This is a genomic window from Micromonospora sp. NPDC005298, from assembly GCF_040607375.1.
Lineage (GTDB): Bacteria > Actinomycetota > Actinomycetes > Mycobacteriales > Micromonosporaceae > Micromonospora.
The window spans coordinates 56571-170329 of sequence record NZ_JBEXGP010000007.1; the positions used below are offsets into that span (position 1 = coordinate 56571).

The following is a 113759-nucleotide window of genomic DNA, read 5'->3' on the forward strand; positions in this document are numbered from 1 at the left end:
AGATCAGACTTTCCCGCAGCGAGGTAGACACCCTCGTCCGGATGCGCCCCGACCTGTCCCCCGCCGGCATCGTCGCGCTGCTGGTCGATGACGTGCTATCCGGACGGCACGTCCCGCAGTGGGCAGCGCCGTCAAGTGACGGCAGCGACTCCGAGTAGTTCCAAGATCGCCGGCACCGGCACGACGTAGTTACGTCCGACGCGGAGCACCCGCACGGGAAATTTCCCGCGCTTGGCGAGCGCGTACGCCTTGCTGCGTCCGATACCGAGGATCGCTCCGGCGGTCTCCACGTCTGTCGTCAATCCGAGTGCACGAACGGCTTCGATGGTCCAAAGGTGGTCATTGGTGCTCATCGTGTGTCTCCTGAAGGGTGTCGACGCTCATTTGGGCGTCGTTGTGGATGGCATCGCGGGCGGCTTGGAGGTCATCGGCGATGGCGTCGGCGAACATTGCCTGGCCGGCGAGACAGGAGCACCGAGATGGTGAACGTGTCGCGGATGGGCCGGCCCACGGTGATGGCCGGTGACATCAGGCGAGAACCTGCGAGTGCCAGCTCTTCAAGCGGTCGGGAATCCGACAATCGACAAACTGCGGTCGCATGGCTGCTTCTCATGCACGGCAATTTGCTGTATCCATGCTGGATGGATGTCGATGTTGCAGAGACCGCCGCTTCCGCGATGCCTTACGTGACCGCTGCCGTAGCAGCTTATGGCATCAGCACTTTAGACAAGGTACGCAACGCTGTGATCGACGGGGCTTCGGACGTTACAGTTAGCATCGGCCACCAAGTGCTAAACCGACTCCTACGCAGAGAGCAGTCCCGACAGGTAATCGAGGGGGCTGTGACCGACATTGCAGCAGGAGAAGAGGGAAGCGCAGTCGCCCTGCAATTGCAGATTCGTAAAGCGATGACGGCTGATCCTGGCCTTACCCACGAAATTGCAAGAATGCTGCCACAGCGCAACTCTCAACGGTACGTTATCCAGAGACAAAGCAATTCGGGTTCGGGTAACATTATCAATGGAAACAACTATGGGAGCATCAGTCCCGCCTCCGGCACGGTGCTCTGATGGTCGCTTCCAACCAGGAGTGGGAGACGCCGTCGAGCCAGACTGTGTCCGGTTCGGGCTCCATCGTCAATGGCCACAATTATGGCCGTATCGAGATGGTGGACAGCAAGACAAAAGCCGTGTTGGACAAGATTTCGCACGACGCGCCCAAACTCGGCGTGCTGCTAACGCGGGCGCTGCGAGACGGCGTGATATCGCCTGACACAGCCATGGCACTGAGTGCGGCGGCGCATAACATCAATGCTGACGTTGCGGAGGCCCTTTGGGCAGCCAGCCGTAGCATCAACTTCGACGTAGCCGATATGCTCATGGCCTCATCGCGGAACATAAATATGGAAGTTGCCTCAACCGTCTCTGGAGCTGCCGCAGATCTCGAAAATCTCCCGCATAAGCTCCAGGAGATTGCCAGTGAGATGCGCGGGATCACTGCCGAGATGCGTACCGCCGCCCAAGAGATTACTGCGTTGTCTGGCGTCGTGCTCGAATACGGGAACTTTGACGGCAGCATTTCGAACATTCTTGGCGCATCCGAAAATCTCGCTATGGCAGCTAGTCGCGTCGCCCCCCAGCCCAAGCGAGGCCGCTTTTTGTTGGGCGTCTTGGTAGGTGTGCTATTGGTTGTCGTGGCCCTTGGCTTTCAAGCCCAAGGACGGTAACGGCGCTTAGTGCGCAACCCGCTGACCCGATGTTTCAGACCGCGCCCCGGCCGCACAGCAAAGCCAACATACGGCCACCAGGCAGCGTTGTACGCACGAGAATGTTTCATTGCCCCTCACGCTCACCCCCCGAGCCCCCATCGCGTCCCGCTTCTCGGGCGGTCCGGAGGTCGTCGGCGATGGCGTCGGCGAACATAGCTTGGCCGGCGGTGTGGCCGTTGCCGGTGTAGGTCCATTGCTTGTCGGTGATGGCGTCCGGGTCGTCGGGTACTAGCTCGTCGGCTTGGTCGCGGCGGTGTTCTTCCCGGGCGGCGCGGAGTGCGGTGTAGGTGGTGGAGTAGGCGCGGCTTTTGCTGGCGATGTGGCCTCGGTAGCCGAGTTGGTGTGCCCAGCGCCGCAGGTTCAGTGCCTTGTTTTCTGGTCGACCGCCGAGGGTCCAACAGGTGCGGATGAGGGCGCGGGCGTGGTCGGTCACGGGCAGGACTGCGATGGTGATGGCGTCGCGGATGGGCCGGTCCACGGTGATGCCGGCGACATCAGGCTTGGTGACGTACTTGGCGATGTAGGAGGCCACGGCGCGTTCGTTGAGATCGCCGTCGCTGCCGTTGCCGGGAAGGATGGGCCGGATGTCGAGCTGCGTGCCGAAGCGCAGGATGGTGTCCAGGTCGGGCACTGCCAGATGGACGCGGCGGGTTGCGGTTCGGATGGTTTGGACCAGCAGTGCCAGGGTTGCCCAGGCCGGGGGTGGGGTGTCGATGGTGGGGCCGTCGAAGCGCATGACGGCGTGGAAGTGGACGGAGCCCCGCCGTTGGTACTCGGCGACTTTGGCGTAGCCGACGCGGACGGTGTTGCGGGCGGCGGTGCGGGAGATCCCGCGTGTGGTGGCGAGGGCTTCGTAGAGGTTGCGGTGCAGGCGTTGCCACAGGTCGCGGGTGTGGGCGTTCCACAGCACGGCGGCCGGGTAGTCGTAGCAGTCGCCGCAGATCGGTGACCCGGTGAGCGGGTCGTCCGATGGGTGCCGGTCGAGGCACCACAGGGGCCGACCGTGGGTACAGACGAGGCCACGACGGCGGCGGGGCGGTCGGCAAGGGCCGTCGGCCTTGTGACGGTGGACGGGGCCGAAGCTGGGCGCGGTGAACGTGACGAACACACGCGGGTGACTCCGTACGGTGTCGGGGACGCCCTTGCCGCCAGCGAGCCCCGAGACGACGAGTTGATAGGTGTCGCCCTGGTGCAGCCGGGCGCAGGGTTCGCAGCGGGATTGGCGACGGTTCCCGCAGGCGATGGTGAGCCGTCCGTGAGGCTGCTCCGCCGAGGTGAAGACACGCACGAGACGGCCGGTGCTGGTGTCCACGGTCAGGGTGTGGCCGACGAGATGCACCGGGTGTTGACAACCGCCGATGTGGCGGATGCGCGCCAACCAGGCTCGAAAGTCGGGATGCGTAGCGGTGGTCAGGATTTCGCGGTCGGTGAACGACAGGCCAGCATCAGGCCCGCCGAGGGCGGGAGTGGGCATGGTGGTCCTCTGCTCCTTGGGTCGAGGTGGCCGACGCTGGTTGGCCGGTCGCTCAGTGGGCCGCCGTCACCGGGTGGTGGCACGGCGGGGCAGGCTGGTCGTGGTTGCATGGCTGCTCCCTTCGGATTGGCCGGTGATTCACTCCGGTGGAGTGAGGCCGGGCAGGACCGGCGCCAGGTGTGCCGTGCCGGCGATCACGGCGGCCAGGTGTTCCGGTGGCAGGTGCACCGACCGGGCGCGTATCCACCCGGAGTGCTCGGCGGTGGTGACCGCAACGCCCTTGACCGCCGGGTCGATCTGTTGGGCCGCCTCGACCGCATCGGGGTAGAGGTCGCCTAGCGTCATGTCGGCGGTTTCCGGGTCGTTGACCTGAAGGCAGATCCGCCCGGCGAGCTGGGCGCGTAGCGCGGTCACGCCGGGGCCGAGGTCGGAGCCGACCCGTTGCCCGGCCACGATCACGTGCACGCCCAACGCCGCGCCGAGCTGCGCCAGGCGGAGAAGGTGCGTCGTCGCCCGAAGCGCTTCGTCCTTGTCCGCCCGTGAGGCGACTAGGTACAGCTCGGCCAATTCGTCGACGACCACGATCACCGGCACCGGCCGCACAGGTTCGGGCAGTTGCCAGATGTTGCGTGTCCCGTGCCGGCGGCACAGCCGCATCCGCCGTTGCGTCTCCGCGACGAGTTCGGCCAGGATGTCCGCCGCCTCCGCCCGGTCAGTAGCTAGGGCCGAGAGCCGGGGCGCGTGTGGGGCCAACTCCATGCCGCCTTTGCAGTCGATGCCGACCAGCGCGACTGGACGCGACGCCCACCGGGCTACCGCAGCGTTGATAAGCGTCGACTTACCTGACTGTGTGGCCCCGGTTATGAGCCAGTGCGGGAACGTGGCAAGGTCGATCACCCACCGCTGTCCGTCTTCCCGGTGGCCCACCTCGGCCGCCAGGTCCGCAGGCACCGCCACCGCCGCAGTAACCGGTTTGGTGATCGCGTCCCAGGGGTGGGAGGTCACCGCGGCCGGCTTCGGTGGCGGCTCGATCGTCCAGGCCGCCTCCGTTTTGTGTGTGGTGAGGGGGTCGGCGGTAAGGATGGTCAGTCGGACTCGGCCGCGTAGCCTCGCGTCGACCCGCACCGCGTGGACCTGCCAGGCGTGCGCCATTGCCTCAGCGGCGTTGACGAACGGCTCCGGGACCTGCCCAGGGTGCAGCAGGATCACCGCCGTAGCCCCGAACGAGCGAGGACGGATACGGGTCAGCAGCGGCAGCACCGGCATGATCGGCCTGCCCTTCACCAACAGCGGCCCGAGCTGCCCGGTGGTCGGCCGGTCGGTGCCGGTCAAGTCCGCGTTGAGACACAGATGCCGCCACGAGTGGCGCATCCGCAGCCGCAGCAGCGGGAACCCGAGCAGATACCAATGCGTCCGGGGTGCAACCCGGCGCAGCAGCCGCGAGGCCACGACCAGCACGACGACGACGGCCACCAGGACCACGGCAACGGTGATGATCGTCGGTAGCCACGCCTGGAGCCGTTCCATCGTGAGCCCGGGGATCCTCGGCGCGAAGTCGGGAATCCACGGGGTCATCGACGGAGACGGCGCAGGCGTCGGCGGTGGTGCCGATGCCTGCGGCATCAGTCGGCCCCCCTTCGAATCATCGGATGCTCGGTCGCGTAGTCGGACTCGTCGGCGTACGTGCCGGCCAAGTCCAGGCCGTGCGCCAGGACGGACGCCAACCACCGGCAGCGCGCCGCCGTCTCACCGAGGTAGCCGGCCAACTCCGCGACGAGGCGGGGCCGCTCGGCCGGAGGCGCGGACTCGATCGCGTCGGCCAGATCAGCGACGCCGGAGGCCATGAGCCGGATTACGTCCAGCTCGCTCGCGCCGGGCCGGTCGTCGCCGCATCCGTGAATCAGGTCGGCGGCGCTCATGAGGAAGCCGCCTTACCGCCACGCTCACGCTGAGGCGCAGTCGGCACCGGAGCCGGACCGGCACCACCCTCAGTGCGAGGACGAACCGGGTAGACGGACGCGGCCTTGTAGGACAGGCCGTGCCGGCCCTCGATCTCCCACAGCGACACGTCCAGCTCGGTCAAGCCGACCGGGCTGCCCTCCGTCACGCCTTCCGGCTCGGCGGACGTCTGAACGTCGATCACCGACGCCTTACGGGTACCGGCCCGGCGCACCGCAACCCCCGTTACCCATAGGGCATTACCGTCACGATCCTTACGGGTCACGCCATCGAAGTCAGTTTTGTGTTCCGGCGCAGCCACGCACAGCAGGCCGGACAAACGGGAAAGATCAACAGGAATGCTGTTCACAACAAGCTCCAAAGACAGAAAGGTTGGCTAGGTCGTGCAGGTCATGTGGTAGTCGGGACAGGGGCAGCGAAGCCAGGCCAACCGGGGCGGGCCGCGACTCCGCACGGCCGGCAGCACGAGGCACAGCCGGATCGACGCGACGAGAGAGCCACAGGCGCACTGCGACATGACAAACCTCCATTTAGGACAGACGAAGCCGAGACGCCTCCGCAGGCATGGACGACGCGTTGAGACAGGCGCAAGCCGACTGGAGCGACCACACCCGGTAGCCCGGTGCGGGCGACCCCTAGCCCGACGCGACCAGACGAGCGGAAGCCAGACAGCTCGCCGCCAGCGGGCCACGAGCGGACGGGCAAGCGGGGACCGGCGCAGACGCCCGCGTACCGAGGCCCCAGGCGGTCAGGGCCAGGACGACCAGGACGCAAGGCGAGCAAGGTCAACACCCCGGAGAGTCGAGGTGCGTACGAGTTTCCCTACTTGGTCAAGAAGCGGGATCGGCAAAGCCGGTCCCGCGAGAGAGGGAAGAGGAGAGGGGCGGGCGGGGTCGGGGGCTGCGGCCTTCGGCCGGTCCCCCGCCCCGCCCCAGAGGAAACAGAGCACACGGAACACCGGAGACGAAGCAGCGCAGCGACCAGGCGTCAGGACCCGAATCGGTGAGCCCAGCCCACGGAAACACGCCACCCCGAAGCCATTCCTGCGGAAGACGGCACGAGCCGAGACGCGCTGCGTCGGCGAGCTGGGCGCGGATCGCAACGACCACCGCCACCAGGACGCCACCGACACGCCCGAACCACCGCCGAAGCGCGCGACATGGCCAACGCTAGCCATAGACCCGCAGGCCGTGACACACCAGCGCCGCCGAACCTGCCGCTTACACCACCGGTCCGGCTTTGAGGTGCTGCCGCGCCGGCAAGCCGGCTTGCCCCCGAATAACGAGGCTGAGCACCGCGAACACCCCGCCAGCACACCACGTCACATTCGCCGCCGGCGCATGTCCGAAGTCCATAGTCATCCCCCTTCCCGAGCGCCCCGTCAGATATGCGCGGGAGCCCTCACCCACTGAAGGGGACCGTTCAGGCGCTGAATATTCCAAGATCACGACGGAGCATCAAAGCATTTTGAAGATTCTTCTTCGCCCGCGCGTACGCTCAAGAGATCAAGGTCAGGCCGGCAAGGGGAGTCGGCCCGGCTGTCGGTTGTGGAGCCGAGCGACAACGAGCGCTCGCAGCGGGGGGCCGCACGTCACCACGCACACCCGCGCGATCTCTCGCACGCGTGCGACTCCCGGCGGTCCCCGCAGCGCACCGGGGCCGCCCAGGGAGTCAACGTCGCACACTGCCCCACCGCCAACAGGCGGCCCGGCGTGTCCCGCCCGAGAGCGACGTTGGGAGGACGCGAACACGTGGCCGAACACCGAGTGCGAAAGAGGCACCCCCAGGGCTACCCGGTATTCGGCGGCCTCCCGTACCGCACGCCACCCGCCGTCGACACCGACGAGAAGCCCGATCCGGTAGCCGCGCTCGCCAACCTGAAGACTGAGCCCGTGGGCCGGGTCCTGGCCGCAGCAATCTCGATCTGCCGTGTCGGCGTGCCTAGAAACTTGATCACCGACACCGACGACACCCGCCCTACCCGCGCGGACAAATTGCTCCGTTATCTAGTGGCCTCCAAGGACACCCCCGACACGGCCGACCGGATCTGGCGCCACATCATCACCCAGGTCCGCGAGGATCCCGACAACCGCGAGGACTGGAACCTCTACGCACTCGGCGTTGGCGCTCCCGGACTTCTCGCGCGCGCCGCCCGACTCAGGGTGCCCGATGACGGAGACGGCCCGGCCGACCGCAAAGTCAGAGCCCAGTACGCCCTGATCTACGCCTTCCTTGATCGGATGCATGACACCGTGACCACCGCGGCCGGCGACACCCGGTGGCGGCTGGACATTAACCAGCCCAACGTCTTCTTCCGGCTCATCGGCGGCGCGTACGACCACGCCAGCGGACGCACCGAGCATCGTCGGAAGCAGCGGAACCGCCGCCACAATGAGACCGCAGCCGAGCACCAAGCCCGTATCGCCCGCATCGACGAGGAAGAACCCCGAGAGATTGCCGTGGGCGGTGACGACGAAATCAGCGCCCACCACGTTAAGCACGGAGCCGGCACCGACCCCCGAGGCGTTGACGCCGTCGTTGCCCGCCTACAAGAGTTCGTTGCCCAGTCGGCGCAGATGTCGGCCGAGTACCGCATCGATCCCACCAGCGCCGAACTCGTACGACGTACCTACGTCGATGGCGAACCCCTCGGCCAGGTCGCCGCAGAGCTGAACCTGTCCCCAAGCAACGCATCCAAGCGCCGCGCGACCGCCGTCCAGCGACTCCGACGAGTCATCGCCGTCAGCGACCGCATGCCGCGCCAACGACCGTCCCGGTAGCTCACCTCGGCGGGCACTCATCATGACGGCCACGCCTGAACTATTCGGCCACACCTACTACCGGTGCTATTATGCGACGCATGACACCTTCCGACGAGGCTGCGGGTTCGGAGGCCGATCGCCAAACTCAGCTGCTGCGTGGCGCCCTCGACATGTGCATGCTCGCGTTGCTGGCGAAGGAGCCGGCACATGGCTACGAGTTGGTGCGCAGACTCAACGCCGCTGGACTGGGAACGGTCGGGTACGGCACGGTCTACCCCCTGCTCACCCGCATGCGTCGGCTCGGATTCGTCGTCGACGAGGTCGAGGACAGTCCCACCGGTCCACCCCGAAAGGTGTACGTAGTCACCCCAGAGGGCCAAGGCAAGCTGACCGCTTGGACGCAGCAGTGGACAAAGTTCACCGGAACCATCAACGCCACGATTGCCGACGTGGAGGGCTCCGCGTCAATCGCCAGGAGGTAGACATGCAGAACTTGAACGACGTCATTGCCATCGCAGAACACGAGTGGCGATCCACCGGCATCGCGGAGCGGGATCGGATGGCTCTGGCGAACGACCTACGAGCGGAACTAGAAGCAGCAGCTGCCGAAGGAGTCACACCTACCCAGTTACTCGGAGACTCCGACATCCGAGCATTCGCCCGCAACGTCGCCACCGAGGCCGGTACGAGGCGGCTACCGTACGACATCAAGCGGCTCCTACTCACCTCATTGGCCGGAGCGACACCGGGCTTGGCTTTCGGGTGGGCGTACCTGTGGTGGCTGCCGAACGCGCCATACATCGGCGCGGTAATCGCTTTCGTCGGCGCACTCCTCACCGTAAAGATCCGAATGAGTGACGTCGCGGCGATCGGCCGGACCGTGTGGGCCATGACCCTGCTACTGCCCGTCGCTGGGATTCTGGTCACGCCAGTGACGATGAGCTTCGCCTGGGCAACCGGTTACAGCACGGCGTTGCCCATCGTGTTCCTCGAAGTTGCGATTGTTGCTGGCGCGTTGAGTGCGGCCACGATACTGGCACGCCGCTGGGCGCTCGCGCCGGCACTCGGGTCCCATCGGCTTGTCGCTTCGAAAGGACACTAGATCCGACGCATCTCCCTACCAGGCTTATCAGCAGGCATTGAGCGCGCCAGCACACCGTCGAGCCCTGCTGGCGAGGGGACTTGCCCTCTCTACTCCTAGGGGAAGCGCCCGGCTCGAACTTCTACACACGCTCTAGACACGACGGTCGCCCTCCCGCGAGCGCTCGCCACACCCGCGGAAGGCCGGACGACCCTCAGGCAACCGGCGCAACCGGCGCGGTGTACCTGTCCCCACCCCAGCCGTAGCGGGCCGCCTCCGTCACCACCCGCGTCACCGCATCTTCAATCAGTTCCCACGACTCCGCGTCGTCCTCAACCCGCCACCCGTAGCCGGGCACTCCGTCCAGGAAGATCACGATCGCGTCGACTACCGGACTGACCCGGACCACCAGCGACCACGACGGGCCGTGCACCCGCAGCACCACCCCGCCCGCACCGGAGCCGACCCGCAGCACACCAGGTCCGCCCTGCTCGACCACCTCGGCAGCATCCAACAGCGGTTGCTGCATCGCCGGATCGTCATCCACTCGCGCTGGCAACACGCGTAGCCCGATCACGTCCGCCTCACCGTGCCACATCTCACGCGGCAGCGGATTCTCCAACGCGGCACACACCTGCTCCGCCAACGCCCACCGACGCCGCCCAGCCTCCGACAACCCCACAGGCTCCGAGGCCAGCTCAGCAAACGGCATTGCCGGATCGCCCACCGGCAGCACCATCATCGACGTGCCGTCGCCGGCCGCCTGAGCACGCCACACCTGATCATGGGCCGCCTGCGCCCTCACGTTGTAAAGATCGTCGGCCCACGTCGCCCAGACCGCCCGCGTACGAGGTTTCGGCAGCGACCACTGATCAGATCGCACGCGCCGATGCGCCGCCAGCCGGGCCCGCACGCTCCGGCGAGGGACACGCGAATTGCGGTACATAAATTACAGCTTGGCATATTGCCAGTAGCGCTAGCGACAGTTGGCCTGTTGCCAATTGGCATGTTGCCAGTAGCTGTCGGTTGGTAGACCACTACGATCCGGCGTCATCCATCGGTGGCCAGCCCGGCCTCGCTTGGCTGCAAGGAGGCGATCGGCTTCCTTGAGTTCGGGGCTCTCGGCTACGCAGCCCAGATGGGCGACCTACCGCACGCTGCCGACATGCAGCAACACCGACCAATGGATCGGGCGCGGCATCAGCTCGACACGGTAGGTTCATGCCGTGCTCCCGATGACCCTCGAAGAGATCACAGCCGCGATCGGCGGAGCAGTCCACGACGCCCCCGACGCGGTGATCGTCACGGCCCCAGTGGCGTTCGACAGCCGGCGCGTGGAGCCCGGCGGGATGTTTGTAGCGCTGCCGGGTGAGCGCGTCGACGGGCACGACTACGCCGCCCAGGCGATCGAGGCCGGCGCGGTGGCAGTGCTGGCGTCACGACCGGTTGGGGTGCCGGCGGTGGTCGTCGAGGACGTGCCCACCGCCTATGGACGCCTTGCCCGCGCGATGGTCAACCGGCTGGCGCAAACGACGGTTATCGGTGTGACCGGCTCGGTAGGCAAGACATCGACCAAAGACATCCTGGCCCAGGTGCTCCCCGCGTGGGGCGAGACGGTGGCTAACCGGGGGTCGAACAACAACGAGCTTGGGTTGCCGTACACGGTCACCCGCGCCATCACCAGCACCCGCTATCTCGTGTTGGAGATGGGCGCACGCGGCATCGGGCATGTGGCGTACCTGACTCACATCGCCCCGCCCACCGTCAGTGTCGTTACCCGGGTCGGGCACGCGCACCTTGGCGAGTTCGGTTCGGTGGAGAACATCGCACAGGCCAAGGGCGAGATCGTGGAAGCACTGCCCAGCGCGCACGACGGCGGCCTAGCGGTGCTCAACGCCGACGATGAGTTGGTGGCCGCCATGGCGAGCCGCACCCGCGCCCGAGTGCTGACCTACGGCATCGAGAGCCCGGCAGACGTACGGGCCGAGAACGTGACATTGGACGAGCTGGGCCGCGCCGGCTTCCGGCTCATGTACGACGGCCAGACCGCCGAAGTGCGGTTGCGCCTGTACGGCTTGCATCAGGCGTCCAACGCGCTCGCCGCCGCGACCGTTGCCCTCGGGCTGGGCCACCCGATCGAGGCCGTGGCCGAGGCGGTGTCGCAAGCCGAAGCGGTGTCACCGGGCCGGATGCAGGTCACTACCCGCGCGGACGGCGTGACGATCATCAACGACGCCTACAACGCCGCGCCCGACGCCATGCGCGCCGCACTACGCGCCTTGCACGCGATGACCGGGGACGACCAACGGGCAGTCGCGGTATTGGGCGAGATGAATGAGTTGGGCGAGCACGCCACAGAGGTGCACCGCGAGATCGGACAGCAGGTAGCCGAGATCGGGGCCGAGTGGCTGGTGGCGATCGGCGGGACGAACGCCGACCAGTACGCGGCCGGAGCCGCCAGAAGCGGCACGGTAGTTAATCGGGCGGCGGACGTAGCGCAGGCGTGGGACATGCTCCGCGACGGCCTGCGGCCGGGCGATGTCGTGTTGGTGAAGGCATCGAACAGCGCCGGGCTCCTCGCGCTCGCGGACAAGCTGATCGAGGAACCCGGCGCTGTCACCGCCCAGGCGTAGGGGTCACGCGGACAACGCGACCTCGGAGCGCTGGCTCAGGGCGTCCAGGATCGCCGCACCGTAGTCGGTCACGTCGCCGGTGCCCATCGTCAGGACCACGTCACCGCGACCGGCCATCCGCCCGACGATCCGGGCCACGTGATCCGGGCCGAGCGGCAGGCAGTATTTGCCGTCGCGCAAGTGAGTCACGATCACTGTGGCGTCGGCTGCCGGCCGTCCCTGGGGCACGGTGCCGTGTACGTCGAGCAGCAGGACGTAATCGGCCTTGTCTGCCAGGAGCTGGCCGATTCGCCGACCGAAGGCCAGCACCCGGGCATGCCCGGACGGCTGGAACACCACGAGGACCCGACCGCGAGCCAGAGTGCGCGCGGCTTCCAGGTCGGCGGCAATCTCCTTCGGGTGGTCGGCGTAGGAGTCGATCACCGTCACCCCGGCCCGAGTGTCGATGTGCTCGAAGCGACGGCGTACCCCCGTGAAGGTGCATGCCGCGCCCGCTACGTCGGCGGGATCCAGGCCCAGGGCCACCGCGCACGCCACGGCCGCGACCGCGTTCTCCAGGTGGTGCGCGGCCGGGGTCGGCAGAGTCAGCCGCACCGTCGTCCCGTTCGGCATCCGAACCGTCGCCGAAACGCTCCACCCCTCCGCGTGCACATCGAGCAGGCAGATATCGGCCGTACGGCTCCGGCCGTAGCGCAGCACCGTCAGGTCAGGTCGTTCGTCAGCGATGACCTCGGCGGCCACGTTCGCACCCACGCAGTCGGCGTTCGCGACCAGGAACCCGCGCGGTGCGATCCGGGAGCCGAACTCGACGTAGGCGCGCATCACCGCGGCATGGTTGACGAAATTCTCCGGGTGGTCGTCCGTGACGTTGGTGATGATCGCGATCGACGGGGTGAGGAAGTGAAACGACCGGTCCGACTCGTCCGCCTCAGCGACCAGCAACCCGGACCCGCCGAGACGGGCGCCAGAGCCCGGCCCGGTCAGGTCAGCCCCGATCAGGTAGGTCGGGTCCTCCCCAAGGGTGCGCAGGATGTGGGCCAGGATGCCGGTCGTGGTGGACTTGCCGTGCGAGCCGGACACCGCGACGAACCGCCGGTTAGCGCTGAGCGCGTCGAGGACCTGCGCCCGGTGAACCACCGGGATACCGGCGACGCGGGCCGCCCCGATCTCCGGCGCGTCTTGGGCAACAGTGGTGTAGACGACGCAGCTCGCGCCCTGCACGTGGGAGGCGTCGTGCCCCACGTGCACTCGCACGCCCGCAACGGCCAGGGCTGCGAGTGTGGTTGAGTCGTTCAGGTCGCTGCCGCTGACCTGGTGGCCCAGTTCGGCCAGCAGCCGGGCCAGGCCAGACATCGCCGACCCACCGACGCCCACGAAGTGCGGACGGGACAGGTCAATCGGGCCGGTGTAAGCCTCGGTCGTCGGGTTACCAGTGATCGTGTCGGTCATGGTGCCGTGTCTCCTTCGATGTAAGGGCTGACGGGTTCCGTGCCGTGAGCTGACGTGCGAGGGGGTCCGCTCCTTCCGACGGGTGCGATTCCTTGCGCGCGGCCGAGGTGGCCTCGGATCACCGCCTCGGCCGCGCGAGTCCAATCGATATCTGTCGGCCTGTAGGGCGAGGCCGGAGACGATGGCAGGCCACCGCTGGAAAACGGGCGATAGCCAGTAGCCGGCGGCGCAGCACCGAGCGCCTGTTGCTTCCGCTCTCGCTTGCGCGCCGCGCGGCACGAGGGACACGCACACGGGCGGCCACCAGGGAAGCGGCGTGACCGGTGCGGGCGATGCCTTGGTCGGATCAGATCCGCATCGTCGTCATCCATGAGCGCCGTCACTGCTTCCGCAGGGTGGGGTGTTCACGACGGCACGAGACGATGGTCCGAAGAAGCAGTGCCGCCGATCCGACGCGCGTTGATCAGCTCAGGGCGGGTCGCCCCCGGGTTCGGCCTGGGTAGACGCAGTGAGCGGCGGAATACTCGAACGGCATCTTCGCGTTGCGGGCTTGACCCCGACTTTCCACAGCCGGCGCAACAACCATTGGCGCTCAAAACCGTGTGCCGATCCAAAACCAGTTGTGCCCTGTCGATCTGCCCGCCGCCGGAGTAAGTAGTCACGCGATTTCACCTCCCGAGGGGGCAGGGCACGCTGCATGAGTAACAACCTCTCGTCCACGCGGCGCACCCTGCCCGTCACCCACCACTACGGCGCACACCGCTCGTAGCAATGGGGATTCCGTCCAGATTTCAGCCACACAAGACCGACGCGACGCAGGGCTAATCAATTTGCCGATTCGTCGTCGTCTTGCGTACCTACAGCGAAACGCAAACCACCGCCGTTAGGTACTCTGTGACGCACGTCGAAGCGGTGAACGTGGTGAAAGATCGACTTCTATGCGGGGGTACACAGTGCCGCAAGCGGGACCCGGCAACACCAAGCTCGCAGCCGTGATCGCGGAAGCTGGGATGTCCCACGCCGAGGTGGCACGAGCACTGGTCCGCGTCGCTCAAGAGAGCAACGCGGACGAGTTGACCGGGGTCGGCCGCTCCCACGTCTCGCACTGGATCGCCGGCTCGAAGCCCTCCGGACGAGCACCCGTGCTGCTCTGCGAAGCGTTGTCACGCAAGCTCGGACGCGCGCTGACCTTGGAGGACATCGGTCTACCGACTCCACTGCTGTCCTCAGCGGACATGCTTGGGTGGCGAGTCGATACGCTGGCTGCGCTGACCGAACTCGGGAGAGTCGACGTGGACGCTGAGCGCAGGCGTGTTCTGGGCACTGCCGCCTACTCGCTCGCTGCGCTTGCCCTGCCAGGCGATCCCTGGTGGACGCGCATGGCCGAGCTAGGCCAAGCGCGGGGCACGCCCGCCGGCAGGACAGTAGGCAGAGGCGATGTTGACGCGGTACACGACATGGTGTCGCTGTTCTCGCGCGTCGACCAGCGCCGAGGCGGCGGGCACGCCCGGTCAGCAGTGGTCCAATATCTCAGCTCCGACGTGGCGGGTTACCTACGCGGACGCTACGCCGACGAAACGCTGAGACGTGACATGTTCACCGCCGCCAGCGAGCTTTCTTACCTTGCGGGATGGATGGCGTTTGACAATGGCGAACACAACGTCGCGCAGCACTATTTCAACATCGCAGTAAAGTTAGCTGCCGAAGCTGACAACCCAGCAATGGCGGGACACGTCCTACGCGCAATGGCACACCAGGCGATCGACCTTGGGCACCATAACCACGCTCTCGATCTCGCCAATGCCTCGGTACACGGCGACCGCTACGAGACGGCAGCTCCACGGGAACGCGCGCTCATCGGGGTGGTCCATGCTCGCGCTCTAGCGGTGAATGGCGAGACCCGAAGTTCGGCCCGCGCACTGATACGAGCAGAGGACGACCTTGCCGCCGCCACCCACGGGGACGATGAGCCCGGACGAGTCTTCTTCTTCGCTGAGGCCAGCCTCGCGCACGAGACGGCATGCGCGTTGCGTGACACCGGCGACCTGGCGGGTGCGACAAGTCATTTCCGCCGCAGTGTCAGGACACGCAAAGCGGCAGCCTTCACCCGAACGCACGCCGTCACGCTTGGTTACCTCGGGGCGGTGCAGGCCCGACAGGGCGAGATTGAGGAAGCCTGCGCAACGTGGTCCCGCGCCCTCGACGCGATGGACGGCGTTCGCTCGGGCCGTACACGTCAGGTAGCCGCCGAGATGCGCGCCATCCTCTCCCCCTATCAAAACCGCAGGATCCGAGGGGTCCAGGAGATCGATGCACGTGCCAAAAGCTACCTCTCTACTTCTGCCTAGAAGAAGTCACCTACAGACCGGGAGGCCCGAATGGCAGCCGAAGAATTCACCGTGGAGTCCATTGCTCGCGTCGTAGGGGGAAGAACCGAGCCAACAGACGACTACTGGGGCGGAACCAGAGCTGTCATTCGAGTCGATGAAAAACGCTTCACACCAGAAGCCACCAAAGGACTTGAGGAGTTCTCTCATCTTGAGGTCGTGTTTCGCTTCCATCTCACCGATCCCACTGACCTGAACCTCGGTGCACGTCGCCCCAGGGACAACCCGGAGTGGCCGGAAGTCGGCATCTTTGGCCATCGCAACATGCGTCGGATCAACTGGCTGGGTGTAAGTCGGTGCCGCCTGGTCAAAGTTGACGGGCTTGATCTTCACGTCGAGGACCTGGACGCGGTGGACGGCACTCCAGTCCTAGACATCAAGCCGTGGTTCTCAGAGTTCGGGCCACGGGGCTCGGTGCAGCAGGCTAGCTGGACCTCCGAAATGCTGCAAAGCTATTTCACCTCACCCGGCGATCAATAAGCCTGACGCCCAGCAGACTTGCGGACGTCATCGAGCGCGTGACATCCGCCGCCTTCAGACAACCTCTGTGACCTGACTATCATGCACAATGGAGGCATGAGTTCCGATCGCGTCTGGGCATACCTGCGGATGACCCGAGCCGAACCGCCAGGAGGTATCAGGGGCGCACGACGCAAGACCTACGTTGCCGCGTTAGAGCAGGCTCAGCAGATGTTTGCTGCTGCTGCAACGGTGGGTGTAGCGACGCGCCCTCTGCTGCTGTTTTACGGACTTTCCCAGGGAGGACGGGCGGTCGCCGCCGCAGCGAAAAGCGTGTCTAACAACGACTACGCCCTGCGGGGGCACGGTATAAAGGCAAACCCTGCAACCTTTAATGGCCCTCTCACCAAAGTCGAGGTTCACACAGAAGGACGGGATGACGCCAGCTTCAAGAGGCTGTCGGGCATCCTCGCGTCACCGACATGGGATGCACACACACCGCTGACGCTCGGAGAGCTGTGGAACTCCCTCCCTGAGGGTCAGGACATGTCTCTCGATCCTACTATCGGCGCTTCCCCTTTGCCAGCATCCGTCCACTCTTCGGTTGAAGATCCATCTGAGCTGCTGCTGGTCGTCAGTGCTATTCCCGCCGAAGTAATGCCCTCAGTTCACGACAATGATTTTGGGCCGGCTCTCAACCAATTCCTCGGTCGATATCCAACGCTCAGCGGCAGCGTGAAGCGACTTTCTAGGGGCGTGGGACCCTTCGGTGGAGGTGGATCGGTTCAGTTCGCATATCCCGCCAGCGCAAACTCCAACTATCAGCAGCGCGAAGCCATCGCAGAATCACATTCCACTCGGTACCGGTTACACGACCGATTCGTCTTCCCAGCGCTCGGGGCCAACTCCGCCCCGCTGCACCCACTCTTGGCGTGGTGGGCACTCCTCTTCGCCCTGTCTATGCTCGCCCGGTATCACCCCGAGTCGTGGGCCGACCACATCGCAGTGGACACTAGCAGTATAGCTGTCGCCATCGAGACGCTATTGTCAGATGCATTAACGGTAGTGCCTCAGATACTCCTCCGCACCATCCTTGATGTCGCTCAATGATCACTAAAGCCAACCAGGTCTCGCCCACGGAATCCACCGGAGGGAAAGGGCAGCAATATGATCAGCATTCGCCACAGTACGGGCGCCAGGGCAGCTTGAGGCGGCGGGCACAGATTGCAGCGTTAACCCGGTTCGCCGAAAGGGCACCGTTGCTTCCCTGCGAACCCAGCGGCGTAGACCATCCAGTGTAGGTCCGACGTCAGTGTGGCCACCGCGTACCGTGCCGTCTCGCTCCTGCACGACTGGGATCTTGTCGTGGGGCAGCCGGGGCGCGGGGTCCATGTCGCAGGGGAGAAGTAGGCTCGCGTCCATGCGCCCTGCTGTCGCCATCGAGGAACTGACGAAGCTCAAGGCCGAGGCCGAAGCTGCTGATCTCTTCCGTCAGCGCGAGGGCTTGGAGTCGTGGAAGCATCGGGTGCGCATGATCTTTGTCCGCACACTGGGCACTGACAACCATATTGTGGAGAGCTTCGACAAGGTTAGGTATTCGCCGACCGCGATATCCGGTGGTATGCCCCGGTCTGCCTACGAGGAACGTCGGCGTAGCGGAGTCCTGAGTGTCATGGGGCTGACAGACGCGGCCATCTATGAACTCCAGTTCAGTGGCGGCGGCGAGCCAGTGGACGAGTACGCGTACGACCCTGATCTTTGGTCGCACGTCAAGGGACTGGTAGATGACGAGGAGTGGGGGAAGGTCGCCAGTCAGACAGCGATCTTTGTTGAGAACCACGTCCGAACGTGGGCGGGGAACCCGCAGGATCGGAACGACAACAACCTGGTCGGCAAGGCTCTCTACCTGAAGGTATTCGACGATGCCAGCGACTACCGGCTCGGCCGGCAAGCCAGCGAGCGCGAGGGCTGGCGGTACCTCGGGATGGGCTTCGCCCAAGCGCTCAGCAACGTGGACCGGCACCGCATCCAGACCCGGGACGACGCCAAGCGGTACGCCCTCGGCGTGCTCGGCCTCGGGAGCCTGCTGCTGACGCAACTCCGGTACGAGCACAGCGACATCCTCAAGACCGAGTAGCTCGGCGCAGCGCTCAGGCCGCCCGCCACCAGGCAGACGACCCCGATACCTCCGGTTCGCGGTCGGTCAGTGTGCACACGACTGCTGTCGGGTTTTAGCCTCGACTTTTCGGTGGGTAGATCTACATGCAACGGAGCGTCACAATGATCGCTCCGGACTGTAGGGGGAACCATGTCTGTCGCTGTCGATGACCCAACTCCACTGCGTGGGGACCTGGATCAGAAGCAGTGCATGGAGACCCTTCAGGAGGCATACCTACACGCCGTGGCTGCGGCGGCCCGCTGCTCCCTCTCGAAACCCAATAGGGATCGAGGGATTGACTGGAAGATCAGCCATCAATCGACTGAGCATCTTCACGACTTCGAGGTAGATCTCCGAGTCCAACTGAAGAGCACATATCAGGTCGCGCCGGCAAGCGGTCTGGATTCGATTCCGATCTCGTTGCCGAACAGTCAGCTAAACCGCCTAGCGCACTCGCCCGTCATCACTTCAACGATCTTGGTCGCCATGCTGGTGCCTCGCGATATTGGGCAGTGGATCGAGGTAGGTTCCAACCACATGATGCTCCGCCATTGTTGCTATTGGCGGAACCTCGAAGGACACCCGATTACCGGCAGGGACGAGACGGTCGTTAGGGTTCCCACGTCTCAGGTCTTTGACGAGTTCGCTCTCTGCGACATCATGCGACGCATCGGGGCCGGCGGTCGAGCATGACCATCCCGATGGACGCCGTGGCGCTGGACGGCTCGTGGATCAGCCCGAGTCAGACTGTGGCATATCTACAGCGCCAGGGTTGGACGATCCGCGGCGGGCGCGAAGGGTTGTACCTGCGACTAGCTCCACCGACCGTCGGTCAGAGTGTTGTGGTTCCGATGGACGTGGGGCATGCCGACTTTCGGAATCTGCTGACCGACGCAGTCGCGGCCGTCGGGGACATCTCCGGTATAAATTATGAGCGGATGCTCACCAGACTTGATGTTGGCATTGGCGATTTGGTCCGATTCCGCAAGGAGATGCCTACGCCACACGGAACGATTCCTTGGACGTCCGGTCAATCACTGATCGCCGCGTCTACTCGGCTGCTTGAAGCGGCTGCGAAGGCCCAGCGGGAGAAGACCAAGTATTTCGGAAACAAACATTGGACCTCTGCCAAGGCGTACATGAACAGTGTCCGCATGGGGCAGACGGAGATAGGCAGCTATGTCGTCACGGCGCTAACTCCCGTGGGCGACATTGCCGGGGTAGACGTACCCTTGCCAGGCTTCGGCGAGGCCCTGACAGGCCGTGAGGTTACGCGCACATTGGTATCGAGTCTGGAAGCCACCCGGGAAGCAACAGATCAGTTCAACCGAACATCATCCACTGCCGCCTTTGACGAAGCAGTCCAGTACGGAGTCTCATATGAGCTGACGCAAGCCCTAGCCCGGCTCGTCGCCAACTCGGACGGAGCCGAGGTCGGCGTGGAGTGGCGGGACTGGCGGGAAGATGCACCCGGTCCGACGTACGTACAGTTCGAGCCATCGGACGTCACTGCTCTTGAAAGCGCCAGTACCCGGTTCGCCCGGACCGAGCCTTCAGTCGGCGTCACAGCACTCGGGACGGTAACCCTGCTCGACCGGCCCAGGCCGGGCACTGCGGGCGTGATCCGTTTGAACGTCATCGAGGGCTCGCAAGCCAAGAAGCTCCGCGTTCGGCTGCCTGAGGAGCTGTACGACCAGGCAATCCAGGCTTTCCGAGAAGGGCTTGCGATGCGACTGTCTGGCCGGCAGGAGAAGGAGGGACGGCTGTACTGGCTGTACGACCCGCAAGGGATCGACCTCGTTGAGGTCCCCTCGGCGGTGGAGCCTGGCCCTGCCGAGCAGGACAGCGATGACGACCTCGATCAGCCCCTGTTTTAGGCAGACGCTAGCGGTTCAGAATCGAACCCCTCCGCCAGCGGCCATCAGCCACCAGTCGACCCGTAAACCGGCGGTTCGGGTTCACGGATCGCCCTTGCGACTTCGCGTTCGGCCCCTGGCCTACCGTTCGTAGGGCGTGGGGCGGCAGAGATCGTGCTCGCTGCCGAAAAGCGGGTCACCTCGCGCGGCGGGTGCCGCCGACTGCCGATCACGCTGCGGCCCGGTCAGCGCCTCGTACCGTTCGGGTAGCGGGTCCTGATGGCTTCCAGTTCGGCGGGTGATATGCCGGGGTCACCCAACGAACTTGCTGACCCGTCGTGCCCCGCGGCATGTTTGCCGGCTTACGGGTCGAGTGTCAAACATCAGGTGGGACTCAACATGCCTGGGCCTCACATGCCAAATGGCCAGAGAGGCTGATCGTTTGGAGGGTGAGCCCGCAGTGAGCCCGGACGCCTCCGGATCTGGCGTCACGATCCGACATGGATCGACATGGCTAGGGGTGTCTACCTGGACAGATAGACACCCCTAGCAACTCACGATCACGGGCTAACCCGTATTCGATTCAACTTCTAATCCCAAGGTCGTAGGTTCGAACCCTACCGGGCGCACAGGTACTTCTTAATCTGAGCGGTTCGCGTGGGGCTGTTCGTGGTGCAGGTGGACGAGCGGCGCAACCCGCGCACCGCGCGACGCTCGACCATGGCGGTCGTCCGCGCCTTCCTGCCTTCGCTAAAGAACGCGACGGACGCCAACAGCGTCAGTGTCGGATGGCGTGCCGCTGCCATGTTCGATCATGTGTTGGACAAGCGTGGGAGCGAAGTCCGGCTGGCAGTAGGACGTGGTGTCAAGGCCGTTGGGACCGACGAATCGGAAGTCCACCTGGTGCTCTGTCGACCGGACCGTTTCCTGCCACCAAGCCGCCAGTGGCGCGGCGAGTTCGCTGAGGGTTGACCGCTGCGGCGCGATGAACCACAGCACGTTGCCCGCCCGGTGCACCTCGATGTTGCGGCTCTGCGCCAACGGGGCCACGGCAATCAGGAGTTGGGCGGGGTCGAGCGCGTCCCCCTCCGCGAAGAGACTCACACCAAATCCGACCGGCATGCCGCGCAGCCTAACCGCCGGCCACGTCGACGTGTTGTACAGCTGAGGCCACCTGATGACGCCGACGCCATCCGACAAGGACGGACGGGCTGACCAGGTTACGCAACCACCGACCGGCCTCCCGCGATCGTGGTGCGGGCGCCCGGCGGGACCAACCCCGCTGGACGCCCGCCGCAGCTCTTCAGATTCCCTGACCGTCGAGCCGGCGTGGTGGTGTCAGCCGAAGAGGGCGCCGGGGATGTCGGCGTAGAAGAGGGCGGGGTCGCCGGAGAGCGAGGCCTTGACCTTGGCGGTGGGGCTGTCGGCGATCACTTCGAGCTTGCCCGCTTCCAGGCCGTCCAACGCGATGGCGACCACCTCGTGGGGTGGGAGCTTGGGGATGTCGACGGCGGCCATCATGTCGGTGTCGGCGATGGCCAGCGCCAGTGCGGTGACCTGGGTTCCCTGGCCGGCCAGCTCGAGTCGAACGCCGTTCGTGAGAGACCATTCCGCGGCCTTGGAGGCGGCGTAGCCGTTGCTGGCGGGGGCGAAGGTGTACCAGCTCAGCGCTGAGATGACGTTGAGGATGGCGCCACCGGCGAGGGTGGGGGCGAAGGTGCGGATGACGTTGAGGGTGCCCCAGAAGTTGGTGTCGAACTCGCGGCGGATGTTCTCCGTGGAGGGCCCGAGCAGGGGCGCGTTCGTGGAGATGCCGGCGTTGTTGATGAGGATGTCGAGGTCGCCCACCTCGGCTGCCGCCGCGTCGATGGACGCCGGGTCGGTGATGTCCAGCTGGAGCGGGACGACGCCGGGGATGTCGATGTTCTCGGGGCGGCGGGCCGTGGCGTAGACGGTGGTGGCACCGCGGGCGACGAGAGCCTCGGCGAAGGCCTTGCCGAGGCCACGGTTGGTGCCCGTTACGAGGGCTTTCGTGCCGTTGATCTGCATGGAGCTAGGCTAGAACCTCACGTTGACGTCAGAGGCAAGTATTGCGAGGTGGGTCACTGTGCGGATCGGGGACCTGGCGACCCGTACGCGGGTCAGTGTCCGCGCGCTGCGGTACTACGAGGAGCAGGGCCTGCTGGCCTCGACACGGTCTGACAGCGGGCAGCGGCTCTACGGGAACGCGGCGGTCGACCGGGTGCGGCTGATCCAGCAGTTGTACGGCGCGGGACTGTCCAGCAAGACGATCGCGGAGCTCCTGCCGTGCGTGGACGCCCAGGTCAGTACGCCCGAGTCACGCCAACGGCTGGCGGCGGAGCGGGACCGGATCACCGCGCAGATCGCCGAGCTGACCATCACCCGGGACAGGCTCGACGACATCATCGCCGTGACGTCGGGGCCGAACCCCCAGTGCGACTACGTCTGAGCCTGGCGAGATTCGTCCGGCCCGGACAAGCGCGGATCGGCGTGGCGGAGCTGCGCTGATAGCGTCGCCGCGTGTCGATGTTCCGGGCTCCTCAGGTCATCCTCTTCAGCGAGGACGTTGCCCGCGCCGCCAACTTCTACGCCGGCCTCGGCTTCACCGAGACGTTCCGGGTGCCGACCGAGGGCGAGCCGATCCACATCGATCTCGTGCTCGACGGCTACAAGATCGGTATCGCCTCGGTGGCCTCCACGCGCGACGACCACGGACTCGACCCCGTGCCGCAGGGTCAACGGGCCGCGGTGATCCTCTGGACCGACGACACGGCGGGCGCGTACGCCGAACTGACGGCGAACGGCGCCCCCGCCCTGGCCGCACCGCACCGGTGGCTCGACCGCCTGCTGATCGCCTGGACGGCCGACCCGGACGGCAACCCGATCCAGATCGTCCAGCAGCTCTGACGACTCCGGAGGTCGCGTCGACCTCCGGTTTTGTCCCCCATCGAGTGACATCGTTGACTTGGGTGGGTAATTCATCTTTGATGGTCGATGTCAATTGTTCGACATGGTCGGGCGCTGGGTCGCCTGGGGCGGCCGGTCGACGATCCTGGAGGACGGATGCGATTCTTCGCGCGCACCAAACCGCTTCTGCCCCGCCGGCGGCTGCTGCCGGCGGCGGTGGCGGCGACACTGCTGACGGTTGCGGTCGGCGTGCCGGCCGCGGCGGCAGCTCCCTCGACCGTGGTCGGTGTGGGCAGTGGCCGCTGCCTGGACGTGATCGGCAACGTCCGGACGGCCGGCACGGGCATCAACATCTACGACTGCAACGGGCAGGCCAACCAGGCGTGGACCTTCACCTCGGCCGGTGAGCTGCGGGTGTACGACGGGACCATGTGCCTGGACGTGGTCGGGCAGGACACCACCGCGCCGGCCGCGCTCCAGATCAACGGTTGCACCGGCGGCGCCAACCAGCGCTGGCGGATCAACACCAACGGGACGATCGTCGGCGTCCAGTCCGGTCTGTGTCTGGACGTGACCGGCGCGAGCACCGCCAACAGCACCACCGTCGGTCTCTGGACCTGCAACGGACAGACCAACCAGCGGTGGACGACGGCCCTGGGCAGCGCCGACACTCAGCCGCCAACCGCACCGGGCAGCCCGCGGGTGAGCGGCCTGACCTGCAACTCGGTGACCTTCGCGTGGAACGCCTCGACGGACAACGTGACGGTCGCCTTCTACGACGTCTACCACGACGGTCAGCTCATGAAGTCGGTGAGCGGCACGACGCTGTCCACGAGCCTCACCGTGGTCGCCGGCGCGACCTGGGGGCTGTACGTCAACGCCCGCGACGCCGCCGGCAACGTGTCGCAGGCCAGCGCCACCGTGTCGATCACGCCGCCGGCGTGTCAGGCCGACACCCAGGCGCCGACCGCTCCGCAGCAGCTCACCGGCACCGCCTCGGGCACGACCGTGACGCTGCGGTGGACCGCGTCGACGGACAACATCGGGGTACGGGCGTACGACGTCTTCCGCAACGGCGTGAAGGTCGGCACGGTCACCGGCGCGCCGCCGGCCACCACGTTCACCGACAGTGGCCTGGCGGCGAACACCTCCTACCAGTACCAGGTGGTGGCCCGGGACGCGCAGGACAACGCGTCGCCGCGCAGCGGCACCGCGACGGTGACAACCGGCGCCGCGTGCGGCAACCCGGTGTGCGGGGTACGGCAGGTCACCACCGACACCGACATCCCGTGGGGGCTGGTGACGTTGCCGGACGGCAGCGTCCTCTACAACCGCCGCGACGCGCACGACATCATCCAGCTCAACCCCACCACCGGGGCGAAGACCAACCTGGGCACGGTGCCGAACGTGCAGAGCACCGACGGCGAGGGCGGCCTGTTGGGCCTGGCCATCTCACCCGGCTTCACCAGCGACCGGTGGTTGTACATCATGCACACCTCCCCCACCGACAACCGGGTCGTGCGGATCAGGCTGGAGAACGGCCAACTCAACACCGCCAGCGAGCAGGTGCTGCTCAGCGGCATCCGGCGCAACAAGTACCACGACGGCGGTCGCCTGCGGTTCGGCCCGGACGGCAAGGTGTACGCCAGCACCGGCGACGCGCAGAACGGCAACTACGCGCAGGACCGCTCGAGCCTGGAGGGCAAGATCCTGCGGCTCAACCCGGACGGCACCGTCCCGTCGGACAACCCGTTCGGCAACTACGTGTGGAGTTACGGCCACCGCAATCCGCAGGGGTTGGCGTTCGACTCGCAGGGCCGACTGTGGGAGCAGGAATTCGGCAACTCGATCATGGACGAGACCAACCTGATCACCAAGGGCGGCAACTACGGCTGGCCCGCGTGCGAGGGCACCAGCGGCACCTGCGGCACGGCCGGGTTCATCGCGCCGGCACGCACCTACCCGACCGCGGAAGGGTCCTGCTCCGGCATCACGATCGTGCGGGACGCCCTCTACGTGGCCTGCGCGCGGGGCGCCCGCATGTATCGCGCGGTGATCAGCGGCACCAGCCTGACGAACGTGCAGACCTACTTCAGTGGCACGTACGGCAGGTTGCGGACGGTGGAGCCCGCCCCCGACGGAGGGCTCTGGCTGACCACCACCAACCAGGGTGACAAGGACAGCACTCCGAACAACAGCAACGAACGCATCCTGCACGTCACCCTCGGCAACTGACCGGCGGGCCACCTCCGGCGCGGGCGACCAGGTTGCGCCCGCGTCGGAGGATGTGCCCTGTGACGAGACGACGGCGCAACTTCCCGGCACCGACCCCTGCTGGCATGCGCCCACGAATGCGGATCCTGCTGACCGCGTTGGCCATGCTGCTGCCGGGGCTGGGCCTGGCCGGTGGCACGCTGGCGTACCGGTGGCACGTGTCGTCGGAGGCGGACCGGTTGCGGGCCGACGGTGTGTTGGTCACGGCCCAGGTGTCCGATCGGGCGGGTGGCGGCGGTCGGGGCAGCGGCGTCGACCGGATCGAGGTCTCCTACCTGTACGGGTCGAGGCAGTACAGCACCTGGATCCCCTGCGCCGGCGGGACCGGCTGCCGCCGGACGCCCGGGCCAACGATGGCCGTGTGGGTGGACCCGGCGGCACCGGAGAGGTTCGTGGCGGCGAACGGGCACACCAACGGCTCATTGTCGTTCCTCATGTCCTGGACGGCGATCCCGGCCGGGCTGGTCTTCGCCGTCCTCGGCGGCGCCGGAGTGGTGCTTGTCGTCCGCACCAGGGACGACCAGTGGGCACAGCGGTGACCGACTCGATCGGTGGCCGTCAGGCCGCGGTCGCCGCGACGCAGAACTCGTTGCCCTCCGGGTCGGCCATCACCACGTGGTGCCGGTCGACTTCCTCCAGGACGCGCCCGCCCGCCTCGACCAGGCGCTGGACCTCCGCCACGATCCGTGCCCACCGCTCGTCGGGGTCGCCGCTGCCCGGCACCCGGATGTCGATGTGCAGGCGGTTCTTGGCCGTCTTGGGCTCGGGGACGTCGAGAATGGAGAGGCCCGGACCGACCCCGTCGGGATCGCACAGCCACGCCCCGCCCGCCGGGTCGTCCTCCGGAATGTCGAACTGGGCGAGCCACTCGGCCCGCGTCGCGAAGGGCGGGGGCGGCGGTTCGTCGATGTAGCCCAGGGCCGTCTTCCAGAAGGCGGCGAGCACCTGCGCGTTCGTGGAGTCGAGGGTGAGGTCGATTCTGGCTGCCATGGTCGGACCGTACGGCACCCCTGCGACGTTCCGGGCCCACGATCGCCGTTGCCACCACGTCACCGCGGTGCCATATGCTGCGCCCGTCGGCACGGGGGGCACGGGGAGATGCACATGCGACGCCAGGTCATGGCAGCGGTTGCGGCTGCGTTCAGCGCGGTGATGGTGGCGGGTTGCGGCACGCCGGCCGGGACGGACGGTGACCTGTCCGACGACTGGCGGCCGATGGCGCGGGCACAGCAGTTCGTCCCGAAGGCCGGTGAGTGTCACACAACCGCCGACCCGACGGCGTACCTCACCAGTTACGCCCCCGTGGACTGCGCGGCAACCCACCTCGTGGAGACCTTCCACCTGGGCACGTTCACCGGGGCGTTGGCCGCGCGGACGGTTCCGCCGGTGGTGGAGTCGGCGCCGATGCGCCCGATATTCGCTGACTGCGACGAGCGGGCCAAGCAGTTCGTGGGCGGTGAATGGCGCAATGCCCGCCTGTCGGTGCGGGTGACGCCGGCGTCGTTGGCCGGCTGGTCGGGTGGGGCCCGCTGGTACCGGTGCGACATCGTCGAGCTGGACGAGGTCAACGGCCCGAACGGCGAGTCCGACGCGGCGATCCAGCGGGTCGGTTCGCTCCGCGGCGCCCTGGCCACACGGTCGCCGCTGATGCTCGGCTGCATGAACGAGGACAAGTGGGGCATGCTGCGGGCGGTCGCCTGCACCAGTGGGCACCAGTTCGAGTACGCCGGCATCTGGACCGCCCCGGACCGCTCCTGGAAGGACGCCACGAGTGACGAGGGGGCCATCCACACCGCCTGCCGCACCGTCATCGCGCGCTTCGCGAAGGTGCCGGTGGACGCGAAGTTGCCCTACCGCACCGGCACCGCGTACCGCTTCCCGACGCGGCTGCTGTGGGAACGCGGCGACCGGGGTGTGCGCTGCTACTACTGGTCCAGCGGCACCACGGTCAAGCGGTCGATCGCCGGTGGCGGTACGGCGGCGCTGCCGCTTCGCTGAGCCGACTCAGAGGGGACCGAGCAGGCCGGCGAGCGCGGTGTCGCCCTGGCCGAGCAGCGCCCCGCCGGTCGGTGGTACGACGAGGAAGCGCCGGCAGCCGTCGAGTTCCACGTACCGCTCCGTCCCCGCGCCGCCGTCCAGTGGCCGCAGCAACGCGAAGCGGGACGCCGGGGTGGCGCAGTCGACCACCGCCCGCCGGTTGCCCAGTGCCCGCAGCACGCCCGCCTGGCGTTCGCGCGGCAGCGGCCCGCCGTACACGAAGTCGCCCACCGGTTTCCCGCCACCCTGCTCGGACGCGGGCACCTGGTAGACGCAGAGGCGCAGCGGCCCACCGCCACTGTCGACGGGCGGCGCGGGCGGCCCCGTGCGGCCGTTGGTCGTCTCCACCCAGACCATGTCCGACCACCGTTGGGCGCAGCCGGCCGTTGCGGCCTCCGGCGATTCGACCTGCCCGACGGTACGGCTGTCCACCTCGGTCAGCCGCAGCTCGTCCAGCGCGGCGCGCACCTCGGCGCGCGGCTTGCCGCAGGCGTCGGTCGGCAGGTACGGCCCCCGCAGCCGCTCAGGGTCACCCCGAGCAGCGCCACCACCAGGATGTTGCGACCCTTCGGCATGACTGTGGGACGGCCGGGGACGGGGTCTGGTTCCCCGGCGGCGTGACGCCTCCGACCATTGCTGACGCCGCCGGCCGGACGCGGAGCGGCCCTGGGCATGATGACCCGATGGCGCATCTGGGACTTGTCGCGTTGCTGGTCGAGGATTACGCCGCGGCGATCGACTTCTACGTCGGGGGCCTCGGCTTCGAGCTGGTGGAGGACACTCCCCGGCCGGACGGCTCGCGCTGGGTGGTGGTGCGCCCACCGGGTGCCCGGGAGACGGCGCTGCTGCTGGCCCGCCCGAGTGGGCCGGAGCAGCGGGCGCGGGTCGGTGACCAGACGGGTGGCCGGGTCGGCCTGTTCCTGTACACCGAGGACTTCGCCCGTGACCACGCGCGGATGGTGGCGGCCGGGGTGCGGTTCCTGGAGGAGCCGCGGCACGAGTCGTACGGCTCGGTCGCGGTCTTCGCCGACCTGTACGGCAATCGGTGGGACCTGCTCCAGCCCCGCAGCACAGAGTGACGCATTAGCGACAGTCCGCACACAACGGGGGGTCGCCGGCGGCTGGCCGTGCTATTCTCCGACGTCGATCTCTGCCGCGCGGGCCCGGACCGGGTCGTTGTCGGAAGGACACTTCCCGATGCCGGCCGTTGCCGCCCCGACCGTGCCACCGCCCGCCCTGGACAATCCGGCCGGCGGTGCGCTCGGCCTCATCTTCACCACGATCCCCGCGTTGCTGCGGCTGACCTGCGGGCTGGTCGGTGCGGCGGTGGCGCTGTCGGTGCGTACCACCCCTGTCGAGACGGCCCTGCTGCTGCCGGTCGTGGCCGCGCTCACCGGCTGGTCGGTGTGGTACGCGATGCGCGCGCTGCGCCACGGGTTCACCCCGCCCCTGGTGGTCGGTGACGTCGCGATCACCGCGGCGGCCTGCCTGCTCATTCCCGTGCTGGTGGCACCCGGGGTGCTGCCCGGCGAGGGGAGCTGGATCGCGGTGCTCGCCAGCACCACGGTGATCAACGCGCAGGCCACCGGCACGGCGCGCTGGTCGGTTCCGGCGGGGCTGCTGGTCACCGCCGCGTACGCGGTGGGCACGTCAGCCGCCGGCAACCCCACCGAGGCGCGCGCGCACGCGGCCACGCTGCTGGTGCAGACCGGCTGCACCGCGATGATGACGGCGGTGATGCGCCGGCGGATCGGACGCGCGGACCGGGCGTTCGCCGAGCATCAGCGACTGACCGGGGAGGCGCTCGTCGCCCGCGCCGCCCGGGAGGCCGAACGCCAGCAGAACCGCGACCTGCACGACACCGTGCTCGGCACGCTGACCATGGTGGGTCTCGGCGCGGTGGCCGGCCAGTCCGCCGCGTTCCGCGCACGGTGTGCGTCCGACCTGCGTACCCTCGTCGCGGTTGCCGACGCCGACCCGGTGCCCGGCGACGGTCCGGTGCCCCTGGACGGGCGGCTGCGCACGGTGCCCGACCGGCTGCCCGGCCTACGGGTGGACGTGGAACTGGCACCCTGCGCGGTGCCCGCCAGCGTGGCCGACGCGATCACCGAGAGCACCTACGCGGCGCTGTCGAACGTGGTCAGACACGCGCCGGGGGCGCGGACCATGCTGCGACTCACCCGCGACGCGATCGCCGTCGTGGTCGAGGTCGCCGACGACGGCCCCGGCTTCGACCCGGCCACCGTTCCGGCGCACCGGTACGGGCTGCGCGAGTCGATCCGCGGCCGGATGGCGACCGTCGGCGGGCGGGCCGAGGTGCACTCCGCACCCGGCCTGGGCACCCGGATTCGACTGGAGTGGCCCGGTGTCGGCTGACCTCGACGCCACGGCGGCGGCGCCGGTCCCCGTCCAGCTCGGTGTGCCGGCGCCCCGCGACTCGGCCTCCACGGCGGCTCTCGCCGCGCCGGCCGCCGTGGCGCACGCGTCCGACCGGGGTGCCCGGATCGTCGCCGTCGCCATCGCGTTGGCCTGGCACGTCGCCATCGGGTTGCCGGCGGTGCTCGCCGCCCGCACGGAGTTCGCCGCGCCGGGCGTGGTGGTCGGCGGCTGGGTGCTGGTCCTCGCGGCCGGCGCGGCGGCGGGGACGCTTCTGCTGCGTGGCACGCCGCTGCCACCGTGGCCGCTGGCCGGGCTGCTGCTCGTCGTCGACGCGGCGGTCTTCGCCGCCGCCGGCGAGGGGCAGCTGTTCACCGCCGGCAACTGGGTGTGGGGCACGCTCGGGTGGTTCTTCGTGCTGGCGATGTGGGGGCAACGGGTCGTCGGGCTGGTGGCGCTGCTGACCACGCACGCGTCGATCGCGCTGGTCGCCGTGCTCGGGCACGGCATCGACGCGGCCGACCTGGCCCGCTACGTGATGTACGTGTACGGCACGTTCACGCTCCCCGTGGCGGTCTTCGTGGGCAGCACCGTGATCGTCGGGCTGGGCCGGGACCGGGCCGCCGCCGCGGCCGCCATGCACACGATGGCGGCGGAACGGGACGCCGCCGAGCGGGGCCTGCGGGAACGCCGCGACCGGCTCGCGCTGGTCGGGGCGACGGCCGGGCGGGTGCTCGGTGAGTTGGCCGCCGGGCAGGCCGACCCGGACGACCCGGACGTGCAACGGCGGTGCGTGCTCGCCGCCGCCCGGCTGCGCCGCCTCATCGCCGAGTCCGACGACGTGCCCGACCCCCTGCTGCACGAGCTGCGGGCGGCCGCCGACCTGGCCGAACGCAACGGGCTGCCGATCGACCTGGTGACCATCGGCAGTCCCCCGCCGCTGCCGGTGGAGATCCGCCGCCAGTTGGCCGACCCGCTGACCGCCCTCCTCGCGGGCGCCCGGGAATGGGCCCGGCTGACCGTGGTGTCCGGTCCGGACGAGGTGGTGGTCAGCCTCGTCACGCCGGACCGGCCGACACCTGGCGTGAACGATCCACCGCCGCCTGGGGAGTACGACGACGGGCCGGTGCAGCACCTCTACGAACGGGACGGGGACATCAGATGGGCGCAGACCCGGTGGCGGGGATGACCGGTGGCCGACCGGTCGGTGTGGCGATCGTCGACGACCACCCGGTGGTCGTCGACGGTGTCCGCGCGTGGCTCGCCACCGAGGCGCGACTGGTCGTGCTGGCCACCGGGGACGACCCGGACGCGGTGCTACGAGCCGCCCCGCACGCCGACGTGGTCCTGCTCGACCTGCGGCTGCACGGCAGGATGGTGCTCGACAAGCTGGCCGAGCTGAGCGCCGCCGGGCGGCGGGTGGTGGTCTACTCGGAACACACCGACCCGGACACGATGCTCGCGGCGTTGGACGCGGGGGCGGTGGCGTTCCTGGCCAAGCACGAGGGTCGGGAACACTGCGTGGCGACCGTGCTGGCCGCAGCGAGCGACCGCCCGTACGTGCCGCCGGCGCTTGCCGGCGCGATGGTCGGCGACCCTCGGCCGGACCGGCCGATGCTGTCCGACAAGGAACGTGAGGCGCTGCTGCTCTGGTTCCAGTCGATGTCCAAGGCGTCGGTGGCCCGGCGGATGCGGATCAGCGAGCACACGGTCAAGCAGTACGTGGACCGTGCGCGGATCAAGTACACCCGGGCGGGGCGTCCGGCTGCCACAAAGGCGGCGTTGCTCGCCCGGGCGATCGAGGACGGCCTCGTCCGCCCGGAGGAGATCGGCATCTACCGGTCACAGGCGACGCACGACCGGCCGACCCCCTAACGGGCGTCATGACAGCGACCTCCGGATCCGCGAGGCTTTGAGCACAGCCCAGCTGACCGGAAGGTCGTGACGATGCACTGCGACGCGTCTCCCTTCTTCATCGGACCGCACCGGTTCGACGCACCGGACGACGACGTGGGGCCGGTCCTGGACCGCCGGTACAACCTGCGTCCCCTGCCCGGCGAGCGGGTGCTCGGCCGGTACGAGATGCTGGTCGCCGGCTACCTGCTCGGGCCGACGGAGGCGCGGCGGGGCTGGGGGTTGCCCGGGCCGGTCTCGGTGACCGTCACCGACCAGCGGGTCTGCTGGGTGGGCACCGGTTCGCAACTGTCCCTGGTCGCCGACGACACGCCCCGCGCCCGGCTCGCCGGTCGGCTGCCGGGTTTGATGAGCGGGCAGATCCGCTGGCAGTGGCCGTCCCGCCTGGAGCTGCCGCCGGCCGCCGGGGACACCCGGGCGCACCTGCTGATCGTCTGCGACGCGCTGCGCACCATCCAGCAGCCGGCGTTGGCTCTCGGCGGGCCGGTCGGCGAGGTGGGCGCACTGGCCCAGCAGGTCCGCCGCGCGGTGGCGATGTTCCGGCTCACCCGCCCGCAACTGGTCGACCTGTCGGCGCAGGAACGCGACGTGCTGCTGCTGCGGGCCGGCCCCGGCCTGCTCGCCGGGGACACCCGGGTCACGCTGCCCGGCTCACTGCCTGTGGAGTTCCGTTCCCGCGACGACTACTACCGGTCGGGGCCGGAGCCGACCTCGTGGACCGGGCTCGCAGGCGGCGCAGCATCCGGGCATCGGTGAAGCCGACGGCCCGGGCGGCGGCCTCCACTGTCGTGCCGTGCCCGATCAGGTGCTCGGCACGTTCGACCCGCAGCGACTGCTGGTAGCCGAGCGGGGTGAGCCCGGTGGCGGCACGGAACAGCCGGGTCAGCGTCCGTCCGGCCACACCACCGGCGGCGGCCAGCTCGGCCAGCGGCAGCGGCTCGGCGTACCGGTCGTCGATCAGGTCCTGCACGCGGTGTACCGCCTCGGACAGGTGCGACCGGTGCCGCATCATCGCGCTGGCCTGGGGCTCGTGTCCGTTGCGCCGGGCGTAGACGACGAGCGTGCGGGCGATCCGCGCGGCGGTCGACGGGCCGTGCCGGGTGGCCACCAGGTGCAGCGCCACGTCGATGCCGCTGGCGATGCCGGCGGAGGTGACCACCCGGTCGTCGACGACGTACAGCACGTCGCGGGTCACCCGCGTCGCCGGGTGACGGCGCGCCAGGTCGTCCTGCACCTCGTGGTGGGTGGTGCAGCGCCGGCCGTCGAGCAGGCCGGCCCGGCCGAGCGCGTACGCGCCGGCGCAGACGCTGGCCACCGTACCGCCGGCGGCGTGGTGCTCGGCGAGCCTGCGCAGGTCGGTCGGCGAGACCGGCCCCTGCGGGCCGTGCGCCGACGGCCGCCAACCCGGCACCAGCACCAGGTCGTCGGGGGTCAGCTCGGGCCACCGGGTGTCGGCGACCAGGGGTACGCCCTGCACGGTCGGCACCTGCTCGCGCTCGGCGACGTAGTGCAGCCGGTAGTCGTGGCCGAGGTCGGCGGCGCTGGAGAAGACCTGGGCCGGCCCGGCGAGGTCCAGCAGGTGCACCTGCGGGACCAGCAGGAAGACGACCCGGGTCATCGGCTCAGCCCCGGGTGCCGGCGAGGGTCGCGCCGGTCACCTCGTCCACCGTGCGGATGGTCGCGAACCGGCCGGCGAGCGCGTACTCGGTGCGGGTCACGATCTCCTCGTTGGTCAGGGTGCGCGGGTCGGCCAGGATCTCCGCGACCGAGGCGGTCTTCGGCAGGTCCCGGTGCGGGATGGGGAAGGTCAGCGTGGCGTCGCTGACGAAGGTCATCCGGTAGCCGAGGTCCGCGCCGACCCGGGCGGTGGTCTCCACGCACTGCTCGGTGCGGATGCCGCAGACGGTGACGTCCGCGATGCCGGCAAGCGTGAGCACCTGCTGAAGGTTCGTGGTGGTGAACGCGTTGTGCGCGGTCTTCACCAGGGTCGGCTCGCCCTCGCCCGGGGCCAGCCCGTCGATGAGGCGCACGAACCCCCGGGCCGGATCGAACACGCCGCCGGTGCCGGGCTCGGAGTGCAGGACCCACACCACCAGGTCGCCGCGCTCGCGGGCGGCGGAGACCAGCCGTTCCACCTGCCGGACGAGATCCGGGTTGGAGCCGTACGCCCAGATCGGGCGCTGCCGGAACGATTCCTGGACGTCGATCACGATGAGTGCCGCTCTGCTCATGACGTCGATCCTGGCCGGCGCGGGGCCGTGACGGCAGGCACCATCACGACCCGTTGCGGAACGATCCGGTCACCGGACGGGCCGCTCAGGCGCTCGGGGTGCGCTGCTCTCCGGCGGAGTCCATGGCGGCGGCCTCCTCGGGCGTCGGCGCGGTCCCGCCCAGGTGCGCCGGCAACCACCAGGTGTCGTCCGGGCCGGACGGCGCGTCCGGGTACTCCCGCTGGGCCCGGTCGACGAGCGCCGTGAGCCGCGTCGTCAGCTCGGCGGCCAGCACGTTCGGGTCGGGGAAGTCCGCGGGCTGGATCGGCTCGCCCACCAGGATCGTGATGGGCGTGTGCCGGCGGGTGAGCGTACGCGGGCGGCCCTTCGTCCAGAGCCGCTGCGTACCCCACACCGCCACCGGCAGCACCGGCACCTTCGCCGAGCGGGCCATCCGGACGGTGCCGCTCTTGAGCTCCTTCACGGTGAACGACCGGCTGATCGTCCCCTCCGGGAAGACACCGACCACCTCGCCGTTCTTGAGCGCCGCCACCGCCGCGCGGAACGACGCCGCGCCCGCATCGCGGTCCACCGGGATGTGCTTCATCCCCCGCATCAACGGCCCGCCGATCCGGTCCGCGAAGACCGACTGCTTGGCCATGAACCGGACGAGCCGACCGGAGGGGTTCGCGCCGAGGCCGGCGAAGATGAAGTCGAGGTAGCTCACATGGTTGCTGGCCAGCACGGCCCCGCCGGTGCGGGGTACGTGGTGGGCGCCCTCAATGTTGATCTTCAGGTCGAGGACCCGGAACATCGTCTTGGCGGCGGCGATAACGGGCGGGTACACGAGCTCCGGCATTGGCAGAATCTACCCTGCCCCGCTGGGGATCGCCTGGGTGCCGACCGGCGGCGACGCGCGGTTCACGTCGCCGCCACGATCCGCCGGCTTGTGCGGTCAGTCGGCCAGGTTGTTCAGGTCCAGCCGGCCCCGGGCGAACGCGTCCACCCGACCCCAGCGGCCCGGGATGTCCAGCACCTCGATCCGGCCCATCCCCACCGGCAGCCGCGGCTCGACCGCCAGGTGCCCCTCGTGTGGCTCCAGGCCCAGCATGGTGCGCAGCAGCAGCAGCGGCGTACCCGTCGACCAGGCCTGCGGGCTGCACGCCGTCGGGTACTCCACCGGGAACTTGGTCAACTCCCGGGGATAACCACCGAACGCCTCGGGCAGCCGCCCGTCGAAGTAGGTGGCCGCGTCCAGGATGCCGTTGGCGATGCAGGCGGCCTCCTCGGCGAAGCCGTACCGGCGCAGCCCCCAGGCGATGAAGGAGTTGTCGAACGGCCAGACCGTGCCGTTGTGGTAGCCGATCGGGTTGTACCGCGCCTCACCCTCGGCGAGGGTGCGCACCCCCCACCCGCTGAAGAGCCGCGGCCCCACCAGGTGCGCCGCGATCTTCTCCGCCCGCTCCGGCTCGGCGATCCCGCTCCACAGCAGGTGACCGATGTTGGAGCTGAGGATGTCGCACTGGCGGCCGTCCGGGTCCAGGGCCAGGGCGTAGAACTCGCCGTCGGCCACCCACCAGTCCCGGTTGAACCGCTCCTTCAGCTCCGCCGCCTCCCGCTCCAACTGGTCGGCGAACTGCGGGTCGTCCCAGAACTCACGGGCCATTCGGGCGGCGCGGACCTTCGCGTCGTACGCGTACCCCTGCACCTCGCAGGTGGCCCGCGGGAACGGCGGCAGCGTGCCGTCGGCGTACGAGATCGAGTCCCAGGAGTCCTTCCAGCACTGGTTCTCCAGGCCGGTCTCGGTGTTGCGCCGCTCGTACCAGATGTAGCCGTTGCCGACCAGGTCGGCGTAGTTGTCGATCCACCTCAGCGCGGCCCGGCACTCCTGCTCCAACTCCTTGACCAGCGCGACGTCCCCGGACCACCGCTCGTACTCGTCGAGCAGCACGACGAACAGCGGGGTCGCGTCCACCGAGCCGTAGTACGGCGAGTGCGGCTGCTCCTCGAACGCGGCGGTCTCGCCGTACCGCATCTCGTGCAGGATCCGACCGGGGTCCTCGTCCCGGAAGTCGTCGAACCGGCTGCCCTGCAACGACGCCAGGATGCGCAGCGTGGTCTTCGACAGCTGCGGGGTGAACGGCAGTGTCTGCAGGCAGGTGAGGATGCTGTCCCGCCCGAACATGGTCATGAACCAGGGCAGGCCGGCGGCGGGCAGCGTGGCGCCACCGAGCGACAGCGGCGAGAAACGCAGCGCCGCCAGGTCGATGAGGCTGCGCCGGTACGTGCTGGCCACCCGACCGTGCTCACTGTTGACCTTCGGGGCGTCCGCGATCCACTGCTCCAGGTCGTGCTGGAGGGCGAGTCGTTCGGTCCCGTGCACCCGCACACCCATCCGCAGATCCCGGCCTCCGGGCCCGAGCGCGTGGGTCTGCACGTCGATCGCCGTGTCCCACTGCTCGTTGGGTTCGAGGTGCACGGTGTACGCGAAGCCCTTGCTGTCGTACCGCGCGTCCGTCGACGACGAGATGACCGTTTCCCGCCGGAAGTTGCCCCGGCGGTACCCCAGCCGCAGCCGGTCCGACTCGACCTCGGCGTAGTTCTCGCCCTTCTTGTTGAGGATCTCGTCCTTGACCTGGAACAGGTCGGCGAAGTCCGACGCCGCCTCCATCCGGATCTCCAGGTCGACCGGCTTCTCGTCGTGGTTGAGGATGGTGAGCTGCTCCCGGAAGCTGCCGCCCACCGCCCGCTCCCGAATGATCGACAGCTTGGCGTCCACGTAGTGCGTCGCCATGCCCGGCACCAGGAAGAACCGGGACTCGAAGTACTGGAGGTCGTCGAAGGAGAGCGAGTTCAGCCGCTCGCCGTTCACGGTGAGCACCCAGGTGGACAGGAAGCGGGTGTCCAGCGAGAACAGCCCGGTCGGCTCGCTCGGAGTGGCCTCGATGTCGCCGGTGTCCTCGCAGACGACGAACGTGCTGCCGTCGAGGATCCGGACCGTGTTGCTCTGCCCCATCAGTGCACCTCCTGGCTGAAGCGCCGACGCGGCCCACGGGCGTCCGGCGAACCCGGGAAGATCCGCTCCACCTGCACCACGAGCCGGGCGTCACCGGCAACCGTCATGTCCCCCCGCAGCAGGGCGGCCAGGCCGTGTTCGCGGCCGCTGGCGATGGCCTCGAAGAGGGCCGGGCTGGCCCCGACGACCGTGTCGGCCTCCCGGTCCTCCTGACTCACGTCCAGCCGGCCGTGGTCGATCGCCAGCAGCCAGTGCCGGGTCTGCGCGCCCTCGTGCAGGTCGATGCGCAGCGTCCCGGAGGCCTTCGCCAGCAGGGGTTCGTACCCCCGCCGGTCCAGGTCCTCGAAGAACCTCGTGGTCGCGTCCACCATCGGGTCCACTCCTCCCAGTTCGCCGGGGCCCCACCCGGCGCGCTCGCGTCGCGCGCACGGCCTGGCACGTCCCCGCACGGGTCCCCGCCGCTCGGTCGGTCAACCTCGCCCGGATCGGGTGAGCCCGCGCGGGACCCCGAACGCGCGACGCCGGCCCTCCCGAAGGGGAGGACCGGCGCGCGTCCGCGGCGGACGATCAGTTGTTCGGGTCGTCGGCGCTGATGTCGGCCAGAACCGACTGCGGTTCGCGCTCGACCGCGAGGTCACCCATCGAGACCAGACCCACCAGGCGACCGTCGTCGATCACCGGCAGCCGGCGTACGGCGTAGGTGCGCATCAGGTCCGCGGCGGACACCGCGTCGTCGTACTGGCTCACCGTGATCACGTCGCGGGTGGTGATCTGGTTCAGCCGGGTCGAGCCCGGGTCCATGTTCTCCGCGACACCCCGGACGGTGATGTCCCGGTCCGTGACGATCCCGACCACGTTGTCGCCGTCGGTCACCACCACGTCACCAATCGCGCTGTCGCGCATCTCCTGCGCGGCCGCGATGAGCGTGTCGTCGCCGTCCATCGTCACCAACCGGGTCGTCATGAACTCTCCGACCGTTGTCATGGTGCTCCCCTCTCGGTGTCGGCACGGCCCGTCTACCCGCCGCTCGGCAGGGGGTAACGCCGGCCCGGCGGCTACCGGGCCCGATTGCCGCACCCGGTGGGCGGTCCCCAGCAGATCGGGATGACGGGCCAGAGGGTGGTACAGACGCCGCCGCGCGTGACACTCCCCCGTCCCAGGGGCGGCGCGCCCCGGTTCCGCCGCCTACGGTGGGCCGGTGGCGCACGAGCGGGAACTACGGGAACTGGTCGCCGGCAACCGGTGGTTGACCCGGGCGCTGACCGTGGTGCGCGACTCGGGTCTGCCGGACGCGTGGATCGGCGCGGGCGCCCTGCGCGACCTGGTCTGGGGCGAGCGGTACGGCGACGGGTTCGACCCGGCGGCGGTCCGGGACGTGGACGTGGTCTTCTTCGACCCGACCCGGCTGACCCGCGAGGACGACGACCTGGCCACCGCCCGGCTCACGGCGGCGTGGCCGCAGCCGCCGTGGGAGGCGCGCAACCAGGCGGCGGTGCACACCTGGTACGCGGCGAAGTTCGGCGGCGACCCGATCGCGCCGTACCGGAGCGTGGCCGAGGCGGTCGCCACCTGGCCGGAGTACGCGACGGCGGTGGCCGTCCGCCTGGACGCGGCCGGCCGGTTGGAGATCTGCGCGCCGTACGGTCTGGCGGATCTGCTGGGCGGGGTGTGGCGGCACAACCCGGCCCGGGTGGACGTGGCCCTGTCTCGGCGGCGGCTGGCCCGGCACCGCCCGGCGCAGCGCTGGCCCGGCGTCACCGTGATCGAGCCGGGGTGAGCGGTCGGGCTCAGCCCCGGGGCGGCATCCCGTAGACGCGCTCCACGTGCAGACGCAGCACCAGCCGCCTGTCGTCGACCATGGCCCGGCGGTATTCGTCCCAGTCCGGGTGCTCGCCGCTCAACGTCCGGTAGAGGGCCACCAGTTCCTCGACAGTCGCGTCGCCGGGCTCGGCGGCGGTCGGGGTCAGCTCGGCGTGGCCCTCGACCACCGCGTACGCCCAGCCGTCCTCGCTGCTGACGTGGAAGCTGGCCCGCGGGTCCCGACGCAGGTTGGCGGTCTTGGCCCGCCCCTCGGTGACGGACACCCGGATCAGCCCGGCGTCGGGGTCGAACGAGTAGACCACTGTGGACAGCTGCGGCCGCCCGTCCCGTTTGATCGTCGCCAGCACGCCCATCGAGCGGCCGGCGACCAGGTCGCGCAACGCCTGCTGGGTGCGGTCGTCCGGCATGGCTCCTCCAGGGGGACGTCGGCTCCGTCCATCCAAGCACGCCCGGCCGGCCGTCGCCCGGAACGCGACCGAGCCCCCGCCGGTGACCGGCGAGGGCTCGGGGTGACGCGACAGGTCAGCGGGGCTCGGCGGCGACCAGCTCGGCGAGCTGCACCGCGTTGAGCGCGGCGCCCTTGCGCAGGTTGTCGTTGGAGCAGAACAGGGCCAGCCCGTACTCGACTGTCTCGTCGGCGCGGATCCGGCCCACGTACGTCGGGTCCTGGCCGGCGGCCCGCAGCGGCGTCGGCACCGCGGTCACCGCGACGCCGGGTGCGTCGGCGAGCAGCTCGTGGGCCCGCTGCGGGGTGATCGGCCGGGCGAAGCGGGCGTTGATCTGGAGCGAGTGACCGGTGAAGACAGGCACCCGGACGCAGGTGCCGGACACCTTGAGGTCGGGGATCTCCAGGATCTTGCGGCTCTCGTTGCGGAGCTTCTGCTCCTCGTCGGTCTCGAACGAGCCGTCGTCGACGATCGAGCCGGCCAGCGGGAGCACGTTGAAGGCGATCGGCTCGGCGAACGACCGCGGCGCGGGGAACTCCACGGCCGAACCGTCGAAGGCGAGCCCCGAGGCGTGCTCGGCGACCTTGCGGACCTGCTCGTCCAGCTCGGCGACGCCGGCCAGCCCGGCGCCGGAGACCGCCTGGTAGGTCGAGACGACCAGGCCGACCAGGCCGGCTTCGGCGTGCAGCGGGCGCAGCACCGGCATCGCGGCCATCGTGGTGCAGTTGGGGTTGGCGATGATGCCCTTCGGGCGGTCGGCGGCGGCGTGCGGGTTGACCTCGGCGACCACGAGCGGCACCTGCGGGTCCATCCGGAACGCCGACGAGTTGTCGATCACCACGGCGCCGGCCTCGGCGACCCGGGGGGCCAGCTCCCGGGCCGTGCCCTTACCTGCGGAGAAGAGCACGATGTCCAGGTCGGAGTAGTCGGCGCTCGCCGCGTCCTCGACGATCACCTCGCCGTCGCGCCACGGCAGGGCGCGCCCGGCGGACCGCGCCGAGGCGAACAACCGCACCTGCTCCGCCGGGAACTCCCGCTCCGCCAGCACCTGCCGCATAACGCCACCGACCTGGCCGGTGGCCCCCACAATGCCGATCCTCATGCCCGCGAGGCTACCGACCCCACCCCCCGGACCGGGAGCCCTTTCCCACCAGTCCCACATCACACCCACCGGCACCGGCCCCACCCTGGTGATCAAGAGGTTCGCGTCGTGCGGAGCGCGGTTTCCGACGCGAACCTCTTGATCACCGGGTAGCTAGTCGAGCAGGGTGCCCAGGTTCGCGGCCCGCAGGTCGTCCCGGATCACCGCCGCGTCGCCCTCGATCACCAGGGTCAGGGCGTCGGGGTGCAGGTGGGTTGCCGCTGCCGCGGAGACCTCGTCCACGTCGGCGGACAGCAGGGCCTCCCGCAACTGCGCGTGGTAGTCGTCCGGCAGGTCGTGCACCACGAGCGTGGTCAACGCCGACGCGATCGCCCGAGGGCTCTGCAACTCGACCGAGAGCTGCCCGGCCCGCCAGGAACGGGCCACCGCCAGCTCGTCCTCGGTCACGCCGCCGGCCTGCGTACGGGTGATCTCACCGACCGCCTCGACCAGGGCCGGCGTGGTGACCGCCGTCTGCACGCCGGAGCTGACCGCGAACCGGCCGAGCCGCCGGGACGACGCGAACTCGCCCCGGATCCCGTACGTGTAGCCGCGTACCTCGCGGATCAGGTGGTTGAGCCGGGAGGTGAAGGCCCCGCCGAGCACGGTGCCGGCGAGCGTCATCGGCACGTGGTCGGGGTGGGCGCGGTGCGGCGACGGGTGGCCCAGCCGCAGCGTGGACTGCACCGAGCCGGGCCGGTCCACCAGGATGACCCGCCGCTCGGTGTGCAGCGGCACCTCGATCGGGCCACCCCGGTCGGCGGGCCCACCGCCGGTGCCGGCGAACGCCGCGGCGGCGAGCGCGTCCAGGTCGATCCGGTCCAGGTCACCGGCGACGACCAGGGTGCCGGGGCGCAGGAACCACTCGGAGTGGAAGACCGTCACGTCCTCCACGTCCAACCCGGCGACCGACTCCGGGTCGCCGTACATCGGGCGCCCCCAGCGGTTCCGCGCCCCGAACAGGTCGGCGCGCAGCGCGGCGTCGGCACGGGGGCCGGGATTGGCCCAGTCCATCCGCAGCGCGGTCGCCTCGTCGTCGCGGACCCGCCGCACGTCGGCCGGGTCGAGCCGGGGCGTACGGACCGCCTCGGCGAGCAGTTGCACGGCGGCGGTCAACCGGTCCACCGGCACCTGGACGCTGACCTGGAACGAGTCCCAGTCCAGGCCGGTCACCAGCTCGGTGCCGAGAGCCTCGATGGCCAGCGCGTACGCGGTGGCGTCCCGCTGCGCGGTGCCCTCCTCCAACGCCTTGGCCAGCACCCCGCCCAGCCCCTCCTTGCCGTCGGGCTCGCGCCCGGCGCCGGCGTCGAGCAGCAGCAGGGCGACGGCGAGGGTCTGCCCGGGCAGGTGCGCGGCGACGACCTGACCACCGGCCACGGCGCGGCGGACCACCGGCGGGAACCGGTACGGGCGGGCAGCGCCCGGGCCGGGACGGTCGGCGATCAGCGTCATGCGGTCTCCTCGGGCAGGTAGGTCAGGGTCACCCGATCGGCGGCGCCGAGCACCTCGGCGGCGGTCTCGGCGATCTGCTCGGCGGTCACGGCGAGCCAGGCGGGGAGCCGGTCGGCGGCACGGGCCGGGTCACCGAACTGGGTGGCGTACCGGCCGAGGGTGTCGGCGCGGCCGTCCACCGTCGACATCTGCCGCCACCACGCGGTGCTCAGCAGCGCCTTGGCGCGGTCCAGTTCGGCGGCGGTCACCGGCACGGTGGCCAGCTCGTCGACGACCTCGGCCAGCCCTTCGGCGAGCCGTTCGGCGCTCACCCCGGGGCGGGCGGTGGCGGTGGCGATCAGCGGCGCGGGGGCGTGCGCGAGGTCCACCCCGTACGCGCCGACCAGGTCCGGCTGGGCGATCCGCTCGCCGTCGGCGAGCCGCTGGTAGAGCCGGCTGCCCCGGCCGCTGCCGAGCACGGTGGCCAGGACGGTGAGCACGTCGTACCCGGGGCTACCGAAGGGGTGACCGCGGTGCGCGACGTACACGCGGGGGGCCGGCACGTCGGCGGTGACCGTCTCGGTGGCGGGCTGCCCGGTCGCCGGGACGGTCCGACCGTCCGGGGCGGGCGGGATGTCGTCGCGGGCGGGCAGCGCGCCGAAGTACTTGTCGGCGAGCGCGAACACCTCGGCGGCCCGGGCATCGCCGACGACGGTGAGCACCGCGTTGTTCGGCGCGTAGTACATCTCGTGGAACGCCTGGAAGGTGGCGAGGTCGGCGGCGTTCAGGTCGGCCATCGAGCCGATCGTCGAGTGGTGGTACGGGTGCCCCGGCGGGTAGAGCAGCGGCAGCAGCCGAAGCCAGGCGTCACCGTACGGGACGTTCTCGTAGCGCTGGCGCCGCTCGTTCTTGACCACCTCGCGCTGGTTGTCGAGCGTCTCCTGGGTGAGCGCGGGAACCAGACCGCCCATCCGGTCGGCCTCCAGCCACAGCGCCAACTCCAGGTGCTCGGCCGGGACCGTCTCGAAGTAGTTGGTCCGGTCGGGGTTCGTGGTGGCGTTCAGCGAGCCGCCGGAGCCCTGGATCAGCTTCATGTGCTCGGTCTTCGCCACGTTCACCGAGCCCTCGAACATCAGGTGCTCGAAGAGGTGGGCGAAGCCGGTCTGCCCGGCCGGCTCGTGCCGGGAGCCGACGTCGTACCAGAGATTGACGGCCACGGCGGGCGCGGTGCGATCCTCGCTCACCACCACGCGCAGGCCGTTGTCCAGTCGGGACGTCTCGATGGGCCAGGGGTAACCGCTGTCGGGCATGGCACGACGCTATCTGATCTCGCGGGCGGAAAGGTGACGTGCGGTCGGTCGGCGAGCCGACCCGGCGGCATCGAGGGCGCCCGTCGGGGGTACGGGGAGGGAATGACCGCGTCCCGGGCCGCCACCGCCGTCGAACGTGCCGCCGCCGCGCTCGGCAGACTGCGCCGCGGCCGGTTGCTGCATCCCGCCGGTCGCTCGTTCGCCGGCGAGGTGCTGATCTGGGGTACGCCCGGACCACCCACCGGGGTCGCTCTGCTGGACGACCCCGGCCGGTACCGGGCCACCGTCCGGCTGTCCAAGGGGACGCCCACGCCGGGCAGCTGGCCGGACGTGCTGGGCCTGGCGTTGCGTCTGCGCCCCGACACCGGCGGCCCGTTCGACCTGTTGGTCAGCTCCAGTGGCGCGGCCCCGCTGGTGCGGAACCTGCCGCTGCCGCGCCGCGCGTTCAGCGGGACGTACAGCACGATCACGTGTTACCGGGTGGGCAGGCGTCGCCTCTGGTTGGCCGCGCTGGCCGACCCCGAGTCGGTCGACCTCGGCCGCAGCCTGAGCGCGGTGGCCGCCGCGACCCGGGTGGACGCGCCGCGCCTGGTGCTCGCGGTGGCGTCCGCCGTGGGGCCGTGGCGGCCGGTCGGGCAGGTCAGCGTCGGCGCCGAGCTCAGCGCCCGGGAGGACGCGGCGCTCGCGTTCGACCCGGTGCGGAACCTGCCGCCCGAGCTGCGGGCGGCGGGTCCGCTGGCCTGGTTGCGGGACCAGACCTACCGGGGGTCACGCCGGGCGCGCGGGGTGGATGGTCAGTCCGGGGGTTCGACGGCGACGACCGTCTGATCGGAGGTGCGGCGCTCCAGCACCGTGTCCGGTGCCGCGTTCTGGTCGGCCTCACGGATGTCCGACTCGGCGAGGATGGCCTCCGCCTGCGCCTGCGGGTCGTCACTGCCCACCGCCGCCTCCTCGGGGAGGAGGTGCGCGCGGGATTCCACGCGGTCCTGGTCGCTCTGCTCGTCAGTCATGGCACCCCTGTTACCCCGAGCCCGGCTCCGGCACGCGATGTTCACTCCGCATCTTGGGACGATGCACCGGTCCTCGCCGCCGGGTCGGGTAGGCTGGCCCCCGTGACGCGTTCGTATCGATGGTTTAGGCAGCCGGCTGGCACGCCGGTGACTTCACCATGATCTGACGTCACCACGGACCAGGCCGGCCGGGCAGGAGCTCTCGTTCCTGCCCTTTTGCGTACGAGCAGCCGGCTCGTCCCGGGCACCGGCCCCGGGCACGGTCGGCGGAAGGATGCCCACCGTGACCACCCCGGAGACCGATCGGGTCAGCGACCAACGGATCGACCGTGTCGTGCCGCTGACCACGCCCGCCCTGCTGCACCACGAGCTGCCCCTGGACGCCGCACTGGCCTCGGCCGTGCTGACCGGCCGACGCGCGGTTTCCCGTGTGCTGGACCGCGAGGACGACCGCCTGCTGGTGGTGGTCGGCCCCTGCTCGGTGCACGATCCGGCCGCCGCCCTCGAGTACGCCGAGCGCCTGCGCGTCGCCGCCGACCGGCTCGCCGACGACCTGCTGATCGTCATGCGGGTCTACTTCGAGAAGCCGCGTTCCACCGTCGGCTGGAAGGGCCTGATCAACGACCCGGGGCTGGACGGCAGCGGCGACGTCAACACCGGCCTGCGGCTGGCGCGTGCGCTGCTGCTCGACGTGCTGCGCCTCGGCCTGCCGGTGGGGTGCGAGTTCCTCGACCCGATCACGCCGCAGTACATCGCGGACACGGTGGGCTGGGGCGCGATCGGCGCCCGCACCGTGGAGAGCCAGGTGCACCGGCAGCTCGCCTCCGGCCTGTCCATGCCGATCGGGATGAAGAACCGCCCCGACGGAAGCATCAGCACCGCCGTGGACGCGATCCGCGCCGCCGGTGTGCCGCACGTCTTCCCCGGCATCGACTTCTCCGGCACCCCGGCGATCATGCACACCCGCGGCAACCTGGACGGGCACGTGGTGCTGCGCGGCGGTGGCGGTCGACCGAACTACGACGCGGCGTCCGTGGCCGGTGCGCTCGACCTGCTGCGCGCGGCCGGGCTGCCGGAGCGGCTGGTGATCGACGCCAGTCACGCCAACAGTGGCAAGGACCACCGTAACCAGCCGCTGGTGGCGGCGGACGTGGCCGCCCAGCTCGCCGACGGCCAGCGCGGGATCACCGGCGTGATGCTGGAGTCGTTCCTGTTGCCGGGCCGGCAGGACCTCGACCCGACCCGGGAGCTGGTGTACGGCCGTTCGGTCACCGACGCCTGCCTCGGCTGGGACGAGACGGCCGACGTGCTCGACCACCTGGCCACCGCCGTGCGGGCCCGCCGCGCCACCCTGCCGGCCCCCGCCCGGGGCGTGTGACGGCCGGCACGGCGGTGCGCGGAACACGGGCCGGCGTCACCTGGTTAACTGAGGTGTCGGTGTGTCATGTGTCCCCGGGCCTCACCTAAATTGCCCTCGCGGAATACCGTTCGGCTGGAGCCGCGTCGTGCCACTCGCCGAGAGGCGACCTGCACACCGACACCAGCGCCGCCCCCGGCCCACAAGGTCGGGGGCGGCGCTGTCGGCGGGGGGCGTGACGTTTGACCGATTCCGGCCCGGGTAGCTGATCGACGTGACCGACGACGCATCCGTGGCCGACGAGCCGGACACCCGGGCCCTCGACGACCTGCTCGACGACATCTACCGGGCTCAGGAGCGGGTCACCCAGGCGGAGATCTACCGCCGGGCGGTGGCCGCCGAGCTTCCGCCGGACCTGCTCGCCCGGATCGACGCGCTCCCCGAGGGCGAGTACGCGGTGGACGAGGCGAGCGACCTGCTGGGCGGCTCCGTCGCCTGAGAGACCGCAGAAGGGACACCGTCATGACGCACCACGAGGACCACGAGGAGAAGGTCCCGGCTTTGGGGCAGCCGCCCAAGGGCATGGACACCACCCCCGAGCCGGACTTCGCGAACGAGCACGACCGCACGGCGGTGGACCGGGACATCATCACCGGCGCCGACGAGGACGAACGGGAACCGGAGTCGCCGCACGGCTGGTCCGGCATGCAACGGTGACGCGTACGAGAAAGGGGGCCGGCGGACGCCGGCCCCCTTTCTCGTGTCTTTGATCAGTCCTCGTCGTGCCCGCCCTCGGCGGCCTGCTGCGCGGCGGCGTACGCCATCTGGAGGAAGTCGGACGCGGCCACCGCGGTCAGTGCCGTGGCGACCAGCCGGGTCAGCCGGGGTGCGAGCACCAGGCCGCCGGTCAGCCCGGTGGCCACCCAGACCGCCAGACAGAACGGGCAGCTGAGCAGCTCGCCGATGGCGTGCCGGGTGGGGCTGCCCGAGTCGCGGACCTGCTCCATCACCTCGCCGCTGCCGATCGGCCGGTCGTACCTGGTGAACGGGGCCCGCAACGGGCTGGTCACGGCGTCCTTGGACAGCAGGCGGCTGAGCTTGTGCGTGGCGATGGAGAGCAGCACCACGTCGGCCGGGGCGGGGCGTTCGGGCACCGGCCGTCCGGTCGCCTTGACGAGGCCGGCGAGCACCCCGGTCACCCCGGCGTAGGTGCCCATCGCGGCCAGGTAGCCGCCGAGTGGTCGGTGCTCGTGTGGCGCGTACGCCCGGCGTAGCCGCGCAGCCTTCTGTCGCAGGCCGGTGTCGGTCACCCGGTCTCCTCCCAGGTCGTGGTGTTTCCGTAGGTGGGGTGCGGACGGCGGTTTGGTGTCAGCCGGCCTGGAGGTTGTCCGCGACCTCGCGGACCAGGTTGGCGAGCGCCTCGTCGGCGAGCTGGTCGGGGTCCGGCTCGCCGGACCCCTCGGCCAGGTCCAGCTGGATCCGGGCGCCGCCGGAGTCCGCCGGATCCACCCGGATCTCGGCGGACCAGTCCGCGTCGCCACTCCAGCGGGCCCGCAGCTCCTCGCCGTTGATCTCGGTCGGAGGGCTGCCGTCGGCGCGAAGTGCCTCCGGCAGCCAGGCCGAGGCGCGGGCGGGGTCGGTGGCCGTGTTGAACACCACCTCGGGCGGCGCGGACATGCCGCGCACCGCGCGCGCCGGCATCAGGCGTCCCGCAGGCGGCTGGGGTCGACCTCCCGGCCCGGGTGCCGGGCCAGGTATTCGGTCTCCAGTTCGGCGGTACGCCGCAGGTGGTTGGCGAGCGCCGAGTCGGCGGCGTGGCGCAGGGTGTCCAGCCTGGTGCGGTGCAGGCTGTGCATCTCGCGGATCAGATCCTCGTCGGTCAGCTCCGTCGGGTCGACGCCGAGCGTGTCGCCGTCGAGGTCGGCGCCGGCCGGGTCGGCGAGGTGGTCGCCGCCCCACTCGGGCACCCGCTGTTCCGGGCTCATGTCGGTGCTGCCGGTCATCATCGCCCCCCTGGTCTCGTTTGGGCTGGCGTCTAGACGGATGCCCACACCGGGTGACGCCAAACCCTCCCCACCGCGCGGCAACTACGACACCGTGTCGGAGAGCGGCGCCGACCCCGGTACCCTCGACACCATGAGGTGGCTCTGGACCCCGGCGTGGATCGCACGCCACGTGGCCATGGTCGTGTTGGTCGTGGGCTTCCTCGGGCTGGGCTGGTGGCAGATCAGCCGGGCCACCGCCGGCAACAGCCTGAGCTGGGGGTACGCGGTCGAATGGCCGGTCTTCGCCGGCTTCGTGGTCTACGTGTGGTGGCGCGAGGTGAAGTTGGCCCGGCGCCGCGCGGACGGGGACGCCGCGCCGGCGGCCGACCCCGCCGAGGTTGCGGCGGGCGAGCCGGCGCCGGGTGACGCCGCGGGGTCCCGACCGGCGGTACGCCGACCGGTGCGGGTGGCCCGGGTGCCGGCCTCCGCCGGCGCTGCCGAGGACGCCGACCTGGCCGCCTACAACCACTACCTGTCATGGTTGAACGCCAATCCGGGCGCCCGGCCCGGTGACTATCCCGGCTGAGCCGGGCTTCGGAAGGACGGACGAAGGTGGGCGCTGCCCTTACCCGGTACCGCGTGATCGCCTGGATCGTGGGCGTGGCGCTGATCCTGCTGGTCGTGATCGGCATGCCGATGAAGTACGCGTTCGACAACCCGGTCGTGGTGGAGACGGTGGGGCAGGCGCACGGCTTCCTCTACATGGTCTACCTGGCGGCCGCGTTCGACCTGAGCCGCCGGGCCGACTGGCCGCTGAAGCGGATGATCCTGGTGATGCTGGCCGGTACCGTGCCGTTCGTCTCGTTCTACGCCGAGCGCCGGGTCAGCGCCTGGGCGGCCGCCCCGCGCGAGGAGCGGACCCCGGAGCCGGTCGCCGGCTGAGTCGCCGTCCGGCGATGGTCATCGGCTGGGCCGCCACGGGTCGGCCTCGGCGAGCGGGTCGACCCAGCCGCCGTACCGGTTGACCTCGCGGGCGCGCAGCAGCGCCCGGGTGACCTGGCCGAACTGCCGCTCGTCGTCGGCACTGAACAGCAGCACCTCGACGCCCCGGTGCCACCCCCACAACTCGTACGGCGGTGGCCGCCACCGGTCGCCGACCAGGGCGAGGGCCGCCGGCAGCAGGAACACCGCCCCGAGGATGAGGTACGCCCCGGCGGTCAGCCGTTGCAGGCCGCCGGTGAAGCCGAGCAGCAGTCCCACGCCGCCGAGCATGGTGGCGGTGACGACGACGGCGCGGACGGCGATCCGGTCGTGCGGGCCTCGGGTGGTGCGCAGGTGGGTCAGGTCGGCGATCCGGTAGCTGGTCCGGCCGACGGTGAACCGGTCGACGGTGACGATGATGCCGGGTCGGGCGTACAGCAGGGTCGACCGGGCACCGGGCACCGTTCGCGGGGGTCGCGTCTTTGCGCCTTCACGATTCACGGTTCCTCCCGTGGGGCGGTTCGTCGGTCGCCCGTCGGTCACGGCATCGCCGGGTGTCGACGGGAATCCCGACTCCGGCTCCCATTGTGTTGTGGCAGTGCCACCTCACCAGGGCATTTGCCGGCTCCCGACAGGCCACCCGTCCGCACGACATCGCCCGGAAACCGCATCCATTTCAGCTTTTATCGGTTATGCAGCCCAGTTATCCGGCGGCATATGCCGGGAACGACGAACGTCGTATATCCGTCAGTCGACGCGAAGAGGCCGGAATCCCCCCGCGCGCGGAGGCGCCAAGAACAACAATCGGGCCACCGGACACACCCGCCCGACAGGTCACTCCGCCAACATTGACCCCTGCTTCAACTGCGCGTGACAGCCGTCCCGGGTTAGGTTGGGCGAGCCGGCCCGGCCCAGCGCCGTCCACCCGGATGGCCCCGGCCGGTGCCGCCGAGGGCGTCAGCAGCCCGACGGCGGCCGAGGGAGAGGGGCTTTCCGCTCTTGTCATCCCTGAGAAACCTGCTGCGCGTCGTCGCGTTGGCCGGGATGTCGGCCGCGCTCGTCGCCCCACCGGTGGTGGCCCACGCCGAGCCGTCCCCCGCCGACCTGACCCGCAAGATCGAGGCGTCCTCGGGCGAACTCGAGCGGGTCGTCGAGGCGTACAACAAGCTCCGCGAGGACATCAAGGCCAACGAGGCCTCGGTGGCCCGATTACAGGCCCGCATCGGCCCACTGGAACAGCAGGCCGAGCAGAGCCGGGCCGACGTCGCCGAGTTGGCGACCACCGCGTACAAGAGTGGCGGCCTGCGGACCGCGGACGCGCTGCTGCGTCCCGGCGGGTCGGCCGCGCTGCTGGACCGTCTCGGCGCCCTCGACCAGCTGACGCGTCAGCGCCAGGAGCGCATCTCCGGCTTCACCGCCAACCAGCGACGGCTGCTCGACGAGAAGGCCCGCCTCGACGCCACGCTGACCCGGCAGGCCGCACAGGCCCGCCAGCTCGCGGCCGGCAAGAAGCGCATCGAGGAGGACCTGGCGAAGCTGTACGAGCTGCGCCGTCAGGCGTACGGCGCCGCCACCGAGCGACCCGAACCCAGGGCCGCGGCGGCGGAGGCCGGGAACGTGCCGTCGGTCGCCGGTAGCGCCGGCGTCGCGGTGCGCTACGCCTTCGGCGCGTTGGGCAAGCCGTACGTCTGGGCGGCCGACGGACCGAACGGCTACGACTGTTCCGGGCTGACCTCGGCAGCCTGGCGGGCGGCCGGGAAGTCACTGCCGCACAACACCCGGATGCAGTGGAGCGCGGTCGCCCACATCGGCCGGGGTGACCTGCGCCCGGGCGACCTGATCTTCTACAACGGGCTCGGTCACGTCGCCCTCTACGTGGGCGACGGCCAGGTGATCGACGCGCCGAGCGCGGGTCGCAACGTACTCAAGCGCGGCATGAACATGATGCCGATCCAGGGCTACGGGCGGGTCCGCTAGCGAAGACGGCGAACGGCCGGCGTCCCCCTATCGGACGCCGGCCGTTCGCCGTCATTACTACCAGGTCAGGCGGCCTGCAAGCCCTCTGCCCGGGCCAGCTCGCGGAGCCGGCCGAGGGCCTGGATCTCCAACTGCCGGATCCGCTCGCGGGACAGCGAGAACCGGGACGCGACCTCGGTCAACGAGTGCTCGCGACCGTCCTCCAGCCCGTAGCGGGCGCGCATGATGCCGGCCGACCTGTCGTCGAGGTGGTTGAGCAGCCCTTCGATGCGCTGCCGCTCCAGACCGCTGAGGACGATGTCCTCCGGCGACGGTGCGTCGCTGTCGGCGACCAGGTCGCCGAGGTTGGTGTCGCCGTCGTCGCCGACCGGGGTGTCCAGCGAGACGGTGTCCTGCGACCAGCGGCGCAGCTCGTTGACCCGCTCGACGGTGACGCCGAGCGACGCGGCGATCTGCTCCGGCTCCGGGTCGCTGCCCAGCTCACGGGTGAGCTGCCGGGTCACATTGCGCATCCGGTTGACGTCCTCCACCAGGTGCACCGGCAGACGGACGGTGCGCTCCTGCTGGGCGATGGCCCGGCTGATGGCCTGGCGGATCCACCAGGTGGCGTAGGTGGAGAACTTGTAGCCACGCTCGTAGTCGAACTTCTCGACCGCCCGGACGAGGCCGGTGTTGCCCTCCTGGATCAGATCCAGCATGGGCATGCCCGAGCGCACGTAACGGCGGGCGATCGACACGACAAGTCGCAGGTTGGCGCGGATGAAGAGGTCCTTCGCCCGCTCGCCCTCGACGACCAGTCGATCCAGGTCGTCCCGGTCGACACCGGCGGGAACGGCGTCCTCACCGAGCAGGTGCTCGGCGTAGAGGCCGGCCTCGATCGCCTTGGAGAGATCGACCTCCTTGGCGGCGTCCAGCAGTGGCGTCCGGGAGATCTCGTGCAGGTAGACGCCGACCAGGTCGCGCTCCTCGGCAACCTCGTCGGTTCGCATGCCGATGTTCTTGTCCACGTTGCCCACGGTCCCCTCGCTCGCGCCGGTTGCCCGGTTCCTTGCCATTCCCCACGTCCGTCAGCCCCTGGTAACTTCCGTTGTGCCCATCGGTGCTGACACCTACACAACAGATGAGACGTGTCGGGGATTCCATGTGGTGAGTCGAAAGTGTCACGAATGCCTGAGTAGTAGCTGAGAGCGCGGTCCATGTTTGCTGTCAGCACCCCGGCTGGTGGCTCGCCGCCGCGCACACCACGTACGGGTCACGACCATGGCAACACCGCCCGCCACGGGGACACAGCGACCCGGGTCACCAGCGTGGTGCGATCCTGGTCACTGCGAAATACGCACCGGTGGACCGGTCGGTTCATCCACGGGGGTGTTATTACCCCCCGCCCCGATGAACAATCCGGGGGCCCGTTCGCTTCCCGCCGCGCGGGGAGCTAGGAGGAGAGCAGGGCGAGGGCGCCGCGCACCTGGTCGGCGGAGCGGGCCAGCGCGGCCCGGGCGGCGCCGACCTCGGCACCGGAGACCAGCGAGACGAGCGCCGTCTTCAGGTCGCCGTCGGCCTCCGCGAGGGCCCGCCGGGAAACCTCCTCGGAGCAGCCGGTCGCCTCCATCAGGATCGAGATCATTCGACCGCGGAGCTTCGCGTTGGTCGCCACCATATCGATCATGAGGTTCGAGTAGACCCGACCCAGGCGCACCATGACGGCTGTCGAGAACGTGTTGAGCACCAACTTCTGCGCGGTGCCCGCCTTCATCCGGGTCGACCCGGTGACCACCTCGGGTCCGGTGTCCACCCCGATGAACACGTCGACCGACCGGGCCGCCTCCGCTTCCGGATTCGCGCAGAGGAGCACCGTCGAGGCGCCCTTGGCCTGGGACGTGGCGAGCGCCCCGAGGACGTACGGGGTGCGTCCGCTGGCGGCCAGACCGACCACCAGGTCGCCGGCGCGTACACAACTGGCCGCCTCGACCGCGCCGCCCCGGTCGTCGTCCTCGGCGTCCTCCACGGCCCGCCACATGGCGTCCGGGCCACCGGCGAGGTGGGAGCAGAACCAGTGCCGGGGCGAGTTGAAGGTGGGGGCCAGCTCGGCGGCGTCGAGGACGCCCAGCCGCCCGGACGTGCCGGCGCCGAAGTAGTGCACCCGGTGGCCGCCGCGCAGCGCGTCGACGGCCAGGTCGACCGTGGCGGCGATCTCGTCGAGCACCGCCGCGACGGCCGCGGGCACCCGCCGGTCGGCGTCGTTGATCACGGTGAGGACGTCCCGGGTCGACATCAGGTCGAGGTCGGCGCTGAGCGGGTTACGCCGTTCGGTGGGGGCTCCGACCCGGACCGTGGGGCGGGCGGGCGGTGCGGGCAGGTCCTCGTCCGGCTCGATCGCACCGGCCGTCATGCCCGCCTCCGGTTGGCGCCCACCCGGTGCGACTGGACCGCCTCGGCGGTCGCCTCGAGGGCCTTGCGGGCCCGCGACCGGTTGCGGGCGGCCACGCCGACGAAGAGGCAGTCGACCACGGTGAGCTGGGCCAACCGGCTGGCGGTCGCGCCGGAGCGGTAGGTCGTCTCCCGTGCCGCGGTGGTCAGCACGAAGTCGGCCACCTCGGTGATCGGCGAGCGGGGGAAGTTGGTCAGCGCCACGGTGGCCGCGCCCCGCGTCCGGGCCTGCTCCAGCACCTCGATCACGTCCGAGGTGGTGCCGGTGTGTGAGATGCCGACCGCGACGTCGCCCCGGCCGAGCAGCGCTGCGGACGTCAGCGCGGTGTGCACGTCCGGGAAGTAGAAGGCGATCCGGCCGATGCGGTGCAGCTTCTGCTGGAAGTCGGAGGCGACGAAGCCGCTGGCGCCGGCGCCGTAGATGTCGATCCGGCCGGCGCCGCTGATCGCCTCGACGACCTGCTCGCAGACGGCGGGGTCGAGCTGTTCGGCGGTCTCCTCGACGGCGCGGGCGTCGTTGAAGGCGATGGTGGCGATGATCTGGGCGAGGTCGGCGCCGGGCGGGATGTCGCCGCCGACCACCCGGGCGTCCGGTGGTTCGATGCGGCGGGCGGCCTCGGCGGCGAGGCGGATGCGCAGTTGCGGATAGCCGTCCATGCCCACCGACCGGCAGAACCGGATGACGGTAGCCTCCGACGTCTCCGCCGCGGTGGCGAGGTCGGTGATGGTCCGCCGGGCGGCGGCGGCCGGGTCGGACACGACCAGCCGGGCGACGCGCTGCTCGGCGGGCGACAGCGACGGCAACAGCCCGCTGATGTGGACGATCAGCCCACCGGGCTCGTGACTCGCAGAAATCTTCGGACTCTTCGCCACGGATGAAACTTACTTTCACCAAGCGTAAGCGTCAACTATGACTGTCAGGGATGGGAAAAGAGTCGTCGACGGGGATCACCTGTCCCGTACAGCCTGCCACTCCCGCAGGACCACCGCCTCATCCACCGGGTCGAGTCCACCCTGCCGTACGTCGCCCGGCTGCGCTGTCATCCAGGTCGCGGTCGCCCGAACGGTGTCGGACAGCGGACGGACCGTCAGCCCGGCGTCCAGAGCCGGCCGCGCGTCCCGGTCCATCAGGCCAGCCCACTCCGGCAGTCGCACCCAGAGCGGCAGTGCCCGCTCCCCCGACCACTCGCGGACGTCGTGGGCCAGCAGGAAATCCTCATCGACCCAGGTGAGGTGCGGATCGGCGACACCCAGACCGGACGCCACGCCGGTCAGCAGCTCCGCACGGGACATCGCCGGACCGACGCCGTCGTAGGTGCCGACGAGGCGGGTGCCGGCGGCGTGCAGCAGCCAGCCGGCCAGGTCGTCGACGTCCACGTACTGCACCCGGTCGGTCGGCCGTCCCGGCGCGAGAACCTCCCCACCGCGCGCCAGCCGCCGCACCCAGTACGGGAAGCGGTCGCTCGGATCCTCCGCACCCACGATCAGCCCAGCCCGGCAGATGAACGACCGGTCCTCGCCCATCCGTTCCCGGACCAGCCCCTCGATGCTGACCTTGCACTCGCCGTACCAGCGGTGGTCCGGGTCGACGGGGGCGTCCACGTCGGGCGGGGCGGGCGGCAGCACCGGCGCGTCCGACGCGCGCTGGCCCGGGGTGGAGTTGTCCGCGTACACCGAGACTGTCGACACGAACGACCAGTGACCCACGTGGTCGGCGAGCGCGGCGAGCGCGTGCCGGGCATGGCTGACCTGGCGGGTCACGTCCACCACCGCGTCGAAGCCGTGGCCGGCGAGCGATGCCGGAGCCGCCGGGTCGTCGCGGTCGATCGGCACGAACCGCGCCCCGGCCGGCGCGACGCCGGCCACGCCCCGGGCGGCGCAGGTGACATCGTGCCCCTGCGCGACGGCGAGTCGGGCCACCGCCCGGCCGAGGAACCGCGTGCCACCGAGAATGAGGATCCGCATCCGCCGATCCTGCGCCGCCGCCGGCCGATCGCGCCAACAACTCTGCTCCTGGCAGAGCACGGGTCGGCCGACGGGCCACCGGAGTGGACGCTAGCGTGTGGCGCATGGCGGAGCGCAGCGTGTTGGTGACCGGAGGTTCCGGCGGGCTCGGCGGAGCGGTCGTCGCCTCGTTCGTCGACGCGGGCTGGCGGGTGGTCGTACCCCAGAGGGGTGCCGCGCCCGGGTCGGAGCCGGCGGTGGACGCGCTGGTCCGGGTCGCCGCGGACCTGACCGACCCGGCCGGCGCGGCACGGGCCGTCGAGGTCGCCGCCGGCGAGCCGGGGGCGCCGCTGCGGGCGGTGGTCAACCTGGTCGGCGGGTACGCCAGCGGCGGTCTGGTCCACGAGACCCCGGTCGAGGAGTTCGAGCGGATGCTCACCGTCAACCTGCGGCCCACCTACCTGGCCACCCAGGCCGCGCTGCCGCACCTGGTGGCCGGCGGTGGTGGCGCGGTGGTCTGCGTCTCGGCCCGGGCCGCGGTCGCCCCGTTCCCCGGCGCGGCCGGTTACGTCACGGCCAAGGCGGCGGTGCTGGCCTTCGCCAACGCCGTCGCGGTCGAGTACCGGTCCCGCAACGTGCGCTGCAACACCGTGCTGCCCAGCGTCATCGACACACCGGCCAACCGGGCCGCGCAGCCCACCGCCGACCACGCGCGCTGGGTCACTCCGGCCGAGATCGCGCCGGTGATCCGCTTTCTCGCGTCCGCGGACTCCGCTCCGACCAGCGGCGCCACCGTCCCGGTCTACGGGCGGGCCTGAGCCACCAACGGGCCGGGGCCACCCCGCGTCGACAGGGTGGACGACGGCGGCGGTTCGGACGACGTCGGCACCGACGGGGGCACGTCGGACGGCGACCGGGCGGCGTCGGGTCGGGCATCCGACGGCAGCCAGGTCGCCAGGTGGGCCTGGATCTGCTCGGTCACCTCCTCCGCCGGCCGTCCCGCGTCCACCACCACGAAGCTCGGGTACTCGGGCAGGGTCCGGTAGGCGGTGTCCGCGGCGGTCAGCCAGCTGATCGTCTCGTGGTCGGTGCCACGCTCCTCGATGCGCCGGTACGCCTCGGCCGGGTCGACGGTCAGCAGGAAGGTCACCTGCGGCGTCGGGAAGAGCCGGTAGCCGGCCCGGGCCAGCCGCTCCCACCGGTGCCCGCCGTGCGCGCGGATGCTGGCGTACTGGCAGGCCGAGTAGCGGTCCATCACCGCCGTCCGGCCGGTGAGCAGGCAGCTGATCAGGGCGATGGCGATGGCGAGCCAGCGCAGCACGGACTCCACCGCCAGCATGCCGTCCCGTCCGACGAGCCGCTGGGCGTCCGGGCGGCCGAGTCGGTTGGCGATCCGGCCGAGCCAGCGACGCCCGCTGGCGTTGCGGCGGTACGTGGCGGGACGGCCGGCGGCGGTCAGCGCGTCGGCCAGCCGGTGGGCCTGGGTGGTCTTGCCCGATCCGTCGATGCCGATCAGGGCGACGGTGCGCAACCGGGTCTTGCCACGTCGCATCCCCGATGATCTGGCCACCCTCGACAGGTTATCCGACCCGCGCACGCACTCTGTCTGGTTCATGATGGTCTGGCCCTGTTGGCACCCGACCGCGACGCGAGCAGGTGTGGCCGACCGGAATGCCGGGTACGGGAGTTCGAAATCCAACCGCCTGTCCACCACAACGACCGACGGGAGAACCAGATGGCCGAGCGCGGGGACGAGAGTCTGGTGTACACCCTCAAGAAGGTCGCCGCCGTGCTCAAGCAGTCCGAGATCCCGTTCGCCCTGGGCGGCAGCTTCGCCGTGTACGCCCACGGCGGCCACTCCAGCGAGCACGACGTCGACTTCCTGATCCGGGAGGCCGACGTGGAGCGGTCCCTCGAGGCCCTGGTGGCCGCCGGCTTCGTGGCCGAGCGTCCACCGGAGGACTGGCTGGTGAAGGTCTTCGACGACGGGCGGATGGTGGACCTGATCCACCGGCCGATCGAGACGCCGGTGACCGAGGAGACGTTCGCCGACACGGTCATCCGGCCGGTGGACGCCATCCAGATGCCGGTCCTGTCCGCCACCCAGCTGATGGTGCACAAGCTGCTCAGCTTCTCCCAGCACTACTGCGACTTCGCCCGCGGCCTGCCGCTGGCCCGCTCGCTGCGGGAGCAGATCGACTGGGAACGGGTACGCAAGGAGACGCAGCACTCGCCGTACGCCGAGGCGTTCCTCGTGCTGCTGGACCGGCTGGAGGTGGTGCCGGTCGCCGGCACCCAGCCAGGAGAGGGGACATCGTGACCCACCAACGCGACAGCGGCGCCGGGCCACCGGACGAGTACGTCGAAGCGGAGATCCAGCGGCTGCTCGCCGAGGACCCCTCCGTCGCCGAGCAGGGGATCACCGTCGTCCGGCGGGAACGCGCCCTCGTGCTCCACGGCGAGGTGGAGAGCCCGCACCGGCGCGAAGAGATCCTGCGCCGCGTGTCCGAGCGCTTCCCGGACGTGCCGATCACCAGCGACATCGGGGTGATCCGCGCCCAGGCGCCCACGGAGATCGAGCAACTGCCCTGAGGGAGGTTCCATGGTGATCCGGATCGCCGCCGTGGGCGACGTACATCTGGACGAGGACGTGGTCGGCCGGTTCCGCCCCGCGCTGGAGGAACTGCCGGACTGCGCGGACGTGCTGCTGCTGGCCGGGGACCTGACCCGGCACGGCACCGAGGCCGAGGCGCGCTGCGTGGCGCAGGAGTTCGGCGGGTTGGCCGTGCCGGTGGTGACCGTGCTGGGCAACCACGACCACCAGTGCGACCAGGTGCCACAGGTGGTCAAGGTGCTCGAGGACGCGGGCATCACGGTGCTGGAGGGCAACGGCGTCGTGCTGGACTGCGCGGGCGGCCGGCTGGGCATCGCCGGCGTCAAGGGCTTCGGCGGCGGGTTCGCCGGACGCTGCGCGAGCGACTTCGGTGAGCCGGAGATGAAGGCCTTCGTCCGGACCACCACCGACAGCGCCGACCGCCTCGGCGCGGCGCTGCGCTCGCTGGACTGCGACATGCTCGTCGCGCTCACCCACTACGCACCGGTGCCGGACACCCTGGCCGGTGAGCCCTTGGAGATCTATCCGTTCCTCGGGTCGTACCAGCTCGGGCAGGCGATCGACTCGGCGCCCACGGCGCTGGCCCTGCACGGGCACGCGCACGCCGGTACCGAGCGCGGCACCACGCCCGGTGGGGTCCGGGTGCGCAACGTCGCGCACCCCGTGATCAAGCAGGCGTACAGCGTCTTCCACGTCGGCGATCAACTCGACACGGACCAGGTTTCCCCGATCGGCCAGTCGGGTAGTCAGAGGTCATGGAGCTGATTCTCTGGATTCTCGCAGTCGTACTCGTGGTCGCCGGCATCCTCGCGCTGTTCCGCCGGCAGATCCTGTGGGGCATCGTCCTCATCGTTGTCGGGCTGTTGGTCGGCCCGGGTGGTGTCAGCATCTTCAATTGACGTCCGCACGGCATAACAAAACCGGGACCCGTCGGGGTCGCCGCGACCGGAGCTTCGTCCTCCCGACAGAAGCACCGGCCGCAGCGGCCCCGGCGCTTTTTCGTGTACGGGTTTGACCTGACCCGCGGCGGAAACATCTCGACCATGGAGACATCTCAGGACGCTCCCGTCGCCACCGGCCGACGCTCGTGGTGGGCCCTCGCCGGCTTCGCGGCGGCCGTCTTCGTGGCGGCCGCGATCGGCGGGCTGGGGGTGCAGGGCACCACCGACGAGTACGCGAACCTGCGCCAGCCCGGCTGGGCGCCGCCCTCGTGGCTCTTCGGCCCGGTCTGGACGCTGCTCTACGCGCTGATCGCGCTGGCCGGCTGGCTGGTCTGGCGCCGAGTCGGCTTCTCCCCCGCCCTCTGGGCCTGGACGGCCCAGCTGGTGCTCAACGCGATCTGGACACCGCTGTTCTTCGGCGCGGGGCGGTACGGGCTGGCGTTCGCCGAGATCGTGGTGATGTGGCTGGCGATCGGCCTGACCGTGGCGCTGTTCGCCCGGGTGTCCCGGGTGGCGACGGCGCTGATGCTGCCGTACTGGGCGTGGGTCACCTTCGCGGCCGCGTTGAACTTCTCGATCTGGCGGCTGAACGCCTGACCGCGCTGGTCCCCGGCGGGCGGCACCCGCCGGGGACGCTGTCGTTCGCCGGTCAGCAGCGAGGCACGCCGGGGATGTAGCCGTCGTACCCGGTGTAGACGTACGCGTCGGCGATGAAGCGGCCGGCGCCGATGCGGTCCCAGATCTTGCTGGTGCCGTAGGTGCCGGTGACACTGGTGCCGCTGGTCTGGCACGCGATGGTCACCCGGGTGCCGTCGGCGACGGTGCCCACCGAGGCGTACCCGGTGCCGGGGCCGGAGCGGACGGTCAACGGGGTGCCGCTGGTGTCGACAGTGGCGTTGCCGGTGCCCGAGGAGCAGCCGTTGTTGCTCGTGTAGCTCTTGGTGCCCCAGTACAGCGCGAGGTTGCCGTTGAACCTGACCTGGATGTCGCTGCCGTTCAGGCGCTGCTCGTAGTGCAGGTGCGGGCCGGTTGACCCGCCGGTGCTGCCCACCCAGCCGAGCACCTTGCCGTAGCCCACCGTCTGCCCGACGGAGACGTTGAAGCCGTTGAGGTGCGCGTAGTAGGTGCTGTAACCACCGCCGTGGTTGATCCGGACGTACTTGCCGTAGCTCGTGTTGCCGAGGTCGGTCACCCGGTCGACCGTGCCGGGGGCGCTGGCGACCACCGGGTCGCCGACGTCGTCGGTGCGGTTGAAGTCGACGGCGTACGCCGGGCTGTGGTCCGACCGGGTCTGCCCGGACCACGACTGACCGCACGGGAACGGCACCTTGAAGGTCGGCGCGGCCAGCGCCGGGCTCGCCGGTGTGAGCACTCCTCCGACGAGCAGACCGGTCACCAGCAGGCTGATCCACCGCTTGCGCATACAGCTCCTCCTATGTCGAAAACCTTCGATGAGGTGGCATCAGCCTGACAGATATCGTCAATCTTCGGAAGAGTCGAAGATCTGGCCCGGGAGCGCGCCCACCGGGCGGCCCCGAGGTTTCCGGATTGTTACTCGCTCGTGTCTGACAGGGGGTGGACCGGACCCGATGCAAGCGCTTACATGTGTGCACGCCCAATCGGACCGGCGACTGGTCATCGAGCACGACCGCGCCGGCTAGGAAGGAGGACGGCATGGCGGTCTTTACCAGACCACGCCAGGCCTTCGTGATCGCCGGTGTACTCGGGCTGGCGCTCAGCGCCACCGCTTGCGGGACCGGCGACGACAAGAAGAGCGACAAGGCGGGCTCCGCGGAGTGCGCCCCATACGAGAAGTACCAGGGCAACGACGGCAAGAAGGTCTCCATCTACGCGTCCATCCGTGACGCCGAGGCCGACCTGCTCGAGCGCTCCTGGTCGCAGTTCACCGACTGCACCGGCATCGAGATCGCCTACGAGGGCAGCGGTGAGTTCGAGGCGCAGCTGCCCGTACGGGTCGACGGCGGCAACGCCCCCGACATCGCCTTCGTGCCCCAGCCGGGCCTCGTGAAGCGCTTCGCGGACGCCGGCAAGCTCAAGTCCCTCAGCGCCGACACCAAGGCCCTGGCCGAGCAGAACATGCCGGCCGACTGGCTGAAGTACGGCACCGTCAACGGGACGCTCTACGGCGTGCCGCTCGGCGCCAACGTGAAGTCCTTCGTCTGGTACTCGCCGAAGACGTTCAAGGAGAAGGGCTGGGAGGTTCCGACCAGCTGGGACCAGCTCATCGCCCTGAGCGACAAGATCGCCGCCAGCGGCATGAAGCCGTGGTGCGTCGGCGTCGAGTCCGGTGACGCGACCGGCTGGCCGGCGACCGACTGGATCGAGGACGTGATCCTGCGTACGCAGGGCCCCGAGGTCTACGACCAGTGGACCACCCACGCCATCCCGTTCAACGACCCGAAGATCGTCGACGCGGTCGACCGCGCCGGCAGCATCCTCAAGAACGAGAAGTACGTCAACGGCGGCTTCGGCGGCGTCAAGAGCATCACCACCACCGCCTTCCAGGAGGCCGGTCTGCCGGTGACCACCGGCAAGTGCGCGATGCACCGGCAGGCGTCGTTCTACGCCAACCAGTTCCCCGAGGGCACCAAGGTGGCCGAGGACGGCGACGCGTTCGCCTTCTACTTCCCGGCCATCGACGCCGCCAAGGGCAAGCCGGTGCTGGGCGCCGGCGAGTTCGTGGTCGCCTACGCCGACCGTCCCGAGGTGCAGGCGGTGCAGACCTACCTCGCCTCCGCCGAGTACGTGAACAGCCGCGCGAAGCTCGGTAACTGGGTCACGGCGAACAACAAGCTGGACATCGCCAACGTGGCCAGCCCGATCGACAAGCTGTCCGTCCAGATCCTCCAGGACAAGACGGGCACCTTCCGCTTCGACGGATCCGACCTGATGCCGGCAGCCGTCGGCGCGGGAACGTTCTGGAAGGGCATGGTCGACTGGCTGAACGGCAAGCAGACCGCCCCGGTGCTCCAGGGCATCGAGAGCAGCTGGCCGAAGTGATCCCGGCGGTGGCCCGGTCCGCGTTCGCGGGCCGGGCCACCGGCCGATCCGGACCCGAAAGGGAGGGTTGATGGAGTTCGACTTCGCCGATGAGCAGCCGAAGCTCCTCATGCTGATGTACGGGCTGCTCGCCTTCGTGCTGGTGGTGGGCGGTCTACTCCTGCTGCTCGACGTCGTGCCGGCCTGGTTCGCCCGGCGGCGGGAGGCCCAGCTCGTCGCCGCCTCCGTGGGCGGCGCCCCGCTGCCCCGCCGGACCAAACAGCGGGAAGGGCTCTTCGCGCTCTTCTTCCTGCTGCCGACGCTGCTGCTGCTCACCATCGGTCTGGTCGTGCCCGCGATCCGCACCATGGTGCTCTCCCTGATGAACGGGAGCAGCACCGACTGGGTGGGTCTGCGCAACTACGGCTGGATGTTCTCCGACAACTCGATGGTCCGGGTCCTGATCAACACCCTGGTCTGGGTGCTCCTGGTCCCGCTGGTGGCGACCGGATTCGGTCTCCTCTACGCCGTCCTGGTGGACAAGGCCCGCTTCGAGGCGGTGGCCAAGTCCCTGATCTTCCTGCCGATGGCCATCTCCTTCGTCGGCGCCAGCATCATCTGGAAGTTCGTCTACGCCTACCGCGGCGAAGGCGACCAGATCGGTCTGCTCAACCAGATCGTCGTCAGCCTCGGTGGCGAGCCGAAACAGTGGCTTCTGGAATCACCCCTGAACACGCTGCTGCTGATCGTCATCATGGTCTGGATCCAGGCCGGTTTCGCCATGGTGGTGCTCTCCGCCGCGATCAAGGCGATCCCCGGCGACATCGTCGAAGCCGCCCGGCTCGACGGTGTCAGCCCGTGGCAGATGTTCTGGCAGATCACCATGCCGAGCATCCGGCCGGCGCTGATCGTCGTGGTGGTGACGCTCACGATCGCCACGCTCAAGGTCTTCGACATCGTCCGGACCTCGACGAACGGCAACTACGACACGAGCGTGATCGCCAGCGAGATGTACAACCAGGCCTTCCGGTACGGCCAGAACGGGCAGGGCTCCGCGCTCGCGGTCTTCCTCTTCATCCTGGTCATTCCGGTCGTGATCTACCAGATCCGCAACCTCCGTCAACAGCGGGAGGGCTGAGATGACGACCGCAACGCCGACCGTCGCCGCCGGCGCCCAGAAGACCGACGGCACCCCGTCCACCACCGCCGGCCGGGTCCGCAGGCGGCTGAACAGCCGTACCGCGACGCTCGTGTCGATCGTCATCGCGGTGGTCTGGACCATCCCGACCTTCGGTCTGTTCATCTCCTCCCTGCGACCCGAGGACGAGATCAAGACGACCGGTTGGTGGACCGCGTTCACCAACCCGCAGTTCACCCTGGAGAACTACGAGCAGGTCCTCTTCGGACGATCAGCCTCCTCCGGACAGCTCGCCAGCTACTTCATCAACTCGCTGGCGATCACCATCCCGTCGGTGCTCTTCCCGCTCGCCTTCGCGGCCCTCGCCGCGTACGCGCTGGCGTGGATCAACTTCCGGGGCCGGGACTGGCTCTACATCGCGATCTTCGCGTTGCAGATCGTGCCGTTGCAGATGGCCCTGGTGCCGCTGCTGAAGTTCTTCTCCACCGGCGTCACCCTCGGCGGCGTCACCCTGATGCCCGCCTGGGACCTGGTCGACGAGCAGAAGTTCGCGCAGGTGTGGTTCGCGCACACCTGCTTCGCGCTCCCGTTCGCCGTGTTCCTGCTGCACAACTTCATCTCGCAGCTCCCGGGCGACCTGATGGAGGCGGCCCGGGTCGACGGGGCCACCCACCCGAAGATCTTCCGTAGCATCGTGCTGCCGCTGATCACCCCGGCGTTGGCCGCGTTCGGCATCTTCCAGTTCCTCTGGGTGTGGAACGACCTGCTGGTGGCGCTGATCTTCGCTGGAGGCGGCAACGAGACCGCCCCGCTGACCGTCCGGTTGGCGGAGATGGCCGGCACCCGGGGCAACGAGTGGCAGCGGCTGACGGCCGGAGCGTTCGTCTCCATCGTCGTACCCCTCGTCGTGTTCCTGTCCCTGCAGCGCTTCTTCGTGCGAGGTCTGCTCGCCGGCAGCGTCAAGGGCTGACCGCCCGCCCGCCGCCGTCCGGCCCCTTGGACGGCGGCGGGCGTCGGGCACCGAGCGGGGGAAACGTGACGAGGATTGATGATGTGGCCCGGCTCGCCGGGGTGTCCACGGCCACCGTCTCGCGGGCACTGCGCGGACTGCCGACGGTCTCGGCCGCCACCCGGCGCAGGGTGCTCGCCGCCGCCGAACAACTCGACTACGAGGTGTCGCCGAGCGCCTCCCGGCTGGCCGGTGGCCGCACCGGCACGGTGGCGGTGGTGGTCCCCCGGATCACCCGCTGGTTCTTCAGCACCGTCGTCGAGGCCGTCGAGGAGTACCTCCACGAGTCGGGCTACGACCTGCTGCTCTACAACCTGGGCGGCCGGGAGCAGGTACGCCAGCGGGTGCTGCGGACGGCCAACCTGCACAAGCGGGTGGACGCCATGATGCTGGTCGCCACCCCCCTGCGGCCGGCGGACCTGACCGCGCTGGCCAGCCTGGACCTGCCCGGCGTGACCATCAGCTCGGGCAGCCGGGTACCCCGGTGGCCCTGCGTGCGGATCGACGACGTGGCCGCCGCGCGTACCGCCACCCGCCACCTGCTCGACCTCGGCCACCAGCGGATCGCGCACATCTCCGGCGACCCCGACGACGAGTTGGCCTTCACCACCCACCTGGACCGGCGCCGGGGCTATCAGGCGGAACTACGGGCGGCCGGCCTGCGTCCGGACCCGAGCCTGGACGTCGAGTCGACGTTCACCATCGACGGCGGCAACCGGGCCACCGCCGAACTGCTGGCGCGCGGTGGCACACCGCCCACCGCGATCGTCGCGGCCTGCGACGAGATGGCCATGGGCGCGTTGACCGCGCTGCGCGACGCCGGTTTGCGGGTGCCGCAGGACGTCAGCGTGATCGGCATCGACGACCACGACCTGGCGGGTGTGCTGGGGCTCAGCACCGTCGCCCAGCCCGCCGCCGAGCAGGGCCGGCTAGCGGCGCGGATCCTGCTCGACCCGCTCGGTGCCCGCACCCTCGGCCCGATCGTCGGCCAGCGCGGCGCCGACGGCGACACACCGGTGATCCTGCCCACTCGGCTGGTCGTCCGGGACTCCACCGCACCGCCGCGGGCACACTGACACTCCAATCACAGCGCGACACGGGAGACGACCCTGAACATCGATCCGACGCAGCAGCCCTCCTCCGGTCACCCGGTCACCGGCTGGTGGACCGAGGCCGCCATCTACCAGATCTACCCCCGCTCGTTCGCCGACTCCGACGGCGACGGGATCGGTGACCTGCCGGGCATCACCGACCGCCTCGACCACCTGGTCGAGCTGGGCGTGGACGCGGTGTGGCTCTCCCCCTTCTACCCGTCGCCCCAGGCCGACGCCGGCTACGACGTGGCCGACTACCGGGACGTCGACCCGCTGTTCGGCACCCTCGCCGACGCGGACAAGCTGATCGCCGAGGCGCGCTCGCGTGGCCTGCGCGTGATCGTCGACCTCGTGCCGAACCACACGTCGTCGGCGCACCGCTGGTTCCAGGCGGCGCTGCCGGCCGCCCCGGGCAGCCCGGAGCGGTCCCGCTACATCTTCCGGGACGGCCGTGGCCCGGACGGTGACCAGCCGCCGAACGACTGGCAGAGTGTCTTCGGCGGTCCGGCCTGGACACGCACCGTCGACGCGGACGGCCGCCCCGGCCAGTGGTACCTGCACCTGTTCGACACCGGTCAGCCGGACCTCAACTGGGACAACCCGGAGGTGCACGCGGAGTTCCTCGACGTGCTGCGGTTCTGGCTGGACCGCGGGGTCGACGGCTTCCGGGTCGACGTGGCGCACGGCCTCGTCAAGCAGGCCGACCTGGCCGACTGGCAGGAGCCGCAGGAGATCCTCTCCGGCAACGAGATCAACAAGCCGCGCCCGCCGATGTGGGACCAGGACGGCGTGCACGAGATCTACCGGCAGTGGCGGCAGCTCCTGGACAGCTACCCCGGTGAGCGGGTCCTCGTCGCCGAGGCGTGGGTGGAGCCCGCCGAGCGGCTGGCCCGCTACGTCCGCCCGGACGAGATGCACCAGGCGTTCAACTTCGAGTACCTGCTGGCCGCCTGGACCGCACCGGCCCAGTACGCCGTGATCACCCGCTCGTTGGAGGCGACCGACTCGGTCGGCGCGCCGACCACCTGGGTGCTGTCCAACCACGACGTGGTGCGGCACGCCTCCCGCCTCGGCCTGCCTGTCGTCTTCGTCGGTGGCCGACCCAACGGCATCGGCATCGGCGACCCGCAGCCGGACGCCGCGCTCGGCCTGCGCCGCGCCCGCGCGGCCACCCTGCTGATGCTCGCCCTGCCCGGCTCCGCGTACCTGTTCCAGGGCGAGGAACTGGGACTGCCCGAGCACACCACGATGCCCGACGAGGCCCGGCAGGACCCGACCTGGGTACGCAGCGGGCACACCCAGCGTGGCCGGGACGGCTGCCGGGTGCCGATCCCGTGGGAGGCCGACGCCCCGTCGTACGGCTTCGGGCCGACCGACGCGAGCTGGCTGCCGCAACCCGCCTCCTGGGCGGAGTACGCCCTGGACCGGCAGCGCGACGTGCCCGGCTCGACGTACGAGCTGTACCGCACGGCGCTGCGGCTGCGCCGCGACCACGGGCTCGGCCGGGGCACGCTGGAATGGCTGTCCTCCGGCGACGAGGTGCTCACCTTCCGCAACGGCGAGCTGACCGTGCTGACCAACTTCGGCGACGCCCCGGTGCCGATCCCGGCCGGCGCCGAGGTGCTGGCCGCCAGCGCACCGCTTGACGACGACCGCGCGGTCCCGACCGACGTGACCGTCTGGCTACGCGGCTGACCTGACGCCGATCGGGCTGGCCCCGCTCGGTCCGGCCCGGCCGGATCGGCGGGGCGGTCCCGGCCCGACCGGCCCACCCGGCGCGGTGGCAGTCGCGGGCGGGCCGCACGGCGGCAGGATCGGGGCCGTACGGTCGGGGTGGCCTCAGAGGCGGTCGGCGCGGGTGTGCAGCAGGTCGTGCACGCTGTCGATGTCCGCCGGTGAGGTGCGCGAGGCGAGCCAGTACATGACGCCTGTGGGTATGAAGAAGAGTTGGAACGCGGCCAGCCCGACGGCGAAGTTCAACGGCGGCGGGAACGCCGCGCGCAGACCCTGGAAGGCGACTCCGACCAGCCCGTTGCCGGCCGCCCGTCCCACCCCGTTGACCAGGTTGCCCAGGCTGTAGACGGTCCCCCGGTGCTCCGGCGGGTTGACGTCGGCGATCAACGCGAACCAGTTCGGGGAGTTCGCTGACGTCAACGCGAGCGCCACCACGGCGGTGAGCAGGCTCAGCCCCACCGACGGTTCGGTGACCACGCTGCCCAGCACCGCACCGACCACCGCGCCGTTGCTGGCGCCGTCCGGCACGTCGATGGTCACCGGGACGAAGAACAACACCAGGTAGAACGGCAGCGCGGCGAGGATGCCGACCGCTGCGACCAACGCCCGGCCCCGGGGTGTACGCCGCTGCATCGCGTCGCCGACCAGTCCACCCACGATGGACAGCACTCCGCCGAGCTGGAACAGGGTGGCGAAGACGCTGCCCACCACGATCGCCGTGGACTCCGAGTAGCCCTGCGCCTCGGCCCGCTCGGCGAAGAGCCTGGGCAGCCAGACCAGCGAGCCGAAGGCGGCCTGCGCGGTCAGGCCCTGGAGGATCAGCCAGCGGTTGGTCCGTCGGGCCAGGATGCGCGGCAGGTCGGCGCGGCTGATCCGGTAGTCGTACTCGGCGCCGGCGTCCAGCGCGCCGGCCAGTTCCGGTTCGCTCTGGCCCCGCCTGATGTCGTAGGTGAACAGGTACGCCAGGGTGGCGGCCAGGCCGACCCCGGTGAGCAGCAGGAACGGCCGCCGCCAGTCGGCCGCGCCCAGCAGACCGCCGACAAGCGTGCCGGCCAACGTCCCGACGCCCTGGGAGAGCCCCCAGAAGCTCATCACCAGCCCCCGCCGGGTCGGTGAGATCAGGTCGGTGACCACCGAGAAGCCCACCGAGCCGACCGCCCCGAGACCGACCGCGGCGACCAGTTGGGCGGTGAGGAACGTCAGGTAGCCGCCGGCCAGGGCGCTGCCGCCGGTGCCGGCCGCCCACAGCAGTGTGCCCACCATGAGCAGCGGTTTGCGGTTGGTCCGGTCACCGACGTACGCCCAGCCGACCGCGGCCAGGGCGCTGACCAGGAAGCTGACCGCGGTGACCAGACCCAGCAGCCCGGTCGACACGTCGAACTCGTCGGCGATCGGCCCGTACAGCGGCGGGACCAGCCCGATCGCCACGTTGTCGAGCGAGGCGAGCAGCACGAACACCACGACGCTGTAGAGCCGGTGCGTCCGGCCACCGCCGCCGCCGTGCGGGCGTCGGCCGGGCTGCGTCCCGCCACTGCTCACGGTCATGACGGGCAGCCAACCAGACTCCGGTACGAAGATCGTCACGCGGGTGGGTGCCGGCCGGCTCCCACCCGCGTCGACTCCGACCGGTCAGCGGCGGTCGAGGACCAACCCGCTCGCGGCGGCGTACCGCTCGCGCACTGCGGGGACGGGCTCTGCCGCGTACTCCTCGGTGCCCTTGAGCTCCCACACCGGCGGTGTCGGGCCACCCAGGGCGAGCCACGCGGCCTGCCGGGCGGCGCCGTCGGCGACGTACTCCCCGGGCGGTGGGACGACCACCGGGCAGCCGAAGACCTGCGGTGCGATCCGGCGGACCGCGGCGGACCGGGCCCCGCCTCCGACCAGGATGACCCGGCGGACGGTGGCGCCCTGCGCGGTCAGTGCGTCCAGGCCGTCGGCGAGGGCGCAGAGCATGCCCTCCACGGCGGCCCGCGCGAGGTGCGCGGGGGTGGACGTGCGCAGGGTCAGGCCGTGCACCGCGCCGGTGGCGAGTGGACGGTTCGGCGTCCGTTCCCCCTCCAGGTACGGCACCATGACCAGCCCGTCGGCACCCGCCGGCGCGGAGAGCGCCAGGTCGGCCAGCTCGTCCAGGCTGACGCCGAGCAGCGCGGCGGCGGCGTCCAGCACCCGGGCGGCGTTGAGCGTGGCGACCAGCGGCAGGAAGCGACCGGACGCGTCGGCGAAACCCGCCACCGCGCCGCTCTCGTCGGCGGCCGGTACGTCGGCGACGCTGAACACGGTGCCGGAGGTGCCGATGGAGACGATCACGTCACCGGGCCCGGCGCCGACGCCGAGCGCGGCGGCGGCGTTGTCCCCGGTGCCCGCGCCGAGCAGCGCGCCGCCCGACCCACCCAGCTCGTCGGCGAGTCTGCCCGCCGACTCCGCCGGACCGAGCACCTGGGGCACCACCAACCGCCGGCCGAAGCCCCGCTCCAGTAGGTCGAACCGGTAGTCGCCGGTGGCCGGCGACCAGTAGCTGGTGCCGCTGGCGTCGCCCCGGTCGGTACGCAGCGCGTCCAACCCCGCCGCGCCGGCCAGCCGCCAGGTCAGCCAGTCGTGCGGCAGGCACACCGCCGCCACCCGGGCGGCCAGCTCCGGCTCATGGGTGGCCAGCCACCGCAGCTTGGTGAGGGTGAAGCTGGCCACCGGCACACTTCCGGTGGCGTCCGCCCAGAACCGACGCCCGGCCGCACCGCCGCCGGCCTCCTCGATGAGGTCGGCGGCGGCGCCGGCGGATCGGGTGTCGTTCCACAGCAGTGCCGGGCGGACCACCCGGCCGTCCTCGTCGAGGCAGACCATGCCGTGCTGCTGGCCGGCGACCGAGACCGCCGCCACGTCGGCCAACCCGCCCGCCTGGTCGGCGGCGCTGCGCAGCGCCTGCCACCAGGCTTCCGGGTCGACCTCGGTGCCGTCCGGGTGCGGTGCCCGGCCCTGCCGGAGCAGGGCGCCGGTCTCCGCGTCCCGGATGACCACCTTGCAGGACTGTGTGGACGAGTCGACGCCCGCGACCAGCGGCATGGCGGGCCTCAGCGGGCGCCGAGCAGGTGCTCGACGGCGAGCTGGTTGAGCCGGACGAAGGCGTAGCCCCGCGCGGCCACCGCGTCGACGTCGACGTCCTCGAACGCTGAGCGGTCGGCGAGGAGGTCGTCGTAACTCTCACCGGAGCCGAGCGTCGGGGTGCTCAGCTCGCCGACCTTGCTCGCGGCCAGCGCCTCGACGACCTCGGGGTCGGCGCGGAACGCCGCCGCCCGCTCCTTGAGCAGCAGGTACGTGCTCATGTTCGCGGCCGCCGACGCCCACACGCCGTCCATGTCCTCGGTGCGGGACGGCTTGTAGTCGAAGTGCCGGGGACCGTCGTAGGTCGGGCCGCCGTTGGGGCCGCCGTTCTCCAGGAGGTCCACCAGGGCGAACGCGTTCATCAGGTCACCGTGACCGAAGACCAGGTCCTGGTCGTACTTGATGCCGCGCTGGCCGTTGAGGTCGAGGTGGAACAGCTTGCCCTGCCAGAGCGCCTGCGCGATGCCGTGGGCGTAGTTGAGCCCGGCCATCTGCTCGTGCCCGACCTCGGGGTTGAGACCGACCATGTCCGGGTGCGCCAGCTGGGAGATGAAGGCCAGCGCGTGCCCGACGGTGGGCAGCAGGATGTCGCCGCGCGGCTCGTTGGGCTTGGGCTCCAGCGCGAAGCGCAGGTTGTAGCCCTTGTCGACGACGTACTGGGTGAGCAGGTCGACCGCCTCGCGGTAGCGGTCCAGCGCGGCGCGGACGTCCTTGGCGACGTCGTACTCCGAGCCCTCGCGGCCACCCCACATGACGAAGGTGCTGGCGCCCAGCTCGGCGGCCAGGTCGACGTTGCGCAGCACCTTGCGCAGCGCGTACCGGCGCACGTCGCGGTCGTTGCTGGTGAAGCCGCCGTCCTTGAAGATCGGGTGGGTGAAGAGGTTCGTGGTGACCATCGGCACCACCAGGCCGGTCTCGTCCAGCGCCTTGCGGAACCGGGCGATGTGCTGGTCGCGGGTGGCGGCGTCGGACCCGAACGGGATCAGGTCGTCGTCGTGGAAGGTGATGCCGTACGCGCCCAGCTCGGCCAGCCGGTGCACCGCCTCGACGGCGTCGAGCTCGGGCCGGGTGGCGTCACCGAACGGGTCGCGGGCCTGCCAGCCCACGGTCCAGAGCCCGAAGGAGAACTTGTCGGCGGGGGTGGGACGGGGTGCCATGAGCAACCTCCGGGTGGTGGTGTCCGCTATTTGTTCAACGATTGAATTATTTGCCCGCCCTGTGGCACTGTCAAGGGGTGAGCCCCACCCACGCCCCGGCCGGCGCAGTCCGTCAGGGCAGCCTGCGCGAACTCAACCTCGCCCTCGTACTCGGCCGGATCGCCGCCGCCGACCGCCCCCCGTCCCGGGCCGACCTGGCCACCGCGACCGGCCTCACCCGGGCCACCGTCTCCGCGGTGGTCGAGGACCTGCTCGCCGGCCGGCTCGTCGACGAGGCCGAGCCCGCCCCCCGGGCCGGCGCCGGTCGACCGGCCCGAGGTCTGGTGCTCGCCGACCAGGGTCCCGCCGGGCTGGGCCTGGAGGTCAACGTCGACTACCTGACGGTCTGTGTGGTGGACCTCGCCGGGCAGGTCCGACACCGCACCGTGCACCGGGCCGACCTGCGCCCCGTCGCGCCCGCCGACGCTCTCGCCCGGCTCGTCGAGCTGGCCGGGCGGGCCCGTGCCGACGCCGCCAGCCAGGGCCTCACCCTGGCCGGGGCGGCGCTCGCGGTGCCCGGCCTGGTGGACGACGCCGGGCTGGTCCGGCTCGCGCCGAACCTCGGCTGGCGCGACGTCGCGGTACCCGCGCTCCTCGCCGAGCACCCGGCGCTGACCGACCAGGTGCCCGGCGTACCGGCGCTGGTGGTGGACAACGAGGCCAACCTCGCCGCCCTCGGCGAGCTGCACTCCCGGCCGCCCGGCCCGGCCAGCTTCCTGCACATCTCCGGTGAGGTCGGCATCGGCGCCGGGATCGTGCTGGACGGCGCGCTGTTCCGGGGCGTCCGGGGCTGGAGCGGGGAGATCGGGCACCTGCCGGTCGACCCGCAGGGCCGCCCGTGCCGCTGCGGCGGCCGGGGCTGCCTGGAGCAGTACGCCGGCCAGGAGGCCATCGTGGCCGCCGCGGGGCTGGCCCGGTCGGAACTGCCGGCGGACACCGCCACGGTCCGGCTGGCCGAACTGGCCGACGCCGGCGACCCGGGAGCGCTGCGGGCGCTGCGTGACGCCGGGACGGCGCTCGGTGTCGCGGTGGCGAGCGTGGTCAACCTGCTGGACCTGGACACCGTGGTGCTCGGCGGCGGGTACGCCCCGCTGGCGCCCTGGCTGTGCCCGCCGGTGCTCGCCGAGATCGCCAGCCGGGTCCTCACCGCCGCCTGGTCACCGGTCACGGTCCGCCCCTCGACGCTCGGCCCGGAGGCCGCCGCCGTGGGGGCCGCCGGTTCGGTGGTCCGCCACATCGTCGCCCGACCCGCCGGCTGGCTGGGCCGCTCCAGCTGACCCGGCCCCGGACGCCGCGCCTGCGTCACAGCACCTCGGTACGCTTGTCGCCAGGCAACGATCCGCAGGCGAAGAGTCCAGGAGAAGCATGCGCACAGGTCGTCAGACGCGGGCCGGCATCGGGCGGTGACCACCACCCGACACGACGGCATCGCCGGTCCGGTCAGCGGCGGTGGGAGTGTGCCCCGCCGGCCGGCCGACCAGCCGCTGCCGACCGACTCCCGACTGGCCCGCGAACTGCTCGACGGGCTCGCCGAGGCCGTGCTGACGACCGACGGGACGGGCCGGGTCACCCTCGTGAACGCGATGGCGGCGGAGCTGTTCCCGGAGATCACGGCGGGCACCGAGCTGGGCCGGTGCCCGGTGCCGGCGCTGGCCCGGGCGGTCCGGGAGGACGCCGACCGCTTCGACGACGTGCATCACGGCCGCCGGCTGCGCGGCGCCCGGCGGCAGCTCGCCGGCCACCGGTACGCCTGGTACGTGCGGGACGTCACCGAGGACCAGACCCGCACCGACGCCCTGCTGGCCGAGCGCTCCCGCACCGCGTTCCTCGCCCAGGCCGGCAGCCGGCTCGGGTCGTCCCTGCACCGCGACCAGACGCTACGGGCGACCACGACCCTCGCCGTCCCCTACCTGGCCGACGCCGCGGTGGCCCTGCACCGGCCGTCCACGCCTACCGACCCGCACCTGCGCTGGGTCCGGTACGCCGACGGCGAGCCCTCCCCGAGCGCCGGGCTCGCCGGGCCGGAGCTGACCGGCACCGTCCCGGGGCTGAGCGAGGCGCTGGCCGGCAACCTCACCGAGCCGAGCCCCTGGCTGGACGCCGACCTCGCCGACCTGGCCTCCGTGCTGCCGCCCGGGTTCGGCCGGCCGGGCACCGTGCTGGTGAGCCCGATGCGCGCCGCCGGCGGCCCGGCGGGCGCTCTGCTGCTGATCCGTCAGGCCGGGCGGGCCGGCTTCGACAGGCGCGACATCGACCTGGCCCGGGAGTTCGCCGCCCGGGCCGGCGCCGCCCTGGCCACCGCCGAGCTGTACGGCGAACAGGCCCACCTGGCCCGGGTGTTGCAGACGAGCCTGCTTCCACCGGAGCTGCCCACGGTGCCCGGACTGCGCCTGGCCGGCGGTTACCGGGCCGCCGGCGACACCCTGCGCATCGGCGGCGACTTCTACGAGGTCTTCCCGCACCGCGACGGCGCCCTGTTCGCGCTCGGCGACGTGTGCGGCAAGGGCGTCGGCGCGGCCGTGCTGACCGGGCGGGTCCGCCAGTCCCTGCAGACCCTGCGGCTGGTCGAACAGCGTCCGCTGGAGCTGATCCACCTGCTCAACCGGGCGCTGTTCGACGCACCCGACGCGGCCCGACGCAGCCAGTTCACCACCCTGCTGCTCGGCTCGCTGGAGCGGGGGCCGGCCGGCGTGGACGTCCGGATCGCCGGTGGGGGTCACCCGGCTCCGCTGCTGGTCACACCCGCCGGCACGGTCACCCCCGTCCCGGTCGGCGGGATGCCGGTCGGTGCGCTGCCCGCGCCCCGGTTCGCCGAGGCCAGGGTGCACCTCGACCCGGGCGATCTGCTGCTCGCGTACACCGACGGGGTGACCGAGGCTCGCGGCGGCCGACGCGACGTGGAGATGTTCGGTGCGGACCGGCTGCGTGCCGCGCTCGCCTCGGCGGCCGGGCTACCCCCGGCGGCGCTCGTCGAGCGGCTGCTCCAGCTGGTGGACGAGTGGTCGGAGGGGCAGGCCCACGACGACATCGCCATGCTGGCCGTGTGCGCGTCGTGACCGGGGGCGCCCTGGACCGGGGCGGCCCGACCGTCCGGCTCAGGCGGTGCGCGCCACCGGCGGCTCGCCGGTGGGCCAGTCCCGCTGGCTGTCGACCGTCCGCTCCGGGCCGCCGGACGCACCCGCCCAGGTCGCGCGGGTCTGCCGGTCCGGGTCACGCGACCAGTCCCCCGCCCGGCCGCCAGGCCGGTCCGGGTCGTCCGGCCAGTCCGCCCGGCCGGTCGGTCGGTCCGGGTCGTCCGGTCCGCCCGGCTCCGGCACGACCTGCGACTGCTGGCGGCGCGCGGTCTCGTCGAATTCGCGCATCCCGCGCAGCAACGCGTCCCGGCCCGCCGGGCTCATCGCGTCCAGCACGGCGGCGAGCCGCGCCTGACGGTCGGCCCGCAGCTCGCCGAGCAGCCGGCGGGCGTCCCGGGTGAGGTGCAGGGCGATCTCCCGCCGGTCGAAGCGACCGGGCTCCCGCTCCAGCATCCCGGCGGCGACCAACCGGTCGCAGAGTCGGCTGGCGGAGCTGAGCAGCATGTCGAGCCGACCGGCGAGCCGACGCAGGTTGATGCCGTCCGCCTGCTCGACCACCATCACTGCCCGTAACTGGGCTCCGGAGAGCCGGTTGGTGGTCTCCTCCCGGGCGGATTCCCACGCGCTCACCAGGGAGGCCGCCGCCGCGTCCAACGCGGCAGCCATACTCGTCTCGGGGTCCGAGGGACCGTTCAGTTCGGCCATGGTGGCCCGAGACTACTCCGAACCCACTGGTGGTCGAGCTTTGAGCAAGGGAGTGGTGATGAGCGAACCGGTCAATCAGGCACGACGTGCCCTGAACGAGACACCGGCCGACCGGATCGTCGGCGGTGTCGGGGACGTTCTCGCCCGGTCGTACGGGATCACCGACGTCGAGCTCTACCAGGTCGACTATCGGCTGTCGCAGCTGCTGCCCCTCACCGAGGGTGATCCCATCACCGGTCCCGGACACCCCGCGTGGCGCTCCTTCGACCACCAGTCGCCGCTGCTCGCCGACGGTACGGGCTGGTTCCCGGTCAGCATGCGCGGTGAGCGACGGGGAGTGCTGCGACTCGCGCCGGTCCCGAACGACCCGACCGTCCTGGGCGAACTGGACGAGATCGCCACCGCACTCGCCCACGAGCTGGCTGCCGTCTCCGCCGGCACCGACGTCTACAGCGCGGCACGGCGCAGCCAGCGACTCACCCTGGCCGCGGAGATGCAGTGGGACCTCCTACCCGGCCGCAGCCGGATCCGGCCCTCGTTCAGCCTGGCCGGCCAACTCGAACCGGCGTACGCGGTGCGGGGGGACGGCTTCGACTGGTCCGACGACGGGCAGCGGCTGTGGTTGTCGACCGTGAACGGCAGCGGCGAGGGCGTCGCCGCGTCGCTGCTCACCTCGCTCGCCACCCACGCCCTGCGGAACGCCCGCCGGGCCGGGCTGAGCCTGGCCGACCAGGCGGCCCTCGCCGACCAGGCGCTCTACGACCTGTACCGGGGCGAGCAGCACCTGTCCGCGCTGCTGATGGAGCTCGACCTGCGCTCCGGGGTGATGACAGTCGTCGACGCCGGGTCCCCCCGCCTGGTCCTGTTGCGCGGCGGCGAGGTCACCGAGCAGCCCCTGGAGGCGCAGTTCCCGCTGGGCATGTTCGAGGCGACCGACTACCACGAGCAGACGTTCCCGCTGGAGCGCGGCGACCGGCTCTTCGTGGTCAGCGACGGGGTCCTGGAGGCCACCGGGAAGGACGTCCGCTACGGCGAGACGGCGCTGGACCGGTTCCTGCGCCGGACCGGGCCGATGGAGCCGCTGGACGCCGTCCGGTCGCTGATCGGTGACCTGCGGGCGTTCGTGGCCGGCGACCTGGTCGACGACGCGGTGGTGGTCTGCCTGGACTGGTCCGGGCCGCAGCCCTGACCGACGACGTCAGTACGCGCCGCGGCTGTTCACCACCGCGCCGAACGTCTTCCACAGGATGGTCAGGTCGGCGGCGAGGGACCAGTTCTCGACGTAGTAGAGATCGAGCCGGATGCCGTCCTCCCAGCTCAGGTCGGATCGACCGCTGACCTGCCACAAGCCGGTCATGCCGGGTTTGACGAGCAGCCGGCGGGCCACGTCGCCGTCGTAGCGGGCCACCTCCGAGGGCAGCGGCGGGCGTGGCCCGACCAGGCTCATCTGCCCGAGCAGCACGTTGACCAGCTGCGGCAGCTCGTCCAGGGACCACTTGCGCAGCAGCCGTCCGACGCGGGTGACGCGGGGGTCGTCGCGCATCTTGAACATCAGGCCGTCGGTCTCGTTGCGGGCGGCCAGCTCGGCGAGCAGCGTGTCGGCGTTCACAACCATGGTGCGGAACTTGAACACCCCGAACTCGTGCCCACCCCGGCCGACCCGGACCTGACGGAACAGCACCGGACCCCGGCTGTCCAATTTGATGGCCAGCGCGATGAACACGATCAGCGGCAGCAGCAGCGCGAGCGCCAGCGACGACACCGACCGGTCGACGAAGCCCTTCACCAGCTTGCGCGCGCCCCGGAACTCGGGCGCCTCGACGTGGATCAGCGGCAGCCCGGCCACCGGCCGGGTGTGGATCCGGGGGCCGGCCACGTCGGTCAGCGCGGGCGCGACGACCAGGTCGACGCCCGTACCCTCCAGCTGCCAGCCGAGGCGGCGCAGCCGGGCCGCCGTCAGCTCGCCGGAGGCGGTGACCGCGACGGTGTCCGCACCGATCGCGGTGGCGGCCTCCGGGATGCCCCGGAACGACCCCACCACGGGTACGTCGTCGAGGCGCTGCGCCACCGGCGCGAGCAGGGCGTCGGGGATGCACGCCCCGACCACCTGGTAGCCGGCGTACGGCTCGCGGCGCAGCGTGTGCACCAGTTCCAACACGTGCGCGGTGTCGCCGACCACCAGCACCTTGCGGGACCAGCCGGCACCACGGGACCGGGCCCGGTGCAGGCGCTTGCGGGCGGCGAACCGGGTCACCTCCAGACCGACGGTCCCCACCGCGAAGGTGATGCCGAGGAAGCCACGGGAGACACCGACGTCGGCGATGTACCCGGCGATGGCGATCGCCCCGGCCAACCGCAGGCTGGCGGAACTGACCCGGCGGTACTCGTCCGCGCCGTAGCCGACGACCCGGTCGTCGTAGCAGCCCAACGCCTTCAGCGAGAGCAACCAGGCAAGCACCAGGCCGGGAGCGACGAGCACGTACGGGATCTTCGAGCCGCTAGGCTCCTCGTCACCGAACCGGGCGACGAACCCGACGAGCAACGCGATGATCAGGATGCTGGTGTCCAGCACCACGAGGACCCGGACGTACGAGCGTTCGTCGGCGCGTGCCACCAGGCCACGCGGGCGGGCCTCCGGCGTCGCCGACGTGCTTGCCGGGGTCAACAGTGTCGCCGCGCTCACCGGCCCTCCCACTCTGCTCAGGACGGCCCCGGCCGACGTGTCGGACCGGAGGCGGACCGACAATGCCGGAACACGTCGACATCCTGCCCCGACAACTATGACGACCGATTGCTTCGGACGTATTGCCGTCACTTTTCGTCACCGCCGGAGCACGGAAAGGGCCCGTCGTACCGAATTGCGGTACGACGGGCCCTGCGGGCTGTGCGTCGGGTCAGCGCGGCGCCGGGGGGCGCCGGGCGATGGCGCTGAGGAAGATGCTGCCGATCTCGTTCGGGTCCTTGGTGACGAAGACGTCGCCGCCGGTCACCTTCGTGATCGACTCCAGCTCGGCCTTGCTGACGCCCTCGCCGATACCGATCATGATGACCTGGACCGGGCGCTCCGGGTCGGCGAGTTGCTTGAGCTTGGTGAGCAACTGCTGCTGCGTGAGGCCGTTGTCGTCCTCGTTCTTGCCGTCGGTGAAGAGCACGATCGAGTTGACCCGGCCGGGCTGCCAGTCCTCCTGCACGGCCTGGTACGCGGCGAGCATCGTGTCGTACAGGCCGGTGTCGCCGCTGGAGGGCTTGATGGTGGCGAGAGCCGCCTCCAGTTGGGCCCGCTGACCGGAGAGCGGACCGATGCCGATCAGCTCCTTGTAGTCCCGGTTGCCGACGAGCCTCGTGGAGAAGGTCCACAGGCCGATCGACCAGGAGTCGTCGAAGAGGCCGAGACCGCGTCGGGCCGCGTCGACGGTGACCTCCTCCCGGCTGCGGTTGTTGGCGCTCGGCACCTCGTCCTTCATCGAGCCGGAGACGTCGATGACGGCGAGCATCCGACCGGACTGGGTGGCGATCGACCAACTGGAGACGACCCGCTGGATGGCGGCCGGGTCCAGGCCGCCCGCGGCGGTGCCGCCGTTCGCCGGCGCGGTCGGCGCGCCACCGGACGGGCTGGGCGCGCCCTGCGGCGCCTTGAAGCCCTCGCCCCAGTTGCCGTCCGGCCCGCGCAGCGACTGCGCCGCCAGACGGTCGCGGAAGCTGGGGCTGGTGAGCAGTTCGAACAGCACCCGCGCCGCCGACGCCTTGCTCGGCTCGATACCGGGCAGCACGGCGTACGGGTAGTCCAGCGGCATCGGCGCCGGCTCCATGTAGAGAGCGGCGAGCGGCACCGGCGGCTTCTTGCTGTTGTACGCGATCACGTCTTCTTCGGAGAGCGCCGCCGCGCCGAGGCCGCTGGCGATCGACGTCGCGTCGTTCGAGGTCGGGAAGCGGGCCAGCAGGTCGTTGCGGAGCGAGGAACGCCCGGTGGCCAGCGCCCGCAGCGCGCCGACGGTGTTGCGCTGCGCGTCGCCGCCGGCGGCGCTGGCGGCTGCGGTCAGCGACAGCAGACCGGACAGGCCCGCCGCGTCCCGGGTGGGCTCGACGATGCCGGTACGCAGCGGAGCGCCGGTGTTGTTCACCTGCTTGAGCAGGTCGGTCCAGTTGAACTTCTTGTTGGGCCAGCCCAGCCGGGTGGCGATCGGCTGCGGCATCGCCACGACGATCGGGCTGCGCGCGATCGACGCGCCGTTGGTGGGCGCGAACGCGCTCGCGTCCTTCTTCAGCCGCAGCAGCCAGGTCGAGGAGTCGGGCACCCAGACGTCCGGGCTGACGGCGGTGCCGCTGGCCTGTCCCACGCCGGCGAGCACGGCACCGTGCTTCGCGGCCACCACCGCTGCCACGTCGACCGGGTCGGACGCGGACACGTCCACCCGGATGCAGGTGGGCCCCACCGCCGCGCCGTCCTTGACCCACTGCGACGCGGCGGCGTCAACCGCCGGCGCGAGCTCGGAGGCGACCGCCACGGCGAGCCGGATCTCGCCCGAGCAGCTGGGCTGGATCAGCTCCCGGTAACCGAACCAGACGCCGGTCGTGACGACAAGCACCGTCGCCGTCGCGGCGGCGGCTGCTAGATGGAGTTTCGAACGCATGCGATGGCGGCCTGCTGACACGGTGACCATCTTGCGTACAACGTGCCGTCCGTGCCACAACCGTTCGGACTAAAGTTACGCAGGAGAAACAGTTGATCACTGATTAACGACTCAGCGTGACGAGGCGGCCCCAGGGGGTTGCCGAACTGGCACGACGTTCACGGCAGCACGCACGTCGGGCTGGGCACCGGCACCGGCTCGCCGACCGGTTCGGGGACACCGGTGTCGGTGTCCCGCCGGAAGACGCGCACCATGTCCGCCCGCTCATCGGCCACGTACAGGTGCTCCCCGATCAGCGCGAAGTGCCGGGGCCACTCGCCGTCGGTGTCCACCTCCGCCACCAGCTCGGGAGAGTCCCCCGCGAGGTCGAAGACGGCGAGGGTGCCCACCCCCCGGTTGGCGACGTAGAGGAAACGACCGTCCGGGGCCACGGCGACCTCCGACGGCTGGACGTGACCCGGCCGTTCGCTCGCCTCCACCCGGGCGCGCTGGTGCAACGCGCCGTCGTCGCTCAGCTCGTACGCGGTCACCGACCCGTCCAGCTCACCGACGAGGTAGCACCGCCGGCCGTCCGGGTGCCGGGCCAGGTGCCTAGGTCCGGTGCCGGGCGCCGTGCGTACCCGGGGGGCGCGGGGCACCAGCCGCCCGGTCGCGGCGTCCAGGTCGTACCGGTAGACCGAGTCCGTGCCGAGGTCCACCGCGAGCAGCGGCCCCCGGCCCGACCCCGGCGAGACCATGTGGGTGTGCGCCTGCTCCTGACGCTCCGGGTCCGGCCCGTGCCCCTCGTGCACCACCAGGTCGCTGCGCTCGCCGGGGACGCCCTGCGCGTCGAGCGGGAAGACCGCGACGCTGCCGCCCCCGTAGTTGGCCACCACCAGGTGACCGCCGTCGGGGACCACCGCCAGGTGACAGGGCTCCGCGCCGCCGGTCGACCGGCTGCCGAGCGGGTCCAACGCGCCGTCCGCGCCGACCCGCCAGGCGCTGACCTCGCCGTCCTTGAGCTCGTTGACCGCGTAGAGCACGGGCCGGGTTGGGTGCCGCACCAGGAAGGAGGGGGACGGGGTGACCGCGGCCGTGCCGAGCGGGGTCAGCTCCCCGGTGACCGGGTCGCGGCGTGCCGCGACGATGCCGCTGCCCCGCCCGCCGCTCTGCGCGGTGTAACCCCCGATGTGGACGACCTCGCTCTGCGCACTCACGTCTCGCCCCTCCGCCGGCACTCTTCGTCGATCCAACCAGAGGCTGCCCGCGAAACCCGCGCGTTAACCGGCTTTGCGGCACCCGGATCGGCGCCGTCGACATCGCACCGACGCCGATCCGGGGTTGACGCGCGTGGCTCAGGCGGTCGGCACCGGCTCGCCACGCTGACGGGCCACGTGCTCCACCAGAGAGATCAACACCATCTTGCCGGACTGCCGGTCCCGGGCGTCGCAGAGCACCATCGGCACGTCCGGATCCAGGTCGAGCGCCCGGCGTACGGTCTCCAGGTTGAACCGGCGGGCGTCGTCGAAGCAGTTCACGCCCACCACGAACGGGATGCCCCGCTGCTCGAAGTAGTCGATGGAGGGGAAGCAGTCGGCGAGCCGACGGGTGTCGGCGAGCACCACCGCGCCGAGCGCTCCGAAGGCCAGCTCGTCCCAGAGGAACCAGAACCGGTCCTGGCCCGGGGTGCCGAACAGGTAGACCTGCAGGTCCTCGTTGATGGTGATCCGGCCGAAGTCCATCGCCACCGTGGTCGTCGATTTCCCCTCCACGCCGGAGATGTCGTCGGTGCCGATCCCCGCGCCGGTCAGCACCTCCTCGGTCTGCAGGGGGCGGACCTCGCTCAGGGCGCTGACCAGGGTCGTCTTGCCGGCCCCGAAGCCACCGGCAATGAGGATCTTCAGTGCCAGTGGGATGGTGGCGGTGGAACCCGCCTGGTCAAAGTGCACGGCGTCCACTGACCACCGCCTTGAGAATGTCGTCGTCGGGAAGGTTGCCGGCCGCCGGCGGCTCGTGCACCGCTACCAGGCCCTGGGCGATGAGGTCACCGAGCAGCACCCGGACGACCCCGACCGCGAGATCCAACTCGGCCGCCAACTCGGCCACCGACACCGGCTGGCGGGCGAGCGCGACCAGCCGCCGGTGCTCCGGGAGCAGCCGGGGATGGGCCGTCCGGTCGAGGTCCGAGGCGGCCAGCACGAACGCGACCAGGTCGAACCCGTCGGCCGCGGACCGCACCCGGCCGCCGGTGATGGTGTACGGGCGCGCCACCGGCCCGGCGTCACCGTCCAGCCACTCGTGCTGAGGGCCGGGCGGCTCAGCCCACGTCACCGGCACCCGCCGACGGTCGGGCCGGCGCGGTGAGGTTCTCTCCCACCCGGATGACCAGCATCGCCATCTCGTACGCGACCAGACCGATGTCCGCGTCCGCGTCGCTCACCACGGCCAGGCACGTGCCCTGCCCGGCGGCGGTGACGAAGAGGTACGCCGACTCCATCTCCACCACCGTCTGCCGCACCGGACCGCCGTCGACGTGCCGGCTGGCCCCCCGCGCGAGGCTGGAGAACCCGGCGGCGAGGGCGCACAGGTGTTCGGCGTCGGAGCGTTCCAACTCGGCCGAGGAGCCGAGCAGCAACCCGTCCGCCGAGAGCACCACGGCTTCCCGGGCGGCCGGGACCCGTTCCACCAACTCGTCGAGCAGCCAGTCGAGGCTGCCGCTCTGCTTCGTCGAATGCGGCACTAGGCGTCCCTCTCAGTCGCGGGCGGGGATTCGGGGGCCGGCACCGCGGAGGTGACCGGCTCGGCGGCCGTCCCCCGGGTCGGATCGTCGCCGACCCGGCCGGTCGGATCGTCGCCGACCCGGCCGGTCGGATCGTCACTGACCCGGCCGGTCGGATCGTCGCCGACCCGTTCGGCGGGATTCGCCCGGCCGGCCGGAGCCGCCGGGGTGGTGGGGTTCGCCGCGACGGTGGGCGTGTCCACACCCGACGGCGTGGAGGCGGGAGCCGGCGTCGGCGTCGCCGCCGGGGGAACGACGGTGGCACGACCCCGGGCGGTGCCGGCCTGGAGGGCGGCCATCACCTGGCGTACCTCCTCCGGCGAGCGGGGCGACGGGGTGTCGGTGACGGTCGAGCGCGCCCGGGTCGCGGGCGCCGGCCGACGTACCCGGCGGGGCAGGCCGTCCAGCTCGTCACCGGCCGGCGCCGACGTCTCCCCGGCCCGCGGTCCGTTCCCTGACGGGGCCGGTACGGCGTCGGCCGGCGCGGCGTCGGCGGTGATCGTCCGGGTACGGCCGGCCCGGGGACGCGGAACACCGCCGCGATGGGCGGTTCGGGTCAGGCGCCGGTCCGGGCCGGCTGGCGCGGCGCCCAGCGTGCCCGGGTCGGGACCGGCCGGCGGCTCGGTCGTGATCAGGTCGGCGGGGAGCAGCACCACAGCCGTCACACCGCCATCCCCGGACGGACGCAGGCTCACCCGCACCCCGTGCCGGGCCGCCAGGCGGGCCACCACGAACAGGCCGAGTCGGGCGCTCTGCGCCGGGTCGAACTCCGGCGAGCTGGCCAGCCGGGTGTTGGCGCTCTCCAGCGCGGCGGCGGACATCCCCAGACCCCGGTCGGTGATCTCCAGGGCGTACCCGTTGGACACCTGCTCCCCCGCGACGGTGACCCGGGTGTCCGGCGGGGAGAACGCGGTCGCGTTCTCGACCAGCTCGGCGAGCAGGTGGATGACGTCGCCGACGGCCCGGCCCAGCACGCCGGCCGGCTGCACGGCGGTGATGTCCACCCGCTCGTACGCCTCGACCTCGGAGGTGGCGCCCCGGATCAGGTCGACCATCGCGACCGGGTTGCGCCACCCCCGGCCGGGCGCGGAGCCGGCGAGGATCACCAGGTCCTCGGCGTGCCTGCGGAGGCGGGTGGCCAGGTGGTCGACCTGGAACAGCTCGGCCAGCTCGTCCGGGTCCTCGGCGCGGCGCTCCATGCGGTCCAGCAGGTGCAGCTGCCGGTGCACCAGGCCCTGGCTGCGGCGGGCGATGTTGAGGAAGACCTCGTTGAGCCCGCGGCGCAGGGCGACCTCGTCCACCGCCGCCTGGACGGCCGTTCGCTGCACCTCGGTGAAGGCCCGCCCGACCTCGCCGATCTCGTCGTTGCCGTACTCCAGCGGGGGCGCCTCCCGGGCCACGTCGACCTGCTCGCCGCGACGCAGCCGGGCCACGACGTCCGGCAGCCGGTGCTCGGCCAGCTCCAGCGCCGCGGTGCGGACACCGCTGAGGCGCCGGACCAGGGTGCGGCCGACCCGCACCGCCACCAGCACCGACACCACCACCGCCGCGAGACCGAGCACACCGGCTGCGGCCAGCCGGACCAGGATCCCGACCGCCATCGGCACCGAACGGTCGGTGAGACGGTCGGCCTCGGCCAGCTCGAAGTCACGCAACTGCTGCTGTACGGCGTCATGGCTCTCCTGCCACGACGCCGCGTCCACCGGCGGCCGGCCGGTCCGGTTGGCCGCGACCAGCGCCTCCTGCATGGCGCGCAGGCTGGTGAACGCCGGGCTCTCGGTCAGCCGCTGGTACGCGACGCGCCCGGCCTCGGGCAGGTCGGCCACCGCGCTCTCGGTGAGCCACCGCTGGTTGCCGATGGCCTGCACGAGCTGGGCGTGCTCACCCTCGGCGAACCGGCCGGCGGTCAGCACACCGGCCAGCATGGCGTCGGTCTGGCCGAGCAGTTCCCGGGAACGGCCCAGCGCGGTGAGCGCCAGCGCCTGCCGATTGATGCCGGGGTCGGTCAGGTTCGCCATCGCGGAGAACGCCTGGAAGGCCGCCGAGACCATGCCGCTGTACAGACCGATCGCGCCGGCGCGGTCCATCATGCGGTCGTCGATGAAGTCCCGGCCGCTCGGCAGGGCCGCCAGGGCGGTGACCAGCCGGTCGACGCGGTCCTCCAGCAGGTCGTCGGCGGCGTCGCGCAGCGGCTCCCCGTCGACCCGGCGGCGCAGTTCGGCGACCGCCCGGTCGGTGCGCTGACGCTGCTCGGCAAGGGCCGGCAGGTCGCTGGTGCCGGCGAGCTGCACCACCGAGAGTCGGCGTTCGCGTTGCAGCTCGGTGACCACGGCCTCGCCGGGGCGGCCCAGGTCGTACAGCAGGGTGCGGGCGGAGAGCAGGTCCAGGGCGGGACCGAAGGTCAACGTCGTCGCGAAGATCCACAGGGCCAGCAGCGCGGTCACCGGCGCGACCACGAGTGCGGTCAGCTTCGAGCGGATCGGCCAGTCGCGGGTTCTCATCAGACCTCGCCCGTAAGGGGTGGCAGGAGGGGCGCCGGCACCGCCGGGCAACGCACCGGCCGACCGCCGCCCGACGGTGACGCCGGACACCGGCGCGGGCGCCTTGGGCAGGATACGTAATCAACGCCCTTTGCACTACCGCCCGTCGCCCCGACCTCCACGCTCCGGAATTCGGCGGGTCGACAGTGGCCGACCTCGCGGGCCGCAGCGCTCGTCGCGTCGACGCCGGCTCGTCGCCGACCGTCCCCGGACGCTCGTCGGTCCATCCGGGCGCGGTCCCTGACCTGCGTCACGTTCCGCCCTCCCGGGGAGCCGGGATCCGCCATCAGGGGACGTGAGGGCGATTTCCGGACAGCGGACACGGGTCCGACGAAGGAAAGTGCCCCGGATCGGGATTGGTGATCAGTGCACCGAGGGAATACGAGGTGACGAAGGAGGAGCCCATGTCGTCCACGCAGATAATCGTCATCGTGCTCGTCGTGCTGGTGGTCGTCGCGGCGCTGGCCGTGGCCGTCCGTTCGCTGGGCCGCCGCCGCGCACTGCGCGACCGTTTCGGACCGGAGTACGACCGGGTGGTGGCCGAGCAGGACAGCCGGTCCGCCGCGGAGCGCGAGCTGCGCGACCGGGAACGCCGGCACGCCGAGCTGACGCTCACCCCACTCACCCCCGAGTCCCGGGCCCGGTACGCCGCCGCCTGGGAGGAACTTCAGGTCCGCTTCATCGACTCCCCCGGTGACACCGTGGGCGACGCGGACGAACTCGTCACCCGACTCATCGAGGAGCAGGGCTACCCGACCGGGGACTTCTCCGACCAGATCGCCCACCTCTCCGTCGAGCACGCCCGCACCCTGACCAACTACCGGGACGCGCACGAGATCCACCTGCGCAACTCGCGGGGTGAGGCGAGCACCGAGGAGCTGCGCCAGGCGGTCGTGCACTACCGGGAGCTCTTCACCGACCTGCTCGGTACGGAGCCGACCGGTCAGCGCACGCCCGACCAGCACACGCCCGAACAGCGCCACCCCGACACCCCACACGACGCCACGAGCCGCTGAGGAGGCCACCGATGCGCCAGGACGAGCACCAGGTGAGCAACGACCACCCGGAGGCCGTGCGTTCCGCGCCGGTTCCGGTCCCCCCGTCCGGTGACCGAGCCGGCCACGACGGTCTGCCCGAGGACGCTCTGGACGAGCGGGACACGTTCGACGATCCCACCGCCGACCGCCAGACGACCGACGCCACCGACCGGGACGGCGTAACCGACCGCGCCGACGACGATCGTGCCAACGACGAGTGGGCCGACGACGACCGCGTCAACGACGACCGCGCCGACGACGAGCTGACCGAGGACGGACGCCACGCCCCCGGCGCGAACGACCGCTCCACCGACGAGGGCGAGTTCCACGAGCCGGGGCCCCTGCCGACCGCGTTCGGTGCCACCACGGTGGCTGACGCGGTGGCCGCGTCCGCGCTGGCCAGCCCGCGTCCGCAGGACCAGCCGGACCCCCGGGCCGAGCGGACCGCCGAGCCGGGCGACGGCGCCGAGGACGGCGAGCGTGAGGGCCTGCGGGCCGACCCGACCGCCGAACTGCACCGCCGCGACGCCGACGTGGACTCCGACGTCGACTACACCGACCGGACCGACGTCGACGACGCCGACGTGGACCGCACCGACCGCACCGACGTCGACGACGATTACGCCGACCGCACCGACGCGGACCGCACCGGCGCGGCCACCGTGGGCGCGGCCGGCTTCGGCAGCGCCGCACCCGAGATGGTCGACCCGGACGCCGACGTCGTACCGGTCACCACCGGTGACAACGGCACGTCGCTGGAGTCGGCCGGGACGTCGCGCCCCGCCGGGTCGACGGTCGCGGCGGAACCGGCGACGCTCCTCGACGCGGACTCCGCGCAGGGCTTCCGGGACCGCTGGCGCGACGTGCAGCTGCGTTTCGTCGACGACCCGCACGCGGCGGCCGGCGAGGCGCAGGCGCTGGTGGAGGAGGCCATCCAGGCTCTCTCCTCGGCGCTGGCGGCGCAGAAGACCACGCTGGGCGGCTGGCAGGACGCCGGCTCGGCGGACACCGAGCAGCTGCGGATGGCGGTCCGTAACTACCGCGACTTCCTGGACCGGGTCCTGGGCCGCTGAGTCAGGACGACCACGGAGCGCCCCGGCCACGACGGCCGGGGCGCTTCCTGCTGTCCACCGGACGAGATCGCCCGAGCGGGCCCGAACCCACCAGATCGGCCGAGCAGGCGTGAAATCGCGCGTACGGGGTAATAGGGCGCGCGCGGTTACCGGTGACGACGTCGGTACGAGGGGTGACGGGATGGACGGCGACGGCCTTCGGCTCAACATGAACGGGCTGGACTACCTGATTCTGGCGCTGTACTTCGTCACCGTCCTCGGCGTGGGCTTCGCGGCCCGCCGGGCGATCAGGACCAGCGTCGACTTCTTCCTCTCCGGCCGCTCCCTGCCGGCCTGGGTGACGGGTCTCGCCTTCGTCTCAGCGAACCTGGGCGCGCTGGAGATCATCGGTATGGCCGCGAACGGCGCCCAGTACGGCGTGATGACGGTCCACTACTACTGGATCGGCGCGGTGCCGGCGATGGTGTTCCTGGGCATCGTGATGATGCCCTTCTACTACGGCTCCAAGGTCCGCAGCGTGCCGGAGTACCTGCGGCTGCGGTTCAACCGCCCCACGCACCTGCTCAACGCGCTCAGCTTCGCCGTCGCCCAGGTGCTGATCGCCGGTGTGAACCTGTACGCGCTGGCCCTGGTGATGCAGGCGCTGCTCGGCTGGCCGCTCTGGACGGCGATCGTGGTGGGCGCGGCGATCGTGCTGGCGTACATCACCATCGGTGGTCTGTCCGGAGCGATCTACAACGAGGTGCTGCAGTTCTTCGTCATCCTGGCCGGTCTGATCCCGGTCACCGTGATCGGCCTGGTCAAGGTCGGTGGCGTGAGCGGGCTCATGGACGCCGTACGCGACTCCAAGCTCGGCGAGGCGGGCCTGCACGCCTGGCAGGACACCGGCAGCACCGCCAACCCGCTCGGCGCGCAGTGGATCGGCATCGTGTTCGGCCTCGGCTTCGTGCTGTCGTTCGGCTACTGGACGACGAACTTCGCCGAGGTGCAGCGGGCACTGTCGGCGAAGAACATGAGCGCCGCGCGGCGTACGCCGATCATCGCCGCGTACCCGAAGCTGTTCATCCCGCTGGTCACGGTGATCCCCGGCCTGGTGGCCCTGGTGACGGTCAAGGGTCTGGGCGCGGAGAGCGGCGACCTGCAGTACAACAACGCGATCCCGCTGCTGATGCGCGACCTGCTCCCCAACGGTGTACTCGGGGTGGCGGTCACCGGTCTGCTCGCCTCGTTCATGGCCGGCATGGCCGCCAACGTGAGCGGCTTCAACACGGTCTTCACCTACGACATCTGGCAGGCGTACATCCGTCGTGACCGGTCGGACGAGTACTACCTGCGGATCGGCCGGTGGGCGACGGTCGCCGCCGTGGTGATCGGTATCGGCACCGCGTTCATCGCGGCCGGATTCAGCAACATCATGAACTACATCCAGGCGCTCTTCTCCGTCTTCAACGCGCCGCTGTTCGCCACGTTCATCATCGGCATGTTCTGGAAGCGGATGACCGCCCTGGCCGGCTTCTGGTCGCTGCTGCTGGGCACCCTCGTGTCGCTGAGCCTCTACCTGCTCTACAAGGGCGGCGTGGTCGACTTCAACTCCGACCTGGAGGAGAGCTTCTGGGGCGCCGGTCTCGCGTTCGTCACGGCGGTGGTGGTCGCCGCGATCATCACCCCGCTCACCGCCCCCAAGCGCGACGAGGAGCTGCGCGGGCTGGTCTACGGCATGGGCGGCATCGACCTGAAGGGCGACGTGCTCGCCGGGGACGCCGCCTGGTACCGCTCCCCCGTCCTGCTCGGCCTGGTCGCGGTCGCGTTGGCGGCCCTCTTCTACATCCCGGTCTTCTAGGAAAGGAGTCGGCAGATGAGCAACGACGGCCAGCCGGCGCAGGACCCGCTGATCGACGAGACGCAGGCCGAGCAGCGCCGCTCCGCCGCGGCCCGGCTGTTCGACATCCGCCGGGTGATCGGTGGGCTCTTCGTGGCGTACGGGGTCATCGTCACGTTGATCGGCGTCTTCGACAGCCGGGCCGAGATCGACAAGGCCCAGGGAGTACGGATCAACCTGTGGGCGGGGTTGACGATGCTCGCCTTCGGGCTGCTCATGCTGCTCTGGCAGTGGCTGCGTCCGGCGGAGCCGCCGGCCCCCAACGAGCGGGAACCCGGCAGCTGACCGTCCTCCCCGCGCGCATGGCCGTCCGCCCACCGGGTAGCCGAGGGGGATACCGCACCGCGCCGGACACAGGAGGCGACACCATGACCGATCGTGACCGCCGACCGCCGCTGGAGGAGAGCCCGGAGATGGCCTCGGCGGTGGACGACGACAGCACCGTCCCGCAGTTGAGCGGTGGGGGCGGCCCGGACCGGGACACCCCGGCCTTCGCCGAGCCCCGCAACCGGTCGGGGGACCTCGCACCGGACACCGACGACCTGATCGGTGACCCGTACGCCGCGGGGACCGGTGCGACCGGAACGGGCACCGGGGCCGGCGGTGACAACATCCGCACCGGCGCCGAGCAGCCGTGGGAGCCGGAGGACCTGGTGATGGCCCGTGGGCAGGACCTCACCCCGGAGAACCTGGACAAGGCGCGCCGCGACCTGGCCGAGCAGGGCCGGGCGGCGATCGAACGCACCGTGCCCTGACCCGGGGTGCGACAGGGGTGGGGTCCCCGACCCGACCTGTGACGGTCGGACCGGGGACCCCGGGGAACCTGCCGCCGGCAGTGCCTCACCTACTGCCGGCGGCGGGTTGGTGTGGAAGCGATCCGGTCAGAGCGCCGGGTACGCGTTGCGCATGAGCTCCTGGAACTGGGCCGAGAACCACGCACCGGAGATCGGGGCGTTCGGCAGTGCGCCGGTCGGGTTGTTGCCGTTGCGGGCGTTGCCGCCGTACGTCGGGTCGCACATCCGGTCGAAGCCCTTGCCCTCGTTGTTCGGGATCTCCGAGCTGGAGCCGTCCGACTCACCCGGGGGCTTCACCCAGACGTAGGCGTCGATACCGGTCGCCGGGTTGGCCCGGGGCCGCTCACCGAGACCGGCACCAGCCTGGTTGCACCAGTTGCCGGCGTGGGCCCGGCGGTCGATCCGGCCACCGTTGACGTAGGTGTCCACGCTGGTCGTCGCACCCGGGCCGGTGGGCCGGGCGGAGCCGCCCCAACCGTTGCGGGAGGTGTCGATCAGCATGCCGATGTTGGAGTTGAAGCCGACCGAGACCAGCTTGTTCCGGAACGCCTGGGCGAAGGAAAGCTCGTCGACGTAGAAGTTCCAGTCGACCCACTTGGACTGCCGCACCGTCTGGCCGTTCACGGTGTCGGTGACCTTGAAGTACGGCTCCGTGAGCGCCGAGTAGTTGGCGGTGTTGGTGATGAAGCCGTGCACGTTGTTGACGGTGCTGCCGGAGGCGACCGCGGCGGTCTTCAGGATGTCGGCGGTCGGGCCGAAGTTGCTGTCCCAACCGAGCCAGCCGTGGTGCCCGGCGTCGATGTAGTTGTAGACGTTGCCGATCGCGCCCAGCTTGGCGAGGGCGTAGCCGACGCCGTTCACGTACGCGCCGTTGGCCTTGACCGTGTCACACATGACCGTGCCGCCGGCCTGACCGGACGTGTTGGTCACCAGGTTCGGCAGCGAGTCGATCTCGATGACGTTGATGATCCGCAGGTTCCGGTACTTCGCGTCGGACTGGATCGCGGCGATCGGGTCGATGTACTCGGCCTTGTAGCGCGGCAGTTCGTCCGGGCCCAGCTCACCGTTCGAGGCGAGCGCCGAGCAGTCCCGGCCGGGCAGGTTGTAGATCACGAACTGGATGTAGCCGGCGCCCTGACGCAGCGCCTCGTCCAGGTGCTCCCGCACCCCGAACGCGCCGTTCGAGCTGCTGTTCGGCGTGCCGTTGATGGCGGCGATCCGGTCCAGCCAGACGGCGGTGGGGTTGTTGGAGACCCTGCTTCCGCCGGGCTCGGCGTCAGCCTTGGCCTTCCACTCCGGGTTCACGTAGCCGCGCACTCCGGCGTACGGGTTGTCCACCTTCGTCCCCGGGGGCGGGGTGGTGGGCGGCGGGGTGGTGGGCGGGGGCGTGGTCGGGGGTGGGGTGGTCGGCGGGGGCGTCGTCGGCGGCGGGGTGGTCGGCGGCGTGGTGCCACCGTTGCAGGCCACGCCGTTCAGGGTGAACGAGGTCGGCTTCGGGTTGCTGCCGCTCCACGCGCCGTTGAAGCCGATGCTCGTCGACGCGCCGGTGGCGAGGCTGCCGTTGTAGGACAGGCTCCGCGCGGTGACCTGGCTGCCGGACTGGGTGAACTCGGCCGACCAGCCCTGCTGCACCCGCTGGCTGGAGTTGGGGAACGTCCAGCCGAGCGACCAGCCGTTGAGCGGGTCGCCGAGGTTCTTGATGGTGATGTTCGCGGTGAAACCGCCCTGCCAGTCGTTCGACGAGTAGGCGATGTCGCACTGCGTGGCGGCCTGCGCCGCCGTGACGGGGATCGTCACCAGCCCGCCGGCGACCAGGGCACCCGCGCCGGCGAGCGCGAGGGCCCGGCGTGGGCCGGACAACCTTCTCCACACATTCATGCCACTGATCTCCTTGGGCGAGACCGGGCCCGCGTACGGCCCGGCGGGACGGCTCGGTGGCGTCCTGCACGGACGGCCGCCGACGCCAACGGGATTTTTCGGGGGTGCCCGACCCGGACGGGCGTTTGGTGGTGGAGCGATCGACCGGCACGTGGCCGGACGGTCTGCGGCAGAACGTCGTCCGGCGGACCGGATGCCCTCGACGGTGGCTGCCTGTGCGGTGTGGCTCCCCCAACCGCGTGCGCCGATTCTTGCATGGGAGCGCTTCCATGGCAATGGCTCGATGCGTCGACGCGGAGGAACTGGACGATACCCCCGAGCGGCCCCGTGCGGCACGAGCAGGACGCCGCTGGCGCTGCGGGTACGGCAGGGCGGTGAAAGCCGCGTACCACCCCTTCACCTCTTACCAGCAGTAAAGGTCAAAACGCGAATCTTTCCCTTCATAGGTTATGAAACGGTCTAACGTCGGTCTTAGCTCGGTTGTCGCCGGGCTCAGGACAACAGGGATGGAGTGACGCAGGTCATGGCTAAGAAGATGCTCGGGAAGGTCGTTGCGGGCGCAGCGCTCGGCGGCGCCTCGCTCCTGGTGTTCACGCCGGGAATCGCGTTCGCGGACGGGCACCACGACAGCGGCAACGACCGTGACGGCAAGGTCTACGCCAAGCCGCACGTCGTCAAGGCTGGCGAAGAGGTCAAGCTCCTTGAGATCTGCCCGGATCGGCAGGAGCACGCGTACGTGTGGTCCAAGGTCACCGGCAAGGTCAAGCTCAAGCCGGCAGGCGACGACCGGGGTGAGGACCGCGGCGAGTGGCGCGAGGAGGAGAACTCCTCGGACCACGACAAGGGCAAGGACGAGAACGGCAAGGACCACGAGGGCAAGGACGAGCACGGCAAGGACGACAAGGGCAAGGACGAGCACGGCAAGGACGACAAGGGCAAGGACCAAGAGGGCAAGGACGAGAACGGCAAGGGCGAGAACGGCGAGAACGGCGAGGACAAGCCGCAGCCGCCCGCCGACGGTGCCCAGCCCGGTGGTCAGGGCGGTGGCGCTGCCGCCGACGCCTACGAGGACGAGGACGAGGGCAGCGAAGGCAGCAAGGACTGGAAGGGCGAGGAGCACGGCCAGGACGCCGACGCCAGCCACGGCGACAAGGGCCGCGAGGACAAGAAGGACTGGGACTCCAAGGACCAGGACAAGAAGGACTGGGAGTCCAAGGGCCACGACGAGTACGGCTCGGACGAGCGCGGCTCGGACAAGGGCTGGGAGAACAAGGGCTCCGACGAGTACGGCTCGGACAAGGGCTGGGAGAACAAGGACTCCGACGAGTACGGCTCGGACGAGCGCGGCTCCGACAAGTACGGCTCGGACAAGGGCTGGGAGAACAAGGGCCACGACGAGTACGGCTCGGACGAGCGCGGCTCCGACGAGTACGGCTCCGACAAGGGCTGGGAGAACAAGGACTCCGACGAGTACGGCTCGGACAAGGGCTGGGAGCGTGAGCGGGAGTTCGTCTACTACGGCGAGGCCAAGGTCGACCGTGACGCCAAGCCGGGTCGCTACGAGCTCAAGGGCTCGTGCGGCGAGGGCGAGCTGGTCGTGCTGCCGCACGGTGGTGTCGACGGCGGTGACGGTGGCGTCAGCACCGGCACCGACCGGGGCCTGGCCACCGGTGGGGCGAGCCTGCTCGGCGCTGCCGCGCTGGGCGGGATCGTGCTGATGCGTCGTCGGCGGACCGATGGTTCGCTCGTCTGACGTGACGACGACACGGGCCGGCGGCCGTCACGGGAGACCGTGGCGTGCCGCCGGCGCGGCCGTCGTCGTCACCGTCGCCATGATCGGGGCCGGCATGATCGGCGCGGCTCTGAAGACCACACCCGCTCCCCGCCCACCGCAGCCACAGTCCCAGGTCGGCCCCGAGGTCACCGGACCGGCGGACACCGCTACCGCCGTACCGCCGCTCGACGAGGCGCCCCCGGCGCAGGGGGACGCCGCGCCCTCACTGGCGCGGTCGGCACCCACCACCATCGAGATCCCCCGGATCGGCGTCAACGCGACGATCATGTCGCTGGGCACCAACCCGGACGGCACCGTCCAGGTCCCCCCGTTGGAACAGGCCGACAAGGCCGGCTGGTACGAGCCGGGGGCGAGCCCCGGCGAGACCGGCAACGCGGTCATCGTCGGGCACGTCGACTCGGCGAAGCTCGGCCCGGCCGTCTTCTTCGACCTGGGTGCCCTCACCCCGGGCGACACGATCACCGTACGGCGGGCCGACGGCCAGCCGGCCACCTTCCAGGTCGACTCGGTGAAGTCGTACCCGAAGACGGCCTTCCCCACCGAGTTGGTGTACGGGCCGAACGACCGGCCCGGCCTGCGGGTCGTCACCTGTGGCGGCCAGTTCGACGAGGCGGTCCGGAGCTACCCGGACAACGTCGTCGTCTTCGCCACCCTGGTGGGGTGAGCCGCCCACACGAAACGGTCCGGCCGGTCGGGGTGAACCCGACCGGCCGGACCGTGTGCGGCGTACCGGATCAGGCCGCCGCGGAGGTCCGCACCAGCGTGCGGATCTGGCGCAGCAGCACGGACAGTGCGGCGAGGTCGGCCCGCGACTCGTCGAACTCCCCCATCGCCCGTTGGGCGCGGTGGATCGACGTGGCGTTCGACTGCTCCCACTGCTGCACCCGTTCGTGCGGCGGCAGGTTCTCCGGCGTGGAGTCGAGCACCTCGGCGGTGAGCGCGGCAAGCGCGGCGTACAGGTCGTAGCGCAGCGCCATCCGGGCCAGGGTCTGCCAGCGGTCCTCCCTGGGCAGCAGGGAGATCTTCGACAGCAGCGAGTCCACCCGGAACAGGTCGGACAGCACGAAGTAGACCGGGGCCACCTCGCCGACGTCCCGACCGCTGCGGGTCGCGGTCTCCACCACGTCCAGCAGGCCGAAGCTGTACATCAGCCGGGTCGCGCGTTCGGCCAGCTCGCGGGGCAGCCCACGCTCGGTCATCGAGTCGATGTGCGCCGCGATGCCCTCCCGTTCGCTGCCGTAGAACAGCTCCTCCAGCCCCGGCAGCAGGCGGGCCACGCCGTCACGCAGGCGGGCGATCTCGGTCGGCACGTCGATGGGCGAACGCCGGTTGGTGACCAGCCACCGCACCGCGCGGTCCAGCAGTCGACGGGTGTCCAGGTAGACGCTGGTCTGCAGCTCCGGCGAGACCTTGTTGTCCAGGGCCTCGACGGCGTCCCAGACGTCCCGCAGCCCGAACACCTCACGGACCACCACGTACGCCCGGATCACGTCGGCCGCGCTGGCCGCGGTCTCCTCGACGACCCGGAACACGAACGAGATGCCGCCCCGGTTGATCGCCTCGTTGACCAGCACGGTGGTGACGATGTCCCGGCGCAGGCGGTGCCGGCCCATCCGGTCGGCGAACCGTTCGCGCATCGGCGTCGGGAAGTAGTTGACCAGCACCTCGGTCGTCCACTCCTCGTCGGCCAGCCCGTCGGTGAGGATCTCCCGCTCCAGGACGATCTTCACGTACGCGAGCAGCACCGCGAACTCCGGCGCGGTCAGGCCCGACTCGCTGCGGACCGCCAGCTCCTCGTCCGGCGGCAGCGCCTCCAGCGAGCGGTCCAACGCGCCGGAACGTTCCAGCTCGTTGATCATCCGCCGGTGCACCGGCAGCAGCGAGGCGGCCTGGGCCTGGGCGTTGTTGATCGCCCGCGCCTGGTCGTAGTTGTCCCGCAGCACCAGCTCCGCGACCTCGTCGGTCATGCCGGCCAGCAGCTCGTCCCGCTCGGCCGTGGTCAGCTCACCGTCGGCCACCGCGGTGTTCAGCAGGATCTTGATGTTCACCTCGTGGTCGGAGGTGTCCACCCCGGCCGCGTTGTCGATGAAGTCGGTGTAGATCCGGCCACCCGTCAACGCGTACTCGATCCGGCCGAGCTGGGTCCAGCCCAGGTTGCCGCCCTCGCCCGCCACCCGACAGCGCAGGCTGCGCCCGTCCACCCGGATCGCGTCGTTCGACTTGTCGCCCACCTCGGCGTTGGTCTGGGTGGACGCCTTGACGTAGGTGCCGATGCCGCCGTTCCAGAACAGGTCGACAGGCGCGGTGACGATCGCCTTCATCAGCTCCTGCGGTGAGAGCTGCGTGACGTCGTCGTCCAGGCCGATCGCCGCCCGGACCTGCGGCGTGATCGGGATGGACTTGGCGGTACGCGGGAAGATGCCACCCCCGGCCGAGATCAGCTCCGGGTTGTAGTCCTCCCAGGAGGAACGGGGCAGGTCGAACAGCCGCCGCCGCTCGGTGTACGAGGTGGCCGCGTCCGGGTCCGGGTCGAGGAAGATGTGCCGGTGGTCGAACGCGGCCACCAACCGGATGTGCTCGGACAGCAGCATCCCGTTGCCGAACACGTCACCGGACATGTCGCCGACGCCGACCACTGTGAAGTCCTCGGCCTGGGTGTCCAGACCCAGCTCCCGGAAGTGCCGCTTCACCGACTCCCAGGCGCCCCGGGCGGTGATGCCCATCTTCTTGTGGTCGTACCCGGCCGAACCACCGGAGGCGAACGCGTCGCCCATCCAGAAGTTGTGGTTCTTGGAGATCTCGTTGGCGATGTCGGAGAACGTCGCGGTGCCCTTGTCGGCCGCCACCACCAGGTACGGGTCGTCGCCGTCGTGCCGCACCACGTCCTCGGGCGGCACGATCTGCCCGCTGACGATGTTGTCGGTGACGTCGAGCATCGCGCCGACGAACTCCTGGTAGCAGGCGACCGCCTCGTCCCGGTCCCCCGGCTTCTGCTTCAGCACGAAGCCGCCCTTGGCGCCCACCGGCACGATCACCGTGTTCTTCACCATCTGCGCCTTGACCAGGCCCAGCACCTCGGTCCGGAAGTCCTCCCGACGGTCGGACCAGCGCAACCCGCCCCGGGCCACCGGCCCGAACCGCAGGTGCACACCCTCGAACCGGGGCGAGTACACGAAGATCTCGAACTTCGGTCGGGGCGCCGGCAGGTCCGGAATGGCCTGCGGGTCGAGCTTGAACGCCACGTACGCCTTCGGCCGCCCGTCGGCACGCCTCTGGTAGAAGCTGGTCCGCAGGGTCGCCTCGATGAGCGTCAGGTACGAGCGCAGGATCCGGTCCTGGTCAAGGCTCGCCACGTCGTCGAGCGCCGCCCGGATGGTCTCCACCAGCTCGCCGCTGCGCTGCTGACGCTGCTCGGCGCTCATCTCGCCCGGCGCGAACCGGATCTCGAACAGCTCCACCAGCAGACCGGCGATCTTCGGGTACGCGATGAAGGTCTGCTCCATGTAGTCCTGCGAGAAGACCGTGCCGGCCTGCCGCAGGTACTTCGCGTACGCCCGCAGCACCACCACCTGCCGCCAGGTGAGACCGCCGCGCAGCACCAGCTCGTTGAACCGGTCCACCTCGGCCTCGCCACGCCACGCCGCCGCGAACGCGTTCTCCACGTGCGGGCGCACCTCGGACAGCTCCTGGTGCCCCTCGGGCAACATCAGGCCGAAGTCGTACAGGTAGACCCGACCGTCGATCCGGTCCACCTCGTACGGGTGCTCGTCGACCACCCGGACACCGAGCGAGTGCAGCACCGGCAGCACGGCGGAGAGCATCATCGGTTCGCCGTACCGGTAGACCTTGAACCGGACGTTCATCGTCTCGGCCAGGTCCGCTCCGGGTGCCCGTGTGCCCGGCCGGGGCGCGAGCTGCTTGCGGAACAGGTGCATCTCCAGCTGGCCGGGCTCCTCCAGCAGCTCCAGCTTCGCCAGGTCCTTCATCGCCTCGTACGGCGTGTGCCCGTCCTTGTAGCCCTCGGGGAACGCGTCGGCGTACCTGGTGAACAGGTGCTTGGCCTGCTCGTCGCCGAGCTTGCGCTCCAGCACCAGCCGGTAGTCGTCGTCCCAGAGGCGGGTGGCGTCGGCCAACTCCTCGGCCAGCAGGTCGGCGTCGATGTCGCCGGGCGGCCGGGTGGGGTCGGTACGGACGATGAAGTGGATCCGGGCGAGCATCGACTCGGTGACCCGGGTGGTGTAGTCCACCCCGACACCGTTCAGCTCACGCAGCAGAATGTCCTGCATGCGCAGCCGGTTCTGCGTGGTGAACCGGTCCCGGGGCAGGTAGATGAGGCAGGAGATGAAGCGTCCGTACGCGTCGCGGCGCAGGAACACCCGCAGCTGCCGGCGACCGGCCATCCGCAGCACACCGATCACCGCGTGGTACAGGTCGTCGGTCTTGATCTGGAACAGCTCGTCGCGCGGGTAGGTCTCCAGGATCTGGATCAGGTCCTTGCCGGAGTGGCTGCGCCGGCTCAGGCCGGAGCGGTCCAGCACCTCGGCCACCTTGCGGCGCACCACCGGAAGCTCGCGCACGCTGGTGCGGTACGCGGCGGTGGAGAACAGGCCCAGGAAGCGCCGTTCGCCGATCACCTCGCCGACCTCGTTGAAGATCTTGAAGCCGATGTAGTCCAGGTACGCCGAGCGGTGCACGGTGGCCCGCGAGTTGGCCTTGGTGATGATGAGCAGGCGCTTCTCCAGCACCTTCTCGTGCGCCTCGGACGTCATCGAGGACAGCGACCGGGCCTCCGGCGAGTCCGAGCGCAGGATGCCCAGGCCGGTGCCGAGCACCGCCTCCAACGCCTTGCCGTCGACCGGGTCGGTGGCGTCCCCACCCGGAGCGTCCACCAGCCGGTACTCGCGGTAGCCGAGGAAGGTGAAGTGGTCGTGGGCGAGCCACCGCAGCAGCTCCACCGAGTCGGTGATGTCCTTCTCCGGCACCGGCGGACGGTTGTCGGAGGTGCGGGCCGAGGCCAGCTCGTCGGCGAGCGCGAGGGCACGCTGGCGCATCTTCGGCCAGTCCTCCACCGCCTCGCGCACGTCGGTGAGCACCCGTTGCAGCTCACGGCGCAGCCGGTCCCGCTCGGCCGCGTCGCGGACCGGGTCGATCTCGATCCGCATCCAGCTCTCGATGATGTCGCCGGCGATCGCGTCGTCCGGCTCCACATCGGCGGAGACCTCGGTGAGCCGGCCCAGCGGCTCGCGGCGGACCACCACCAGCGGGTGCACCAGCAGGTGCACGTCCAGGTGGTACGAGTTGAGCAGCGCGGTCACCGAGTCGACCAGGAACGGCATGTCGTCGGTGACGATCTCGACGACCGTGTGGTGCTGGTCCGCGTGCGGTTCGTGGATCCGCAGCTTCAGCTCGCCGGGGACCCGCTGCTGGGCGAGGTCCCGGTGTGCCCGGGCCGCGTCGAGCATCTCCTCCGCCGTGAAACCGACCAGCTCCTCGTCCGGGGCGAACCGCCAGAAACGACCCACCAGGGTCGCCGCGTCGTGGTCGTCCCCGGCGAGCGCGACAGCCTGGGCCACCAGGCGCTCCGCGTTCGGCACCGGTTCGTCGAGTTCGGCGTCCTCCACGTCGTCGGCCAACGCCTCGGTCGGCAGGCCCAGATCGTAGATGGTGTCGATGCTCGACCCGGTGAGGCCGGTGACGCCCGAGTCGAGTCGGCCGTAGCCGTCCCCGTCGGTCGCGGAATCGAAGCTGTCGTCGTCCCGGCCGGAGTCATCCTGCCGGAGGTCGGGTTCCGGTTTGATCGCCGGACGCCGGTCCATCGGTGCCACTCCCCTCGACCCACCGCGTTGTGGGTCACTCTGCCGCCAAGCCTAGGCCTGCCGTTCTGCGCGTTCGTCGGCGGACCACTGGCCAGACGTCCGGATCGGGACTCTGTCCTTTCACCCGTTGCGGGTCCGAGGTTGGCCGGTTGGCGGATACCCCGCCACGCGATGTTCATCACACCGGCGCGGTCCGTCTTTCCGCACGTCGGACCACATCACGGGACGTTGGGGACAGCCTTCTCGTACTACCGTGCAGGGCAGCCCGAGATCGGAAGGACCTCGCGTCATGCTCCTGTCGTACCCCCGGCCCCACCGACCGAACCCCGCGCGCCGGCGGCTGGCCGCCGCCACAGCGGCGCTGCTCACCGCCGGCATCCTGGCCGCCTGCTCCGGCGAGGACGGGCCGCAGCGCACCGTCGACGCCTTCCTCAGCGGCTGGCGCAGCGGCGATCTCCAGGCGGTCGGGCTGGTCGACCCCACCGGCAACAAGGTCCCGGCGGGTGACGTGAGCCGCGAGATCAAGGAACTCTCCGGCGAGTTGGCGGGCACCCCGCCCAAACTGACCCGCCGCGGCGACCCGAAGGTCACCAAGGACATCGCGACGGCGACGGTGCAGGTGGAGTGGACCCTGCCCGGTCAGACCCGTTGGGCGTACGACCGGGAGCTGCGGCTCGCCCAGGGCGACGACGACCAGTGGCAGGTGATCTGGGAGCCCCGTGTCGTTCACGAACAGCTCACCAAGGGCGACCGGCTGGGGTTGCGCCGGGAGGCCGCCCCTCGGGCCGGGGTGCTGGACGCCGCCGGGCAGCCGATTGTCGCCCCCCGTCCGGTGGTCCGGGTGGGCGTGCAGCCCGACGGGGTCGCCGACATCAAGAAGCTGGTGAAGGACCTCGACGGGGCCTTCAAGGCGATCCGCCCGGCGCTGGTCCCGGCGGTCGACCTGGCCGACCTGCCCGAGCGGGTGGCCAAGGCCGAGCCGGGCGACTTCGTCGAGGTGGTGACCCTCCGCGAGGAGGCCTACCGCCAGATCAAGCCCCGGATCTACGACCTGCCCGGCACCAAGTTCGTCACCGACAAACTCGACCTGGCGCCGACCCGGGAGTTCGCCCGCGCGCTGCTCGGCTCGGTCGACCCGGCGCAGGCCGACGACCTGGCCGCGCATCCCGACCGGTACGTGGTCGGTGACCTGGTCGGACATGGCGGGTTGCAGGGCCGGTACGACGAGCGGCTGCGCGGCAACCCCGGCCTGACCGTGGTGGTCGAGCGTCCCGCCGAGGGCGGCAAACTGGAGCCCACCGGCACCGAGTTGTTCCGCCGCGAGCCCCAGGCCGGGCAGGCGCTCAAGACGACCCTGGACGTGGCCGCCCAGAACGCCGCCGACTCCGCGCTGCGTCCCGAGGCGCGCCGCTCCGCGCTGGTGGCGGTACGGATCACCGACGGCTCGGTGCTCGCCGTGGCGAACGGTCCCGGGCCGGCCGGCGAGAACCTGGCCTTCAACGCGCAGGTGCCGCCCGGTTCCACGTTCAAGGTGGTGAGCGCGCTCGGCCTGCTGGACCGGGGCGCGGTCACCCTCGACGGGCCGGTGGACTGCAAGAAGACGGTCACCGTCGACGGCCGGTCCTTCAAGAACTCGGACAACTTCGAGTTGGGCTCGGTGCCGTTCCGCACCGATTTCGCCAAGTCCTGCAACACCGCGTTCGCCACGCTGGCCCCGAAGTTGGGCGGCGACGGGCTGGCCGCCGCCGGCCGTACGCTGGGCCTGGAGGGTCAGTGGGACCTCGGCGTCGACGCGTTCACCGGCAAGGTGTCGACCGGCGGGAGCCCCGCCGAGCAGGCCGCAGCCTCGTTCGGGCAGGGCACCACAATTGTCAGTCCGCTGGCCATGGCAGGTGCCACCGCGGCAGTCGCGCGCGGCCGGTTCGAGCAGCCGCAACTGCTTGTCGATCCCGCGCCGGCCAAGCCGGCCCCGGCCGGGGAACAGCTCAAGCCGGAGTCCGTCTCGGCGCTGCGCACCATGATGCGCGAGGTGGTGACCACCGGCACCGGCACCGCGCTCAGGGACGTGCCGGGCGGCGAGGTGTACGGCAAGACCGGCACCGCCGAGTACGACAACAACCCGGCCCACACGCACGCCTGGTTCGTGGGCTGGCGGGGTGATGTCGCGTTCGCCGTCTTCGTGGAGAAGGGCGGCGCTAGCACCGCCTCAGCCGTCCCGATCGCCGAGCGTTTCCTCCGCGCCCTCCCCACCCCCTGACCAGCTCCCTTCGGCGGGGTGAACTCTCGAGTCGATATCCCCGCGCTTGAACGCCGCCCGTGTGGGAGGCTCTCGCCATGGGGGAGTTGATCAATGTGGGGGACGGGTACGTCTGGGCCGAGGACACCGGGGGCGGCCTGCCGCCGGTCGTGCTACTGCACCCGGGCGTGGGCGATTCCCGCATCTGGAACCCCGTCTGGGAGCGGCTCGCCGGGCAGCACCGGCTGATCCGGTACGACGTGCGGGGCTTCGGCCGCTCCGCTCCGCCGACCGGGCCCTTCTCCCGGTTGGACGACCTGCGTCGGGTGCTTGACCGGCTCGGCGTCGGGCCGGCGGTGTTCGTCGGTTGCAGCATGGGCGGCGGTACGGCGCTCGACCTCGCCCTCGCCGAGCCGGATCGGGTTCGCGGGATGGTGCTGGCATGTCCCGGCATTTCCGGCGCCCCGCCCTCCCACGATCCCGACGACGAGTCGGACAGCGCCGACCCGGAGACCTTCGTCGAGCAGGGTGTCGCCCGGTGGGCCCGGGCCGGCCGCGACCCGCTCGTCGTCGATCTGCTGCGTTCGGCGGTCCGGTTCTGGCTCAACTGGGGCGACACCTTCGTCGATGACGGCGACGCGTGGTCCCGGCTGGAGGACGTTGCCACTCCGTGCGTGCTGCTGCTCGGCGATCTCGAACGCCCGTCGTTCGTCCCGTCCTGTGTCGAGGCCGCGCGGCGCATTCCCGGCTGCCGCCTCGTGCGACTACCCGGCGCCGACCACTTCGTGCCGCTGCGGGCGCCCGACGCCGTGGTGGAGGCGCTGCGCTCGCTGCCGCGCTGACCGACCGACTACCGGTTGCGCAGATCGCCCGACAGGGCTGCGGGAAACCTGGCCGCGCTCACAATCCGAGCGACGCTACCGAGGTTGGTGGCCGACGTCAGATGAGTCGCCGCCTCGGCGACGGCCCCGCTGGACCCGTCGGTCTAGGCGGGTCTGGAGTGATCGGCGTTGGGGGGCGAAGGGCGGCGTAGCAGGCCGGGGCCGGCCGACGCGGGTGGGCCCACCGGTTCCGGTTCGACCGGGGCGCCAGCCGACGCGGAATGGACCGGCGCGGGGACATTCGCCGTCCCGAGGTCACCTGGCGACTCACTGTCCGTTGGCGTACCGGGGCCGGGCTGGTCGGTCGGCGCGGGCACGCCGGCCAGCGGCCGGCCGACGGTGTCGGCGCCGTTTCGCACAGTCGCCGGGTCGCCCAGGTCGTCCTGCTGGTCCCCGGCTGCGGGTCGCGGCGTCCCGGGCCGCTCGGCGGCGAGCGTGGTGCGGCCGGTGTCGCGTCGGGGGGCGGGCGCTGGCCGGGCCGGCAGGAGGCGCGGCGGCACCGCCTCCGGGGCGGTGACCGGTGCCAGACCAGCGACCACCGTGTTGACGATCTCGGCGGCGTACGAGCCGTCCGGGTCGTAGTCGGGGTCGAAGACGGTCAGCTCGACGCCGAGGCAGTGCGGGGTGTCGACCAGGCCGGCGAGCAGGATCTCCAGTTCGGCGAAGGCGATGCCACCCGGGTCGGGGGCGTCCACGGCGGGCATCACCGCCGGGTCGAGCACGTCCACGTCGATGTGCACCCAGTAGCCCGCGCAGTCGGCGAGCTGCTCGTGCGCCCACTGGGCCGTACGGGCGGCGCCCTCGGCGCGCAGCGCCGGGACCGGCCGGGTGGTGATCCCCGCCGCCTGGAGGTCGAGCCGGTACTCGTCCTGGGCGCGGATGCCGAGCACCACGACGTCGATGTCCCGGAAGTAGGGTCGGCGGCCCTCGAGGGCGGCCAGGTCGGCCTGCCCGCGCCCGGTGACCAGGGCCAGGTCCTCACCGGCGGCGGCACCCACGTAGGAGGCGTTGCCCGGGTGCCGGAAGTCGGAGTGCCCGTCCACGAAGACCAGGCCGATCCGCCCGCCGACGGCCTCGCCGAGGCGGTGCATGGCAAGCGCCGAGCCGAGCAGCACCGAGCAGTCGCCACCCAGCACCACCGGGAACTCGCCCCGGTCGATGATCGAGCCGATCCGTTCGGCGAGGGCCAGCGAGTAGTCGGCGATCTCCCGGGCGTGACACACCCCGTCGCCGGGCCGCCAGTCACCCGGGTCGTAGCGGGGTGGGGTGATGCAGCCGGCGTCGCGGGCGCGTAGCCGGGCCAGCAGGTCGTGGTCGCGCAGCGCCCCCGGCGCCTTGGCGCATCCCGGCACCGACGTGGGAGTCGGCGGCCGGAGACCGAGATTTGTCGGCGCGTCGAGGACGGCGATCCGGCGCATCATGAGCTCCCGTCCTCGGTGGTCGGGCGGGCCGGCCGGAACGCCGGCCCGCGCTGGCGTGCTTCGAACTCAGAACAGGGCGCTGGCCAGGGCACGACGTGCCGAGGCGACCGCCGGGTCGTCCGGCCCGGCGATGGTGAACAGCGACACCAGGTGCTGGCGGACCGTCTCCCGGTCCTCGCCGGCGGTGCGCCGGACCAGACCGACGAGCCGGGCGTACGCCTGCTCGGCCAGGCCGCTGAGCACCTCGATGTCGGCGGCGAGCAGCTGGGCGGCCACGTCGTCGGGGGCGCTCTCGGCGGCGGCGAGCGCGGCGGCCGGGTCGGCGCCGGCCACCCGGCGGGCAACCCCCACCTGGGCGAGGCCGGCCTCGGCCGCGGCGTCCGCCGGGGAGTCGGCGAGGATCTTGCGGTACGCCCGCTCGGCCGCGTCCAGGTCGCCGCTCATCAGGGCGTCGTCCGCCTCGTCGAGGCGCGGGTCCTCCGGTTCGGCGACGGTCACGCCGCCGGCCTTGAGTACGGCCTGGAGCCACTGACGCACCTGCGCCTCGGGGACCACGCCGGAGAAGGCGTCGAAGGGCTGGCCGCCGACCACCGCGTACACCATGGGGATGCCCTGGACCCGGAACATCTGGGCGATCCGCGGATTTTGCTGCACGTCGACCCGGGCGAGCACCCAGGCGCCGTCGCTCTCGGCGGCCAGCCGCTCCAGCACCGGGGCGAACTCGTCGCTCTCCGGGAAGCCGGCCGCGCCGAAGAAGACGACGACCGGCATGGCCATCGACCGTTCGAGCACCTCGGACTGGATTGTCGCCTCGGTGACGTCGACGATGGCGGCGTTGCCGCCGGCTGTGGGCGCGCCTGGCGCGCCGGTGGACGGGCCGCCCTGCGGGGGTGTGCCGGGGCGGGTACTGGCTGGTGCGGGGCCGCGCAGCGTGCTGAGGTCGACCGCGCCGCGGGTGAAGATCGACGAGGTGATCCGTGGGTCGCTCATGGTTACCTAGTCTCGCACGCGACCCCGGGTTCTCAGCTCACCCGCAACTCCGACGTTGCAACTCTCACGCCCCGCCCCCACCCCTTCGATCGGGCACTTTCCGACGCCGACAGGCCGCCTGCACGGCATCTGTCGACGCGGCGACCGCACGATCGAAGGGATGGGTCGGTACGGGTCAGAAGCGGGCCGGCTCCCGGTAGGTGCCCCACTCGGCGCGCAGGGCGTCGCAGATCTCCCCGAGGGTGGCCTCGGCGCGGACGGCGTCGAGCATGGCGGGGATCATGTTCTCGTCGGTGCGGCTGGCGTCGACCATGCGGGTGACCGCCGCACGGACCGCGGCCTCGTCCCGCGCGCTCTTGCGCTCGGCGAGCACCCGGCGCTGCTCCAGCTCCACCTCGTGCGAGATGCGCAGGATCTCCAGCTCCTTGGCGACCGTGCCGGTGTGGCAGTTGACGCCGACGATCTTCTTGTCGCCCTTCTCCAGGGCCTGCTGGTAGACGAACGCCGACTCGGCGATGTGCCCGGTGAACCAGCCGTCCTCGATGCCGCGCAGGATGCCCGAGGTCATCGGGCCGATCTGGTGCGGACCCTCCCCGCCGAGCTGCCGGATCCGGCCGAAGATCTCCTCCGCCTCGGCCTCGATCTTGTCGGTCAGCGCCTCGACGTACCAGGAGCCGCCGAGCGGGTCGGCGACGTTGACCACGCCGGTCTCCTCCATCAGCACCTGCTGCGTGCGCAGGGCGATCTCGGCGGACTCGTCGGTGGGCAGCGCGAGGGTCTCGTCGAGGGCGTTGGTGTGCAGCGAGTTGGTCCCGCCGAGCACCGCTGCGAGGGCCTCCACGGCCGTTCGCACCACGTTGTTGACCGGCTGCTGGGCGGTCAGCGACACCCCGGCGGTCTGCGTGTGGAACCGCAGCCAGAGGGCTTTCTCGCTGGTCGCGCCGTAGACGTCGCGCAGCCAGCGGGCCCAGATCCGGCGGGCGGCGCGGAACTTGGCGATCTCCTCGAAGAAGTCGAGGTGCGAGTCGAAGAAGAAGCTCAGACCGGGGGCGAAGACGTTCACGTCCAGCCCGCGCGACAGGCCCAGCTCCACGTACCCGAAGCCGTCGGCGAGGGTGTACGCCAACTCCTGCGCGGCGGTCGAGCCGGCCTCGCGGATGTGGTAGCCGGAGACCGACAGCGGCTTGTAGCGCGGGATCTCGGCCGCGCAGTACTCCATCAGGTCGCCGATCAGGCGCAGGTGCGGCTCGGGGTCGAAGAGCCACTCCTTCTGCGCGATGTACTCCTTGAAGATGTCCGTCTGGAGCGTGCCGTCCAGCTTGGACAGATCGGCGCCTTGCCGCTCGGCGGCGACCAGGTACATGCAGAACACCGGTACGGCCGGGCCGGAGATGGTCATCGACGTGGTCACGCCGGCCAGGTCGATGCCGTCGAAGAGCGCCTGCATGTCGGTGGCCGTGTCGATGGCGACGCCGCAGTGCCCGACCTCGCCGAGGGCCTGCGGGTCGTCCGAGTCGCGGCCCATCAGCGTCGGCATGTCGAACGCGACCGACAGGCCGCCACCGCCGGCGCCGAGGATCATCTTGTAGCGCTCGTTGGTCTGCTGGGCGTTTCCGAAGCCGGCGAACTGCCGGATCGTCCAGGTCCGCCCCCGGTAGCCGGTCGGATACAGACCCCTGGTGTACGGATACTCGCCGGGCCAGCCGATCCGCTCGAAGCCCGGGTACGCGCTGCCCTCCGGCGGCCCGTAGACCGGCTCGACAGGCATCCCGGAGAGCGTGGTGAAGTCGGCGTCACGCTTGCGCGCGGCGTCGTACCGGGCCTGCCAGCGTGCCCGTCCGGCGTCGATCTCGTCGGCGTCCATGCGCGGGGCTCCTCCTCGGGTCCTCGATTGCCCATCGAGTGTAGAGCCCCGACCTGAACGATCGCTAAGTCAACTCGTACCGGTGGGTAACGTGGGCACCGCGGCGGGCGCGGACGGCAGGCCCGTCGGCGATCACGCCACCGAAGTCGCCGGCCCACCCATCGCCACGTCGTCGACCCGGATGTTGACCTCGTCGACCCGTAGCCCGTACGCCTCGACCGCCTCGGTCACGCGGGCCCGCACCTGGCTCGTCACCTCGGGCACGGGCTGACCGGCCTGGATCACCAGCACCAGATTGATCACGGCCGCGTCCCCGGAGACGTGGGCCGAGCAACCCCGCCGGGCGTCGCCGACCTGGTCCAGCCCGACGCGATCGAGGACCGCGTTGAAGAACCGCGCGATGTCCCCACCCATCTCGGCCACCCCGGGCACCGAGCTGGCGGCGGCGACGGCGATCTTCTCGATCACCTCGTCGGAGACCTTCGTCGTCCCGCCGGCCGCCACCGGCACCGTGCCCAGCTCGCGCGTCGCCTCGTCACTCACGTACCGCTCCCCTGCCGTCGTCCCGCGCCGGCCCCGACCGGGGCCCCGCACGGGCGGAGCCCGCGCGCCGCGAGCCTACTGCCTCCCGGCGCGCGGCAACCGTCCCCCGTGGACACGTGCGCGCACTCCTCGCGGCGGTTCGCTATCTTGCCCGCCATGGCATCGATTACCGCCGCCGCTCTGGCGGGCTCGACGGTCGTCCTCCTGGTCGGGGTGTGGCTGGTGCGGGTCTACAACAAGCTGGTGCGGATGCGCAACCAGGTGGAAGCGTCCTGGTCCCAGATCGACGTACAACTCAAGCGCCGCCACGACCTCATCCCGAACCTGGTCGAGACGATCAAGGGGTACGCGTCGCACGAGCGCGACACCCTGGCCGCCGTGCTCGCCGCACGCGGCGAGGCGATCACGCACACCGGTGGTGACCCGGGCCGGGCCGACGCCGAGAACGCGCTCGGTCAGGCTCTGGGTCGTCTCGTCGCCCTCGCCGAGGCGTACCCGCAGTTGCGGGCGAGCGAGAACTTCGCGGCGATGCAGAGCGAGCTGGCCACCGCCGAAGACAAGATCGCTTATGCCCGGCAGTTCCTGACGTACGCCGTGCAGCAGTACAACACGGCGATCCAGAGCTTCCCCACGAACCTGGTCGCCGGGCCGCTCGGCTTCCACAGGCGCGAGTTGTTCACCTCGGACGACTCGGACCGTGGCGTCGTCGCGGTCGGTCTCTGAGCCGTGACGGACCTCATCCTCGCCGGCGTCGCCGTCGGACTCTGGCTCCTCGCGTACGGTGCCTGCCGGATCGCCACCCGCCCGGCACCACGAGCGGCCGCACCGGCGTCGATGGACCTCGGCCCGGAGCCGCCGGCCGTGGTGAGCCTGCTGGTCAACGGCGGGTCGACGGGCGCGGGCACGACGGAGTCGATCCTGCTCGACCTGGCCGCGGCCGGCTGGTACGAGCTGCGACAGCCGGACGCCGACCCCCGTGGCACCACCATCCATCTCGCCCGGGAGCATCCGGACGAGAGCGGCCTACGGCCGTACGAACGGCAGGTCCTGGCGCGGGTCCGTGGGCTCGCCGTCGACGGGGTGGTGCCGCTCACCGCACTGGCCTTCCGGGACGAGGACGAGTCGAAGGACTGGAACGGCCAACTGCGCGCCGCAGTGGTCGCCGACGCGCGGGCGGCCGGTTTGTCCCGGCGTCGATTCGGGCGGACGATGATGACCGCGCTGTACCTCGGGGCGGTCACGGTGGGCGTGGTCTGCGGCCTGGTGGCCGTGTACCGCACGCACCTGCGCTGGACGTTCCTTCTCTCGCTCACCGTCGCCGTGATGCTCGCGGGCCTCGTGCAGCGCGTCGGCGAGCGCGCGACCCCGGCGGGACTGGACGCCACCTCCCGGTGGCTCGCAGTGGGCACCTGGCTGCGTAACCACGAACAGTTCGCCGAGCTGCCACCCTCGGCGGTGGCGGTCTGGGACCGCTACCTCGCGTACGGCGCCGCGCTGGGCGTCGCCCGCCGCACCCTCGACGTGCTCGGCCTGGACGCCGGCGACAAGCGTGAGCTCTGGTCGTCGTACCGGGGCGGCTGGCGCCGGATCCGGGCGCGCTGTCCACGGGTGCGGCCCGGGTACGGCAGCACCACCCGTGCGCTCCTCGGTCAGGCGCTGCTGCTCGTGGTCGCGGGAACGTTCGTGCTGGGCGTCGCCGGTCGCTCCGGCTGGTATGCGCTGCCGGGGTACGTGCTGCTCGCCAGCGGCGCATACCTGCTGGGCGGCGCGTTGGTGGACCGCACGCGGTCGGTGACCGTCACCGGTCAGGTGCTGGCGCTGCGCCCACACGGGCGGGACAGCCGGCGACTGATCCACCTGGTACTCGACGACGGGACCGCCGACGAGACCACCGCATGGGGGCTGCCGGGCGGGTGGGGAGACCGCTGCCGGCCGGGCGACGTCGTGACGATCACCGGTCGGCCGTGGAGCAGGCGGGTCGACGCCCTGACCGTCCGCTCGTCGGCGGACCCCGAACCCGAGCAGACCGGCGTGCTGGTCACGGACGTGTTCGGCGACATGGCTCATGTGCCTGCCGGGCCGCTTCCGATCTCCGTCGAGGACGTGGCACGGGTCGTCGGTCAACAGGTACGCGTGCGACACCTACCGCGACGCGTCGACTTCCGCTCCGAGCGCGACAACGGCACCGTGCTGCGCGCCGCCTGGGCGGACGGTACGGCGGGGCAGATCGCGTGGCGGGCCAACGCCCGCGGCGTCGTCACCCCACTGCCGGGCATCGGCGACGAGGCGTACGCCAGCGGCGACAAGGTGGTGCTGCGCGTCGGTGACATCACGCTGGTCCTCACCGCGCTCGGCAGCGGGCGGATCGGGACGCCGCGCCTTCCGTGGCTGCTCACCAGATGCGCACGCGACGCCCTCACGGTCGCCTGAGCCACCGCCGGGTGCGCCGTCGGGCTGCGGGTCAGGAGCCGAGCTGATCGAGCAGCTCGTCCGCCGCCGCGTACGGGTCGAGGGCGCCCTCGGCGACCTTCGCGGCGAGCGTCGACAGCTCCGTACCGTCGCGCAGGGAACCGATCCGGGCGCGGAGGGTGCCCAGCGCGATGGCCTCGATCTCGGCGGCGGCCCGCGCCTCCTGCCGGCGGCGCAGCTCGCCGTGCTCGACCAGCCAGCCGCGGTGCTTGTCGATCGCGGCGGCGATGTCGTCGATCCCCTCACCCCGGGCGGCGACCGAGCGGACGACCTGCGGTCGCCACTGCCCCGGCCCGCGCTCGCCGAGCGCGATCATGCCCTGGATGTCGCGGACGGTGGCGTCGACGCCGTCCCGGTCCGCCTTGTTGACGACGAACACGTCGGCGATCTCCAGGATGCCGGCCTTGACCGCCTGGATGGCGTCCCCCATGCCGGGGGCGAGCAGCACGAGCGTGGTGTCGGCCAGCGAGGCGACCTCCACCTCGGCCTGCCCGACGCCGACGGTCTCCACGAGCACCACGTCGCAGCCGGCGCCCTCCAGCACCCGGACCGCCTGCGGTGTCGCCGCGGCCAGGCCGCCGAGATGCCCCCGGCTGGACATGGACCGGATGTAGACCCCGGGATCGGTGGCGTGGTCCTGCATCCGCACCCGGTCACCGAGGATCGCGCCGCCGGTGAACGGGCTGGACGGGTCCACGGCCAGCACACCGACCCGGTGCCCCCGCGCCCGCAGCGCACGGACCAGCTCGTTGGTGGTCGTCGACTTGCCCACCCCGGGCGAACCGGTCAACCCCACCACCTGGGCCTGCCCGGCGTACGGCGCGAGCGCCGCCGCGATCTCCGGCAGCAGCGCGTCGCCGTTCTCGACAAGGGTGATCAGGCGGGCGACCGCGCGGGGGTCACCCGCGCGGGCCCGCTCCACGAGCTGGGGTACGTCCCGGCTGCGGCGCACCGATCTGGTGCCCGCCACCGGGACATTCTCGACCGCTTCGCTCACTGCGCCGACTCGGCCTTGCCCGGCACGTGGATGATCAGCGCGTCGCCCTGGCCGCCGCCACCGCACAGCGCCGCCGCCCCGGTGCCGCCGCCGCGCCGCTTGAGCTCCAGCGCGAGGGTGAGCACCAGCCGGGCGCCGGACATCCCGATCGGGTGGCCCAGCGCGATCGCACCGCCGTTGACGTTCACCCTGTCCGCGTCGATGCCCAGATCCCGGGTGGACTGGATGCCGACCTGCGCGAACGCCTCGTTGATCTCGATGAGGTCCAGGTCCTCCACGCTCAGGCCGCCCTTGCGCAGGGCGTGGTGGATCGCGTTGGACGGCTGCGAGTGCAGGGAATTGTCCGGGCCGGCCACGTTGCCGTGCGCACCGATCTCGGCGAGCCAGGTCAAGCCCAGCTCGTTGGCCTTGGCCTTGCTCATGACGACGACGGCGGCCGCGCCGTCGGAGATCGGCGAGGAACTGCCGGCGGTGATCGTGCCGTCCTTGGCGAAGGCGGGACGCAGCTTGGCCAGCGACTCGACGGTGGTGTCCGGGCGGATGCCCTCGTCGTCACTGATCACCAGCGGGTCGCCCTTGCGCTGCGGGATCAGCACCGGAGTGATCTCCTCAGCGAAGTGGCCGTTCTTCTGCGCGGCGGCGGCCCGCTGGTGGCTGGCCGCAGCGAAGGCGTCCTGCTCCTCGCGGGAGATGCCGTGCTTCGTGCCGATCCGCTCGGTCGACTCGCCCATCGAGCAGCAGTCCCAGGCGTCGCTGAGCCCGTCGTGCGCCATGTGGTCCTTGACCACCACGTCGCCGTACTTGTAGCCCGAACGCTGGCCCATCAGCAGGTGCGGGGCGTTGGTCATCGACTCCATGCCACCGGCCACCACGATGTCGAACTCGCCCGCCCGGATCAGCTGGTCGGCGAGGGCGATCGCGTCCAGGCCGGAGAGGCAGACCTTGTTGATCGTCAACGCCGGCACCGACATCGGTACGCCGGCCTCCACGGCCGCCTGCCGAGCCGGGATCTGCCCGGCGCCGGCCTGGAGCACCTGCCCCATGATCACGTACTGGACCTGGTCCGGGCTCACGCCGGCACGCTCCAGGGCCGCCTTGATGGCGATGCCGCCGAGCTTGGTGGCCGGAAGGTCCTTGAGGTTGCCCAGCAGCCGCCCCATGGGGGTGCGCGCGCCGCTGACGATCACCGAAGCCATGCCTGCCTCCGAGGGGGGTGCCGAGCTGTACGCCTTAACGATTGTTCGGCCAGACTAGCGCCATGACTGAGAACTCCCCCGTCGAGCCCGGTGCGGACTACGTCACAGACATCGGGCTTCGCAAGATCGACCACGTCGGGATCGCCGTGGCCGACCTGGACACCGCGATCGACTTCTACCAGCGGACGTTCGGGATGCGCTGCGTACACGTCGAGACCAACGCCGAGCAGGGCGTACGGGAAGCGATGCTCGCCGTCGGGCCGAACACCGACGGCGGCTGCGTGCAACTGCTCGCCCCGCTCACCCCCGAGTCGACGATCGCGAAGTTCCTCGACCGCAACGGCCCGGGCGTGCAGCAGGTCGCGTACACCGTGGCGGACATCGACGCGGCCTGCGCGGCACTGCGCGAGCGAGGCGTACGGCTGCTCTACGACGAGCCGCGGCGCGGCACCGCCGACAGCCGGATCAACTTCGTACACCCCAAGGACGCCGGCGGCGTCCTCGTCGAACTCGTCCAACCCGCCGCCACCCACTGAAGCGCCGCACAACCGCGTCCCGCCCCAGCCCTCGCCCGGCGCGCCAGCGCGGGCCGGGCCGGCGCCACGCGGGCCGGGCCGGGTGATTCTCGCCGTGCTGCCCCCGTGCGGGCCGGGGACGGCCGGGCAAGGTCGCGCCGCATCGCGAAGGGCGGGCAAGATCGCGCAACTTCCTGGATTTAGTGGCCTCCGCCGCACGTGAGGCCACTAAATCCAGGAAGTTGTTGCCACCTCCGCCGCACCGGCGGCCACCACCGCCGCAACCCGCACCCCACCGCGCCCCTGCCCCGCCGCGCCGCCGCCGCACCGCCGCACCGCCGCCCGGCTTCCGACGCCGCCCATCACCCACCGCCGCCCCACGGCGGCGACCGCTGCGGCGGTCCAGAACCGCTCCCGTGAGCACTTCTGTGCGCGGTTGGCGGGGTGGTCGGACAGCTTCACGCATCGGCCGATGCAGTTTTTCACAGAGGACTTCCCGCTTTAGCTACCGTTCAGTAACGTCCCGGCCCACAGGAGCGCGACCGGTGCCGGATGTGTCGAATGCCGACATGGCGGTCGTGCCCACCGGCGCCGACGATGGCAGCACCCGGGCCCGTGCGGGTGCGGACGAACCGGAGGTCACCGTGCAGGACATCCTCGAAGCGATCATGGCGGCGGAGGAATCGAACGATCCGGACCGGGAGTTGGCCGGCCTCGCCGGGCTGCCCGTACCGGAGAGCTACCGGGGTGTGGTCGTCCGCGCCGAGGAGTCGCGGATGTTCGACGGCATGGCCACCCGGGACAAGGACCCCCGCAAGGCGCTGCACGTGCAGGAGGTGCCGACGCCGGAGCTGGGGCCGGGTGAGGCGCTGATCGCGGTCATGGCGAGCGCGATCAACTACAACACCGTGTGGACGAGCATCTTCGAGCCGCTGTCCACCTTCAAGTTCCTCCAGCGCTACGGGCGGATCTCCGAGCTGACCCGCCGGCACGACCTGCCGTACCACGTGGTCGGCTCGGACGCCGCGGGCGTGGTGCTGCGTACCGGCCCCGGTGTGACCCGGTGGGCGGCGGGCGACGAGGTCGTGGCGCACTGCCTCTCCGTCGAGTTGGAGGACGCGGCCGGGCACGACGACACCATGCTCGACCCGCAGCAGCGGATCTGGGGCTTTGAGACCAACTTCGGTGGGCTGGCCGAGCTGGCCGTGGTCAAGGCCAACCAGCTGATGCCCAAGCCGCGTCACCTGAGCTGGGAGGAGGCGGCGAGCCCGGGGCTGGTCAACTCGACCGCGTACCGGCAGCTCGTCTCGCACCACGGCGCCAACATGAAGCAGGGCGACGTGGTGCTGATCTGGGGCGCGTCCGGTGGCCTCGGCGGGTACGCCACGCAGATGGCGCTCAACGGTGGGGCGATCCCCGTCTGCGTCGTCTCCTCCCCGGAGAAGGCGGAGTTGTGCCGCCGCATGGGCGCGGAGCTGGTCATCGACCGGGCCGCGGAGAACTTCCGCTTCTGGAAGGACGAGGAGACCCAGGACCCGGACGAGTGGCGGCGCTTCGGCGAACGGATCCGTGAGCTGACGGGCGGCGAGGACCCGGACATCGTCTTCGAGCACCCGGGTCGGGAGACGTTCGGCGCGAGCGTCTACGTGGCCCGGCGCGGTGGGACGATCGTGACCTGCGCGTCCACGAGCGGTTTCCAGCACCAGTACGACAACCGGTACCTGTGGATGCACCTCAAGCGGATCGTCGGCAGCCACTTCGCGAACTACCACGAGGCGTGGCAGGCGAACCGCCTGGTGGCGCTCGGCAAGGTGCACCCGACGGTGTCCCGTACCTACCCGCTGGAGCAGACCGGCCAGGCGGCGTACGAGGTGCACCGCAACGCCCACCAGGGCAAGGTCGGGGTGCGCTGCCTCGCCCCCACCGACGGGCTCGGTGTCCGGGACGGGGAGATGCGGGCCCGGCACGAGGACGCGATCAACCGGTTCCGGGGGCACTGACCGGGCCTTTGCCCGGACGGATGAGCAGCGGATGGCCATTGCGGTGGTCGCCCATTGTTCTTCCGCTCCCATTAGCGCGACATCGGTTCGGATCGAACAAAGGGCCACGGGAGCTTCCCGTGGCCCTTTTCCATGTCACGCTGCGTGGCGTCCGTCCCGCCCGGGACCTGCCAAGATCGGCGATTGGTCCGGCATCGCCGAACGCGGGAGTTGACCATGTAAAGAGGACACGAAAGCTTCGTACCGCTCTTGCGAAGCACCCTGGGGCGTCTGC

Annotated in this window: 108 protein-coding genes and 1 pseudogene; 57 read left to right on the top strand and 52 right to left on the bottom strand. The window is 70.8% G+C overall.

Translation table 11 applies throughout. The features are described 5' to 3' along the window. Positions 1 to 131: 131 nt before the first annotated feature. Complete coding sequence (locus ABZS77_RS14520; protein WP_354822530.1) at positions 132 to 353, bottom strand: DNA-binding protein; 222 nt, start codon at positions 351 to 353, stop codon at positions 132 to 134. A 126-nt stretch (positions 354 to 479) separates the two neighbouring features. On the opposite strand from ABZS77_RS14520, the gene ABZS77_RS14525 reads away from it, so the two are divergent. Both ABZS77_RS14525 and ABZS77_RS14530 read left to right on the top strand, forming a co-directional pair. After that, a complete protein-coding gene (locus ABZS77_RS14525; RefSeq protein ID WP_354822532.1) occupies positions 480 to 1070 on the top strand; it encodes a hypothetical protein in 591 nt (196 codons plus the stop codon). After that, on the top strand, positions 1070 to 1726 hold the full coding sequence (locus ABZS77_RS14530) for a hypothetical protein (protein WP_354822534.1): 657 nt from the start codon (positions 1070 to 1072) through the stop codon (positions 1724 to 1726). Before ABZS77_RS14525 ends, ABZS77_RS14530 begins: the two co-directional genes overlap by 1 nt. 106 nt (positions 1727 to 1832) lie before the next feature. Here ABZS77_RS14530 and ABZS77_RS14535 read toward each other — a convergent pair whose 3' ends face one another. From ABZS77_RS14535 to ABZS77_RS14550, 4 genes are all read right to left on the bottom strand, one after another. Next, entirely contained in the window at positions 1833 to 3242 is a 1410-nt protein-coding gene (locus ABZS77_RS14535) for a replication initiator (RefSeq protein ID WP_354822536.1), read from the bottom strand. Between the two features lie 138 nt (positions 3243 to 3380). Then, a complete protein-coding gene (locus tag ABZS77_RS14540) occupies positions 3381 to 4817 on the bottom strand; it encodes an FtsK/SpoIIIE domain-containing protein (RefSeq protein WP_354822538.1) in 1437 nt (478 codons plus the stop codon). 47 nt (positions 4818 to 4864) lie between these two features. Continuing rightward, a complete protein-coding gene (locus ABZS77_RS14545; protein WP_354822540.1) occupies positions 4865 to 5161 on the bottom strand; it encodes a hypothetical protein in 297 nt (98 codons plus the stop codon). Further along, the gene (locus tag ABZS77_RS14550) at positions 5158 to 5550 is read right to left on the bottom strand and encodes a hypothetical protein (protein ID WP_354822542.1); all 393 of its coding nucleotides are present in this window, start codon (positions 5548 to 5550) and stop codon (positions 5158 to 5160) included. Before ABZS77_RS14550 ends, ABZS77_RS14545 begins: the two co-directional genes overlap by 4 nt. Positions 5551 to 6952: 1402 nt before the next feature. On the opposite strand from ABZS77_RS14550, the gene ABZS77_RS14555 reads away from it, so the two are divergent. The 3 genes from ABZS77_RS14555 (at position 6953) to ABZS77_RS14565 (ending at position 9065) form a co-directional block, all read left to right on the top strand. Then, on the top strand, positions 6953 to 7981 hold the full coding sequence (locus ABZS77_RS14555) for a hypothetical protein (RefSeq protein WP_354822544.1): 1029 nt from the start codon (positions 6953 to 6955) through the stop codon (positions 7979 to 7981). 80 nt (positions 7982 to 8061) lie between these two features. Then, complete coding sequence (locus tag ABZS77_RS14560) at positions 8062 to 8445, top strand: PadR family transcriptional regulator (protein WP_354822546.1); 384 nt, start codon at positions 8062 to 8064, stop codon at positions 8443 to 8445. A gap of 2 nt (positions 8446 to 8447) precedes the next feature. Next, entirely contained in the window at positions 8448 to 9065 is a 618-nt protein-coding gene (locus ABZS77_RS14565; RefSeq protein ID WP_354822548.1) for a hypothetical protein, read from the top strand. Positions 9066 to 9258: 193 nt separating this feature from the next. On the opposite strand, the gene ABZS77_RS14570 is transcribed toward ABZS77_RS14565, so the two are convergent. Next, positions 9259 to 9957 carry a hypothetical protein gene (locus tag ABZS77_RS14570; protein ID WP_354822550.1) on the bottom strand — a complete coding sequence of 233 codons (699 nt, stop codon included), beginning with the start codon at positions 9955 to 9957 and terminating at the stop codon, positions 9259 to 9261. Positions 9958 to 10279: 322 nt separating this feature from the next. Between ABZS77_RS14570 and murF the strand changes: the two genes are divergently transcribed. Further along, positions 10280 to 11677 carry a UDP-N-acetylmuramoyl-tripeptide--D-alanyl-D-alanine ligase gene (gene murF / locus ABZS77_RS14575; protein ID WP_354822552.1) on the top strand — a complete coding sequence of 466 codons (1398 nt, stop codon included), beginning with the start codon at positions 10280 to 10282 and terminating at the stop codon, positions 11675 to 11677. 3 nt (positions 11678 to 11680) lie between these two features. Here murF and murC read toward each other — a convergent pair whose 3' ends face one another. Next, a complete protein-coding gene (murC, locus tag ABZS77_RS14580) occupies positions 11681 to 13420 on the bottom strand; it encodes a UDP-N-acetylmuramate--L-alanine ligase (protein WP_354822554.1) in 1740 nt (579 codons plus the stop codon). A 698-nt stretch (positions 13421 to 14118) separates the two neighbouring features. Here murC and ABZS77_RS14585 point away from each other — a divergent pair. The 6 genes from ABZS77_RS14585 to ABZS77_RS14610 all read left to right on the top strand — a co-directional run bounded on the left by ABZS77_RS14585 (position 14119) and on the right by ABZS77_RS14610 (position 20007). Continuing rightward, entirely contained in the window at positions 14119 to 15474 is a 1356-nt protein-coding gene (locus ABZS77_RS14585; protein WP_354822556.1) for a Tat pathway signal protein, read from the top strand. A gap of 30 nt (positions 15475 to 15504) precedes the next feature. Further along, positions 15505 to 15993: an SAM-dependent methyltransferase gene (locus ABZS77_RS14590; protein WP_354822558.1), complete on the top strand. Its 489-nt coding sequence runs from the start codon at positions 15505 to 15507 to the stop codon at positions 15991 to 15993. 96 nt (positions 15994 to 16089) lie between these two features. Further along, entirely contained in the window at positions 16090 to 17082 is a 993-nt protein-coding gene (locus ABZS77_RS14595; protein ID WP_354822560.1) for a hypothetical protein, read from the top strand. Between the two features lie 310 nt (positions 17083 to 17392). Next, positions 17393 to 18109, top strand: a complete 717-nt coding sequence (locus tag ABZS77_RS14600) for a TIGR02391 family protein (protein WP_354822562.1) — start codon at positions 17393 to 17395, stop codon at positions 18107 to 18109. A 231-nt stretch (positions 18110 to 18340) separates the two neighbouring features. Continuing rightward, positions 18341 to 18823: a DUF4365 domain-containing protein gene (locus ABZS77_RS14605; protein ID WP_354822564.1), complete on the top strand. Its 483-nt coding sequence runs from the start codon at positions 18341 to 18343 to the stop codon at positions 18821 to 18823. Next, positions 18820 to 20007: a hypothetical protein gene (locus ABZS77_RS14610; protein WP_354822566.1), complete on the top strand. Its 1188-nt coding sequence runs from the start codon at positions 18820 to 18822 to the stop codon at positions 20005 to 20007. Before ABZS77_RS14605 ends, ABZS77_RS14610 begins: the two co-directional genes overlap by 4 nt. A 729-nt stretch (positions 20008 to 20736) precedes the next feature. On the opposite strand, the gene ABZS77_RS14615 is transcribed toward ABZS77_RS14610, so the two are convergent. After that, positions 20737 to 21108 (bottom strand): hypothetical protein, encoded by a 372-nt coding sequence (locus ABZS77_RS14615; RefSeq protein ID WP_354822568.1) that lies wholly within the window; start codon positions 21106 to 21108, stop codon positions 20737 to 20739. Between the two features lie 216 nt (positions 21109 to 21324). After that, positions 21325 to 22035, bottom strand: coding sequence for an SDR family oxidoreductase (locus ABZS77_RS14620; protein ID WP_354822570.1), 711 nt, complete (start codon positions 22033 to 22035; stop codon positions 21325 to 21327). A 58-nt stretch (positions 22036 to 22093) separates the two neighbouring features. Between ABZS77_RS14620 and ABZS77_RS14625 the strand changes: the two genes are divergently transcribed. The 4 genes from ABZS77_RS14625 (at position 22094) to ABZS77_RS14640 (ending at position 25727) form a co-directional block, all read left to right on the top strand. Next, complete coding sequence (locus ABZS77_RS14625) at positions 22094 to 22456, top strand: MerR family transcriptional regulator (RefSeq protein ID WP_354822572.1); 363 nt, start codon at positions 22094 to 22096, stop codon at positions 22454 to 22456. A 77-nt stretch (positions 22457 to 22533) separates the two neighbouring features. Next, positions 22534 to 22914, top strand: coding sequence for a VOC family protein (locus ABZS77_RS14630; RefSeq protein ID WP_354822766.1), 381 nt, complete (start codon positions 22534 to 22536; stop codon positions 22912 to 22914). Positions 22915 to 23070: 156 nt separating this feature from the next. Next, on the top strand, positions 23071 to 25149 hold the full coding sequence (locus tag ABZS77_RS14635; RefSeq protein ID WP_354822574.1) for a PQQ-dependent sugar dehydrogenase: 2079 nt from the start codon (positions 23071 to 23073) through the stop codon (positions 25147 to 25149). A 104-nt stretch (positions 25150 to 25253) separates the two neighbouring features. Continuing rightward, positions 25254 to 25727 (top strand): DUF3592 domain-containing protein, encoded by a 474-nt coding sequence (locus tag ABZS77_RS14640; protein ID WP_354822576.1) that lies wholly within the window; start codon positions 25254 to 25256, stop codon positions 25725 to 25727. 19 nt (positions 25728 to 25746) lie between these two features. Here ABZS77_RS14640 and ABZS77_RS14645 read toward each other — a convergent pair whose 3' ends face one another. Next, a complete protein-coding gene (locus ABZS77_RS14645) occupies positions 25747 to 26178 on the bottom strand; it encodes a VOC family protein (protein WP_354822578.1) in 432 nt (143 codons plus the stop codon). A gap of 114 nt (positions 26179 to 26292) precedes the next feature. On the opposite strand from ABZS77_RS14645, the gene ABZS77_RS14650 reads away from it, so the two are divergent. After that, positions 26293 to 27186 carry a septum formation family protein gene (locus ABZS77_RS14650; protein WP_354822580.1) on the top strand — a complete coding sequence of 298 codons (894 nt, stop codon included), beginning with the start codon at positions 26293 to 26295 and terminating at the stop codon, positions 27184 to 27186. Between the two features lie 6 nt (positions 27187 to 27192). Here ABZS77_RS14650 and ABZS77_RS14655 read toward each other — a convergent pair whose 3' ends face one another. Further along, entirely contained in the window at positions 27193 to 27693 is a 501-nt protein-coding gene (locus tag ABZS77_RS14655) for a hypothetical protein (RefSeq protein WP_354822582.1), read from the bottom strand. A 215-nt stretch (positions 27694 to 27908) separates the two neighbouring features. Between ABZS77_RS14655 and ABZS77_RS14660 the strand changes: the two genes are divergently transcribed. From ABZS77_RS14660 to ABZS77_RS14680, 5 genes are all read left to right on the top strand, one after another. Next, a complete protein-coding gene (locus tag ABZS77_RS14660) occupies positions 27909 to 28304 on the top strand; it encodes a VOC family protein (RefSeq protein ID WP_354822584.1) in 396 nt (131 codons plus the stop codon). A gap of 118 nt (positions 28305 to 28422) precedes the next feature. Continuing rightward, positions 28423 to 29601 (top strand): ATP-binding protein, encoded by a 1179-nt coding sequence (locus ABZS77_RS14665; protein ID WP_354822586.1) that lies wholly within the window; start codon positions 28423 to 28425, stop codon positions 29599 to 29601. Between the two features lie 43 nt (positions 29602 to 29644). Continuing rightward, on the top strand, positions 29645 to 30790 hold the full coding sequence (locus ABZS77_RS14670) for a hypothetical protein (protein ID WP_354822768.1): 1146 nt from the start codon (positions 29645 to 29647) through the stop codon (positions 30788 to 30790). Next, positions 30763 to 31476 carry a response regulator transcription factor gene (locus ABZS77_RS14675; protein WP_354822588.1) on the top strand — a complete coding sequence of 238 codons (714 nt, stop codon included), beginning with the start codon at positions 30763 to 30765 and terminating at the stop codon, positions 31474 to 31476. Before ABZS77_RS14670 ends, ABZS77_RS14675 begins: the two co-directional genes overlap by 28 nt. Before the next feature lie 72 nt (positions 31477 to 31548). Further along, complete coding sequence (locus ABZS77_RS14680) at positions 31549 to 32271, top strand: hypothetical protein (protein WP_354822590.1); 723 nt, start codon at positions 31549 to 31551, stop codon at positions 32269 to 32271. Here ABZS77_RS14680 and ABZS77_RS14685 read toward each other — a convergent pair. The 6 genes from ABZS77_RS14685 to ABZS77_RS14710 all read right to left on the bottom strand — a co-directional run bounded on the left by ABZS77_RS14685 (position 32153) and on the right by ABZS77_RS14710 (position 37725). Beyond that, positions 32153 to 33133, bottom strand: coding sequence for a DJ-1/PfpI family protein (locus ABZS77_RS14685; protein WP_354822592.1), 981 nt, complete (start codon positions 33131 to 33133; stop codon positions 32153 to 32155). The two genes, ABZS77_RS14680 and ABZS77_RS14685, sit on opposite strands and share 119 nt — an antisense overlap. Positions 33134 to 33137: 4 nt before the next feature. Further along, the gene (locus tag ABZS77_RS14690) at positions 33138 to 33746 is read right to left on the bottom strand and encodes an isochorismatase family protein (RefSeq protein ID WP_354822594.1); all 609 of its coding nucleotides are present in this window, start codon (positions 33744 to 33746) and stop codon (positions 33138 to 33140) included. A gap of 85 nt (positions 33747 to 33831) precedes the next feature. Then, positions 33832 to 34584 (bottom strand): lysophospholipid acyltransferase family protein, encoded by a 753-nt coding sequence (locus ABZS77_RS14695; protein ID WP_354822596.1) that lies wholly within the window; start codon positions 34582 to 34584, stop codon positions 33832 to 33834. 96 nt (positions 34585 to 34680) lie between these two features. After that, positions 34681 to 36741 (bottom strand): glycogen debranching N-terminal domain-containing protein, encoded by a 2061-nt coding sequence (locus ABZS77_RS14700; protein WP_354822598.1) that lies wholly within the window; start codon positions 36739 to 36741, stop codon positions 34681 to 34683. After that, the gene (locus tag ABZS77_RS14705) at positions 36741 to 37112 is read right to left on the bottom strand and encodes an SCP2 sterol-binding domain-containing protein (RefSeq protein ID WP_354822600.1); all 372 of its coding nucleotides are present in this window, start codon (positions 37110 to 37112) and stop codon (positions 36741 to 36743) included. The genes ABZS77_RS14700 and ABZS77_RS14705 overlap by 1 nt, the downstream gene beginning before the upstream one ends. 196 nt (positions 37113 to 37308) lie before the next feature. Next, positions 37309 to 37725 carry a CBS domain-containing protein gene (locus ABZS77_RS14710; protein WP_354822602.1) on the bottom strand — a complete coding sequence of 139 codons (417 nt, stop codon included), beginning with the start codon at positions 37723 to 37725 and terminating at the stop codon, positions 37309 to 37311. Positions 37726 to 37939: 214 nt separating this feature from the next. On the opposite strand from ABZS77_RS14710, the gene ABZS77_RS14715 reads away from it, so the two are divergent. Next, positions 37940 to 38518, top strand: coding sequence for a nucleotidyltransferase family protein (locus ABZS77_RS14715; protein WP_354822604.1), 579 nt, complete (start codon positions 37940 to 37942; stop codon positions 38516 to 38518). A gap of 10 nt (positions 38519 to 38528) precedes the next feature. On the opposite strand, the gene ABZS77_RS14720 is transcribed toward ABZS77_RS14715, so the two are convergent. The 4 genes from ABZS77_RS14720 to ABZS77_RS14735 form a co-directional block, all read right to left on the bottom strand. Next, the gene (locus tag ABZS77_RS14720) at positions 38529 to 38969 is read right to left on the bottom strand and encodes a PPOX class F420-dependent oxidoreductase (RefSeq protein ID WP_354822606.1); all 441 of its coding nucleotides are present in this window, start codon (positions 38967 to 38969) and stop codon (positions 38529 to 38531) included. A gap of 115 nt (positions 38970 to 39084) precedes the next feature. Continuing rightward, the gene (locus ABZS77_RS14725) at positions 39085 to 40110 is read right to left on the bottom strand and encodes an aspartate-semialdehyde dehydrogenase (RefSeq protein WP_354822608.1); all 1026 of its coding nucleotides are present in this window, start codon (positions 40108 to 40110) and stop codon (positions 39085 to 39087) included. Between the two features lie 153 nt (positions 40111 to 40263). After that, complete coding sequence (locus ABZS77_RS14730) at positions 40264 to 41601, bottom strand: pitrilysin family protein (RefSeq protein ID WP_354822610.1); 1338 nt, start codon at positions 41599 to 41601, stop codon at positions 40264 to 40266. Beyond that, complete coding sequence (locus ABZS77_RS14735) at positions 41598 to 42890, bottom strand: pitrilysin family protein (RefSeq protein ID WP_354822612.1); 1293 nt, start codon at positions 42888 to 42890, stop codon at positions 41598 to 41600. The genes ABZS77_RS14730 and ABZS77_RS14735 overlap by 4 nt, the downstream gene beginning before the upstream one ends. A gap of 102 nt (positions 42891 to 42992) precedes the next feature. Here ABZS77_RS14735 and ABZS77_RS14740 point away from each other — a divergent pair, with 102 nt between their 5' ends. Beyond that, positions 42993 to 43718, top strand: coding sequence for a phosphodiesterase (locus ABZS77_RS14740; protein WP_354822614.1), 726 nt, complete (start codon positions 42993 to 42995; stop codon positions 43716 to 43718). Here the strand turns inward: ABZS77_RS14740 and ABZS77_RS14745 are convergent. Then, positions 43685 to 43900 (bottom strand): hypothetical protein, encoded by a 216-nt coding sequence (locus ABZS77_RS14745; protein ID WP_354822616.1) that lies wholly within the window; start codon positions 43898 to 43900, stop codon positions 43685 to 43687. The genes ABZS77_RS14740 and ABZS77_RS14745 overlap by 34 nt on opposite strands. 274 nt (positions 43901 to 44174) lie before the next feature. On the opposite strand from ABZS77_RS14745, the gene ABZS77_RS14750 reads away from it, so the two are divergent. The 3 genes from ABZS77_RS14750 (at position 44175) to ABZS77_RS14760 (ending at position 45974) form a co-directional block, all read left to right on the top strand. Then, the gene (locus tag ABZS77_RS14750) at positions 44175 to 45278 is read left to right on the top strand and encodes a 3-deoxy-7-phosphoheptulonate synthase (protein ID WP_354822618.1); all 1104 of its coding nucleotides are present in this window, start codon (positions 44175 to 44177) and stop codon (positions 45276 to 45278) included. Between the two features lie 253 nt (positions 45279 to 45531). Then, positions 45532 to 45756, top strand: coding sequence for a hypothetical protein (locus ABZS77_RS14755; RefSeq protein ID WP_354822620.1), 225 nt, complete (start codon positions 45532 to 45534; stop codon positions 45754 to 45756). A 23-nt stretch (positions 45757 to 45779) separates the two neighbouring features. Further along, positions 45780 to 45974, top strand: coding sequence for a hypothetical protein (locus tag ABZS77_RS14760; RefSeq protein ID WP_354822622.1), 195 nt, complete (start codon positions 45780 to 45782; stop codon positions 45972 to 45974). A 53-nt stretch (positions 45975 to 46027) separates the two neighbouring features. Here ABZS77_RS14760 and ABZS77_RS14765 read toward each other — a convergent pair whose 3' ends face one another. The 3 genes from ABZS77_RS14765 to ABZS77_RS14775 are packed head-to-tail and all read right to left on the bottom strand — an operon-like array spanning position 46028 to position 47263. Next, the gene (locus ABZS77_RS14765) at positions 46028 to 46567 is read right to left on the bottom strand and encodes a DUF1360 domain-containing protein (protein WP_354822624.1); all 540 of its coding nucleotides are present in this window, start codon (positions 46565 to 46567) and stop codon (positions 46028 to 46030) included. Positions 46568 to 46625: 58 nt separating this feature from the next. Continuing rightward, positions 46626 to 46958 (bottom strand): hypothetical protein, encoded by a 333-nt coding sequence (locus ABZS77_RS14770; protein WP_354822626.1) that lies wholly within the window; start codon positions 46956 to 46958, stop codon positions 46626 to 46628. Beyond that, positions 46958 to 47263 carry a DUF6158 family protein gene (locus ABZS77_RS14775; protein ID WP_354822628.1) on the bottom strand — a complete coding sequence of 102 codons (306 nt, stop codon included), beginning with the start codon at positions 47261 to 47263 and terminating at the stop codon, positions 46958 to 46960. Before ABZS77_RS14775 ends, ABZS77_RS14770 begins: the two co-directional genes overlap by 1 nt. 130 nt (positions 47264 to 47393) lie before the next feature. On the opposite strand from ABZS77_RS14775, the gene ABZS77_RS14780 reads away from it, so the two are divergent. After that, a complete protein-coding gene (locus ABZS77_RS14780) occupies positions 47394 to 47828 on the top strand; it encodes a hypothetical protein (RefSeq protein WP_354822630.1) in 435 nt (144 codons plus the stop codon). 26 nt (positions 47829 to 47854) lie between these two features. Continuing rightward, a complete protein-coding gene (locus ABZS77_RS14785) occupies positions 47855 to 48184 on the top strand; it encodes a DUF3817 domain-containing protein (RefSeq protein ID WP_354822632.1) in 330 nt (109 codons plus the stop codon). Between the two features lie 18 nt (positions 48185 to 48202). Here the strand turns inward: ABZS77_RS14785 and ABZS77_RS14790 are convergent, their stop codons facing one another. After that, positions 48203 to 48724: a DUF6232 family protein gene (locus ABZS77_RS14790; RefSeq protein WP_354822634.1), complete on the bottom strand. Its 522-nt coding sequence runs from the start codon at positions 48722 to 48724 to the stop codon at positions 48203 to 48205. Positions 48725 to 49222: 498 nt separating this feature from the next. On the opposite strand from ABZS77_RS14790, the gene ABZS77_RS14795 reads away from it, so the two are divergent. Next, complete coding sequence (locus tag ABZS77_RS14795) at positions 49223 to 50200, top strand: NlpC/P60 family protein (protein WP_354822636.1); 978 nt, start codon at positions 49223 to 49225, stop codon at positions 50198 to 50200. 65 nt (positions 50201 to 50265) lie between these two features. On the opposite strand, the gene ABZS77_RS14800 is transcribed toward ABZS77_RS14795, so the two are convergent. The 4 genes from ABZS77_RS14800 to ABZS77_RS14815 form a co-directional block, all read right to left on the bottom strand. Further along, positions 50266 to 51255, bottom strand: coding sequence for a sigma-70 family RNA polymerase sigma factor (locus ABZS77_RS14800; protein WP_151490607.1), 990 nt, complete (start codon positions 51253 to 51255; stop codon positions 50266 to 50268). 377 nt (positions 51256 to 51632) lie between these two features. After that, positions 51633 to 52589 (bottom strand): N-acetylmuramic acid 6-phosphate etherase, encoded by a 957-nt coding sequence (gene murQ, locus ABZS77_RS14805; RefSeq protein ID WP_354822638.1) that lies wholly within the window; start codon positions 52587 to 52589, stop codon positions 51633 to 51635. Beyond that, positions 52586 to 53500 carry a MurR/RpiR family transcriptional regulator gene (locus ABZS77_RS14810; protein ID WP_354822640.1) on the bottom strand — a complete coding sequence of 305 codons (915 nt, stop codon included), beginning with the start codon at positions 53498 to 53500 and terminating at the stop codon, positions 52586 to 52588. Before ABZS77_RS14810 ends, murQ begins: the two co-directional genes overlap by 4 nt. Before the next feature lie 75 nt (positions 53501 to 53575). Then, complete coding sequence (locus ABZS77_RS14815; protein ID WP_354822642.1) at positions 53576 to 54592, bottom strand: NAD-dependent epimerase/dehydratase family protein; 1017 nt, start codon at positions 54590 to 54592, stop codon at positions 53576 to 53578. 104 nt (positions 54593 to 54696) lie between these two features. Here ABZS77_RS14815 and ABZS77_RS14820 point away from each other — a divergent pair, with 104 nt between their 5' ends. Further along, complete coding sequence (locus tag ABZS77_RS14820; protein ID WP_354822644.1) at positions 54697 to 55389, top strand: SDR family NAD(P)-dependent oxidoreductase; 693 nt, start codon at positions 54697 to 54699, stop codon at positions 55387 to 55389. On the opposite strand, the gene ABZS77_RS14825 is transcribed toward ABZS77_RS14820, so the two are convergent. Next, positions 55374 to 56123 (bottom strand): dTMP kinase, encoded by a 750-nt coding sequence (locus ABZS77_RS14825; RefSeq protein WP_354822770.1) that lies wholly within the window; start codon positions 56121 to 56123, stop codon positions 55374 to 55376. The genes ABZS77_RS14820 and ABZS77_RS14825 overlap by 16 nt on opposite strands. Positions 56124 to 56264: 141 nt before the next feature. Between ABZS77_RS14825 and ABZS77_RS14830 the strand changes: the two genes are divergently transcribed. From ABZS77_RS14830 to ABZS77_RS14850, 5 genes are all read left to right on the top strand, one after another. Then, positions 56265 to 56891: a nucleotidyltransferase gene (locus tag ABZS77_RS14830; RefSeq protein ID WP_354822772.1), complete on the top strand. Its 627-nt coding sequence runs from the start codon at positions 56265 to 56267 to the stop codon at positions 56889 to 56891. Further along, on the top strand, positions 56888 to 57163 hold the full coding sequence (locus ABZS77_RS14835) for a hypothetical protein (protein ID WP_354822645.1): 276 nt from the start codon (positions 56888 to 56890) through the stop codon (positions 57161 to 57163). Before ABZS77_RS14830 ends, ABZS77_RS14835 begins: the two co-directional genes overlap by 4 nt. A 10-nt stretch (positions 57164 to 57173) precedes the next feature. Beyond that, entirely contained in the window at positions 57174 to 57950 is a 777-nt protein-coding gene (locus tag ABZS77_RS14840) for a metallophosphoesterase (RefSeq protein ID WP_354822647.1), read from the top strand. Continuing rightward, complete coding sequence (locus ABZS77_RS14845; protein ID WP_007464364.1) at positions 57941 to 58084, top strand: GPGG-motif small membrane protein; 144 nt, start codon at positions 57941 to 57943, stop codon at positions 58082 to 58084. Before ABZS77_RS14840 ends, ABZS77_RS14845 begins: the two co-directional genes overlap by 10 nt. A 144-nt stretch (positions 58085 to 58228) precedes the next feature. Continuing rightward, complete coding sequence (locus tag ABZS77_RS14850) at positions 58229 to 58723, top strand: TspO/MBR family protein (protein ID WP_354822648.1); 495 nt, start codon at positions 58229 to 58231, stop codon at positions 58721 to 58723. A gap of 52 nt (positions 58724 to 58775) precedes the next feature. Here the strand turns inward: ABZS77_RS14850 and ABZS77_RS14855 are convergent, their stop codons facing one another. Continuing rightward, entirely contained in the window at positions 58776 to 59549 is a 774-nt protein-coding gene (locus ABZS77_RS14855; RefSeq protein WP_354822650.1) for a peptidoglycan DD-metalloendopeptidase family protein, read from the bottom strand. A 251-nt stretch (positions 59550 to 59800) separates the two neighbouring features. Here ABZS77_RS14855 and ABZS77_RS14860 point away from each other — a divergent pair, with 251 nt between their 5' ends. From ABZS77_RS14860 to ABZS77_RS14880, 5 genes are all read left to right on the top strand, one after another. Next, positions 59801 to 61147 (top strand): ABC transporter substrate-binding protein, encoded by a 1347-nt coding sequence (locus tag ABZS77_RS14860; protein WP_354822652.1) that lies wholly within the window; start codon positions 59801 to 59803, stop codon positions 61145 to 61147. A gap of 70 nt (positions 61148 to 61217) precedes the next feature. Then, entirely contained in the window at positions 61218 to 62264 is a 1047-nt protein-coding gene (locus ABZS77_RS14865; protein ID WP_354822654.1) for a sugar ABC transporter permease, read from the top strand. A gap of 1 nt (position 62265) precedes the next feature. Beyond that, on the top strand, positions 62266 to 63234 hold the full coding sequence (locus ABZS77_RS14870) for a carbohydrate ABC transporter permease (RefSeq protein ID WP_354822656.1): 969 nt from the start codon (positions 62266 to 62268) through the stop codon (positions 63232 to 63234). A 65-nt stretch (positions 63235 to 63299) separates the two neighbouring features. After that, on the top strand, positions 63300 to 64349 hold the full coding sequence (locus ABZS77_RS14875) for a LacI family DNA-binding transcriptional regulator (protein WP_354822658.1): 1050 nt from the start codon (positions 63300 to 63302) through the stop codon (positions 64347 to 64349). 39 nt (positions 64350 to 64388) lie between these two features. Next, on the top strand, positions 64389 to 66062 hold the full coding sequence (locus tag ABZS77_RS14880; protein WP_354822774.1) for a glycoside hydrolase family 13 protein: 1674 nt from the start codon (positions 64389 to 64391) through the stop codon (positions 66060 to 66062). A gap of 144 nt (positions 66063 to 66206) precedes the next feature. On the opposite strand, the gene ABZS77_RS14885 is transcribed toward ABZS77_RS14880, so the two are convergent. From ABZS77_RS14885 to xylA, 3 genes are all read right to left on the bottom strand, one after another. Then, positions 66207 to 67646, bottom strand: coding sequence for an MFS transporter (locus tag ABZS77_RS14885; RefSeq protein WP_354822660.1), 1440 nt, complete (start codon positions 67644 to 67646; stop codon positions 66207 to 66209). Between the two features lie 84 nt (positions 67647 to 67730). Beyond that, positions 67731 to 69158, bottom strand: a complete 1428-nt coding sequence (xylB, locus tag ABZS77_RS14890; protein WP_354822662.1) for a xylulokinase — start codon at positions 69156 to 69158, stop codon at positions 67731 to 67733. 8 nt (positions 69159 to 69166) lie between these two features. After that, positions 69167 to 70354: a xylose isomerase gene (gene xylA / locus ABZS77_RS14895; RefSeq protein ID WP_354822664.1), complete on the bottom strand. Its 1188-nt coding sequence runs from the start codon at positions 70352 to 70354 to the stop codon at positions 69167 to 69169. A gap of 77 nt (positions 70355 to 70431) precedes the next feature. Between xylA and ABZS77_RS14900 the strand changes: the two genes are divergently transcribed. After that, positions 70432 to 71670 carry an ROK family transcriptional regulator gene (locus tag ABZS77_RS14900; RefSeq protein ID WP_354822666.1) on the top strand — a complete coding sequence of 413 codons (1239 nt, stop codon included), beginning with the start codon at positions 70432 to 70434 and terminating at the stop codon, positions 71668 to 71670. A gap of 126 nt (positions 71671 to 71796) precedes the next feature. After that, positions 71797 to 73449 (top strand): PP2C family protein-serine/threonine phosphatase, encoded by a 1653-nt coding sequence (locus ABZS77_RS14905; RefSeq protein WP_354822668.1) that lies wholly within the window; start codon positions 71797 to 71799, stop codon positions 73447 to 73449. A gap of 39 nt (positions 73450 to 73488) precedes the next feature. Here ABZS77_RS14905 and ABZS77_RS14910 read toward each other — a convergent pair whose 3' ends face one another. Beyond that, positions 73489 to 74172, bottom strand: a complete 684-nt coding sequence (locus ABZS77_RS14910) for a MarR family winged helix-turn-helix transcriptional regulator (RefSeq protein WP_354822670.1) — start codon at positions 74170 to 74172, stop codon at positions 73489 to 73491. Positions 74173 to 74230: 58 nt separating this feature from the next. Here ABZS77_RS14910 and ABZS77_RS14915 point away from each other — a divergent pair, with 58 nt between their 5' ends. Beyond that, on the top strand, positions 74231 to 75361 hold the full coding sequence (locus ABZS77_RS14915) for a PP2C family protein-serine/threonine phosphatase (RefSeq protein WP_354822672.1): 1131 nt from the start codon (positions 74231 to 74233) through the stop codon (positions 75359 to 75361). 9 nt (positions 75362 to 75370) lie between these two features. Here the strand turns inward: ABZS77_RS14915 and ABZS77_RS14920 are convergent, their stop codons facing one another. The 7 genes from ABZS77_RS14920 to ABZS77_RS14950 all read right to left on the bottom strand — a co-directional run bounded on the left by ABZS77_RS14920 (position 75371) and on the right by ABZS77_RS14950 (position 84062). Continuing rightward, the gene (locus tag ABZS77_RS14920) at positions 75371 to 76855 is read right to left on the bottom strand and encodes a sugar transferase (RefSeq protein ID WP_354822674.1); all 1485 of its coding nucleotides are present in this window, start codon (positions 76853 to 76855) and stop codon (positions 75371 to 75373) included. 211 nt (positions 76856 to 77066) lie between these two features. Further along, the gene (locus ABZS77_RS14925) at positions 77067 to 78824 is read right to left on the bottom strand and encodes a substrate-binding domain-containing protein (protein ID WP_354822676.1); all 1758 of its coding nucleotides are present in this window, start codon (positions 78822 to 78824) and stop codon (positions 77067 to 77069) included. Between the two features lie 137 nt (positions 78825 to 78961). Continuing rightward, positions 78962 to 79999 (bottom strand): lactonase family protein, encoded by a 1038-nt coding sequence (locus ABZS77_RS14930; protein WP_354822678.1) that lies wholly within the window; start codon positions 79997 to 79999, stop codon positions 78962 to 78964. 138 nt (positions 80000 to 80137) lie between these two features. Next, a complete protein-coding gene (locus ABZS77_RS14935; RefSeq protein WP_354822680.1) occupies positions 80138 to 80740 on the bottom strand; it encodes an ATP/GTP-binding protein in 603 nt (200 codons plus the stop codon). Continuing rightward, complete coding sequence (locus ABZS77_RS14940) at positions 80721 to 81113, bottom strand: DUF742 domain-containing protein (protein WP_354822776.1); 393 nt, start codon at positions 81111 to 81113, stop codon at positions 80721 to 80723. Before ABZS77_RS14940 ends, ABZS77_RS14935 begins: the two co-directional genes overlap by 20 nt. Beyond that, positions 81100 to 81522, bottom strand: a complete 423-nt coding sequence (locus ABZS77_RS14945; protein WP_354822681.1) for a roadblock/LC7 domain-containing protein — start codon at positions 81520 to 81522, stop codon at positions 81100 to 81102. Before ABZS77_RS14945 ends, ABZS77_RS14940 begins: the two co-directional genes overlap by 14 nt. Then, complete coding sequence (locus tag ABZS77_RS14950; protein WP_354822683.1) at positions 81522 to 84062, bottom strand: nitrate- and nitrite sensing domain-containing protein; 2541 nt, start codon at positions 84060 to 84062, stop codon at positions 81522 to 81524. The genes ABZS77_RS14945 and ABZS77_RS14950 overlap by 1 nt, the downstream gene beginning before the upstream one ends. Positions 84063 to 84505: 443 nt before the next feature. On the opposite strand from ABZS77_RS14950, the gene ABZS77_RS14955 reads away from it, so the two are divergent. The 5 genes and pseudogenes from ABZS77_RS14955 to ABZS77_RS14975 all read left to right on the top strand — a co-directional run bounded on the left by ABZS77_RS14955 (position 84506) and on the right by ABZS77_RS14975 (position 88845). Then, on the top strand, positions 84506 to 85117 hold the full coding sequence (locus ABZS77_RS14955) for a hypothetical protein (protein ID WP_354822685.1): 612 nt from the start codon (positions 84506 to 84508) through the stop codon (positions 85115 to 85117). 341 nt (positions 85118 to 85458) lie between these two features. Then, positions 85459 to 85650, top strand: a pseudogene (locus ABZS77_RS14960) (hypothetical protein); the annotation flags it as partial. Positions 85651 to 86392: 742 nt separating this feature from the next. After that, a complete protein-coding gene (locus tag ABZS77_RS14965) occupies positions 86393 to 88051 on the top strand; it encodes a sodium:solute symporter family protein (protein ID WP_354822687.1) in 1659 nt (552 codons plus the stop codon). A 15-nt stretch (positions 88052 to 88066) separates the two neighbouring features. Next, positions 88067 to 88375, top strand: a complete 309-nt coding sequence (locus ABZS77_RS14970; protein WP_354822689.1) for a hypothetical protein — start codon at positions 88067 to 88069, stop codon at positions 88373 to 88375. Between the two features lie 83 nt (positions 88376 to 88458). Then, positions 88459 to 88845: a hypothetical protein gene (locus ABZS77_RS14975; RefSeq protein WP_354822691.1), complete on the top strand. Its 387-nt coding sequence runs from the start codon at positions 88459 to 88461 to the stop codon at positions 88843 to 88845. Positions 88846 to 88971: 126 nt separating this feature from the next. Here ABZS77_RS14975 and ABZS77_RS14980 read toward each other — a convergent pair whose 3' ends face one another. Further along, a complete protein-coding gene (locus ABZS77_RS14980) occupies positions 88972 to 90762 on the bottom strand; it encodes a glycoside hydrolase family 6 protein (RefSeq protein WP_354822693.1) in 1791 nt (596 codons plus the stop codon). A gap of 523 nt (positions 90763 to 91285) precedes the next feature. On the opposite strand from ABZS77_RS14980, the gene ABZS77_RS14985 reads away from it, so the two are divergent. Together ABZS77_RS14985 and ABZS77_RS14990 are read left to right on the top strand one after the other, a co-directional pair. Then, the gene (locus ABZS77_RS14985) at positions 91286 to 92515 is read left to right on the top strand and encodes a hypothetical protein (RefSeq protein WP_354822695.1); all 1230 of its coding nucleotides are present in this window, start codon (positions 91286 to 91288) and stop codon (positions 92513 to 92515) included. 1 nt (position 92516) lies between these two features. Next, entirely contained in the window at positions 92517 to 93221 is a 705-nt protein-coding gene (locus ABZS77_RS14990; RefSeq protein WP_354822697.1) for a class F sortase, read from the top strand. Positions 93222 to 93291: 70 nt separating this feature from the next. Here the strand turns inward: ABZS77_RS14990 and ABZS77_RS14995 are convergent, their stop codons facing one another. Continuing rightward, positions 93292 to 98373 carry an NAD-glutamate dehydrogenase gene (locus ABZS77_RS14995; RefSeq protein WP_354822699.1) on the bottom strand — a complete coding sequence of 1694 codons (5082 nt, stop codon included), beginning with the start codon at positions 98371 to 98373 and terminating at the stop codon, positions 93292 to 93294. A 289-nt stretch (positions 98374 to 98662) separates the two neighbouring features. On the opposite strand from ABZS77_RS14995, the gene ABZS77_RS15000 reads away from it, so the two are divergent. Further along, on the top strand, positions 98663 to 100630 hold the full coding sequence (locus ABZS77_RS15000) for a penicillin-binding transpeptidase domain-containing protein (protein WP_354822701.1): 1968 nt from the start codon (positions 98663 to 98665) through the stop codon (positions 100628 to 100630). A 77-nt stretch (positions 100631 to 100707) separates the two neighbouring features. Next, positions 100708 to 101451 carry an alpha/beta hydrolase gene (locus ABZS77_RS15005; protein ID WP_354822703.1) on the top strand — a complete coding sequence of 248 codons (744 nt, stop codon included), beginning with the start codon at positions 100708 to 100710 and terminating at the stop codon, positions 101449 to 101451. A 143-nt stretch (positions 101452 to 101594) separates the two neighbouring features. On the opposite strand, the gene ABZS77_RS15010 is transcribed toward ABZS77_RS15005, so the two are convergent. The 4 genes from ABZS77_RS15010 to ABZS77_RS15025 all read right to left on the bottom strand — a co-directional run bounded on the left by ABZS77_RS15010 (position 101595) and on the right by ABZS77_RS15025 (position 106308). Then, positions 101595 to 102911 carry an arginase family protein gene (locus ABZS77_RS15010; RefSeq protein ID WP_354822705.1) on the bottom strand — a complete coding sequence of 439 codons (1317 nt, stop codon included), beginning with the start codon at positions 102909 to 102911 and terminating at the stop codon, positions 101595 to 101597. Positions 102912 to 102977: 66 nt separating this feature from the next. Continuing rightward, positions 102978 to 103901, bottom strand: a complete 924-nt coding sequence (locus ABZS77_RS15015) for a tetratricopeptide repeat protein (RefSeq protein ID WP_354822707.1) — start codon at positions 103899 to 103901, stop codon at positions 102978 to 102980. 175 nt (positions 103902 to 104076) lie between these two features. Continuing rightward, positions 104077 to 105765 carry a methylmalonyl-CoA mutase family protein gene (locus ABZS77_RS15020; RefSeq protein ID WP_354822709.1) on the bottom strand — a complete coding sequence of 563 codons (1689 nt, stop codon included), beginning with the start codon at positions 105763 to 105765 and terminating at the stop codon, positions 104077 to 104079. A 132-nt stretch (positions 105766 to 105897) separates the two neighbouring features. Beyond that, positions 105898 to 106308, bottom strand: a complete 411-nt coding sequence (locus ABZS77_RS15025; RefSeq protein ID WP_354822711.1) for an Asp23/Gls24 family envelope stress response protein — start codon at positions 106306 to 106308, stop codon at positions 105898 to 105900. Positions 106309 to 106464: 156 nt separating this feature from the next. Between ABZS77_RS15025 and ABZS77_RS15030 the strand changes: the two genes are divergently transcribed. Continuing rightward, positions 106465 to 107031, top strand: a complete 567-nt coding sequence (locus tag ABZS77_RS15030; RefSeq protein WP_354822713.1) for a LemA family protein — start codon at positions 106465 to 106467, stop codon at positions 107029 to 107031. Between the two features lie 3 nt (positions 107032 to 107034). Beyond that, a complete protein-coding gene (locus ABZS77_RS15035) occupies positions 107035 to 108738 on the top strand; it encodes a hypothetical protein (RefSeq protein WP_354822715.1) in 1704 nt (567 codons plus the stop codon). Positions 108739 to 108769: 31 nt separating this feature from the next. On the opposite strand, the gene meaB is transcribed toward ABZS77_RS15035, so the two are convergent. Further along, on the bottom strand, positions 108770 to 109774 hold the full coding sequence (gene meaB, locus ABZS77_RS15040; RefSeq protein ID WP_354822717.1) for a methylmalonyl Co-A mutase-associated GTPase MeaB: 1005 nt from the start codon (positions 109772 to 109774) through the stop codon (positions 108770 to 108772). Further along, positions 109771 to 110970, bottom strand: coding sequence for an acetyl-CoA C-acetyltransferase (locus ABZS77_RS15045; RefSeq protein WP_354822719.1), 1200 nt, complete (start codon positions 110968 to 110970; stop codon positions 109771 to 109773). Before ABZS77_RS15045 ends, meaB begins: the two co-directional genes overlap by 4 nt. 62 nt (positions 110971 to 111032) lie before the next feature. Here ABZS77_RS15045 and mce point away from each other — a divergent pair, with 62 nt between their 5' ends. Next, positions 111033 to 111506 carry a methylmalonyl-CoA epimerase gene (gene mce, locus ABZS77_RS15050; protein ID WP_354822721.1) on the top strand — a complete coding sequence of 158 codons (474 nt, stop codon included), beginning with the start codon at positions 111033 to 111035 and terminating at the stop codon, positions 111504 to 111506. A 207-nt stretch (positions 111507 to 111713) separates the two neighbouring features. Here mce and ABZS77_RS15055 read toward each other — a convergent pair whose 3' ends face one another. Beyond that, on the bottom strand, positions 111714 to 111947 hold the full coding sequence (locus ABZS77_RS15055; protein WP_354822723.1) for a hypothetical protein: 234 nt from the start codon (positions 111945 to 111947) through the stop codon (positions 111714 to 111716). A gap of 182 nt (positions 111948 to 112129) precedes the next feature. Here ABZS77_RS15055 and ccrA point away from each other — a divergent pair, with 182 nt between their 5' ends. Further along, positions 112130 to 113485: a crotonyl-CoA carboxylase/reductase gene (ccrA, locus tag ABZS77_RS15060; protein ID WP_354822778.1), complete on the top strand. Its 1356-nt coding sequence runs from the start codon at positions 112130 to 112132 to the stop codon at positions 113483 to 113485. Positions 113486 to 113759: the final 274 nt, after the last annotated feature.

Coding starts and splice junctions, on each gene's coding strand:
- ABZS77_RS14615 (WP_354822568.1), bottom strand. CDS start 21,108: ATGCCGGTCGGATTTGGTGTGAGTCTCTTCGCGGAGGGGGACGCGCTC.
- ABZS77_RS14540 (WP_354822538.1), bottom strand. CDS start 4,817: ATGACCCCGTGGATTCCCGACTTCGCGCCGAGGATCCCCGGGCTCACG.
- murF (WP_354822552.1), top strand. CDS start 10,280: ATGACCCTCGAAGAGATCACAGCCGCGATCGGCGGAGCAGTCCACGAC.
- ABZS77_RS14770 (WP_354822626.1), bottom strand. CDS start 46,958: ATGCCGGCGCGCGCGGTGCGCGGCATGTCCGCGCCGCCCGAGGTGGTG.
- ABZS77_RS14970 (WP_354822689.1), top strand. CDS start 88,067: ATGAGCAACGACGGCCAGCCGGCGCAGGACCCGCTGATCGACGAGACG.
- ABZS77_RS14735 (WP_354822612.1), bottom strand. CDS start 42,890: ATGCCCGACAGCGGTTACCCCTGGCCCATCGAGACGTCCCGACTGGAC.
- ABZS77_RS14860 (WP_354822652.1), top strand. CDS start 59,801: ATGGCGGTCTTTACCAGACCACGCCAGGCCTTCGTGATCGCCGGTGTA.
- ABZS77_RS14645 (WP_354822578.1), bottom strand. CDS start 26,178: ATGGCAGCCAGAATCGACCTCACCCTCGACTCCACGAACGCGCAGGTG.
- mce (WP_354822721.1), top strand. CDS start 111,033: ATGACTGAGAACTCCCCCGTCGAGCCCGGTGCGGACTACGTCACAGAC.
- ABZS77_RS14565 (WP_354822548.1), top strand. CDS start 8,448: ATGCAGAACTTGAACGACGTCATTGCCATCGCAGAACACGAGTGGCGA.
- ABZS77_RS14595 (WP_354822560.1), top strand. CDS start 16,090: ATGAGTTCCGATCGCGTCTGGGCATACCTGCGGATGACCCGAGCCGAA.
- ABZS77_RS14750 (WP_354822618.1), top strand. CDS start 44,175: ATGCCCACCGTGACCACCCCGGAGACCGATCGGGTCAGCGACCAACGG.
- ABZS77_RS15010 (WP_354822705.1), bottom strand. CDS start 102,911: ATGATGCGCCGGATCGCCGTCCTCGACGCGCCGACAAATCTCGGTCTC.
- ABZS77_RS14950 (WP_354822683.1), bottom strand. CDS start 84,062: ATGAGAACCCGCGACTGGCCGATCCGCTCGAAGCTGACCGCACTCGTG.
- ABZS77_RS14650 (WP_354822580.1), top strand. CDS start 26,293: ATGCGACGCCAGGTCATGGCAGCGGTTGCGGCTGCGTTCAGCGCGGTG.
- ABZS77_RS14600 (WP_354822562.1), top strand. CDS start 17,393: ATGCGCCCTGCTGTCGCCATCGAGGAACTGACGAAGCTCAAGGCCGAG.
- ABZS77_RS15030 (WP_354822713.1), top strand. CDS start 106,465: ATGGCATCGATTACCGCCGCCGCTCTGGCGGGCTCGACGGTCGTCCTC.
- xylA (WP_354822664.1), bottom strand. CDS start 70,354: ATGGCACCCCGTCCCACCCCCGCCGACAAGTTCTCCTTCGGGCTCTGG.
- ABZS77_RS14855 (WP_354822650.1), bottom strand. CDS start 59,549: ATGCGCAAGCGGTGGATCAGCCTGCTGGTGACCGGTCTGCTCGTCGGA.
- ABZS77_RS15000 (WP_354822701.1), top strand. CDS start 98,663: ATGCTCCTGTCGTACCCCCGGCCCCACCGACCGAACCCCGCGCGCCGG.
- ABZS77_RS14815 (WP_354822642.1), bottom strand. CDS start 54,592: ATGCGGATCCTCATTCTCGGTGGCACGCGGTTCCTCGGCCGGGCGGTG.
- ABZS77_RS14700 (WP_354822598.1), bottom strand. CDS start 36,741: ATGGGGCAGAGCAACACGGTCCGGATCCTCGACGGCAGCACGTTCGTC.
- ABZS77_RS14665 (WP_354822586.1), top strand. CDS start 28,423: ATGCCGGCCGTTGCCGCCCCGACCGTGCCACCGCCCGCCCTGGACAAT.
- ABZS77_RS14610 (WP_354822566.1), top strand. CDS start 18,820: ATGACCATCCCGATGGACGCCGTGGCGCTGGACGGCTCGTGGATCAGC.
- ABZS77_RS14820 (WP_354822644.1), top strand. CDS start 54,697: ATGGCGGAGCGCAGCGTGTTGGTGACCGGAGGTTCCGGCGGGCTCGGC.
- ABZS77_RS14850 (WP_354822648.1), top strand. CDS start 58,229: ATGGAGACATCTCAGGACGCTCCCGTCGCCACCGGCCGACGCTCGTGG.
- ABZS77_RS14955 (WP_354822685.1), top strand. CDS start 84,506: ATGTCGTCCACGCAGATAATCGTCATCGTGCTCGTCGTGCTGGTGGTC.
- ABZS77_RS14695 (WP_354822596.1), bottom strand. CDS start 34,584: ATGCCGGAGCTCGTGTACCCGCCCGTTATCGCCGCCGCCAAGACGATG.
- ABZS77_RS15015 (WP_354822707.1), bottom strand. CDS start 103,901: ATGAGCGACCCACGGATCACCTCGTCGATCTTCACCCGCGGCGCGGTC.
- ABZS77_RS14965 (WP_354822687.1), top strand. CDS start 86,393: ATGGACGGCGACGGCCTTCGGCTCAACATGAACGGGCTGGACTACCTG.
- ABZS77_RS15020 (WP_354822709.1), bottom strand. CDS start 105,765: ATGGACGCCGACGAGATCGACGCCGGACGGGCACGCTGGCAGGCCCGG.
- ABZS77_RS14640 (WP_354822576.1), top strand. CDS start 25,254: ATGCGCCCACGAATGCGGATCCTGCTGACCGCGTTGGCCATGCTGCTG.
- ABZS77_RS14995 (WP_354822699.1), bottom strand. CDS start 98,373: ATGGACCGGCGTCCGGCGATCAAACCGGAACCCGACCTCCGGCAGGAT.
- ABZS77_RS14780 (WP_354822630.1), top strand. CDS start 47,394: ATGAGGTGGCTCTGGACCCCGGCGTGGATCGCACGCCACGTGGCCATG.
- ABZS77_RS14980 (WP_354822693.1), bottom strand. CDS start 90,762: ATGAATGTGTGGAGAAGGTTGTCCGGCCCACGCCGGGCCCTCGCGCTC.
- ABZS77_RS14630 (WP_354822766.1), top strand. CDS start 22,534: ATGTTCCGGGCTCCTCAGGTCATCCTCTTCAGCGAGGACGTTGCCCGC.
- ABZS77_RS14975 (WP_354822691.1), top strand. CDS start 88,459: ATGACCGATCGTGACCGCCGACCGCCGCTGGAGGAGAGCCCGGAGATG.
- ABZS77_RS14710 (WP_354822602.1), bottom strand. CDS start 37,725: ATGACAACGGTCGGAGAGTTCATGACGACCCGGTTGGTGACGATGGAC.
- ABZS77_RS14870 (WP_354822656.1), top strand. CDS start 62,266: ATGACGACCGCAACGCCGACCGTCGCCGCCGGCGCCCAGAAGACCGAC.
- ABZS77_RS14660 (WP_354822584.1), top strand. CDS start 27,909: ATGGCGCATCTGGGACTTGTCGCGTTGCTGGTCGAGGATTACGCCGCG.
- ABZS77_RS14760 (WP_354822622.1), top strand. CDS start 45,780: ATGACGCACCACGAGGACCACGAGGAGAAGGTCCCGGCTTTGGGGCAG.
- ABZS77_RS14535 (WP_354822536.1), bottom strand. CDS start 3,242: ATGCCCACTCCCGCCCTCGGCGGGCCTGATGCTGGCCTGTCGTTCACC.
- xylB (WP_354822662.1), bottom strand. CDS start 69,158: ATGCCGCTGGTCGCGGGCGTCGACTCGTCCACACAGTCCTGCAAGGTG.
- ABZS77_RS14910 (WP_354822670.1), bottom strand. CDS start 74,172: ATGGCCGAACTGAACGGTCCCTCGGACCCCGAGACGAGTATGGCTGCC.
- ABZS77_RS14845 (WP_007464364.1), top strand. CDS start 57,941: ATGGAGCTGATTCTCTGGATTCTCGCAGTCGTACTCGTGGTCGCCGGC.
- ABZS77_RS14690 (WP_354822594.1), bottom strand. CDS start 33,746: ATGAGCAGAGCGGCACTCATCGTGATCGACGTCCAGGAATCGTTCCGG.
- ABZS77_RS14675 (WP_354822588.1), top strand. CDS start 30,763: ATGGGCGCAGACCCGGTGGCGGGGATGACCGGTGGCCGACCGGTCGGT.
- ABZS77_RS14825 (WP_354822770.1), bottom strand. CDS start 56,123: ATGCGACGTGGCAAGACCCGGTTGCGCACCGTCGCCCTGATCGGCATC.
- ABZS77_RS14800 (WP_151490607.1), bottom strand. CDS start 51,255: ATGGCAAGGAACCGGGCAACCGGCGCGAGCGAGGGGACCGTGGGCAAC.
- ABZS77_RS14725 (WP_354822608.1), bottom strand. CDS start 40,110: ATGAGGATCGGCATTGTGGGGGCCACCGGCCAGGTCGGTGGCGTTATG.
- ABZS77_RS14560 (WP_354822546.1), top strand. CDS start 8,062: ATGACACCTTCCGACGAGGCTGCGGGTTCGGAGGCCGATCGCCAAACT.
- ABZS77_RS14885 (WP_354822660.1), bottom strand. CDS start 67,646: ATGACCGTGAGCAGTGGCGGGACGCAGCCCGGCCGACGCCCGCACGGC.
- ABZS77_RS14545 (WP_354822540.1), bottom strand. CDS start 5,161: ATGAGCGCCGCCGACCTGATTCACGGATGCGGCGACGACCGGCCCGGC.
- ABZS77_RS15045 (WP_354822719.1), bottom strand. CDS start 110,970: ATGGCTTCGGTGATCGTCAGCGGCGCGCGCACCCCCATGGGGCGGCTG.
- ABZS77_RS14590 (WP_354822558.1), top strand. CDS start 15,505: ATGGCAGCCGAAGAATTCACCGTGGAGTCCATTGCTCGCGTCGTAGGG.
- ABZS77_RS14705 (WP_354822600.1), bottom strand. CDS start 37,112: ATGGTGGACGCGACCACGAGGTTCTTCGAGGACCTGGACCGGCGGGGG.
- ABZS77_RS14740 (WP_354822614.1), top strand. CDS start 42,993: ATGACCGCGTCCCGGGCCGCCACCGCCGTCGAACGTGCCGCCGCCGCG.
- ABZS77_RS14915 (WP_354822672.1), top strand. CDS start 74,231: ATGAGCGAACCGGTCAATCAGGCACGACGTGCCCTGAACGAGACACCG.
- murQ (WP_354822638.1), bottom strand. CDS start 52,589: ATGACGGCCGGTGCGATCGAGCCGGACGAGGACCTGCCCGCACCGCCC.
- ABZS77_RS14685 (WP_354822592.1), bottom strand. CDS start 33,133: ATGACCCGGGTCGTCTTCCTGCTGGTCCCGCAGGTGCACCTGCTGGAC.
- ABZS77_RS14730 (WP_354822610.1), bottom strand. CDS start 41,601: ATGACGCTGATCGCCGACCGTCCCGGCCCGGGCGCTGCCCGCCCGTAC.
- ABZS77_RS14745 (WP_354822616.1), bottom strand. CDS start 43,900: ATGACTGACGAGCAGAGCGACCAGGACCGCGTGGAATCCCGCGCGCAC.
- ABZS77_RS14520 (WP_354822530.1), bottom strand. CDS start 353: ATGAGCACCAATGACCACCTTTGGACCATCGAAGCCGTTCGTGCACTC.
- ABZS77_RS14525 (WP_354822532.1), top strand. CDS start 480: ATGGTGAACGTGTCGCGGATGGGCCGGCCCACGGTGATGGCCGGTGAC.
- ABZS77_RS14635 (WP_354822574.1), top strand. CDS start 23,071: ATGCGATTCTTCGCGCGCACCAAACCGCTTCTGCCCCGCCGGCGGCTG.
- ABZS77_RS14605 (WP_354822564.1), top strand. CDS start 18,341: ATGGAGACCCTTCAGGAGGCATACCTACACGCCGTGGCTGCGGCGGCC.
- ABZS77_RS14530 (WP_354822534.1), top strand. CDS start 1,070: ATGGTCGCTTCCAACCAGGAGTGGGAGACGCCGTCGAGCCAGACTGTG.
- ABZS77_RS14680 (WP_354822590.1), top strand. CDS start 31,549: ATGCACTGCGACGCGTCTCCCTTCTTCATCGGACCGCACCGGTTCGAC.
- ABZS77_RS14840 (WP_354822647.1), top strand. CDS start 57,174: ATGGTGATCCGGATCGCCGCCGTGGGCGACGTACATCTGGACGAGGAC.
- ABZS77_RS14775 (WP_354822628.1), bottom strand. CDS start 47,263: ATGATGACCGGCAGCACCGACATGAGCCCGGAACAGCGGGTGCCCGAG.
- ABZS77_RS15005 (WP_354822703.1), top strand. CDS start 100,708: ATGGGGGAGTTGATCAATGTGGGGGACGGGTACGTCTGGGCCGAGGAC.
- ABZS77_RS14985 (WP_354822695.1), top strand. CDS start 91,286: ATGGCTAAGAAGATGCTCGGGAAGGTCGTTGCGGGCGCAGCGCTCGGC.
- ABZS77_RS14620 (WP_354822570.1), bottom strand. CDS start 22,035: ATGCAGATCAACGGCACGAAAGCCCTCGTAACGGGCACCAACCGTGGC.
- ABZS77_RS14720 (WP_354822606.1), bottom strand. CDS start 38,969: ATGCCGGACGACCGCACCCAGCAGGCGTTGCGCGACCTGGTCGCCGGC.
- ABZS77_RS14865 (WP_354822654.1), top strand. CDS start 61,218: ATGGAGTTCGACTTCGCCGATGAGCAGCCGAAGCTCCTCATGCTGATG.